Raw genomic sequence first — 112,403 nt, forward strand, 5'->3', positions numbered from 1 at the left:
TCTGGGCTCGCTCACCGATGCCTATACCGAAGTGGCCAAACGTCTCGGCGTCATGCCCAAGAACAATGCGCCGGTCTCCAAGCCGACGTTGATCAACTAACGCGGCTTCGCCGTTCAATTTGCAGATGTTACAAAGGGGTGTCGCGCCATGAAAGCACGGGTGCATGTGATGCTGAAGAACGGGGTTCTCGACCCTCAGGGCGAAGCTGTCCGCCACGCGCTCGGAGCCTTGGGCTTTGACGGGGTGAACGGTGTGCGTCAGGGCAAGGTGATCGAGCTGGACCTTGCCGAGGGCACGTCCGAGTCCGATGTGACCGCCATGTGCGAAAAGCTCCTGGCCAATACGGTGATCGAATCCTATTCGGTGGAGCTGGCCTGATGCACGCAGCGGTAGTTGTCTTTCCCGGGTCCAATTGCGACCGCGACCTAGCCGTGGCTTTCAAAGCCGCGGGCGCCAAGGTTTCCATGGTCTGGCACAAGGACAGCGAACTGCCGCAAGGCGTTGATATCGTGGGCATTCCCGGCGGGTTCTCCTATGGGGATTACCTGCGCTGCGGGGCCATCGCCGCGAATTCGCCGATCTGCCGATCTGTGGCGGCTCATGCGCAGCGCGGCGGCTATGTGCTGGGCATTTGCAACGGCTTTCAGGTGCTGACCGAAACCGGCCTGCTGCCGGGCGCGCTCCTGCGCAATGCGGGGCTGAAATACATCTGCAAGACTGTCGGCCTCAAGGTTGAGACCACGGCGAGCGATTATACCTCTGGCTACGACGCTGGTCAGGTCGTCAACATTCCCATCGCTCACCATGACGGCAACTATTTTGCCGATGATGAGACCATCGCGAAACTGCGCGGCGAAGATCGTGTGGCGTTCAGCTATGCCGAGAACCCGAATGGCGCGCGTGACGATATCGCGGGCATCCTTTCGGAAAACCGCCGCGTGCTGGGCATGATGCCGCACCCCGAGCGGGCAGCCGAAGCGGCCCATGGCAATACGGACGGGGCGGCGCTCTTCCGCGCATTGACCGGTGCTTTGCAAACCGCCTGACTTGAGTGCGGCCTGCGTAGCAGGTAGATTGCCGCGATGAGTGATGCATCCGGTTCCGAAGGCAATAGCATGGCCGTATCCTGGCGGGTGCGGTTCGCGATTGCGTCGCTGATGATCCTCGCAGTGGTTACGATCTCGATCACCAACAAGCTGCTGACCGACCGTTTTACCGAAAGCACCCGCAACCGCGCGGAACTGCGCATCGCGCTTTACAGCGGCAACCTGCTGGCTGAGTTGCGGCAAAACGCCATTGTGCCGCAGCTTTTGGCGCGCGACCCCACGTTGATCGGCGCTCTGCAATCGGCGGATTATTCGCTGTCGACACAGCGGCTTATCTCTTTTGTTGAGGAAATCGGCGCGGCATCCTTGATGCTATATGACATCGATGGGCGCACCGTGGCGGCGACAGACCGCAATCGCCTCGGCTCCGCCCATAAATCCGAGCCCTATTTCGTTGATGCCATCCGCTCTAACGCGACGATCTTTTCGACCATTGAGCGTGAGCAGGGCGGCTATCGCTTCCTCTATTCGCGGCGCATGCAGTCTGGCGGGACCACCCTTGGGGTGATCGCCGTTGAGGTTGATCTGCAAAAGTTTGAACGGGCTTGGGCCGGGATCTCGGACGCGGTCATCGTGATGGACAGCACGGGCGAGATTATCCTCGCCACCGAGTCGCGTTGGCGCGGGCTGACAGAGCCCGAAGCGCTGGCCAACCACACGCCCCAAAGCGCCATTGAACGCGCCATTCAAGCCACCACCGATTGGACCGCGCTGCCGCCCGATGCCTATTTGCAGGGCGAGGCTGTGATGCGGCTGGAAAACCGTATTCCGTTCCGCGGCTGGCGGATGAGCAGCTACACGACCTATGCCTCGGTCCGCGAAAAGGTGAACGGCGTGCTGGCGTTAGAGGTCATGGGCTTTGCGATTCTGCTGGCGCTGGCCTTCTATTTCCTCAGCCGCCGCACGGCGGGACGGCTGGCGATCTTTCAACGGGAATCGGCAAAACTCAGGGCGCTGAACCTTGCCCTCCAACGTGAGATTGCCGAGCGCAAGCGGGTGCAACAGACCCTCGCGGTGGCCGAGCAAACCCTTGAACAATCATCGAAACTTGCCGCATTGGGCGAAATGTCTGCTGCCGTCAGCCATGAGTTGAACCAACCGCTTGCCGCGATGAAGACCTATCTGGCGGGCGCGCGGCTTTTGCTGAACCGCAACCGGCAGGATGAGGCGCTCTCGTCCTTTGGGCGCATCGACGACCTGATCGAACGAATGGGCGCGATCACCCGGCAGCTTAAATCCTATGCCCGTAAGGGGCAGGAGGCTTTCTCTCCGGTTGATATGGGCGCGGCGCTGGCGTCTTCCCTGTCGATGATGGAGCCGCAATTGCGCCAGCGACAGGTTCAGATCAGCCGCATCCTGCCCGATAATCCCGTCATGGTGATGGGAGACCGTATGCGGATCGAACAAGTTATGGTAAACCTGTTAAGAAACGCATTGGACGCAACAAAATCGGAACGAAACCCTCAGGTGGACATTATACTATCAGCGGGGGAGACGGCGACATTAACCGTGCGCGACAATGGCCCGGGGATTGAGGACTTGGACGCGCTGTTCGAACCTTTCTACACGACCAAACAGCCCGGCGATGGTGTTGGGCTGGGTCTTGCCATTTCATCGGGGATCGTCAACGACCTTGGGGGACGGCTTATGGCGCGCAACGGACAAAACGGTGGCGCTGTATTTGAGATGCAACTGCCTATATTGGCAGATGAAACGAAGATTGAAGCGGCGGAGTGAACGCATGGCTCAGGCAATGAAAATCGCGATTGTAGACGACGAACAGGACATGCGGCAGTCGATCAGCCAGTGGCTGGCCCTTTCGGGGTATGACACGGAAACCTTCGGCAGCGCCGAAGACGCGCTGAAGACTTTGGGGCCGGATTATCCGGGCATCGTCATTTCCGACATCAAAATGCCGGGCATGGACGGGATGCAATTCCTGAAAAAGCTGATGGGCAGCGACTCGGCACTGCCGGTCATCATGATCACCGGTCATGGTGACGTGCCGATGGCGGTCGAAGCGATGCGGGTCGGCGCTTTCGACTTTCTTGAAAAACCTTTTAACCCCGACCGGATGAGCGAACTGGCCAAAAAGGCCACCAATGCGCGCCGTCTGGTGATGGACAACCGCGCCCTGCGGCGCGAGCTGTCGGACGGCGGACAGCTGATGAAAAAGCTCATCGGCCAATCGCCCGTCATGGAACGCCTGCGCGAAGATATCCTCGATCTGGGGCAAGCCGATGGCCATGTGTTGATCGACGGAGAAACCGGGACCGGCAAGACCCTCGTGGCCCATGCGCTGCACGCGGTTGGCAGCCGCGCGGGCAAGAAATTTGTTCTCGTCTCCTGTGGTGCTCTGGAGGAAGATGCGCTCGCCAAGCGGTTGTTCGGCCCGATGCAGCCCGAAGACGCGCAACTGCCCGCCATCGAAGAAGCGCGCGGCGGGACACTGGTGTTGGAAGACATCGAAGCCCTGTCCGAAAGCCTGCAGGCGCGGTTGTTAAGCGCCATCAACGAACAAGGCACCCCGGCAGAAACACGAATCGTCGCCATCTCGAACCTGCAAGAAGCCGGGCGCACCTCGGAAGACGCGCTGCGATCGGACCTGTTTTATCGTTTGGCAGCCCTGCGTATCACCGTGCCGCCGCTGCGCCAGCGTGGTGAGGATATCCTGACGCTCTTCACCCGGCTGAGCGATCAGTTCGCGGATGAATACGGCTGCGAGGCGCCTCAGGTCAGTGCACAAGAGGCGGCACAGTTGTTGCAGGCCCCATGGCCCGGCAACGTGCGCCAACTCATCAATGTGGCCGAACGCGCCGTGCTGCAATCGCGCCGCGGCTCGGGCACCATTGCCTCCCTCTTGATGAGCGACCATGACGAGATGCAGCCGGTGATGACCACCGAAGGCAAACCGCTCAAGGAATATGTCGAGGCGTTCGAGCGCATGTTGATCGACAACACCATGCGCCGCCACAAGGGCTCTATCGCCAGCGTGATGGACGAGCTTTGCCTGCCGCGCCGAACGCTGAACGAGAAGATGGCGAAATACGGGTTGCAGCGGTCAGATTACCTGTGACCACCTTCCTCAAGCAGCGCGGCTTAACCGCTGCGCTGCTCTGCAATCTCGACCGCTTTGCCATTTGGATCGGTAATGCAGGACCAACTCGCGCCGCCGGGTACGTCAACGATATGGCGGTAAAGCTCCACCACAGGGCGTGTTGTATTGACGGCGACACCCGCCGCGCCGGTTTGCTGGGCCACCGCGGCCACACAGCTTTTCTGCCCGCGCAACTCGGCCAGCGCCGCCGGATTATCGGCCACGGCGATCTCATCACAGGCCGCGAGGCCCATAAGGGTCAGACAAAGCGCGGGGCGCAGAAATATTTGCATAGAGCGGTCCTTTGAAACTCTGGGCCGCGGGGGCGGCAAAGCAATTCTATGGTGCCGCCCAGCGATCCTTGCGGCGACAGTCTGAATGTTTCCAAGCCCATGCGCCTTGTCAACCGACCCGAGATAAACCGCATTTGACTGTTGCTCATTCGATTGACCATTGTGTTTCACCCCTTAAAGCCCTTAACTAGCCGGATAAGTCCTGTAACGCCCGACTGGCGTATGGTGACTTTTGACAGTTTCGCTGCCGTGCCAGCCCGACACCGGGGGGCCAGCAGACCGATTGGGCCGGAAACGGCCGAAGAACCGCTGATATTCGCGAGGGTTAGCCCAACCGAAGCACAGCTAATTAATGGATGGGAGAGGCGCAAAGGCCCTCGCATCGGAGAAGAACCGCGATGACGCGCGCAGATGCTCAGAGCAGACAGATCGGGGCCATTCGTGGCCCTGCTGTTGCCGCGTCCTCCATCGCCCTGACAAGTCACACCTCCCAGCCCGATGCCCCGCCAGGGGCCTTCCGTGCGCGGGTGCTGTGCATAATGGATCTATGTCTAAGAAAATGCTTATCGATGCCACCCACGCCGAGGAAACTCGCGTTGTGGTCGTGGACGGAAACAAGGTCGAAGAATTCGATTTTGAATCAGAAAACAAACGCCAGCTTGCCGGTAATATCTATTTAGCCAAGGTTACACGGGTCGAACCGTCGCTCCAGGCTGCTTTTGTTGACTATGGCGGCAACCGTCATGGTTTCCTCGCTTTCTCGGAAATCCACCCCGATTATTACCAAATTCCCGTGGCCGACCGTCAGGCGCTGCTGGAAGAAGAGCGCGCCTATGCCGAAGCGCAGGCCGCCAAAGACGACGAAGACGAAAAGCCCAAGCGGACCCGCTCGCGGTCGCGCAGCCGATCGAAAAGCCAAGCGGCTGAGACCAACAGCGATGATGCCGTGGTCACAGCAGAGGTAGCTGACGACAACAGCGATCAAATCGCCGGTATGGAAACTGTTGATCTCGACAGCGAAGAGGGCAGCTCGCCCATGGAGCGGGTCGCGGAAACGCCGGTCGAAGAGCCTGAGAACGGCGAAGCCGAGGCCGAGGTTGCCAAGGCAGATGAAACGGCAGCGGCTACGTCCGATGACGCTGACGCCAGCGACGCCCAGGCCGACGATGCCGACAGTGAAGACGACAAAGGCAGCGATGCCACGGCGAAAGACGATTCCATCGAATCCGTCGCCGACGAAGATGACAGCGAAGACATCCGCCCCGTGCGCAAACCGCGCCCGCGCCGCTACAAGATTCAAGAAGTCATCAAGGTCCGCCAGATCCTGCTGGTGCAGGTCGTCAAAGAAGAGCGCGGCAACAAGGGCGCGGCGCTGACCACCTACCTTAGCCTCGCGGGTCGCTACTGCGTGCTGATGCCGAACACCGCGCGTGGCGGCGGCATCTCGCGCAAGATCACCAATGCGGCTGACCGTAAGAAACTTAAAGAAATCGCGACTGAGATCGAAGTGCCCAAGGGTGCTGGTCTGATTGTCCGGACTGCAGGCGCGAAACGCACCAAAGCCGAGATCAAGCGCGATTACGAATACCTCCAGCGCCTCTGGGAGCAGATCCGCGAGCTGACGCTGAAATCCATCGCGCCCGCCAAGATCTACGAAGAAGGCGACCTGATCAAACGCTCGATCCGCGACCTCTATAACCGCGAGATTGACGAGATCCACGTAGAGGGCGAGCGCGGCTACCGCATCGCCAAGGACTTCATGAAAATGATCATGCCGTCCCACGCGAAAAACGTGAAGCTTTACAACGAAAGCCTGCCGCTTTTCGCCCGCTATCAGGTGGAAAGTTACCTCTCGGGCATGTTCAACCCCACGGTTCAATTGCCCTCGGGCGGCTACATCGTGATCGGCGTGACCGAAGCACTGGTGGCGATTGACGTGAACTCTGGCCGGGCGACCAAAGAAGGCTCGATTGAGCAGACGGCGACCAAGACCAACCTTGAGGCTGCCGCCGAAGTGGCGCGTCAGCTGCGTCTGCGTGACCTCGCGGGCCTGATTGTCATCGACTTTATCGACATGGATGAGCGCAAGAACAACGCCGCCGTCGAAAAGATGATGAAAGACAAGCTCAAGACCGACCGCGCGCGCATCCAAGTGGGCCGCATCTCGGGCTTTGGCCTGATGGAAATGTCGCGCCAGCGTCTGCGTCCGGGCATGATCGAGGCGACGACCCAGCCTTGCCACGCCTGCCACGGCACCGGTCTGGTGCGCTCTGACGACAACCTCGCCCTGTCGATCATCCGCCAGATCGAAGAAGAGGGCACCCGCCGCCGTTCGCGCGAAGTGCTGGTGCGCGCGCCCGTAGGCATCGCCAACTTCCTGATGAACCAAAAGCGTGAGCATATCGCCAATATCGAGATGCGTTACGGCATGTCTGTGCGGATCGAAGGCGACCCAACCTTGGTCAGCCCAGATTTCCACATCGAGAAGTTCAAGACCGCCACCCGCGCCGTGCCGCCCGTCTCGGATCACGTCGTTTCGGTCGATACATCGCTGATGGATCAGATCGACGAGGATGAGAGCGCCGCGGAGGCCGAAGTGGAAGAGGCACCCGCCGCACAGGAGGCCCCGCAATCCGAGAACGGAAACGGGAATGGCAATGGTGACGACGGCGAGGGCAAATCCAAACGCCGCCGCCGTCGTCGTCGCAGCCGGGGTGGCCGTGGCCGCAATGGCAATGGCGAGCAGCAGAATGGCGCAGATGATCAGAACGGTGGTCAGCAGCAGGAAGAGGCGAAGCCGGACGAAGGCGACAAAGCCCAACCGGTAGAAGCGGAGGCAGCGCAGGCCGACACCGACGCCGCGCCCGCCGCCGAGGAAAAGCCTAAGCCAAAAAGCCGCAGCCGGTCGCGCAAGCCCAAGGCCGAACTAGCCCCCGAAGCGGAACCCGCGCCCGAAGCGCTTGCCGCCGCAGAAGGCGAAACGCCGCAGGTCAGTGCCGAAGCCGAAGGAGAAGACACGCCCAAGCCCAAGGCCAAGCGCAGCCGCCGGACCAAGAAACCCGTGGCGGAAGCGGCAGAAGAGACGGTGACAACAGACGCCGTGGCGACCGAGGAAGAGGCCGCACCCGCGCCGAAACCCAAGCGCCGCAGCCGGGCCAAAGGCAAGCCGGTTGAGCCGGTTGCCGAAGCCACACCCGACGCGATGGCCGACGCACTGCCGACCGAAGCGCCCATCGCGGCCCCGTCGCCGGAAACGGCCACACCTGTCGCGGAAGCACCGCAGCCTGAGCCGCAGCCCGAACCCACGGCCCAGCCGGTGGAAGCCGAAGCGCCCGCTGCCGAAACGGCTCCTGAGCCGGTGGCCGAAAAGGTGGAAGAGCAACCCGCCGAAAAGCCCAAGCCAAAACGCCGGGGCTGGTGGTCGCTGGGCAGCTAAGCCACGACATATAAAAGGAAACGGCGGGCTTTCAGGCCCGCCGATTTCGTTTCTGTCGTAGGGTTGAAGCGCGCGTTCCGACCGGGTCCGGCTCAGCCACCTTTGGTGATAATATAAAGCTCTGCCGCGCCCTCGGTCCGGGTTTCGGTCAGCGCATGACCGGCTTCCACGCAGAAATGTGGCACGTCGATCACCGCGGCCGGATCATCGGCTGTCATATGAAGCTGATCGCCCGGCGCGAGGGCCGCCAGTCGTTTGCGTGCTTTCAGCACGGGCAGGGGGCACAGAAGCCCCGTGGCATCCAGTTTTTCGATCTTCATAAGATCAGTTAATCCAAGCCAATCCCAAGGTCCACGATCTTGTGACAATATGACAGGTGACGCCGGGGCGTTGTCGGTCTAGGAGTTGGTCATGTTTGATATAAGCCTCATCGACGCCGGGATCCTGCCGGCCATGATCATCGCTCTGGTTGCCGGGATTTTCAGTTTCCTCTCGCCCTGCGTGCTGCCCATCGTGCCGCCCTATCTGGCCTATATGGGGGGCGTGTCGATCAATGACATGTCCAGCCAATCCAGCGCACGGCGGCGGGCGGTCGTGGCGGCGTTGTTCTTTGTGCTGGGGCTGAGCACTGTGTTCATCCTACTGGGCTTCACCGCCTCGGCCTTTGGAATGTTCTTTTTACAGAATCAAGCGCTACTCGCTAAAATTTCCGGTGTGGTGATTATTGTCTTCGGCCTGCATTTCATTGGGCTCTTTCGCATTCCGTTTCTCGATCAAGAGGCGCGGATGGACGCGGGCGACAAGGGCGGGTCAAGTTTCGGGGCCTATGTCTTGGGGCTGGCCTTTGCCTTTGGCTGGACCCCCTGCATCGGGCCACAGCTGGGCGCGATCTTGTCACTGGCGGCAAGCGAGGCCTCCGTCTCCCGCGGGACGCTTTTGCTGGGCGTCTATGCGGCAGGGCTTGGCATTCCTTTCCTGCTGGCCGCGATGTTCATCACCCGCGCAATGACGCTGATGAACCGGATTAAACCGCATATGAAGCTGATTGAGCGGATCATGGGGGGCCTGTTGGTGATTGTTGGTCTGGCGCTGCTGACCGGCGCATTCACCGCCTTTTCCTTCTGGCTGCTTGAGACTTTTCCGATCCTCGCAACCGTGGGTTAAGCCTTAATCTTGCCCCGAATTACGGCTAGACTATGCCGAAGAAGAGGGCGGGCATGGTGAGCACAGGGCAGGCAAAGACGGTGAAAACGCGGCGGGTGTTCTACATCCCCGGCTACGATCCGATTCACCCGCGCCGCTACCGTGAGCTTTACCGCAAGGAGGGCGCGGCGCAGGCCGCGATTTCGGGCTATGAGATTGCGCTGAAACCGAAAGCGGGCAAGGGCAATTACGGCTGGCGCGTCGACGCTGGGATCGACGGTCATCAGGTGACCTCGCAAGTCGAAGTGCTGGTCTGGTCCGACATCGTGCGCGAAAGCATGAGCAATTCGATCCCCGCGACCTATTGGCAGTTGCTGCGCACCGCTTGGGTCTACATCGGCTCCGGCGCGCTTTGGCGGCTGATGCGCCTGCGCAAGGGGCCAGTGATCGCGGCGCTTTATCCGGTGGGGATGTTGATTGTGCAGGCACTGCTGGCTGTTGCGCTTGGCCTGCTGACCTATCGCGCCCTTGGATTGGTGACGGACCATTGGGCGGCGCGGCTCGCCTTCGCGGCAGTGGGCATCGGGCTGGGCATCGCGCTGCTGCGCTGGTTCAAGAAAAAGGACGGCAAGTTTTTCGCCTATTACCTGATGCATGACTACGCCTATTCCGCCGCCACGCGGGGCGCGAACCCGCCGGAGTTGGAAGCCCGCATGGCGCAGTTTGGCGATGACATCGCCGCTGCTCTGACCGAGGATATAGACGAGGTGCTGGTTGTTGGCCACTCATCCGGGGCGCATCTGGGCGTCTCGGTACTGGCCGATCTGATCCGCGCGGGCAGGGTGCCCGAGCGCGGGCCTGCCTTGGGTTTTCTCTCGCTTGGGCAGGTGGTGCCGATGGTGTCCTTCTTGCCCCGGGCCGAGCGTTTGCGAGGCGACTTGCGCTACCTCTCAACCCGCGAAGAACTGGCTTGGGTCGACGTGACGGCCCCCGGCGATGGCTGCGCCTTTGCGCTTTGCGATCCGGTCTCCGTCTCCGGCGTGGCGCATGAGGGGAAACGCTGGCCGCTGGTCTTTTCGGCTGCCTTCACCCAAACGCTCAGCCCCGCACGCTGGAAGGCGCTGCGCTGGCGGTTCTTTCGGCTGCATTTTCAGTATCTCTGTGCCTTCGATCGCCCGCGCGACTATGACTATTTCCAGATCACCGCCGGGCCACAGACCTTGGCCGCGCGCTATGACGGGCGGCCCGCGTCGAAATCCCGGATCGACCACGCGGTCAGCAAATACACCTCTGTCGCCGCATGACCCAACCGCCCAAGCCCCCCGCGCGGCCCGATCGTGTGTCGCTCTGGCGCTATGCCAAGCTGTTTCGCGCCGATATCCTCTCGGCCCAGCCCGCCCGGCTTTATCGCGCGTGGATGGCGGAATTCAAAACGCCCTTTTTCCGCAGCTATTTGATGAACCAGCCCGCACTGGTGAAGACCGTTCTGAAAGACCGCCCCGAGGATTTTCCGAAATCCAACCGGATCGGCGAGGGGCTGCGCCCGCTCTTGGGCAACTCTGTCTTTCTGACCAACGGCGAGACATGGAAACGCCAGCGCCGCATCATCGACCCCGCCTTTGAGGGCGGCCGCTTGCGCGAGACCTTTCCGGCAATGTGGGACGCAGCAGAGGCCGCCGCCACACGGCTGGGAGGCAAGGCGGGCCAGGTGGTCGAGATCGAAGCCGAGACCAGCCACGCCGCAGCCGATGTGATCTTTCGCACGCTGTTTTCCCTGCCGATCGAACATGAGGTTGCCCGGGCGGTCTTTGATGAGTTTCGCAATTACCAGCGCAGCCAGCCGATCCTAAACCTTGGGGCACTTCTGCCGCTGCCGCGCTGGATGCCGCGCCTGTTTCGGCGCGACACCCGGGCCAGCGCGGCGCGGATCAGGGCGCTGATCACCGATCTGACCCAAGAGCGGATGGGGCAGATCAAAGAGGGCACCGCGCCCGACGATCTTGCCACCAAGATCATGACCCAAGCCGACCCCGAAACAGGCGAGACCTTCGACACCGAGGAGATGGTCGATCAGGTCGCGATCTTCTTCCTCGCGGGGCATGAAACCAGCGCCTCAGCTCTGGCTTGGGCGCTCTATCTCATGGCCACCCATCCCGAATGGCAAGAGCGGCTGGCGGAAGAGGCGCAGGCGCTTGAGACCTGCGATTTCTCGGTGATGTCAAAGCTTAAGCTTAGCCGGGATGTGTTTCGCGAGACGCTGCGGCTTTATCCACCCGTGCCGATGATGGTGCGCGAGAACCGCTGCCCCGAAGCGTTTCGCGACCGAAAGGTGAAACAGGGGGCGCAACTGGTGCTCAGCCCGTGGCACCTGCACCGGCATGAACGGCTTTGGGACAATCCTGATGGTTTTGACCCAACCCGCTGGCAGACCGAAAACGGAAAGCAGTGCCAGCGCGACGCCTTTATCCCATTCTCTGCCGGGCCGCGGGTCTGCACTGGCGCGGGTTTTGCAATGGTCGAAGGGCCGTTGATCCTGTCGCGTATCTTGCGAGACTTTCGCGTCACCGCCCAGCCTGACCGCGTGCCGGTGCCTGTCGCACATTTAACCGTCCGTTCAGATAAGGGCATTTGGTTAGCGCTATCAAGGCGCTAGCTTCTATCATCGGCTTTGCGTTTCAATTAGAAACGCAGCGAACGGAATCAAAATAGGACGTGGGTGACATGGGCTACGACAAGGCGCAACTTGAGCAAATGAACAGCGGCAAAGGCTTCATCGCGGCGCTCGATCAATCGGGCGGCTCCACCCCCAAGGCGCTGAGCCTCTATGGCGTGGAACCGTCGGATTACAACGGCGACGCCGAGATGTTCAAAGCCGTCCACGACATGCGGGCGCGGATCATTCTGGCCGACGATTTCACCTCCGAGAAAGTGATCGGCGCGATCCTTTTTGAGCGCACGATGGATGACAGCATCAACGGCAAACCCGTCGCCCAGCTCCTGTGGGAAGACCGGGGCGTGGTGCCTTTTCTGAAGATCGACAAGGGGTTGGAGGAAACCAACAACGGCGTGCAGATGATGAATCCGATCATGGAGATCGACGATCTGCTGGCCCGCGCGGTGAAACATGGCATCTTCGGCACCAAGGAACGCTCGGTCATTCATGAGGCCAACGAGAACGGCATCGCCGCCGTGGTGGCACAGCAGTTCGAACTGGCCAAACAGGTCTGCGCTGCCGGTCTGGTGCCGATCATTGAGCCTGAAGTGAACATCAACTCCGACACGAAGGCAGAGGCCGAAGAGATCCTGCGCGGAGAGATTGAAAAGAACCTGAACGCGCTGCCCGAGGGCGAGATGGTGATGTTGAAACTGACGATTCCTGAAAAAGCTGGTCTCTATGACGAACTGGCCGGCCACGCCAACGTGCTGCGTGTCGTTGCGCTATCGGGCGGCTACTCCACGGCGGAAGCCTGCGAACGACTGGGCAAGAACCGCACCATGATCGCCAGCTTCTCGCGCGCCCTGACCGAAGGGCTGAACGTCAAGATGACAGATGCGGAGTTCAATGAGGCGCTTGGCCAGAACATCGAGAAGATTTATCAGGCATCAATCTGCTAGATCGGAATTTTTTGAAAATTCCGGGGCCGTTTTCTTTAAAAGAAAACGGCTAGGCAATCCGCCGGATGGGTTCTCTGTTGCAAAATATGATGACCTGTCCGGCGTTCTCAACCGCTTGGAAACCACGACGTTTCAATTCGTTTTCAAACTCTTGGCGTCCGACAAATTTTTCAATATCGCGCGCTTTACGTCGGATAACCTGTCCGCAAATAGCCGCCTTAGAGGCGAAAATATCATCCAGCCAAGCGGCGGGTGAAAGAGGGGATGCAAGGGCCATGGGCCGACGCTAATCTGCTTTTGGTAAACGTTCTTTTAACGCGCGCAACACGAACAACCGGATTGCCCCGGCAAGCCCAATGTCCAGCCCGCGCGCCGCGTCGATCTCAGTCACCAGCGCATTGATCGGAAGCCCCCGCGCGGCAGCAATGGCGCGGAACTCATCCCAGAATTCATCTTCGAGAGAGATTGATGTCCGGTGACCCCGAAGGGTCACCGAATGTTTGCGGGGCCGCGCGCTCATGTCTCGCGCTTATGCGCTTCCAGATTGCGGGCGATCTGCTCGGCGCGGGCTTTCAGCGCTTCTTTCTGCGCTTTGGTCTGGCCAAAACCCACGGCGTTCTCGTTCGCGCGTGCTTTGCGAGACGAACGGTCCCGCTCTTTCTTCACCTTGTTAAGGTTGATGGGCGCACTCATTTTGGTCCGATCATATTTTCGGGCCGCACGACCCGTTCAAAGGTTTCGGCATCCACGAAGCCCAGTGCGATGGCTTCTTCTTTCAATGTGGTACCGTTCTTATGCGCGGTCTTGGCGACCTTGGTGGCATTGTCATAGCCGATCTCGGGGGCCAGCGCGGTCACCAGCATCAGAGACTCCCGCATCAGCTTCTCGATGCGGTCCGCGTCGGCCTTGAGGTCGACCACCAGATTATCGGTAAAGGCCGAGGCCGCGTCACCCAAAAGCTGCATGGATTGCAGAACGTTATAGGCCATCATGGGCTTGTAGACGTTCAACTCAAAATGCCCCTGAGAACCGGCAAAGCCAACCGCCGCGTCGTTGCCCATCACGTGAATGCAGACCTGCGTCAGCGCCTCGCACTGGGTCGGGTTGACCTTGCCCGGCATGATCGACGAGCCGGGTTCGTTCTCGGGCAGGATCAACTCGCCCAGACCACAGCGCGGGCCGGACCCCAGCAGGCGGATGTCATTGGCGATTTTGAACAGGCTGGCGGAGACGGTTTTCAGTGCGCCGGAGATCTCGACCATCGCGTCATGAGCGGCAAGCGCCTCGAACTTGTTCGGCGCGGTGACGAAGGGCAGGCCTGTGATCTCGGCCATGTTATGCGCCACGGTCTCGGCCCAGCCCTTTTTGGTGTTCAGCCCGGTGCCAACGGCGGTGCCCCCTTGAGCCAATTCATAGATACGGCCAAGCGCATCGCGCACGCGGGCAATGCCCATGGCGACCTGATGGGTATAGCCCGAGAATTCCTGAGACAGCGTCAGCGGTGTCGCGTCCTGCGTATGGGTGCGGCCGATTTTGATGATGCCGTCGAATTCCTCGACCTTCTTCTGCAACGCGCCGTGCAGCTTCTCCAGCCCCGGCAGCAGCACGTCGCGGGCGGTCATCGCGGTGGCGATATGCATGGCGGTGGGGAAAGTGTCGTTCGACGACTGGCCCATGTTGCAGTGATCGTTGGGGTGCACTGGGTCTTTGGACCCGATGGTGCCGCCCATGAGCTCAATCGCGCGGTTGGCGATAACCTCATTGGCGTTCATGTTCGACTGGGTGCCCGAGCCGGTCTGCCAGACAACCAGCGGGAAGTTGTCGTCGAACTTGCCCTCAAAGACTTCGCCAGCGGCCTGAACGATCGCTTTGCCGCGTTCCTCGTCGAGCGAACCCTGCGCCACATTGGCCTGCGCACAGGCCTTCTTGATCACGCCAAGCGCGCGCACGATGGCGATGGGCTGCTTTTCCCAGCCGATTGGGAAGTTGATGATCGAGCGCTGCGTCTGCGCGCCCCAATATTTATCGGAAGGAACTTCGAGCGGACCAAAGCTGTCGGTTTCGGTGCGGGTATCGGCCATTTTTTGGCTCCTGCTGTGACTTATCGTTGCCCAGCGGTGTACCTGCGCCTTACGGTCTGCGCAATGCAGGGATGGCGCTAACGGCCAATCCTGCGCTACTTCCGAAAGGAATCGAGCGAGACGATCTCGGCGTCCTTGGCGGGCTCTTCCGCGACTTCCAGCTCTTCCTCATCGGTTTGGTCAAGCGTGGCCTCGTCGCGATCTTCGTCTTCTTCTTCGGTTTCTTGCTGTTCGAACCGCAGGCCGAACTCAACCGAAGGGTCCACAAAGGTGCGGATCGCGTCGTAGGGAATATAAAGCGGCTCTGGCGCATCGCCGAAGTTCAGCGTGATGGCAAAGCCGTCTGCGCCAACATCAAGCCCGTCATACCAGTGCTGCATCACCACGGTCATCTCATCGGGATATCGGTCGGAGAGCCAATCGGCCAATTCCGCATCCGGGTGCGAGGTGTCGAAGGTGATGAAAAAGTGGTGATTCCCCGGCAGCCCTTGGTCCGATACATCCTGCAAGACCCTGCGGATCAAACCCCGCATGGCTTCGTGCATCAGGTTGCCGTAATCAATGCTGCGGCTCATTCTTCTCTCCGGTCCGGGCGATGGGCAGGGGTCAGCATACCCCATTCACAGGCGAGTGAAAGGGGGCGCGGCGCTAAATCGCGCGAAGGAGCAGAGCAAGCACCGCGAGCAGGATCATCGTGACGACAAAACCACGCTTGAGCGCCAGCATCAGCACTGCGGCGAGCAAGGTGAGCGCGGCGGCCAGCAGATTAAAGCTTTCCCAAACCGGCGCGGGCAGGGCGAGGGTGGCCCCGGGAGCGACCCGGTCAAACAGCACATGCAGCGAAAACCAGACCGAGAGATTAGCGATCACCCCCACCACTGCCGCCGTAATGGCCCGCAGCGCCCCCGCGATGCGCGGCTGCTCAGAAAGTGCCTCAAGATACGGGCCTGCAAGGAAAATCCACAAAAAACACGGCGTGAAAGTCACCCAAAGCGCCAGCAGCCCCGCAGCAAGCGCGCCCGACGGGCCGCTTTGGGCAAAGCCTGCCAGCATCCCGACAAATTGCGTAACGAGGATCAGCGGGCCGGGCGTCGTCTCGGCCAAGCCGAGCGCGTCAATCATTTGGTCCGTGTTAATCCAACCGAAATCCTGAACCACTGTCTGGGTCATATAGGCCAGCACGGCATAGGCACCGCCGAAGGTCACCACAGCGAGCTTGGAGAAGAACAGGCCGAGTTGCAGCAGAAAATCCTCGCCCAACAGCGCCATCAACACAAGCGGCGCAGCCCAAAGCCCCCCCCAGATTAGCAGGGTGCGCAGGCTGCGCGCGGGTGGCAGATTTGCCGGCTCAGCCACCGCAGCGGGGCTTTTGGTCAACATCCCGATGGCACCGGCAAGCAGAATGATCAGTGGAAATGGCAAGCCCAGAACAAAAATGCCGATGAACGACCCAAACGCCAGCGCCCAGCCAAGACGCCCATGCAACGCCTTTGAAGAAACCTTTAGAAGCGCTTGGAATACCACGATAATGACGGCGGCTTTGATGCCGAGAAAAGCCGTTTGCACAAGGGGCAACTGCCCATACCACGCATATAGCAAAGCCAGCACAGCGATGAACGCCGCCCCCGGCACCACGAAGAGCAACCCGCCGAGCAGTCCGCCAGCCACGCCGCGCAGACGCCAGCCTGCATAGGTCGCCAGTTGCATCGCCTCCGGTCCGGGCAAAAGCATACAGAGTGACAGCGCCCGCAGGTAGGTCTGCTCGCTTAACCACGGTCGGTCTTCGACCAGCTCACGGTGCATCACGGCGATCTGTGCTGCCGGGCCGCCGAATGACATCAGCCCGATGCGTCCGAACACGCGAAACATTTCGGGCCAGCTGGGCGGGGTCATGCGAAATTCCTGCGCGCGATAGAAACCACTGCGGCTTCGTCTCACAACGGATAGGGGCAGGGAAGCGCAGGGTCAAGAACGCCGCTCAAGTAATTGAAATCTCCGGTATATGGAGGGGAAAAGTGCAGGTTTCTGTTGCCAGGTACCTGCGAACCCCGCCTTAAGCTGCAAAGCCTAAGGACTTAGATTTCAGTCGCTGAAACCGCTTACGCGGCCATCGCAACTGGAGCACGATTGTCATTTGCAATTGTACAGTTTGAACCGATAACGGTGGTATCTCACCGAGACAAAGCAACCCCTTTAGACGTTCGTCGATCCTATTTCGGCCCCATGATCCCCAAATGAAGGATGTTTGGTGGAGCCGCCGGGTACCGCCCCCGGGTCCGAACCGCTTATTACGAGCGCGTTTATGTCCATAGTCCCGAAGGACAGGATTAAAGTAGGGCCGTCATGGGTGAATTGCAAGGGGTGGGGAGGCGTGAAATTTTGGCTTCAAGATACACCCGCATCCCATTGTTTTTATGTGAAGTCGTAACTTCTCAGCCAGCCTTTCCTGCGTTCCGGGCAGCACGCGCGGCGAAAACGCTCTGGGCAAGGTCTTGGGTCTCCGCTTCCAGCGCCGTCAAACCTGCCGTTACCGCTTTGCCGTCCTGCGCTTCTGCGGCATTGGCGATCTCTTGGTGCAGGGCAATGATCCGCGCCCGATCTCTTGCAGTAAAGGTGATCATATTCATCAAAGGCTGCATGGCTTCGACCGCGCCCGCGAGTTGATAGCTCAGCACCGGGTTGCCCGCGCCGTCCACCAGCGCCCGGTGGAAGGCGACATCGGACGCGCAGAACGCCTCATCGGTTAGCCCCGCCTGCGCCTGCCGGTGGATTTCAGCGCGCATCGTGGCAAGGTGATCCGCCGTGCGCCGCTCTGCCGATAGGGGGGCGCAGGCGCGCTCTAGGGCGAAACGGGCTTCGCAGGCGGTCTCAAAACTCACCGCGTTCATCGACAAGAGCAACGTAGAAGTGGTGATCTGCTGCGCGTAAGCGTCTGGAAAGCTGAGGCGATTCACAAAAGCGCCTCCCGTGGCCCCGCGCTGCGTGCGGATCAGCGATTGCGCGGCCAGGCGCTTCAACGCCTCGCGCACCGTAGGGCGAGAGACCTCAAACTGTTCGGCCAACTCCGCCTCAGATGGCAGGCGTTGGTCGACGATCAGACGCCCGCCGATAATGGCGTCGCGAATGGCAGTGGCGATTTGAGCCGATAGATCGGCGGGGCTGCTTGGATCGATTTTCATATGTCTTACAATTAGTGTTTGCGAGGAGTTTAATTGTCTGACATTAAATCTACAAGAGCACGCAGGGGAGGGCGGCGATGACGGGCATGGTACGGTCAACACTTTGGCTGGGGTTTTTCGCCCTGATTCTAGCGGCTTGGTGGATGATGTACAGCATGGCGATGCAGATGGATGTCGATCTGCTGGGGCGTCCGGGCACGATGGGTGAACGGATGCGGCAGATGGATCCGGGCATGGATATGTATATGCCCATGGCGCGCTTCTTTCCGCTTTTCACGATGTGGGGTGCGATGATGGCTGCGATGATGGTCCCGACCTTGGTCCCGACGCTGCGCGCTTACGAAGACCTCATGACCTCGGCCAACGGCACCCGCGCGGGCTGGCTGGCGGTGCTTGCAGGCTACTTCGCGGTCTGGCTTGCCTTTGCGGCGGGGATCGCAGGGCTGCAATTGCTTCTCTTGCACGGCGGGGTCATCGACATGCTGGGCATCGCCAAATCGCGCTGGACTGCGGCGGCGCTGCTATTGGGGGTCGGCCTGTTCCAATTCACCCGCGCCAAGGAGGTCTGCCACGGCGTCTGCCACTCTCCGATGATGTATTTCATGGGCCATTGGCGCCCCGGGGTCGCAGGCGGTTTTCGCATGGGAGTGGGCCTTGGCGGCTTTTGCGCGGGCTGCTGCTGGGGCTTTATGGTGCTGGGTTTTGCCGGTGGGGTGATGAACCTTGCTTGGATGGGACTGGCAACGCTTTTCATGGTCATTGAAAAGTTGCCGCAAATCGGACATTACGTAACAAAACCAATGGGTTTCGCCTTGATCCTCGGCGCAGGCGTCGTGGCGGGTTGGCCCGTGATCACAGGAGGATAATATGCCAAACAGAGAGATGACACCCGCGAATTGGGCCGTAAAAGGCGAGCTTTTCCTCAACTGCTCTTGCGACGTCTTCTGCCCCTGCGTGGTCAGCCTTGGCGCGCATCTGCCGACCGAAGGCCACTGCCATGCGTGGATGGGCATCGCGATCGACGAAGGCCATTTCGAAGGGGAGGATTTGGCAGGGCTGAACGTGGGCCTGCTGGTCGACATCCCGGGCCGTATGGGCGAGGGGAACTGGAAGGTCGCCGCCTATGTGGACGACCGCGCGAGCGAGGTGGCCTATGACGGGCTGTTGAAAATCTTCAGCGGAGCGGCGGGCGGCACGACGGGGCTGTTTACCATGCTGGTAAGCGAGATCATCGGCGCCGAACGTGCCCCGGTTGAGATCATTCGCGACGGCAACCGCCGTGTCATTAACATCGGCCGGAAGATCAACGGCGAGATTGAACTGCTCGCCGGGGCCGAACCGGGCGAGCCGGTGACGATCACCAACTCCAAATACTGGATGGGACCGAATATCGTGGCCGCGCGTGGGGTGAAATCTAAGGTCCGCGACTATGGGCGGGTCTGGGATTTCGGCGGCAAATCGGCTGAGGTCTGCGCGATCGATTGGCAGGGTGCTGCGTGATCACCCCCGATTATGCTCAGGAAATGGCGCGATATAACGCTTGGCAAAACAGTCAGTTGGCAAGCGTTATTGAGGTGATGGACGAGGATGCGTTAACGCAAGATCGCAAGGCGTTTTTCGGCTCGATCCTAGGCACCCTCAACCATCTTCTTTGGTGTGATCAAATCTGGTTATCCCGTTTTGATCCCGCCTTGCCCAAGCCAGAGGGGCCGGACACCGAACTATGCCCCACCGGCATGGCTTGGCGCGCCGCGCGGCGCGAATGCGACGCGGCGATTAAGGATTGGGCCCAAGGCCTTCGACAGGAGGCTCTGGACGCAAATTTATCTTGGCATTCCGGCATCTTGCAGCGCGAAGTTACCACTCCCTTGGCGCAAACCGTCGTGCATTTCTTTAACCACCAGACCCATCATCGGGGGCAGGTGCATGCCATGCTGACCAGCGCCGGGTACGATGCGCCGGTGACCGATCTTATCTTAATGCCGGAGGACGTGTGATGGCTGAACTCTCCCCCTCGCGCCGGATACGGCGCACGCCCTTTTCTGCCGGGGTAGAGGCAGCGGGCGTAAATGCCTACACGGTCTATAACCGGATGCTGCTGCCCACCGTTTTTGAAAGCACCGAAGCCGATTACCATCACTTGAAGAAAGCCGTCCAAGTCTGGGACGTGGCTTGCGAAAGACAGGTTGAACTGCGGGGGCCGGACGCGTCGCGGTTGATGCAAATGCTGACGCCGCGCGATCTGCGCGATGTGGCGCCGGGGCGCTGCGTCTATGTGCCGATCGTCGATGAGACGGGCGGTATGCTTAATGATCCGGTCGCAGTGAAACTGGCAGAGGATCGCTGGTGGATCTCCATTGCCGACAGTGATTTATTGTTGTGGGCCAAGGGGATATGCAACGGTTATCACTTGGATGTGCTGGTGGACGAGCCGGATGTGAACCTGCTCGCAGTGCAGGGGCCAAAGTCCGAAGATCTGATGGAACGCCTTTTCGGTGCGGCGGTGCGGGAGGTAAAGTTTTTCCGCTTCGGTGAATTCCACTTCCAAGGGCGCGCCATGAATATCGCGCGGTCTGGCTACTCCAAACAGGGCGGCTTTGAGATCTACGCAGAGGGCGCGGATATCGCAATGCCGCTGTGGGATGCTCTGTTCGGGGCGGGGCGCGATTTGGACGTGCGCGCGGGCTGTCCAAACCTGATAGAACGGATCGAAGGGGGATTATTGAGCTATGGCAATGACATGACCGACGATAACACCCCACATGAATGCGGCCTTGGCAGGCTTTGCGACACCCATGCCGCGATGGGCTGTATCGGCAGAGATGCGCTGCTACGGGTGGCCAAGGAAGGTCCGGTGCAACAGATACGCCCCCTAGAGATTGCGGGCGATCCGGTGCCGCTTTGTGACCGAGCTTGGCCGCTGATGACAGGTGACAAGCGCGTGGGGCAGGTGACCTCGACCATTTGGTCGCCCGATTTTAGGGTGAATGTCGCCATCGGAATGGTGCGGATGACCCATTGGGATCCGGGCACGCGGTTGCAGGTTCAGACACCCGAGGGCCTGCGGGATGTGACCGTGCGTGAGAATTTCTGGGCCTGAGGCCCGGCAAATTGAAACCTGAAAAGGAGATGAAAGATGAGCTTTAATGCGTTGATCGTGAACAAAGATGACGATGGCAAGACCCATGCTGAGGTGACCCAGATCACCGAGGATCAACTGCCCGAGGCCGAGGTGACGGTCGCGGTAGAATACTCGACTGTGAACTACAAAGACGGGCTCTGCATTGGGCCCGGCGGTGGTCTGGTCCGCAACTATCCCCATGTGCCGGGGATCGACTTTGCCGGGACGGTCGAGACATCGAGTGACGCGCGGTACAAACCCGGCGACAAGGTCGTGCTGACCGGCTGGCGCGTGGGTGAGGCGCATTGGGGCGGCTATGCGCAAAAGGCGCGGGTAAAGGCCGACTGGCTGGTGCCGCTGCCCGAGGGTTTGGATACGCGCAAAGCGATGGCCGTTGGCACGGCGGGCTTCACCGCGATGCTGGCGGTGATGGCGTTAGAAGACCACGGGATCAAGAAAGGGCCGGTGCTGGTCACGGGGGCCGCGGGTGGCGTGGGCTCGGTCGCGACCGCGATCCTTGCCAATCTCGGCTATGAGGTGGCAGCCGTCACCGGGCGGCCCGAGACCGAGGACTACCTCAAAAGCCTCGGGGCCAGCCGGATTGTCGCGCGCGATGAGATCAATGAGACGGTCAAACGCCCGCTCGAGGGCGAGACATGGGGCGGCTGTGTTGACGCCGTGGGCGGCGCGATGCTGGCCCGTGTTTTGGGGCAGATGGAATATGGCGCGAGCGTCGCTGCAGTGGGCCTTGCGGGCGGCGCGTCCCTGCCTGCCACGGTGATCCCCTTCCTGCTGCGCGGCGTTAACCTCTTGGGCATCGACAGCGTCATGCAGCCTTATGACAACCGTCTGCGCGCATGGGAGCGGGTGGCGAAAGACCTGCCGATGGAGAAGCTGGAGGCGATGGTTCAACCCGCGGGTCTCAGCGACTTGCCCCAACTCGGTGCGGACATCCTCAAAGGGCAGGTCAAGGGCCGGGTGGTTGTCGACGTAAACGCTTGATATTGCCTCGGCGCGGGGCGGTGTGGTTAATGGTCCACGCCGCCCCGACCGCCAGAAGGAGAGCATGATGGCCACCTATGACGACGACAATATCTTTGCAAAGATCCTGCGCAAGGAAATCCCCAGCTTCAAGGTCTATGAAGACGACAAGACCTATTGCTTTATGGACATCATGCCCCGCGCCGAGGGGCATTGCTTGGTGATCCCCAAGTCGCCTTGCCGCAATATGCTCGACGCCAGCCAAACGCAGTTGGCCGATTGTCTGGCGACGGTTCAAAAGGTCGGCAATGCCTGCCTGCGGGCCTTTGGTGCTGATGGCATCACGGTGCAGCAATTCAACGAAGCCGCGGGCGGGCAAGAGGTCTTTCACCTGCACTACCATATCTTGCCCCGCCATGAGGGCGACAAGCTGCGCCCGCCCGGCGTCCAAGGGGACATGGACCGGATTCGCGAACAGGCCGATGCGATTGCAGCGGCGCTCGGGACAGGGTAACCCCCCCAAACTTACGTCGCAGCGGACAACGAAAAGGTCGTTTTAGCCAAGTTTCCAAGGGAGCTTGGCCGCAAGAGCTTGCCCAATGGTCGCAAGCCTCTATCCTTTGCGCACGGATGAGAAAAACAGAAGCCGCGTCCTGCGTGGTGATCTGTCATCAAAGAGGGAACAGATTATGAGCGATACAAATTCGCATGGCATCCCCGAGCCTGAGGGCAAGGCGGATGTCATCAATACCGATTATGAAATCGGTCAAGACAATATCGAGCGGCAGATCGGGCCGTTCGGGCTGGATATTCACAACCCGGTCTTTCTGATTTCGGGGATCGCCGTGGTGATCTTCGTCTTTTATACCATTGCATTGCCAGAGCAGGCCGCCGCCATCTTCTCGGCCATGTTCAACTTTACGACCAAGAACTTTGATTGGTTCCTGATCGGCGCTGCCGATTTGGTGGTGATCTTTGCGCTTTTGCTGATTGTCACGCCTTTCGGCAATGTCCGTCTTGGCGGTAATGAGGCGGTCGCGGATTATACCTATCTGGGCTGGTTCGCGATGCTTTTCGCCGCGGGCATGGGGATCGGGCTGATGTTCTACGGCGTGTCCGAGCCGCTGACGCATTTCTCGACCTCCATGGGCGAAATCACGACAGAGAACGGGTTGCGCACCGACTGGGCCCCTCTGGGCGCGGCAACAGGTGATGAGGCCGGTTCGCTCCGCCTTGGCATGGCGGCGACGATCTATCACTGGGGTCTGCACCCTTGGGCGATCTACGCCATCGTTGCGCTGGCGCTGGCGTTGTTTACCTATAACAAAGGTCTGCCGCTGACGATCCGCTCGGCCTTTTACCCGGTTCTGGGCGAACGTGTTTGGGGCTGGCCCGGGCATATCATCGACATCATCGCGGTCTTTGCCACGCTCTTTGGTTTGGCCACCTCGCTGGGTCTGGGTGCGACACAGGCGAACGCGGGCTTGAACGAGTTGTTCGGGATCCCGATTGGCACCACCTCCGAGGTCGTTCTGATCTCGCTCATCACTGCCGTGGCGCTGATTTCGGTGCTGCGCGGCCTTGATGGCGGCGTGAAGGTGCTGAGTGAGATCAACATGGGGCTGGCCGCCTTGCTGGCGCTGTTCACCTTGATCGTCGGGCCAACTGTGTTCCTACTGACCTTCTTCTGGGACTCGCTGGTGGCTTACATTGAGTATCTGCCCGCGCTGGCAAATCCCTTTGGCCGCGAAGACGTGAACTTCTCCCAAGGGTGGACGGCGTTCTACTGGGCGTGGTGGATCAGCTGGTCACCTTTCGTTGGCATGTTCATCGCCCGCGTCAGCCGGGGCCGTACCGTGCGCGAATTCATCGTTTGCGTTCTGTTGATCCCGTCGCTCGTCTGTGTGCTGTGGATGTCGATCTTTGGCGGCACCGCGATCCATCAGGTGCTGAACGATGGCTACACCGCAGCCCAAGATGCGGGCCTGCCGCTGCAGCTGTTCAAGATGCTGGACGCGCTTCCGCTGGCGTCGATCACCTCTTTCATCGGCATCGTGCTGGTGGTGGTGTTCTTCGTCACCTCGTCGGACTCCGGTTCGCTGGTCATCGACACGATCACCGCAGGCGGCAAGGTCGACGCGCCGGTGCCACAGCGGGTGTTCTGGTGCATCTTTGAAGGTGCCGTGGCCATCGCTCTGCTGATCGGCGGCGGGTTGGCGGCGCTGCAATCCATGGTGATCTCTACCGGGTTGCTGTTCACGCTGCTGCTGCTGTTTATGTGCTTCTGCATTTTCCGCGGCCTGCAGGACGAGCGGAAAATTCGCTAAGCTCCACAGGCAGTGCGACACCAACAACGGCGGCTCCTCGGGGCCGCCGTTTTCTTTGGGCGCTTGACCTTCGTCGCGCTGCGGTGGACCTTCGCGCCATGCATATTGATTCCGACTGGGTCCGCGCCCAATTCCCCGCCTTCGCCGAGCCGAGCCTTCAGGGTCAGGCCTTTTTCGAGAACGCCGGTGGGTCTTACACCTGCCGCCAAGTGATCGACCGATTGCATCGCTTTTACACCCAGCGAAAAGTGCAGCCTTACGCCCCCTATGAGGCCAGCCGCCTTGGCGGAGAGGAGATGGACGAGGCCCGCAACCGCATGGCCGCGATCCTCGGCGTGACACCGCCAGAGCTGAGCTTTGGCCCCTCGACCACGCAAAACACCTATGTGCTGGCACAGGCCTTCGGCCAGATGATGCAGCCCGGTGAGGCGATCGTCGTGACCAACCAAGACCATGAGGCCAACACCGGCCCATGGCGGCGGCTGGCCGAGCGGGGGATCGAAATCCGTGAATGGCAGATCGACCCAGAGACGGGGCATCTGGATCCAGCCAAGCTTGAAGATCTGTTGGACGAGAAGGTCAGGCTGGTCTGCTTTCCGCATTGCTCCAACGTGGTGGGGGAAATCAACCCGGTGACCGAGATCACGGCGCTGGCCCATGCCGCTGGCGCCTTCGTCTGCGTTGACGGCGTGTCTTATGCGCCCCACGGCTTTGCCGATGTCGGGGGGCTGGGGCCGGATATCTACCTCTTTTCCGCCTACAAGACCTTCGGGCCGCATCAGGGCGTCATGGTTATCCGCCGGGCGCTGGCGGAACTGCTGCCGAACCAAGCGCATCACTTCAACGGCGATGTACTTTATAAGCGGTTCACCCCGGCGGGCCCGGATCATGCACAGATCGCGGCCAGCGCAGGCATGGCGGATTATATCGACGCTTTCCACGCCCACCACATCGGCGGCAGCGCCGATGCGACGGCGCGCGGTGTCGCCGTGCATGATGCGATGCGGGCCCATGAGACGGCTTTGCTGCAACCGCTGCTGGACGCCATGGCGGCGCGGAATTCCGTGCGGCTGATCGGCCCGAGCGATGCTGAAAAACGTGCGCCGACGGTGGCACTGGCGCTTGACCGGCCCGGTATTGACGTGGCGCAGGCGCTGGCCGAGCGGGGCATCATGGCGGGCGGCGGGACCTTCTACGCGGGCCGTGCGCTTGGCGCGATGGGGGTGGAGGACAGCAACGGCGTGCTAAGACTAAGCTTCACCCATTACACCACCAAGGACGAGATGGATAAACTGCTGAACGCACTGGATGATCTGCTCTGAGCCTTGACCCCGGCGCGGGGGCGCTATGTTTCGGGGTCAGGCCAGGAGCAAGACCCCGAACGTGAACGACAATTCCCCGATTATCATGTGGTTCCGCCGCGATCTGCGGCTGAGCGATCAGCCCGCTTTGGCGGCCGCCTGCAAGACGGGCCGCCCGGTGATCCCGCTTTTCATCCATGACGACCAGTCAGAGGCTCTGGGGGCAGCCCCGAAGTTTCGGCTGGGGCTGGCGCTGGCCTGTCTGGGGGAGACGCTCAAGCAAAAGGGCAGCCGCCTGACCCTGCGGCGCGGGGATGCGCTGGACGTTCTGCGCGATGTGATCAGGCAAACCGGGGCAGGGGCAGTGTACTGGAGCCGCCTTTATGATCCCGCCGCGATCGACCGCGATACCAAGGTCAAAGATGCGCTGAAAGAGGAGGGCATCGAGGCCAGCAGCTTTGCCGGACACCTGATGTTCGAGCCTTGGACGGTCGAGACCAAGACCGGCGGTTTTTACAAGGTCTTCACCCCCTATTGGAAATCCGTCCGTGGCCGCGATGTGGCGGCACCCGTGGCGACCCCAAGCGAGATTGCAGCACCCCAAGACTGGCCCGAGAGAGACGCCTTGGACGATTGGCAGATGGACGCCGAAATGCAGCGCGGGCGTGATATCGTGCGCCCCTTTGCCCGTCTGGGCGAGGCCGCTGCGCAGGCGCGGCTGGGGGCCTTCATCGCGCATATCGTCGAAGGCTATGATGAAAGCCGCGACATGCCGGGCGAAGACGGCACCTCTGCACTGTCGGAAAACCTCTCTTTAGGCGAAATCAGTCCGGCGCAATGCTGGCATGCCGGTCAGCGTGCGATGCAAGAAGGCAAGCGCGGGGCAGAGACCTTTCTGAAAGAACTCGCTTGGCGCGAGTTTGCTTATCATCTGATGTACCACACGCCGCGCATCCTTGACCAAAACTGGCGCGAGGAATGGCAGGCTTTCCCGTGGAATGAGGACGAGCGCCGCGCCGAGGTCTTGGCGTGGAAACAGGGGCGCACCGGCGTGCCCTTTGTCGATGCCGCCATGCGCGAGTTGCAGGTGACCGGACGAATGCACAACCGGGGCCGCATGATCGTGGCGAGCTATCTGACCAAACACCTCATGTGTCACTGGCGCATCGGCCAAAAGTGGTTCGAAGAGCACCTGATCGATTGGGATCCGGCCAATAACGCGATGGGCTGGCAATGGGCCGCAGGCTCTGGCCCCGATGCCACGCCCTTCTTCCGCATCTTCAATCCTGAGACCCAGCTTGATCGGTTCGACAAGGGCCGAGACTATACCCGCCGCTGGATCGCCGAGGGCCGCGCGAAGCCAAGCAAAGATGCGCTGACCTATTTCGACGCAATCCCGCGCCGCTGGGGCCTCAGCCCGGATGACGACTATCCCGACCCGATCGTCGATCTTTCGGAAGGGCGCGAACGGGCACTGGACGCCTACCGCAATCGTGATTTTTAAATTTTTGCGAAACAGCAGCCTGCGGTTACAGTAGGCGCCAAGAACAAGAACGGAACCGAGGTATGAAGCTGACGACAACAGAGGGGCAGAAGGGTCTGCCGCGCTATTTTCCGCAGGTCTTTGCCATGGCGCAGGCGATGCAGCATGGGCGGGTGGATTTCGTCTTGCCCGATGGCCGCGCGTTCCGGGCCGAAGGGGCCAAACCCGGCCCGGTGGCCGAAGTGCATATCCACAACGATGATCTCTTTGCCCGGTTGGTCCGCGAGGGCGATCTGGGGTTTTGCGACGCATACCTTGACGAATGGTGGTCGACCCCCGACCTGCAAGCCTTCATGGATTTGGTGCATGCGGGGAACGAGACGGTTTACGACGGCTTTCCGGGCCAAGGGTTGCTGCGCCAGTTCGAGAAGTTCCGCTTTTGGCTGCAACGCAACAACCGCAAGCAGGCCAAACGCAACATCAGCAAGCACTATGATCTGGGCAATGAGTTCTACGGGCTCTGGCTGGATGAGACGATGACCTATTCCTCGGCTATGTTCGAGGACGGCGCGCAGATGTCGCTAGAGGCCGCGCAGACCGCCAAATATAAATCCATGGTTGACCAGATGGGGGTTCAGCCGGGCGATCACGTGTTGGAGATCGGCTGCGGCTGGGGCGGTTTCGCTGAATATGCCGCCGCCGAACGGGGCCTGCACGTCACCGCGCTGACGATCAGTGCCGAGCAATATAAATACGCCGTGGACCGGATCAAAAAGGCAGGGCTGTCAGACCGTGTGACCTTTAAGTTGCAGGACTACCGTGACGAGCGCGGGCTCTATGACGGCATCGCCAGTATCGAGATGTTCGAGGCGGTGGGCGAGCAATATTGGCCGATCTATTTCGAGACCGTCCGCCAGAGGCTGAAGCCCGGACGCGCAGCCACGCTACAGATCATCACCGTCGATCACGCCCGCTGGGATGTTTACAAGCGCGGCGTGGATTTCATTCAGAAATACATCTTTCCGGGCGGCATGTTGCCCAGCCCCAAGGTGCTGCGCGAGCAGGTGGAACGCGCCGGTCTGGTGGTCGACCGCTCGGTCGAATTCGGCAAAAGCTATGACATCACGCTGCGCCGCTGGCATGAGACCTTTAACGCGAAATGGGATCAGATCACCGCGCTTGGCTTTGACGAACGCTTTCGCCGGATGTGGAATTTTTACCTCACTTCCTGTGCCGCGACATTTGATAGTGGCAATTGCGACGTGACGCAGATTACGGTACGGCGACCTGTGTGACCGCGCCTGCGGTCCATCCCCGCAAGGAGCCGGAAAATGCCGACTGGTGCACGACTTATGGCAGCGATCTCACTCGCGGTGCTGGCCTTTTTCCTGTCGGGCATGGTGGTGCCCCTGATGCCAGAAAGCACGGATTTCGGGTATTTCCTGCCGCTGAACGTCCTTCTTGGCCTTGTGGTGGGCTGGCGAGTGATGGGCAAGCGCGCCGGGCGCGGCGTGGTGGCCGCGATCAACAACGGGTTGGCCGGGGTCTTTGTGCTGATGCTCTGGGCGATTTTCTTGCAGGCAGCGAATGAGATGGTCCGCCTGGCCCTGCGCAACCGCTATGACGACCCATTCGAAGCTATCGTTGCCGTGTTCCAGATCGGCGCGGAGTTCGGGGTGACGATTGCCACACTTCCCATCGGTGTGGCGCTTGTCGTAGGGGCTGTGATCACAGGTCTTTTGACCGAATTTGCTTATAACCGTTGGTCCTGATCCCCATGCGACATCTTTTTATCTACGGCACCCTGCGGCATTTGCCGCTTTTGGAATTCGTGCTTGGCCGTTCTGCCGGAGCGATTGACCTGCGGCCTGCGACCTTGCCGGGCTACCGCGTCTCTGCCGCCGCTGAAGGGCCGTTTCCTACCATTGAGACATGCGAGGCCGCGCAGGCCGACGGCCTACTGGTTCAAGGGTTGAGTGCGGATGATTTTGCCCGGCTCGATTTCTATGAAGGCGCCTTTGACTATGATCTGGTGCCGGTGACGCTGGCAGACGGGCAGGCGGCAGAGGTCTATCTGCCGCAACCGGGGCGCTGGACGGGTCAGGGGCCGTGGTCGCTGGAGGCATGGGAGGCCGATTGGGCTGCGCTGTCGTGCCACGCGGCGCGCGAGGTGATGAGCTATATGGGCAAGCGCCCCCGCGCCGAAGTCGACGCGATGTTCCCGATGATCCGCCGCCGCGCCCATCAACAGGTGCTGGCCGAAACAGGCGCGCATGATCCGCTGGCCCTCGACGGTAAGATTGAGATTACCGGCCGAGATCGCGTTTACGCAAAGTTCTTTGCCCTTGATGAAATTTCCCTCCGCCACGAGACCTTCGACGGTGCCATGTCCGAAGAGATCGACCGCGCGGTCTTTGTCAGCGCGGATGCAGCGTTGGTGCTGCCTTATGACCCCGCACGCGACCGCGTGCTGCTGGTTGAGCAGATCCGCATGGGCCCTTTGGCGCGGGGCGATCACACTTGCTGGCAGTTGGAACCCATCGCGGGCCATATTGATCCCGGTGAGACACCGCAGGCCGCCGCGCGGCGCGAGGCGCTTGAAGAGGCGGGGATCACATTAGGTGCCTTGGAACCTGTAGGAAACGTCTATGCCTCTCCCGGCAATGCGACGGAATTCTTTCACATTTTCGTGGGATTGGCGGATTTGCCGGATCATATCATCGGCACGGGCGGTTTGGCCTCAGAGGGCGAGGATATACGGTCGCATTTGATGTCCTTTGACGATCTGATGGCCTTGGCCGATGCGCAGGCGCTTGCCAATGCGCCATTGGTGGCAAGCGCCTATTGGCTGGCCCGCCACCGCGAACGCTTGAGGTCCGAGAGCGCGACAGCTAAACCGGACGGAACATGAACTGGGGGCAAACATGCAGGTTGCAAAAGATCTGGCCGAGGCCATTGGAAACACACCGCTGATCCGGCTGCGCGGCGCGAGCGAAGAAACCGGCTGCGAAATCTTGGGCAAGGCGGAGTTCATGAACCCCGGCCAATCGGTCAAGGACCGCGCGGCGCTGTTCATCATTCGCGACGCCATTGCACGGGGCGAGTTGAAGCCCGGCGGCACCATTGTCGAAGGCACGGCGGGCAACACCGGCATCGGGCTTGCGCTTGTGGGCGCGTCGATGGGGTTCAAAACCGTTATCGTTATCCCTGAGACCCAGTCGCAGGAAAAGAAAGACATGCTGCGGCTTGCCGGTGCCGAACTGGTGCAGGTGCCTGCGGCTCCTTACAAAAACCCCAACAACTTCGTCCGCTATTCCGAGCGTTTGGCCAAGGAACTGGCCAAGACCACGCCCGAAGGGGTGATCTGGGCCAACCAGTTCGACAATACCGCCAACCGTCAGGCGCATATTGAGACGACAGGCCCCGAGATCTGGGAACAGACAGGCGGCAAAGTGGATGGTTTCTGCTGTGCGGTCGGCTCTGGCGGTACGCTGGTTGGCGTGGCCATGGCGCTGCAGCCCAAGGGCGTAAAGATCGCACTGGCCGACCCCGATGGCGCGGCACTGCACAATTACTACACCGAAGGCGAGTTAAAGTCCGAAGGCAGCTCCATCGCCGAAGGCATCGGGCAGGGGCGGATCACCGCGAACCTCGAAGGCTTCAAGCCGGACTATTCCTATAACGTCTCCGACGAAGAGGCCCTGCCGGTGGTCTTTGACCTGCTGGAAAACGAAGGGCTCTGCCTTGGCGCTTCTTCTGGCGTGAACGTCGCAGGCGCCATGCGCATGGCGAAAGAAATGGGGCCGGGGCATACGATCGTCACCGTGCTTTGTGACTTTGGCACGCGCTATCAGTCCAAGCTCTTTAATCCAGAGTTCCTGCGCGAGAAGGGGCTGCCGACGCCCGGTTGGCTTGATGCCGCGCCGCAATCCATTCCAGGTGTTTTCGAGGATACATGACCCAAATGCTCCGCTTCGCCCTCGGCCTTACCGCGTTGCTGGTCTGGCTGACCGGCGCTGCTGTCGCACAAGAACCGGTCCTGCCGGATTTTGACCAATGGGAATCCGTCGCCTCCTCTGCTGAAGAAGCAATCGACGCGGCAGAGACCACAGAGACCATGCTTGAGGTGCAGCGCGCCCGGCTGGTGGATTATCGCGCGGAATTCGACGCCGCCCGAAACCTGAACGCAGCGCGGATCAGCGCGCTGCGGGAACAATTGGCCGCCCTCGGCACCCCGCCAGAAGGTGAAGGGGCCGAACCGGAATCGCCCGAGGTTGCCGCCAACCGCGAAGAGTTGAACCGACAGCTCAACACCCTGCTGACGCCGGTTCAGCGGGCCGAAGCGGCGTACCTGCGCGCCGATGCGCTGATCGGCCAGATCGACGTGGCCCTGCGCGAACGTCAGACCGAACAGTTGATGGAGGTCGTGCCCACGCCGCTCAACCCGGTGCACTGGCGCACGGCGATCGACGATTTGGCCACCGCCGCCGGAGAGATTGCCGCCGAAGCGCCGGACGATGCTGATACAGCGCGCCGCAGTCTGCGGTCCTCGCTGCCCGCGGTTCTGGGGCTCACCATACTCGGCTTGGTGCTGATTTTCCGCGGTCACCACTGGTCGACGACAATCGTTGGGCGGCTCCAGCAGTTCGGCGCCCGCGGCTTTGGCATCTGGCGCTTCGTCGTTTCGCTTTTGCGGATCATCCTGCCCACAGTCGGTCTGGTCTTGCTGGCCATGGCCGTACTGGCGACCGATTGGCTGGGACCGCGCGGCTCTGCCTTGGTGCAGCTTATCCCGGTGATCGGCGGTGCAATGCTGGGCGTTCGCTGGGTGGCCGAGCGGGTGTTTTCGCGCGATGATGACGAAGCATTGATCCTGCTGCCATCGGCAGAGCGCAAGGCGGTTCGTTTCTACGTCAGCATCATCACCGTCACCGTGATCTTGGGCGCCATCATCACCGCCATTTTCGACGGTCAACAACCGGCAGAGACGACCGAAGCGGTGCTGCGCCTGCCTGTGATGCTGCTCAGCGCCTTTGCCCTGTTCCGCATTGGTCGCATTCTGCACGGCCATAGCGATCCCGTGGCGGAGGATGCCCCGGCATCTGAAGAGCCGCGCGTTTCGACCCTTAGCCGCGTGGTGCGCGGTCTGGGCTTGGGCGCGATGATCGTGGCCGTGGTGGCACCGCTTTTGCTGATCAGTGGCTATTACAACGCCGCCGTGTCGCTGCTGCCGCCTTACGTCACGACGCTGGTCCTCTTGGGGCTGGTGATGACGCTGCAACGCTTCTTGGCGGATGTCTACGGCGCGATGACCGGGCAGGGCGTGCAGGCGCGCGATGCGCTGATGCCCGTGTTCTTTGGCCTGATCCTGCTGCTGCTCTCGCTGCCGGTGATGGCTTTGGCATGGGGCGCGCGGGTCACCGACCTGACCGAGCTTTGGGCGCTGTTCAGCCGGGGCTTCGCCTTTGGCGAGACGCGGATCCGTCCGACGGACTTCCTCTCTTTCGCAGTGATTTTCGTGATCGGCTATGCCGCCACCCGTCTTATTCAAGGTGCGCTGCGCAGCAACGTCCTGCCAAAGACGCGAATGGACATCGGCGGACAGAACGCCATCGTCTCGGGGATTGGCTATGTCGGTATCTTCCTCGCCGCGCTGCTGGCCATCACGGGGGCCGGGATCGACCTTTCCGCGCTTGCCTATGTCGCCGGTGCGCTGTCGGTCGGTATCGGTTTCGGTCTGCAAAACGTGGTGTCGAACTTCGTTTCCGGCATCATCCTGTTGATCGAACGCCCGATCTCCGAAGGCGATTGGATCGAGGTGGGCGGTCAGATGGGCTATGTGCGCGACATCTCTGTGCGCTCGACAAGGATCGAGACCTTTGACCGTACCGATGTCATCGTGCCCAATGCCGATCTGATCAGCGGCACGGTCACCAACTACACCCGTGGCAATACCGTGGGCCGCCTGATCGTGCCCGTGGGCGTGGCCTATGGCACTGATACCAAACGGGTGGAGTGCATCTTGCAAGAGATCGCCCAAGCGCAGCCCATCGTGCTGACCAACCCGCCGCCCGCGGTGCTGTTCCTGAACTTCGGTGCCGACGCGCTGGAATTCGAGGTCCGTTGCTACCTGCGGGATGTCAACTGGATGATGAAGGTCAAAAACGACATCAACCACGCCATCGCCGCGCGTTTCAACGAAGAAGGGATCGAAATTCCCTTTGCTCAGCGTGATCTCTGGCTGCGCAATCCTGAGGCTTTGAAAAGCGATGCCGCGCCCGCGCAGGACGGGGGCAGCGAAAAGGCGGAGCCGCAGGCATGACAGGCGAATTGTTTCGAGAGGAAGCCTATCTGCGCGACGCGCCGGCCCGCGTGGCGGCCCATACGCCAGAGGGCGGGGTAATCTTGGACAATTCCCTGTTCTACCCCACTGGGGGCGGCCAGCCGGGCGACAGCGGCTGGCTGACATGGGACAAACAGGAACTCTCCATCGCCACCACCGTGCGCGACCGTGACAGTGGCCGCATCGCGCTGGTTCCGGCCGAGCCGCGTGCACTGCCGCCCGTCGGGGCCTATGTGACCCAAGAGCTCGACTGGGACCGGCGCCACAAACATATGCGCGTGCATACGGCGCTGCATCTGTTGTCGGTCGTGATACCGCATCCGGTGACGGGGGGGCAGATCTCGGCCAGCCACGGACGGCTTGATTTCAACATGCCCGATGCGCCCCAAGACCGGGCCGAGCTGGAAGAGGCGCTGAACCACTTTGTTTCTCTCGACGCGCGGGTCAGCGAGGATTGGATCACCGAAGCGGAACTTGATGCGGCCCCGGAACTGGTCAAAACCATGTCCGTCGCGCCGCCGCGTGGGCGGGGTGACATTCGTCTGATCCGCATTGGTGACGCGCAAGACCCCATCGACTTGCAGCCTTGTGGCGGCACCCATGTGGCCCGAACCGGCGAAATCGGCGCGCTTCGCCTTGGAAAGATTGAGAAAAAGGGCCGGTTGAACCGCCGGGTCTATGTCCATCTGGGCGGTTAGATAAATTTATCTGTCTTGGGGGGATTTCGCTCTTGCAACTCACTGTCCCCCCAAGCTAAACCGCGCATCAACGGAGCGGTGGCCGAGTGGTCGAAGGCGCACGCCTGGAAAGTGTGTAGGCGGGAGACCGTCTCCAGGGTTCGAATCCCTGTCGCTCCGCCATTTTCCCTTTTTGAGAATATAGTTTTTCAGCCCGTCTGGGCCGTTCGCTGATGCATGCAAGAAAGCCCGGCACCTTTCGGTCCGGGCCTTCTCAGTTCTATTCATGATGCCTCAGCGGGAATCGTTACCCGCGCCAAAACCGCCATAGGCAAAACCTTCGCCCAAGCTGCCCTGCAAGCCGTTGGTTGAGAAGGTGGCGACAGGCGCAGGTTCGTCCGAGGATGTTTCTAGCCGAAGGTCTGCGGCGCGTTCGTTGGGACGGGTGGCACCGGCCTGCTCAGCGTAGACGACGCCAGAGGTCACGGAGGTATCGAGCCGCAGGTCTTCATAGCGGGTCGACTGACCGGCAACGCTGGCAGTGGCGATCAGAGTGGCGGCGGCAGTTGCGATAAAGAGTTTCATTTTCAGGTCCTTTCAGGTTTGGGAAAGGGCGGCGGCTTACTCGCTCTGGGGAGAGGCGGGGAGGTCGGGAGGCCCGTTCGATACAATGATATTAAAGGGTGACAGTGCGCTGTTACAAAGCAACTCGGCTCACCGCGCCGTGTCAAAGCGAGACGCCCCGCGATTGAACCGTAACAATTGGCGGTAACTGGCCAACGGACTGTTTAGTATATGTTTTTCCGACTTTCAGGCGTTTGATGCGCTCTGCAAGCAGGGGCCAAATGCCCCCTTCAAGCCCTGTTGCAGACCCGTCGCAGGAACGTGTCCCACGCCGCTGCACGGCCTGCTCCTCAGCCCGTGTAGAATGTTTCAATCTTTGCGTTTGGTTTGGCGGCAAAGAAAAGCCCGAAGCGGATATTCTCCGCTCCGGGCACTCTGTTTGTAATGCGGGATCACTTAGCCCAGCGGCTCGTAAAGCACCACGCGGGTGTTCATCGGTACCCGGTCGTAAAGCTCGGCCATCTGGTCGTTCACCAGACGGGCGCAGCCGTTGGAGACGCGCTTGCCCAGCGTGCTGGGATCGTTGGTGCCATGGATCCGCAGAAAGGTGTCGCCGCGCTCTTCGGTAAAGAGGTAGAGGCCCCGAGACCCTAGCGGGTTGTCCAGACCGCCATCCATACCATCGGCGTATTTCTCGTATTTCTCCGGCTCACGGTCGATCATATCCGGCGTCGGGGTCCAGCTTGGCCATTCTTTCTTTGCACCCACGTAGAACTCACCGGATTCGTAGAGACCGGGGCGACCGACGCCCACGGTATAGCGCCACGCCATATTGTCGGGCAGCGTCCAGTAGAGCGCGAAGTTATCGGGATCGACGTGGATCTCATAGGGCGGCGCCCCCGCCGCGATCGGCACTTTGCGCGGCATCATCTCTGGCGGCACATCATAGTTCGGCATTTTCTTGGGCGGATGCGCCAATGCGGGCGTGGCGAGGCCGCCGCTGAATGCTGCGCCGCTGGCTGCTATACCGGTGATGAAATGTCGTCTTCTCATTGCGTCGTTCCCCTATTCTTCAATCTCGTGTTGAAGGGGAAACCGTTTCAGGGCCGGGCTGTTCCATCATTATAACGGGATCACAAACTGTTGTAGCTTTTCAACAGCGCTTTAGGCCGACAGTCTTTCAATCACGCCCTGCGCCCAACGGTCGGCGGATTGGCCAAAGCAATCATGCAGCGAATCCACCGCCGTCACGCTGCCAAGCGCCAAACGGCCCAAGAGACAAAGGCCGAGAACGGGCTGTTCGCCTTGGTCACATAGGGTGCCGTCGGGCGCAATCGCCGCGGCCAGATCGGTTGAGACCGGCGCGAGGAGGTCCTGCGTGATGAGGTCGGGCAGGGGCGGGCCCTTGATGTTGGAGAGGTCCGGCGCGGGAAGCACCGCGTCGATAATGACTGAGACTTTCGCCGCCCGCCCTTGTGAGCGGAGGGTCCAACCTTGCTCTGTCTCCGCGATTTCGGGGTTCATGGTGAGCGCCAGATCAACCAATCCCGCGTCAATCAGGGCCAGCAGTTCTCGCGCCGACGACAGGGGCGGCCCGTAAGAATACCGCTTTAGCCCCTCGTCGAAGTCTATCAACCGCTTTGCCGTCTCCGGGGTTGCGTGGCCCGGATTGAAGGCCGCGCGCCATTGATCCTGCCATTTGCGCCAAACCTGCCCAAGCGCGTAGCCGGGGCTTGGTGCGACCTCTCCGGCGGCTAGGTCTATCCCATAGCGCAGGGCGTCCATCGGGGGCAGACGGTCCTGCGCGCCGGGGTCTGACCATTCCGTTTGCAGCCAGTCCAAGATCTGCGCCTTGCTCACATTCTGCGGCCCAAGGATGCGGGCCACCACGGGCACCAAGGCCCCAGAGATAAGCGAGGATGCCACCTCAGGCCCCGCGCTGACCGCTGCCGTGGCGGCTTGGGTAAAACGGGTGGTCTCCTCCGGTGATGGCTCGAAAAGCGCGTCGAGGGCGGCATTTCCCGGTTTGGGGAAAGGCGGCTGACCGTTGAGCGAGAAGGGCAGAATGCGCCTCGGCTCCCGGCCCGAGGCGTGATAGCCCGCCGCATCGAAACCGCCGCCCTGCGCCGTGGTCAGGCTGCGCAACACGTCATAGGTCGACAGACCCAAGCCCCGGATGGCGACTTGCTTGCCCTGCCAGCCCGCCGCCTGTTCACCGAGCGCTGCCGCAGGATAGGCCTGCGCGACCTCCGCCTTGGTCTGCGCCGCGTGATCTTGCCAACCGGCCCATTGCGCGTCCGCCTCTACGGGCGGCTGGCCGAGGGTGAGAAGGACCTCGTTATAGACTGCCTCCGCGCCGGACTCCGATTCGACACGCCAGCCTAAGTCTTTCCGCGAGATCCGCGAGACTTGGGCCGGGATCAGCCTGAGCGTCGCGCCGGTTTTCTTAAAACCCTGTGTAAAAAGATCATCCCAACGCGCGTTGAGGTAGCGACCCATATCGGCGCGGGATGGGAAACTGTCGGGATCGATGGGCTTGTCTTGCCAGTCCGCAAAGCGCCCCACGGTCGTTCCTTGCGGCGGCCGGATGGCGATATCGCGGTATGGGATGTTGAGCAGACAATAGGCCGGCTCTGATGGGGCGAAGTTTGGTCCGGCGCCGGGGTAGGGGCCGGGCTCGTAAATATCGATCTGCACGCGGCGGTCGGTGGTCTTGAGGCGCTGCGACAGGGCCTCCAACGCGCCAAGGCCCCGTGGCCCGAATCCGATCACCGCAATTCGCGCTGTACCCTTTGCCTGCATGTCACCCCCCGGCCTTATTCCAGCGCGACCGTAGAGGCGCGCCACGGCAGGGGAAAGCCCGCGCGCACCAAAAGCACCTAACAAAAAAGGCACCCGAAGGCGCCCTTAACAAATCACTCATTTCACCGGAGAGGCTGCGATCAGCCGCCCCAGCTGCGCACCGAGCCGCAGTCCATATGGGTGAAGTTGGAGCCGGAGTAGCGCCCAACACCGCCGCCGCCGCAGGCCATCGCCGCACGGGCCACCTGATGCACCGAGCGCGATGCGAGGCGCAGGTCAGCGGCCTGACCTTTGAGGTGCAGCGAGTTCTTGGCCACACCGCTAGAGCGGGAGCGCAACATCGCGTTGGTCTTCGGGCTGCGGTAGCCGGACAGGAGCATATAGGGCTCATTCACATCCAGCAGGTTATGCGACGCGGCCATGATGTCGACGGTACGCAGGTCCATGTTGGTGACCTCATCCGTCCGCCAATCGCGCATGAAGTGGTTGATCTCGGCAAAGGCGTCTTTGATATAGTGACCTTCGATCCAATAGATCATGTCCAGCCGTTCGCCTGTGCGGCCGGAGAACATGCGGATGCGGCGAATATCGCCAGCGCCACGCAGAAAACCTGCCGCGTTAGAGAAGGTGGGAGCTGCTGCAACGGTGGTTGCTGCGAATGCACCCAGAAGGGCGCGTCGGGTCATACCCGAGGAGCTTGTGCCTGTCATGTGTCTCTGTCCCGTCGTCTGCCTAAGTTACCCAAGATGTTACATGGGCCATTCATCTCATCCCCAGATGCAACATTGTTATTGCATAGCGGGAAAATCTGACCAAGGGCTGAATCGGAAAGGTTCCCGAGAGGTGCAAATTTAGGCAATTTTTTGCGCAATGCGGTTAAAAAACCCAGTGTTTACAGGGAAAACCGATGCCCGATGCGCACAGACCAAAACCAGATTTCTCTGCGAACGGAAATTTGAATGGACTTGCGCGTCCTATTATTGGCAAACCGGGCAGGCAATAGGGTCGCTCGGCGGCAATGGTATATTTACGGGGAACGACATGGGATTCAGCGCGACATTTTCACGGCATCTGCCCAAACTTATCGCGGGGCTGGCCCTAATGATTACGGCGTTGGTCTTTGCCGTTCCCGCCACGGCGCAGGTCACTGCTTTCAAACAGGCGGTCGCCGAGGCCGCCGCGCAAGACGATGATATCGCCGCTTTCTACCGCGAAAATGACTACGCCGCGATCTGGACCGGTGCCGCCGAGGAACACCGTGTGCGCCGTTCGGAACTGCTGCGGGCGATCACCACGGCGGATGACCACGGCCTGCCGGTGACGCGCTATAACCCCGATGCCGTTCTGGACATGCTGCGCAACGCGCAGAGCCCGCGCGACCGGGGATTCGCCGAAGTTGAACTGAGCCGCGTCTTTCTGCGCTACGCCCGCGACATACAGACCGGCGTGCTGATCCCCAAGCGGATCATCAGCCAGATCGTGCGTGAAATCCCTTACCGTGACCGCAAGACCTATCTGCAAGACCTGCCCAAATCCACTCCCGCTGCTTATTTCCGCGCCCTGCCGCCGCGCAGCCTTGAGTATAATGCGCTGCTCAAAGAGAAAATCGCGATGGAAAAGCTGCTGTCGCAGGGCGGTTGGGGCCCGTCGGTTCCCGCAGGCAAGCTTGAGCCGGGCGATACTGGCAATGACGTGATCGCACTGCGCAACCGTCTTATCGCCATGGGCTATCTGGAGCGGTCCAACGCCGTTGGCTATGACGCCAGCCTCACCGATGCCGTGCGCCAGTTCCAAGAAGCCCATGGGCTGAACACCGATGGTGTCGCAGGTCCGGCCACGATGAAGCAGATCAACATCGGCGTAGAGCAGCGGCTGCAATCGGTCATGGTGGCGCTGGAGCGCGAGCGGTGGTTTAACACCGACCGCGGCAAACGTCATATCCTTGTGAACATCCCCGATTTCTCGGCCAAGATCATCGACGATGGCAAGACCACCTTCCAGACCCGCTCGGTCGTTGGTGCCGCCCGCGAAGACCGCCCCACGCCCGAATTTTCGGATGTGATGGAGCATATGGTGGTGAACCCAAGCTGGTATGTGCCGCGCTCGATCATCGTGGGGGAATACCTGCCGCAGCTCAAGCGCAACTCCTATGCCGTGAACCATATTGAGATCACAGACAGCCGGGGCCGCAAGGTGAACCGGGGTGCGGTGAACTTCAACAAATACACCGCGCGGACCTTTCCCTTTGCCATGCGCCAGCCGCCCAGCAACACCAATGCTCTGGGTCTGGTGAAGTTCATGTTCCCCAACAAGTACAACATCTACCTGCATGACACTCCAGCCAAGAGCCTGTTTGACCGCGATGTGCGGGCCTTCAGCCATGGCTGCGTGCGTCTGGCCGAACCGTTTGAGTTTGCCTATGCGCTGATGGCCCCGCAGTCTGCGGATCCCGAAGGCGAGTTTCAGGCCGTGCTGCGCAGCGGACGCGAGACCCGGATCGTCTTGGAAGAGCAGGTGCCCGTGCATTTGATCTACCGCACCGCCGTCACCAATGCCCGTGGCCATACCGAGTACCGCGATGACGTCTATGGCCGGGATGCGCTGATCTGGAACGCGCTGGCCAAGGCGGGGGTGGCCTTGCGCGGCGTTCAGGGGTAACTCTCGGGCGCGCAACAAGTAAGGGCCGCCCGAAATGACCTATAGTGTTCAGCAAATTGCCAAAGCCGTCGGCGCCACCGCCGAGGGCGACATCGAACTCATGGTCAGCGGCGTTGCCGAACCGGCCAGCGCCAAACAGGGTGAGATGGCGCTGGCGATGGACCCGCGCTATGCCAGCAGCCTTTCTGAGGGTGCCGCCGAGGTGGCGATGCTTTGGGAAGGGGCGGATTGGCGGGCTCTGGGGCTGAAGGCCGCGATCCTGCCCAACCGCCCGCGCTATGCGCTTTCCGGCGTGACGCGCATGCTCGACAAAGGGCAGGGGTTCAAACCGGGCATCCATCCTACAGCCGTGATCGACCCCGAGGCCGTGCTTGGCTATGATGTCTCGGTCGGGCCGCTGGCGGTGATCTCTGCCGGGGCGCGGATTGGCGCGGGCAGCGTGATCGGGCCCCTGTGTTTTGTCGGCGTGGATGCATCACTGGGCGAAGGCTCTTTCCTGCGCGAACATGTCAGCATCGGTGCGCGGGTCAGCATCGGGGCGCGTTTCATCGCCCAATCGGGCGTGCGTTTGGGCGGCGATGGTTTCTCTTTCGTGACGGCGGAACTTTCGACCGTGGAAAGCGCGCGGCAGACCTTGGGCGATCAGGGCGACGCCGCACCGCAGCCTTGGACCCGCATTCATTCGCTTGGCGCTGTGACCATCGGCGCGGATGTTGAGATGGGCATGGGCTCCACCATCGATAACGGCACCATCCGCGACACCCGCGTGGGCGATGGCACGAAAATCGACAACCTCGTCCACATCGGCCATAACGCGGTGATCGGCAAAAACTGTCTGCTTTGCGGGCAGGCCGGGGTCGGTGGTTCGACCCGTGTGGGCGACAATGTCGTGCTGGGCGGGCAGGTCGGTCTGGCCGATAACATCACCATCGGTGACCGGGTGATCGCGGGCGGCGGGACGGTTGTGCTGTCCAACGTGCCCGAGGGCCGGACCATGCTCGGGTACCCCGCCACGCAGATGAGCAAACAAACCGAAATCTACAAAGCATTGCGGCGCTTGCCCAAACTGCTGCGTGATGTCGCGGCCCTGCAAAAGGTGGTTTCCAAAGCCGACAAGGCTGACTAAACCTGCCGCGGACATATGTTGAGGGACGCAGCCATGAGCACTCAGGATCAGGTCATTACCATCCTCGCCGAACAGGCCATGATCGAGCCGGAGGATGTCACGCTCGACAGCACGCTCGAGGATCTGGGCATCGACAGCATGGGGGTCGTCGAATGCATCTTCGCCATAGAAGAGACATTCGACATCAACGTGCCTTTCAATGCTAACAGCCCCAGCGAGAGCAATTTCGACATTTCGACTGTGCGTAGCATCGTGGCCGGGGTGGACCGGCTAAAGGCCGAACAGAGCTGAGCCCATGAAAAGAGTTGTCATCACAGGCGCCGGCACGATCAACGCTCTGGGCCTGTCGGTGCCAGAGACACTCGCCGCGATGCGCGAAGGCAAATGCGGCATCGGCCCGCTTGAGTTCCGCGATGTGGAGCGGCTGGCCATCCGCATCGGTGGACAAGTGCGCGGGTTTGAGGCCGAAGGCCGCTATAACCGCCAGCAAATCGCGCTTTACGATCGGTTCACGCAATTCACCCTCACGGCCGCCCGCGAAGCGATTGAGCAGTCGGGGCTGACCTTCACCGATGAGTTGGCGGCCCGTGCCGGTGTGGTGCTGGGCACGGCGGGCGGTGGCGTGTCCACGTGGGACGACAATTACCGCGCGGTCTATGAAGAGGGCAAAAATCGGGTGCATCCCTTTGTGGTGCCCAAGCTGATGAACAATGCCGCCGCGAGCCATGTCAGCATGGAATGGAACCTGCGCGGCCCGTCCTTCACCGTGTCGACCGCCTGTGCTTCGTCCAACCACGCGATGGCGCAGGCTTTCGCGATGGTCCGCTCCGGCATGAGCCCGGTGATGGTGACGGGCGGCTCGGAATCGATGCTCTGTTTTGGCGGGGTGAAGGCTTGGGAAGGGCTGCGCGTCATGAGCCGCGATGCTTGCAGGCCCTTTTCGGCCAACCGCAATGGTATGGTGCAGGGCGAGGGCGCGGGGGTCTTTGTCTTCGAAGACTATGACCACGCGCGGGCACGGGGGGCCGAAATCCTTTGCGAGGTTGCAGGTTTCGCCATGACCTCGGATGCCAGCGACATCGTCATGCCCTCCAAGGCCGGGGCCGCGCGGGCCATGCAGGGGGCGCTGCAGGATGCCGGGATCAACCGCGGAGAGGTCGGCTATATCAATGCTCATGGCACCGGGACGGCGGCCAACGACAAGACCGAATGCGCCGCCGTGGCGGATGTTTTCGGCACCCATGCGGATCGCTTGATGATTTCCTCCACCAAGTCGATGCACGGCCATGTCATCGGCGGCACCGGCGCGGTTGAGCTTTTGGCCTGTATCATGGCGTTGCGCGATGGGGTGATCGCCCCCACCATCGGCTATGAAGAACCCGACCCGGAATGCGCCCTAGACGTGGTGCCCAATGAGGCGCGGGAGGCGCAGGTCGATGTGGCGCTCAGCAATGCCTTCGCCTTTGGCGGGATGAACGCCGTCTTGGCGCTGCGCCGCACCTGATCCCAGAACCAGCAACGAAAAATGCCGCCCCCGAGGTCGGGAGCGGCATTTAAACTCACGTCACCGGCAGTGTCTTACTGCTCGATCACCGACACTTCGTCATAGCCCGCGGTGAACCCGTCGAGCGAGAGTGTCAGCTTCACTTCTTGATCCGGGGCAAGGGCGGGCACGATGGTCAGCACCGCTTGCTTGCCGCGCTTGAAGGCGCCGATATCGGCATCTGTCAGACCCATCCGCACATAGCAGCCCACCGGGTTGCAGAAAGCATAGGGATAGCGGCGGGCTTTGCCACCGTCGACCGACAGGGTCAGCTGTGCGGGCAGGGCGGTCTCAAGCGGGACAACAACCGTGGCACCGGCTTTGGCCTGACCACCATCAGGCAAACGGAAAAGCGAGACTTCGGCAACCGGCGCGCCTTCGCCATCCGCAAGGAGCTGGTACATCTGGCAGGGGTCGACCTCTTCTTCGGTCTTGATGCAGCGCATCTCCCAGGAGCCAATCTCTTTCTTGGTGTAGGGCTTGCCCAGTTCGGGGTCTTTGTCCGCGTCTTCGCCAAGGCTCAACTGCTCTTCGATCTGAGCGGCATTGCCGCTGGTGCCGGGCTGGAGCTGCTGCTCTTCGGTCTGGGCAGGCTGTTCTTCCGTGGCGGTCTGGGCGAAAGCCGTCATCGGGGCCGTCAGTGCAAGCGCTGCACAAAGCGGCAGGGCGGTCATAAACTTGCTCATGTCATATCCACATTTGTTGCGTTACCGCCCCTTACCACGCCGCCCCGGGATTGTCAGTGGCCATGGGGTCATTTCACTCGTGGTTCGGGCGATTTCATGCCGACCTGCGAGGGGGCAGTTTCCCCACGTTCTCAGGGGTTTAGACCCCAAAAATGCAAAAGGGGACGCAGCGCGCCCCCTTTCCGTGTACTTTCTCCCCGTCGGACTGGGCCGACTTATTAATGCCACGTTAGGCAAGCAGGTGATGCCGGTCAACAGGAAAAATGCGACAATCTGTCAGGGGCCCGCGACAGTCCTTGGCAGAAAAAGGGCCGCACCCGAGGGCGCGGCCAAGTCTAACAGGGAGGAAGTACACCCACCCGAAAGAAGGACATGCGGGCGGGGTGCCTTCACTATGGCGCGCAAAGGTTAAGTTTGTATGCTCTAGTGGAACGGACGAATGGCTAAAATTGACAGAAAGGCCCCAGCGTGAGCAGTGACATCTTTATCGGCGGCGGCGGTCCCGACCATGCGACCAAGCAATTTCTCGACCTCGGCTATGCCAACCGCCACGGGCTGATCGCGGGGGCGACGGGCACGGGCAAGACGGTGACGCTGCAAATCCTTGCCGAGGGTTTTGCCAATGCCGGGGTACCGGTGTTTCTGTCGGATGTGAAAGGCGATCTGTCCGGCCTTGCAGTCGCGGGAAGCGAGACCGCCAAACTGCATGTCCCCTTCACCGAACGCGCGGCAAAGATCGGTTTTGACGACTATGCCTATCAATCCTTTCCGGTGACCTTTTGGGATCTTTTTGGGCAGCAGGGCCACCCCGTCCGCACCACCGTTTCCGAGATGGGCCCGCTGCTGATCGCCCAATTGCTCAGCCTTTCTGAGGCGCAGGAGGGCATCCTGAACATCGCCTTTCGCGTGGCCGACGAAGAGGGGATGCCGCTTTTGGACCTGAAAGACCTGCAATCCCTGCTGGTCTGGGTGGGCGAGAATGCGAAGGACTTGGCGCTGCGTTATGGCAATGTCTCGACCGCGTCGGTGGGCACGATCCAGCGGCGGCTGTTGGTGCTGGAGAACCAAGGCGGCGCGCAGTTGTTTGGCGAACCGGCGCTGGCGCTGTCGGACCTCATGCGCTGCGATGCCGAAGGCCGCGGACGGATCAACATCCTCGCCGCCGACAAACTCATGGCCTCGCCCAAGCTCTATGCCACCTTCCTGCTGTGGCTCATGTCCGAGCTTTTCGAGGAACTGCCCGAGGTCGGCGACCCCGACAAACCGAAGCTCGTGTTCTTCTTCGACGAAGCGCATCTGCTGTTTGACGACGCGCCTAAGGCGCTGGTCGACAAGGTAGAGCAGGTGGCACGCCTGATCCGCTCTAAGGGGGTCGGCGTCTATTTTGTCACCCAAAACCCGGCCGATGTGCCCGACGATATCTTGGGCCAGCTTGGCAACCGGATCCAACACGCGCTGCGCGCTTTTACGGCGCGCGACCGCAAGGAACTGCGCCAAGCCGCAGAGACCTACCGCGAAAACCCGCGTTTCGACACCGAAGAGGCGATCCGCGAGGTCGGCGTGGGCGAGGCGGTGACCTCTATGCTGCAACGCAAGGGCGTGCCGGGCGTGGTGGAGCGCACCTTGATCCGCCCGCCGTCTTCTCGGCTGGGGCCAATCACGGTGGCAGAGCGTGCGGCGGTGCTGGCGGAGTCCGATCTGGCGGGGAAATATGAGACCGTTCAAGACCGCAACTCGGCCTATGAGATGCTGAAGGCCCGCGCCGAAGCGGCGGCCAAAGAGGCCGAGAAAATCGAAGCCGCCGCCGAGGCAGAGGATGAAGCCGCCCGCGAGTTTCAAAAGGCCCGCCGCTATGGCGGGGCGCGCAGCAGCGGCGGCAGCCGGTCGGGCCGCAAGGCATCAAACGGGTTTGGCGATGCCATCGCAAGCGCGGTGATCAAGGAACTGAAAGGCACCACCGGGCGCCGTATCGTACGCGGCATCTTAGGCGGCTTGTTCAAAGGGCGCTGAGAGGCTGGACAGACAAAAAAGGGGCGCGGTAGCAATACCGCGCCCCTTTTCGTGAGGGGATCTCACCCACAGCTTACCGCTCGGGGATCAACCCGCGTGGGCTGAAGCGCAGCACCAGCAGCAGCACGATGCCCATGGTCAACAGCCGCATATGCGCAGCGCTCTCGATCAGATGCGCCTTCAATGCCGAGCCTTCGGACATGCCAGCGGTGATCAGGCTCATCAGCCACAGACCCATTGGTTCGACCTGCACCCAGAGGAACCAGATCAGGAAACCACCCAAGATCGCGCCGAAGTTGTTGCCCGACCCGCCAACGATCACCATCACCCAGATAAGGAAGGTAAAGCGCAGCGGCTGATAGGTACCCGGCGTCAACTGGCTGTCCATCGTGGTCATCATCGCACCCGCAATGCCGCAGATGGCAGAGCCGAGGATGAAAACCTGCAAATGCCGCGCGGTGACATCCTTGCCCATGGCTTCAGCCGCGACTTCGTTGTCACGGATTGCCCGCAGCATCCGACCCCAAGGGGAATGCAGCGCACGCTGGCTCATCCACAGCAAAAGGATCAGCACCGCCGCGAAAAGCGCGATATAAAGCAGCTTGACCCAAAGCGTCGAGGCCTCCACCGGGTCAAACCCGAAGCCGGCGGCGCGTTCCACAAAGGAGGCGCTGTTCTGCAGATCGATCTCATAGGGCACCGGACGGGGCAGGCCGATCACGTTTTTCACGCCGCGGCTCATCCAGTCTTCGTTTTTCAGCACCGCGATGATGATCTCGGCAATCCCCAGCGTGGCAATCGCCAGATAGTCCGACCGCAGGCCAAGCGCCGTCTTACCGATCAGCCAAGCCGCCCCCGCAGCAAAGAGACCACCCACAGGCCAAGAGATCAGCACCGGCAGGCCAAGACCACCAAGATAGCCGGTCTGCGCGGGGTTGATCGCCTCGACAGCCTCAACCGCAGGGTCGAGAAGGGCGCGGAAGATGAAGAAACCGATGACCAGCACCGCAATCACCGCAAGGGTGCGCGCCGTGCCGGGGGCCATGCGCTTCATCAGCATGACCGCCGCCACGACGGTGCCCGCCCCAAGGGCCAGCGCCCCCAGAATGGCGAAACCACCGGTGGACCAAGCGCCCTCGGTCGGGGGCATGGAGACCAGCACAGCCGCCAGACCACCCAAGGCGACAAAGCCCATGACGCCGACGTTGAACAGCCCCGCAAAACCCCATTGCAGGTTCACCCCAAGCGCCATGATCGAAGAGATCAGGCCCATGGCGATGATAAGCAGGGCAGAGTTCCAGCTTTGGGCGAAGCCGGTGTAGATGATCATCAGGGCGATGATCCCGAAAAGGATCGTGTTTTTCACAGTCTGGGTCATACCGATTTCCCCTTGAACAGGCCGGTGGGCTTGATCAGCAGAACGATCAGAAGAATGACGAAGCTGACCGCAAATTTGTAATCCGTGCTCATAAGCTGCACCAAGCCGTCAGGCTGCAGCCCTTCGGGCATCACATAGCCCAGCACCTTTTTCCACGCATAGGTGATCGTGACTTCGCTGAATGCGATCACGAAGCCGCCCGCGATCGCCCCCACCGGAGAGCCAAGCCCGCCGACGATGGCCGCCGCGAAGATCGGCAGCAGAAGTTGGAAATAAGTGAAGGGTTTGAACGACTTATCAAGACCGTAAAGTGTGCCCGCGATGGTCGCGAGTGCGGCCACGATCATCCATGTGATCATCACCACCCGCTCAGGGTTGATGCCCGACAAAAGCGCCAGATCCTCGTTATCTGAATAGGCCCGCATGGATTTGCCCGCCCGGGTCTTGTTGAGGAACCAGAACAGCACGGCCACAACGATGATCGCGGTGATGATGGTGATGCCTTGGGTCGTCTTGAAGGCCAGACCTTCGCGCAGGCCGGTCATCTCTTTGAAATCCCGCGCCGACATGATGAAACGCTGCCCGTCGAGGAAGTTCTGATCGTCCGCGCCAATGATGAAGCGGGTGATGCCGTTGTAGATAAAGGTCACACCAAGGCTGACGATCACCAAAATCACCGGCTTGGCCTTTTGCTCACGGTAGAACTTATAGACCACCCTGTCGGTGCCCAGCACCAGCAGCATGGCAAAGCCGATGCCGAAGGGCAGGGCCAGAAGCGCCGTGGGCAGCACGCCGAGGCTGAGACCCATGGATTGGAACAGCCATGTTATCAGGATCGTCGCCATGGTGCCCATGGCCATCGTGTCGCCATGGGCGAAGTTGGAAAACCGCAGGATGCCGTAGACCAGCGTCACGCCAAGCGCGCCAAGCGCCAGCTGCGAGCCGTAGGCGATGCCCGGAATGAGCACATAGTTCGAAAGTGCAATAATTGCGTTGAGCAGATCCATGTTCAGCCCCCCAGAAACGATTTGCGGACTTCAGGATCGGCCAAAAGCTCCTTGCCGGTGCCGGTAAAGGCGTTCGCCCCCTGCACAAGCACATAGCCTTTGTCTGCGATCTCAAGCGCTTGACGGGCGTTTTGTTCGACCATCAGGATCGGGATGCCGGTGCGGGCCACCTCGATGATCCGGTCGAAAAGTTCGTCCATCACGATGGGCGAGACACCCGCTGTCGGCTCATCCAGCATCAAGACCTTAGGTTGGGTCATCAACGCCCGGCCCACGGCGACCTGCTGGCGTTGACCGCCCGACAATTCGCCCGCCGCCTGATTGCGCTTTTCCTTGAGGATCGGGAAGAGGTCATAAACCTGCGCCATCGTATCGCGGAAATCATCACGGCGGATGAAGGCCCCCATCTCTAGGTTCTCTTCGACCGTCATCGAGGTAAAGATGTTTGAGGTCTGGGGCACAAAGCCCATGCCCTTGGCCACCCGGTCTTGCGGGCTGAGGTTGGTGATATCCTCCCCATCCAGCCGCACATGGCCCTTGCGCATGTCGAGCATGCCAAAGACCGCCTTCATACCAGTGGATTTGCCCGCACCATTGGGGCCGACGATCACGGCGATTTCGCCGCGATCCACCGCGATGGTGCAGTCATGCAGAATGTCGGGGCCTGCGCCGTATCCGGCGGTCATGCTGTCGCCGATCAGAAAGGGGCCGCCGGGGGCGGGGTGAGTTTTGCCGCTGGCCTTGGGCATGATGCTGCCTTGGCCCTTTGCGTTGCCGACCGACCAATCTTTGTTGCCGCGGTCGCCGTAGGGATCATTGCTCATGCGCCTACCTTGTCCTTGTTCTTCAGGCCGGTGCCGAGATAGGCCTCGATCACCTGCTCGTTCGCCTTGATCTCATCCAGCGTGCCTTCGGCCAGCACGTGACCCTCTGCCATGCAGATCACTGGATCGCAAAGGCGGCCGATGAAATCCATGTCATGTTCGATGACGACGAATGTGTAATTGCGTTCTTGGTTCAGGCGGATGATGGCGTCGCCGATGGTGTTGAGCAGCGTCCGGTTCACACCCGCGCCGACCTCATCCAGAAAGACGATCTTGGCATCCACCATCATGGTGCGGCCCAGTTCCAGCAGCTTTTTCTGGCCGCCCGAGATCTGACCGGCCTTTTGTTCGGACAGATGTTCGATGGTCAGGAATTCCAGCACCTCATCGGCTTTGGCTTTCAGCGCGCGTTCCTCATCGGCGATGCGCTTGGTGCCGAACCATGTGTTCCACAGTGTTTCGCCCGACTGTTTGCCCGGCACCATCATCAGGTTCTCACGGCATGACATCGACGAAAATTCATGCGCAATCTGGAAGGTGCGCAGCAGCCCTTTATGGAACAGCTCATGCGGGGGCAGGCCAGTGATGTCTTCACCGTCCATGGTCACCCGGCCCGAAGTGGGCTGCAGCACGCCTGCGATTACGTTGAACAGCGTGGTTTTCCCCGCGCCATTGGGGCCGATCAATCCGGTGATCGATCCCTTTTCAATCGACAGGCTTGCCCCGTCGACGGCGTGAAACCCGCCGAAGTGTTTGTGTACGTCGTCTACGACGATCATATGTCCATCCCCGTGTCCGCCACCTTGTGGCTGGTTTTTATTGGTCGTCTTGCGGTGGGCCGCGCATATCCGCGCTGCCTTACCTGTTTACAGTCTGCTGAGATTCTTGGAAGGGACCGCTGCGGCCCTTTTATGAAGAAAGCTTGCCGCTGCCTCGTTAAAGGCAGATCGCGCAGCATTGCCGAAATCACGCTCAGCAAGATACATGCTCAGAGCCCTGACCGGCACGGCCATCGGTTGCTTTTTCATCCTGTCCTCCCAGACGGGACGTGTTTTCCACGTCCTCAATAGAAGTTTTGTACTTGCTGCCTGCGCGGAAGAAAAGCCGATTTCCCAAGCAAAAGGCCCGATCGCGATGCGACCGGGCCTCTGCAAGCGCTTCAGACGAAGCTTAGATCAGCGGTAGCCGACCGTCACCATCTTACCGTCTTTCATCTCGATCTCACGGTAGCTGCCCGCGCTTTCGCCCGGTCCGATCAGCTCAACCGCCGACGCACCGACATAGTCGACATCGCCGCCGTCTTTGATGATCTGCAGCGCTTTGCCCAGCTCACCCGGCAGGATTTTTTCACCCGGTGCGTTGGCGACTTCCATCACTTTTTCTTTGTACATGGCCGGATCGTTAGAGCCTGCCGCCTGCATCGCCAGCAGCATCAGAGCCGCCGCGTCATAGGCTTCGGGCGAGAAGGCGTTGGTCGGCTCGAAACCGGCTTCTTCGCCCATCTTCTTGTAGTTGTCCGGACCTTCGCCAGCCGCACTTGGGTTCTGACCGAAAGAGCCATCCGCGATCTCGGCGAATTTTTCTTCCAGCGTGTCCGAGACCATGCCATCGGGGAACATGAAGGTGTCGAACGCGCCTGCGTCCAGCGCGCCGTTCACGATGCCGGCACCGCCCTGGTCGACGTAGCCTGCAACGATCAGCACTTCACCACCAGCAGAGGCCAGCGCGCCGACTTCGGCGGAATAGTCCGCTTTGCCGTCTTCATGCGATGTGTTGATGGTGACGGTGCCGCCGGATTCCTTGAACGCGGTTTCAAAGCTGTCGGCCAGACCTTTACCATAGTCGTTGTTGGTATAGGTGACGGCGACTTCTTTGATGCCACGGTCGTTCAGGATGTCGGCCATGACCTGACCCTGACGCGCGTCCGACGGCGATGTGCGGAAGAACAGGCCGTTGTCTTCGACGGTCGACAGAGCAGGCGAAGTCGCCGATGGCGAGATCATCACGATGCCGTTCGGAATGGCGACGTTCTGCAGCGAGGCAGTCGTCTCGCCCGAGCACATGCCGCCCACAATACCGCTGACGCGATCAGAGGTGATCAGACGCTCAGCAGAAGCCACGGCTAGACCCGCGTCGATGCAGCCGGTGTCGCCACGCTCGGACGAAACGGTGGCACCGTCGAGGAACATGCCGGATTCATTAACTTCGGAAATCGCCAGTTCAGCCCCGGCAGCCATGTCATTGGCCAACGATTCCAGCGGGCCGGTGAAGCCCAGCAGAATGCCGATTTTTGTGTCTTCTGCATGCGCGCCGGTGGCGAGCAAAGCTACGGCCGTTGTGGCCATCAATATTTTTTTCATTTGGTTCTCTCCCTTAGTTGAACTCTCGTTCTGATCGAACGTTAGGTCGTGGTTTCGAAAAAGAAAAGGCGATTTATCAAGTGTTCTGCGCGGGCGGCTTTTCGCGTGTGCCGAGTGGGATGCTGGAAATGGGTGGCACGCTGGCTATGTCTTGTTCCAAGCCCCCATGCTCAAAGGAGCCTGCCCATGACATCCGCCAAACACTTCGCGACCGCCACTTTCATCGGCCTTAGCAGCCTCTGCGCCGCAGGCGCGGTGAGCGCCCAGAGCAGCCTGACGATCACCCCCATGGCCGAGGATCTAGAGGCCCCTTGGGGCATCGCCCCCATGCCCGGTGGCGGTCTGCTGGTGACCGAGAAGGCCGGACGTTTGATCTACCAAAAAGACGGCGCACGGCATGAGGTATCGGGCCTGCCGCAGGTGGCCGTGGTCGGGCAGGGCGGCCTGTTGGACATCACCCTGGCCGAGGATTTCGCGCAGAGCCGCCTGTTGTTCCTGACCTATGCCAAACCCCAAGAAGGCGGCGGCGCGGGCACCGCTTTGGCCAGCGCGCGCCTGTCGGAAGATGGCCGCAGTCTGGAGACCCTGACCGAGCTTTTCGCCATGAAACCGGGCAGCAACGGCGGGCAGCACTTCGGCTCTCGCGTGGTCGAGGCGCCGGATGGCACGCTGCTGGTGACCATCGGCGAACGGGGCGATCGCCCCGCAGCCCAAGAGCGCAGCACCCATAACGGCAGCATCATCCGCGTGAACCGCGACGGTTCGGTGCCCGACGACAATCCCTTTGTCGATATGCCCGATGTGCTGCCCGAGATCTGGTCCTACGGCCACCGCAACCCGCAAGGCGCGGGGCTGGATCTGGAAGGGCGGCTTTGGGTGTCGGAGCACGGGGCCAAGGGCGGCGACGAGGTGAACCGCATCACCAAAGGCACGAATTACGGCTGGCCGGTAATTTCCTACGGGGAGCATTATTCGGGCGCGAAGATCGGCGAGGGCACCTCGAAAGAGGGGATGGCGCAGCCCGAATTCTACTGGGATCCCTCCATCGCGCCTGCGGGGCTGGTGGTCTACTCCGGCGCGCAATTCCCCGAGTGGAAAGGCGATATCTTCGTAGGCTCGCTCAAGTTCGACTACATCGCTCGGCTGAGTGGTGACCCGCTGGAAGAGGTCCAGCAGATCAAAACCGCCGAGACTGCCCGCGTGCGCGATGTCGTCGAAGGCCCCGAAGGTGCGATCTGGTTCATCTCAGAGGGCAATGGCACCGTCTACCGGATCACGCCTTGACCCTCAGGCGGGCTGCCGGGTGGATTGGCTGCCGCGCTCGCGATAGGGCGTGGTTTGATAATGCGCGCGGTAGCATTTAGAGAAATGCGAGGGCGACGCGAAACCGCAGGCCAGCGCCACGTTAATCACGCTCATATCCGTCTGCATCAACAGGTTACGCGCCTTTTGCAGCCGCAGCTCCATATAGTACCGTTTGGGGCTGCGGTTCAGGTAACGCCGGAACAGCCGCTCCAGCTGGCGGGTCGACATGCCAACATCCCGCGCAAGGATCGAAGGGCTGATCGGCTCTTCAATATTACGCTCCATCTGCTGAATGACTTGGCTGAGTTTGGGATGCCGCACACCGATTCGGGTGGGCACCGACAGGCGCTGCGTGTCTTGGTCCGTGCGGATCGACGAATAGATCAGCTGATCCGCTACGGCATTGGCGGTTTCTTCGCCGTGGTCATCGGCGATGAGTTTCAGCATCAAATCCAGAGACGAGGTGCCGCCCGCCGTGGTCAACCGGTTGCCGTCCACCACGAAAACCGATTTCGTCAGGATAACCTCTTCGAATTCCTCGCCAAAGCTGTCTTGATTCTCCCAATGGATCGTCGCGCGTTTGCCATCCAGCAGCCCGGCCTTGGCCAGCGTGTGCGCTGCGGTGCACAGGCCGCCCACCACCAACCCTTTGCGGGCCTCGCGGCGCAACCAGGCCAACAGCTTCTTGGTGGTCGCCGCCTGCACGTCGAGGCCGCCGCAGATCACAATCGTGTCGTCGCGGCCCAATTCCTCTAACCCGCCATCAAGCGCAAAGACCGCGCCGGCCGAGCTTGTGCAGGTCTCACCGCTTTCGCCCACGGCCTGCCATTGATAGACCTCGCGTTCGAGCATGCGGTTGGTGATACGCAGGCATTCCACCGCCGAGGCAAAGCTCAGCAGGGTGAAATTCTCCAACAGCACAAAGACGAAGCGCCGCGGCTTGTCGGTCTGGGGGGGCATGCGGGTGGCCGGGCGCGGTTGGGACATCACGGCGTCTTTCTATTCAGGTCGTCTCTGCCGACATGTGCCATGGCCGCCAGAACTTGCCAAAAACATTGCCCACGGGCCTCACGCCACGTCAATAGGGCGCATTTCGGTTCTGGTCACTTTACCCGCGCCTTTGTATAGAGAAAGATCACGAAGCGCCGACACTCGGCGCTGTGGAGCGGAGTAGAAAGATGACAGACTGGAGCACCTCGAGCTGGCGCAGCAAACCGCGCGTCCAGATGCCCGATTACCCTGACCAAGCCGCATTGCAAGCGGTTGAGGCACAGCTGGCACGCTATCCGGTCCTCGTTTTTGCGGGCGAAGCACGCCGACTGAAGAAACATCTGGCCGCCGCTGGCCGTGGCGAAGCCTTCCTTTTGCAGGGCGGCGATTGCGCCGAGAGCTTTGAGCAGTTCAGCTCGGACGCCATTCGCGACACGTTCAAAGTGATGTTGCAGATGGCCATCGTGTTGACCCATGGTGCCAAAGTACCGGTGATCAAACTGGGCCGCATGGCCGGTCAATTCGCCAAACCGCGCAGCGCGCCGACCGAAGTGGTCGATGGTGTGGAACTGCCCAGCTACCGCGGTGATATCATCAACGATCTGGCCTTTAGCGAAGCGGCCCGCATTCCGGACCCGCAAAAGATGCTGCGCGCCTACACGCAGGCCGCCGCCACGCTGAACCTTTTGCGGGCCTTCTCGACCGGGGGCTATGCGGATGTGCATCAAGTCCACGGCTGGACCCTGGGCTTCACCGATGACGAAAAGGCCGAGAAATACCGCGAGATCGCGAACCGCATCTCTGACACCCTGGATTTCATGGCCGCCGCTGGCGTGACCGCGGAAACCGCGCACACGCTGCAATCGGTGGAATTCTACACCAGCCACGAATCCCTGCTGTTGGAGTATGAAGAGGCGCTTTGCCGCCGCGACAGCCAAACTGGCAAATGGTTGGCAGGCTCGGGCCATATGATCTGGATCGGCGACCGCACACGGCAGCCAGACGGCGCGCATGTGGAATTTGCCCGTGGTGTTCAAAACCCCATCGGCCTGAAATGCGGCCCCTCGATGACCAGCGATGACCTCAAGCAGTTGATGGCCAAGCTGAACCCCGAGAACGAAGAGGGCCGTCTCACCCTGATCTCGCGCTTTGGTGCGGGGCAGGTGGGCGATCACTTGCCGCGTCTGATCAAGACCGTGCAGGAAGAGGGCGCGAATGTCGTCTGGACCTGTGACGCGATGCACGGCAACACGATCAAATCCTCGACCGGTTACAAGACCCGGCCGTTTGATTCCGTGCTGCGCGAAGTGCATGAGTTCTTTGCCGTGCATAACGCCGAAGGCTCTGTCCCCGGTGGTGTGCATTTCGAGATGACCGGCCAAGACGTGACCGAATGCACCGGCGGTGTGCGGGCGGTCAGCGACGAAGACCTGTCGGACCGCTACCACACCGCCTGCGACCCGCGCCTTAACGCCAGCCAATCGCTGGAATTGGCGTTCTTGGTTGCCGAAGAACTGTCGAACCGCCGCACGGCACAGACAGCGCGGGCAGCTGGGTAACAGACGCGGCCTTGGCCGACCCACGATGAGATCAACGCCGCCCCGCATAATGCAGGGCGGCGTTTTTTACGTTCGAAGGGCAGGTTTGCGCGCTATTCCTGTTCTGACTGCACCAGACGCAGGTAGGGCGGCAGATCTCCCATCTTGGCACTGGTGAAGCTGGCTTTTCCCTCTGCAAATCCGGTTTCCCTTGGCAAAGTTGATTGTTGCAACGGAGCGGCATAGCGCAACGCTCTGGTCGCTCCGCCAATGCCGCTGCGCCGTGTCGCTTGCGCCAGATCGAAACGCCGCGGGGTTTGGCCGACCTCGCCCTGCACGACCAGACAGCCCAGCACCCGGCTGACATCGCCCAGATCGCTTTTAAGCGGCAAAAGCAGCATGCGCCCTGTCAAAGCCGGTCGCCCATAGGAGGCAGCCGCGCTGAGATGCAGGGTGGTTTGACCGGGCAGTTGAAAAACCTCTTCCAGCGCCTCGCTGACGCGGGGACGCGATTGCGTGCCGAAAAAGGCGGTGATTGGCATGCCCCGCACCTCCATCCCCATAAGGTCGCGCAGATGGCCGCCCGCGATACGCAACCGCCCAACACCCACCGCGACACGTTCAAGGATAAAGGCGTATTCCAGCGCGGCCTCTATTCCGCGCGGGTCGATATCGGACCGCCGCGGCATCAATCTGTTGCCACGCAAGGCTTCCCAATAGGCTTCGACCTGCGCCAGCGGGCCATAGCCAACATGCGTCCGATGATCTGACATGGCGACAACATTCTGCGCGGTGTGGCCGGTATTGCCCATTGAAACTCACCCATAAGGACTTGGCCAATACAGCAGCCGTTTTTGAAACGACAGCGGCACAATGCGGCCGAAATGATTACCAAATCATTAATACCGCAGGCGGTTAAGGAATTCGTCATGCTTTCGCTGAAGTGGTTAACGCGTGAGCCAAGGGATCCGCCGGGCCGAGGGGGCGGGGGCTTGCCCCTCGCGGGGGTTTCGCCGTAAGGCAGGACATGACCGCCCTTGCAAGGAACGCGCCGATGATCAGGTCCATGACAGGTTTCGCCTCTGCCTCCGGCGCTTTGGAGGGTTGGAGCTGGTCTTGGGAGCTGCGCGCGGTCAATGGCAAAGGGCTCGACCTGCGGCTGCGCGTGCCCGATTGGGTCGAGGGGCTTGAGGCCGCCCTGCGCAAGCAGATTTCGGCGGAGGTGGCGCGGGGCAATATCACCTGCAACCTGCGCATCTCCTCGGCTGAGAGCGACGGCAGCTTGCAGGTCAACGCGGCGCATGTCGACACGCTGCTGACCGCCCTGCATGAGATTGAGGCCCGCGCGATGGATGCCGGTGTGTCGCTCGCGCCTTCGCGGGCAAGCGACATTCTCACCATGCGCGGCGTGCTGGAACAGGCCGAGCAGGCACAGGACATCGACGCGCTGCGCGACGCTTTGCTGTCGGAAATGCCCGCCTTGCTGCGCGACTTCAACGCCATGCGTGAGCAGGAAGGCGCGGCGCTGGCCGCGGTGATGCAGGACCAGTTGACCGAGGTCGAAAACCTTGCCGCCGAAGCCGCCGCTTTGGCCGAGGCGCGCCGCGAAGACAGCGCCACCAATCTGCGCCGCAACCTCGCGCGGGTGCTCGACAACAGCGAAGGCGCGGATGCCGACCGGGTGGCGCAGGAACTGGCCTTGATCGCGGTCAAAGCCGATGTCACCGAAGAGATCGACCGCCTCGCTGCCCATCTCGCTGCCGCCCGCGCGCTGATCGGGCAGGGCGGGCCGGTGGGGCGCAAGCTGGATTTCCTGATGCAGGAGTTCAACCGCGAAGCCAACACGCTCTGCTCCAAGGCGCAGAGCACGGAATTAACGACTGTCGGTCTGGCCCTGAAGGCGGTGATCGACCAAATGCGCGAACAAGTGCAAAATGTGGAGTAAGACGTGACCGACCCAAGCCGACGCGGCCTTCTGATCATTCTCAGTTCCCCCTCTGGGGCGGGCAAATCGACCATGGCCCGCGCCCTGCGCGCATGGGATCCGACGATTAACTTCTCGGTCTCCGCCACCACCCGCGCCCCCCGTCCGGGCGAGGAGGACGGCACCGATTACCGCTTTGTCGGCGAGGAGCACTTCCGTCAGGCCGTGGCCGAGGGCGAGATGCTGGAACATGCCCATGTCTTCGGCAATTTCTATGGCTCGCCCAAGGCGCCCGTGCAGGCGGCGATCGATCAGGGACAAGATATCCTCTTTGACATCGACTGGCAGGGCGCACAGCAGATCCGCAACTCGGATCTAAACACCCACACGCTGTCGATCTTCCTGCTGCCGCCCTCGATCACCGAGCTTAAACGCCGTTTGGAAAGCCGTGGGCAAGACGATGCCGAAACGATTGCCAAGCGCATGGGCAAAAGCTGGGACGAGATCAGCCACTGGGATGGCTATGACTTCGTGCTGGTGAATGACGACCTTGATCAGACCGAGGCGCGGCTGAAATCCATCATCACCGCCGCGCGGCTCCGGCTGAGCCAACAGCCCGCGATCAAGGACCATGTCCGCCGTCTGCAATCTGAATTTGAGGAGTTGAAATGACCCTTTACGCCCTTGCCGATGCCCGCCCCGATGTCTCTCCCGATGCTTGGGTCGCGCCGGATGCCAATGTGATCGGCAAAGTCACACTCGGGCCTGAAGCTTCTGTCTGGTTCGGCAGCACCCTGCGCGGCGACAATGAGATGATCACCGTGGGACGCGGCAGCAACGTGCAAGAGAATTGCGTCTTTCACACCGATATGGGATATCCGCTGACCGTGGGCGAGGATTGCACCATCGGTCATAAGGTCATGCTGCACGGCTGCACCATTGGCGACAACAGCTTGATCGGCATGGGGGCCACGGTGCTGAATGGGGCCAAGATTGGCAAGAACTGCCTGATCGGGGCAGGGGCGCTGATCACCGAAAACAAGGTGATCCCCGATGGGTCACTCGTTATGGGCGTGCCGGGCAAAGTGGTGCGCGAACTTGATGCACAGGCGATTCAACAGTTGACCGCCAGCGCCAAACACTATGCCGAAAACGCCGCGCGCTTCCGTCGCGATCTTGAACCGCTCTGACATGGGCAACACCGCCGTGACCCTTGCCGATGTGGTGGCGGCGCTGCCGCTGCCAAGCGTGGCCATCAACGCCGAAGAGCGGATCACCGTTCTGAACGCCCCCGCCGAAGATTTGCTGGGCAAGGGGCTACTGGGCCGCCACTTTGTCACCGCGCTGCGCCAGCCGGGGCTGGTCGAAGCGGTGGAGCGGTGTCTTTCGGGGGCAGGGCCCTGCCAAGCGCGTTTCACCAGCATTGGCGGCGAACACGGCACCACCTATGACGTCAGCCTGCGCCCGGTGGGCAACCACGGGATTGTCCTGCTCAGCTTCAACGATATAACCGAGATGGCCCAGGCAGGCCAAATGCGCCGCGATTTCGTGGCCAATGTCAGCCACGAGTTGCGCACCCCGCTGACCGCGCTCATCGGATTTATCGAAACGCTGCAAGGCCCGGCGCGTGATGACACGGCGGCGCGCGAGCGTTTTCTGGGGATCATGGCGCAGGAAGCCGAGCGGATGAACCGACTGGTGGGCGAGCTTTTGTCGCTCAGCCGGGTCGAGGCCGAAGAGCGCGTGCGCCCGGAAGTGCCGATTGACCTGCGCGATGTGCTGCGCGGCACCCTGCGCAACCTCGCCCCGCTGGCGGTGGATAGCAACGTGACATTGGCGCCGACATTGGGCGATGCCCCGGCGCTTGTGCTGGGGGATGCGGACCAATTGGTGCAGGTCTTTACCAATCTTATCGAGAACGCGATTAAATACGGCGGGCGCGACAACAGGGTCGAGATCTCGGTCAAAAGCACGGCCCATGACCCGGCGATGCGCGGCCCGGCGGTCTATGTCAGCGTGCGCGACCATGGCCCCGGCATTGATGCGATTCACCTACCACGCCTGACCGAACGGTTTTACCGCGTCGACAGTCACCGCAGCCGCGCGCTTGGGGGGACGGGGTTGGGTCTGGCCATCGTCAAACACATCATGAATCGCCACCGCGGACGCCTAAAGGTGACCAGCACCCCCGGCGAAGGGGCCGAATTCCGCGTGATTTTGCCGATGAAAACGGAATCTGACTAAATTTTGCAGAAATTTGGTGATTCAGGCCGACTGTCATGAAACTGTAACGTTGCTGTCACAAAAGCACAGCACCGCCTTCATAGACGGGGCGCAGATCACCATGGGGTGGTCACCAATTCGCATCTGACAGGAGATATCATGTCACTCGCAAAACTCACCACTTCCGCCCTGGCGATTGCCGCCGTATCCGCAACTGCCGCTGCCGCGCGTGACCAAGTACAGGTTGCCGGTTCCTCGACCGTGCTGCCCTATGCCTCCATCGTCGCCGAAGCCTTTGGCGAAAACTTTGACTTCCCGACACCGGTCGTGGAATCGGGCGGCTCTTCGGCTGGCCTCAAGCGTTTCTGCGAAGGCGTGGGCGAGAACACCATCGACGTGGCCAACGCCTCGCGCCAGATCAAAGAAGCCGAAGTGGCGGCCTGTGCCGAAAACGGCGTGACCGACATTATCGAAGTGCGCGTCGGCTATGACGGCATCGTCTTTGCCTCCGACATCAACGGCGAAACTTTTGAGTTCACGCCGGTCGATTGGTACAAAGCCCTGAGCGCCAAGGTTGTCGTAGACGGCGAAGTGACTGAAAATCCCTACACAACTTGGGATCAGGTCAACCCCGACTTCCCCGCCCAACCGATCCAAGCCTTCGTTCCCGGCACCAAGCACGGCACGCGCGAAGTGTTCGAAGACAAGGTGATCCTCGCGGGCTGCGAAGAAACCGGCGACTTTGAGGCCTTCCTCGAAGCGGCGGACGGCGACAAGAAAGCCGCCGAGAAAGAGTGCATCAGCCTGCGCACCGATGGTAAATCCGTCGACATCGACGGCGACTACACCGAAACGCTGGCACGCATCGAAAGCAACCAAGACGGCATCGGCGTCTTTGGTCTGGCCTTCTATGAGAACAACACCGACAAGCTGCAGGTTGCCACCATGGGCGGCGTTGAGCCAACCACCGAGAGCATCGCCTCGGGTGACTACCCAGTCTCGCGCCCACTGTTCTTCTACGTCAAGAAAGCCCACATCGGCGTGATCCCCGGTCTGAAAGAATACGCTGAGTTCTTCGTTGCAGACGAAGTTGCTGGCCCCGACGGCCCGCTGGCCGAATACGGTCTGGTGTCCGACCCCGAGCTGGCCGACACCCAGTCCGTGGTTGCCGACGAGACCGTCATGGGCAGCGGTTCCTAAACCTAACCTAAACGACGCCGGGGGCGGGCAACTGCCCCCGGTTTTTCGCTTTTTGATCCACCGGGGGACATGTGGGACAAATACTGACAACAGGCGCGGTGCTGCCACTGGTCATCCTGATCGCGGCTTTGGCACTGGGCGGCTACTTCCTTGCGCGGGGTCGGGCTTTGGCCTCTGCCCAAGGCGACAGCCGCAATCTGCATTCGCTGCCAAGCTATTACGGCTATAACGCGGTGATGAGCGTGGCAGTGCCCGCGCTTTTGGTTCTGGGCCTCTGGCTGCTGGTGCAGCCGATGCTGGTGCAATCTTCGGTGGTCGACATGATCCCTGCCGAGGCTGTGCCCGAAGGATCTTCCGTTAACCTGATCATGAGCGATGTACGCCGGTTGGCCGATGGGCTGGATGCGGCGGTCTCTGCCGGTGCTCTCAGCGCAGGCGACGCGACGGACCTATCTGCCGCGGACGATCTGCGCGCATGGCTGGCCGAACGCGGCGTCGCCATCGGGGCCGAGATCAGCCCCGAAGTCCTCGCTGCCGCGCAGGCCTACCGCGAGATGACGGCCACGGGCAATTTCTGGCGTAACATTGTCGTCGCACTCATCGCCTTGATCGCGCTTTTTCTGGTGCTGCGCGAAACCGATGCCGAATTCCGCGCGCGCAACCGGGTCGAGGGTGGCATCAAAGCGCTGCTGATCCTTGCGGCCTCCCTCGCGATCCTGACCACCGTGGGCATTGTGCTGTCGATGCTGTTCGAGACGATCAACTTCTTCAACCTGCATCCGTGGACCGATTTTTTCTTCGGCTCGTCTTGGGCGCCGAACTTTCGCGGGGACAGTGACCTGTCGATCCTGCCGCTGCTTTGGGGGACGCTCTATATCTCTTTCATCGCGCTGCTGGTGGCTGTGCCCATCGGGCTCTTCGCCGCGATTTACCTAAGTGAATATGCCGGTCCCAAAGTGCGCGCCACAGCCAAGCCGCTGCTGGAGATCCTCGCTGGTATCCCCACCATCGTTTATGGTCTCTTCGCGCTGCTGACGGTTGGGCCGTTCCTTGTGCAAGTCTTTGGCCGGGGGGATGCGGGGCTGCTGGGCGTTGACTGGATGTCTGGCGCGACCTCGGTCCTGACCGCTGGTTTGGTCATGGGCATCATGCTGATCCCTTTCGTCTCCTCCCTGTCGGACGACATCATCAACGCGGTGCCCCAGTCGCTGCGCGACGGCTCCTTCGGCTTGGGTGCCACCCAGTCTGAGACGATCCGTCAGGTCGTGATCCCCGCCGCTTTGCCGGGCATCGTCGGGGCCGTTTTGCTGGCCGCCAGCCGCGCCATCGGTGAGACGATGATCGTCGTGCTGGGGGCAGGGGCCATCGCCCGCATCTCGGCCAATCCGCTGGAAGCCATGACCACCATCACAACCCGCATCGTTAGCCAGTTGACCGGGGACAGCGATTTCGCCAGCCCAGAAACGCTGGTGGCCTTTGCCCTTGGCCTGACCCTCTTCGTCCTGACCTTGGGCCTAAACGTGCTGGCCCTCTACATCGTGCGTAAATACCGGGAGCAGTACGAATGAGCGATATCCCCAACCCCGCAGCCCCTTTTGCAGACCCGCGCGGTGCGTCCCTGCTGGTGCAAGACGGGCGGACCAAACGCCGCAACGCCGCCGAGGGCCGTTTCAAGCTCTATGGTATCATTGCAATCTTCATCGGCCTGCTGATGCTGCTGACGCTGCTTTTCACCATCATCTCGCGCGGTACCGGCGCGTTCCAGCAGACCTATGTGACGCTTTCCGTGCCACTTCTCGAGGACAAGCTCGACAAGAACGGCAACCGTGATCTGGAAGACATTAAAAAGGTCTCGACCTTCGGCTATTCACCTTTGCTGAAAGCGGCCTTTGAAAACAAGGTCGAAGCGGCGGGGATCGAGACTGATCTCAAGTCGAAAGACATGGCTGACATCCTGTCGAAAGACGCCGCAGCACAGCTTCGCGATCATGTTCTGGCGAACCCAGAGTTGATCGGGACCGCCGCCGAGTTCGAGTTCCTGACCAATAGCCGCGTCGATGGCTATCTCAAGGGCCGCGTGACCCGCGAAAGCATCGCCAATGACAAGAACATCAGCGCCGAACAGCTTGATTTTGTAGATGTTTTGATTGCTGACGGCAGCCTCGAAAAGCGCTTTAACCTCGACTTTATCACCGGGGCTGACGCCTCTGACGCGCGGCCCGAAGCGGCGGGCATGGGGGTGTCGATGATCGGTTCCTTTGCCATGATGCTGGTGGTGCTGGTGCTGGCGCTGCCCATCGGTGTCGCGGCCTCGATTTACCTCGAAGAATTCGCCCCCAAGAACTGGATCACCGACATCATTGAGGTGAATATCAGCAACCTCGCGGCGGTCCCGTCGATCGTCTTTGGTATCCTCGGCCTTGCGGTCTTCATCAACTACATGCACCTGCCGAACTCTGCGCCCTTGGTCGGTGGTCTGGTGCTGACACTGATGACGCTGCCGACGATCATCATCTCGACCCGCGCCTCGCTGAAATCCGTGCCACCTTCGATCCGGGATGCGGCGCTTGGGGTAGGGGCCTCGAAAATGCAATCGGTGTTCCACCATGTGCTGCCCCTCGCCGCACCGGGCATCCTGACGGGGACGATCATCGGGCTTGCCCAAGCCCTTGGCGAAACGGCACCTTTGCTGCTGATCGGCATGGTGGGCTTCATCGCCTCCAACCCGCCGGAAAGCATCGCCGAAGGGCTGATGGCCCCGAACTCCGCCATGCCGGCCCAGATCTACGAATGGGCCAAACGCGCCGACCCGGCCTTCTACGAACGTGCTTGGGGCGGTATCATCATCTTGCTGGTGTTCCTGATCACGATGAATGCCATCGCCGTGCTGCTGCGCCGCCGCTTTGAGCGACGCTGGTAAACAAAGGACGGGACCCATGAAAGACAACAGATATTCGGAGAGTGACGTGACAACCCAACCCGTCAAGATCGCGGCCCGCAATGTGCAGGTCTACTACGGTGACAGCCACGCCATTCGCGACGTGGACATCGACATCAACGACAAAACCGTGACCGCCTTTATCGGGCCCTCGGGCTGCGGCAAGTCGACTTTTCTGCGGTGTATCAACAGGATGAACGACACAATTGATGCGGCCCGCGTGACCGGTGACATCCGTATCGACGGCGAAGATATCTATGACAAGCGTGTCGATCCGGTGCAGCTGCGCGCCAAGGTGGGCATGGTGTTCCAAAAGCCGAACCCGTTCCCCAAGTCGATCTATGACAATGTCGCCTATGGCCCGCGCATCCACGGGCTGGCGCGCAACAAGGCCGATCTGGACGATATCGTCGAGCAAGCCCTGCGCCGTGGGGCAATCTGGAACGAGGTGAAGGACCGTCTGCACGCGCCGGGCACTGGCTTGTCGGGTGGACAACAGCAGCGTCTGTGCATTGCCCGCGCCGTGGCCACAGAGCCAGAAGTCCTGTTGATGGACGAACCATGCTCCGCGCTTGACCCGATCGCCACCGCGCAAGTCGAGGAATTGATTGACGAATTGCGTCAGAACTATTCCGTCGTGATCGTCACACACTCCATGCAGCAGGCCGCACGGGTGAGCCAGAAAACCGCCTTCTTCCACCTTGGCAACCTTGTGGAATTTGGCGACACCGACGATATCTTCACGCGCCCCCAAGACCCGCGCACCGAAAGCTACATCACCGGCCGTATTGGATAATATCATGTCAGATCAACACATTGCATCAGCATTCGACCGCGATCTGGAAGCGGTTCAGGCCCAGATCCTCAAAATGGGCGGCTTGGTCGAAGACGCCATCCGCCGCGGTGCCCAATCACTTGAAACCCGCGACGAAGAGCTCGCCAATGAGGTGCGGGCAGGGGACAAGGCCATCGACGGGCTGGAAGAGCAGATCAACGAAAGCGCCGCCCGCGTCATCGCTTTGCGTGCGCCCACGGCCATTGACCTGCGGCTGACATTGAGTGTCATCAAGATTAGCGCCAATCTCGAACGTATTGGCGACTATGCGAAAAACATGGCCAAGCGCAGCAGCGTGCTGAACCAGATGGAGCCGGTCAGCGACAGCACCGGTGCGATCCGCCGCATGGCCGGCGCGGTGGAAGCGATGCTGAAAGACGCGCTTGATGCCTATATCCAGCGCGACGCCGATCTGGCGCGTGACGTGATCACCCGGGACGAAGATGTCGACCAGATGTATAATGCGCTGTTCCGCGAATTCCTGACCTTCATGATGGAAGACCCGCGCAGCATCACCGCCTGCATGCACCTGCATTTTATCGCCAAAAACGTCGAGCGTATGGGCGACCATGTCACGGCCATCGCAGAACAGGTCGTCTATCTGGTGACCGGTGAGACGCCTGAGGACGACCGGCCCAAGGCCGACCGCACCTCGATCACCACGAAGGACTGAACCGATGGACGTGACCCGACCACAGGTTTTGCTGGTAGAAGACGAACCCGCGCAACGTGAGGTATTGGCCTACAACCTCGAAGCCGAGGGCTTTGAGGTTCGGCGCGCCGAGGATGGTGAAGAAGCCATGCTGCTGGTGTCAGAGGCCGCACCTGATCTGGTAATCCTCGATTGGATGATGCCCTTGATGAGCGGCATCGAAGTCTGCCGCCAGTTGAAGTCGCGAGAGAGCACTCGGCATATCCCGGTCATCATGCTCTCAGCGCGATCCGAGGAAGTGGACACCGTGCGGGGTCTTGAGACCGGCGCGGATGACTATGTGATCAAGCCGTACAACCTGCGCGAACTCATGGCGCGGGTCCGTACGCAGTTGCGGCGCACGCGACCAGCAGCCGCAGGCGCGCTGCTCAGCTTTGATGACATCCAGCTTGATCCAGAACGCCACCGCGTAAGCCGTGCGGGCAGTGAACTGAAACTTGGGCCGACAGAATACCGGCTGCTGACAACGCTGCTTGAGAAACCCGGCCGCGTGTTCAGCCGCGACCAGTTGCTCGACCACGTTTGGGGCCGCGATATCTATGTCGACACGCGCACTGTGGACGTTCACATTGCACGACTGCGCAAGGCGTTAACCCGTGAAGGCGGTGGTGATCCAATCCGTACCGTACGGGGCGCGGGCTACGCCTTGGGCTAAGGCATTCGGTTCACCCTTAGGATGCCATTTATTTACATAATACTGATTATGCGTTTCACATATTACGGTATCGGCCCCGTTGTTGCGATCTTCTCGCCACAGTAGCACCTCAATGCCACCTGACGCTGGACAGCGCCAGTTTCGCTCCGCTAACACTATCTAGATGTTTTAAAGCGAGTGATTATGGCCTCTGTACTTATTTTGAACGGCCCGAACCTGAACCTGTTGGGCACGCGGCAGCCTGAGGTCTATGGCAAGACGACCTTGGCGGATGTCGAAGCTCTCTGCGCGGCGGAAACCGCGCGGCTGGGGTTGGAGATGCAGTTTGCGCAGTCCAACCACGAAGGCGCATTGATCGACATGATACATGAGGCACGTGGCCAACATGCGGGCATCATTCTGAATGCTGGCGCCTATACGCATACGTCGATCGCGCTGATGGATGCCATTGCCTCTGTCGAGCTGCCTGTGGTCGAAGTGCATTTGAGCAATATCCACGCCCGTGAGAGCTTTCGCCATAGGTCCTACATCGCCCCTGTGGCCATCGGACAAATCTGCGGTTTCGGTGTACACGGCTATGTTTTGGCCATCCAAGCCCTTCAACGTTGTATTGTAAGCTAATGAATTTGCGCGATTATCTTCATCAAATCGCGCATAGCCCGACAATCGAAGAACTCTGGGATGCCCATACACGACAGATGGCTGACTATGGGTTTGACCGGCTGATCTACGGGTTTACGCGCTACCGAACGCCGACTTCGCTGGGGGATCCGGCGGATTTTGTTATTCTGAGCAATCAAAGCCCGGAGTATCTTAACGGCTATCTTCATAGCGGGCTGTACTTCAACGCGCCTATGCTACGGTGGGCGCTGAACAACGAAGGCGCTTGTAGCTGGGGCGCCCTGCCCGAGATCACGCATGGCGATGACCTGTCGGAATCCGAGAAACGTGTGGTTGATTTCAATGCGCGGATGGAGGTGACCGCGGGCTACACGATCAGTTTCCGCTCAATCTCGGCGCGGTCCAAAGGCGCGATCGCCTTGACGGCACGGCGTGGCCTGATCCAGGACGAGGTCGATGCGATTTGGGACGAGCATGGCGCCGACATTCAGTTGATGAATGAAATCGCACACCTAAAGATCCTCTCCCTGCCCTATAGCAGCCCCAACCGCAGCCTCACGCGGCGCCAGTTGGAGGTGCTGCAATGGGTCGGAGATGGCAAGACAACGCAGGATATCGCCCTGTTGATGGGTCTGACAGCCCCCACTGTCGAAAAGCATCTGCGCCTTGCCCGAGAGGCGCTGTCGGTTGAGACGACAGCTCAGGCGGTGCTGAAGGCCGCTTTTGCGAACCAGATGTTTGTGATGGATCCGTAATATATTAGGGTATGGAATACCTTACTGGCACCTCAGGTAGTAGATGGCCATGGTCCGCCAGTATCGCGGGTGTTCGCATCAACGGTACGACGGGCTCTAAATCCTTGTAATACCAGGGCGCTTTTTGGTCCGCCGGTTTCAGTCAGGTTTATTTTTCACCTGGCTGACCGGATCCCTACCCTTCCCAGATACTCTCTGTTCACGGCCCCTGAGCGTGCTCATTGGCAGCAACGCCGCGCGTATTCTCGCAACGAAAAAAGGGCGGCGCATCGGAATGCACCGCCCCTTATTCAATATGACGAAAAGGCTTAGCCTTTCGCGGCTTTTGCCACTTCTGCTGCGAAGTCTTCTTTGATGACTTCGATGCCTTCGCCAACTTCCAGACGCACGAAACCGGTGATGGTCGCGCCCGCTTCTTCGGCAGCTTTGCCGACGGTCAGATCAGGGTTCACAACGAAGGACTGGTTCACCAGCGTCACTTCGGACATGTACTTCTGCATCCGGCCAGTGATCATTTTCTCGATCACGGCTTCGGGCTTGCCGCTTTCACGAGCGATGTCCATCTGAACTTGCTTTTCTTTCTCGACCACGGCTGGGTCCAGATCAGCTTCGGACAGCGACGCAGGGTTCACAGCAGCGATGTGCATCGCGATCTGCTTGCCCAGTTCCTCGTTGCCACCGTTCATGGCGACCAGAACACCGATCTTGCCCATGCCAGGCGCGGCTGCGTTGTGCACGTAAGAGACAACGGTCTCGCCTTCGATGCTCTGCATGCGTCGCAGGGACATGTTTTCGCCGATTTTGGCGATGGCGTCGGTCAGCGTGGTTTCAACGGATTTGCCATTGATCTCAGCCGCTTTCAGCGCTTCGACATCGTCCACTTTCAGCGCTGCATCGGCGATGTTGCTGACCATGGATTGGAATTCGGCGTTCTTGCCAACGAAGTCGGTTTCGGAGTTCACCTCAACCGCGACACCGCGGCTGCCTTCGACCTTAACAGCCACAAGACCTTCGGCTGCGGTACGGCCGGATTTCTTCGCCGCTTTGGCCAGACCTTTGGTGCGCAGCCAGTCAACAGCGGCTTCCATGTCGCCGTTGCTTTCTGTCAGTGCCTTTTTGGCGTCCATCATGCCTGCGCCGGTGCTGTCGCGCAGTTCCTTGACCATGGATGCTGTGATTGCCATCTCTTGGTTCTCCTTTGGAAATCGGGTACAGGCCCAAGGCCCGCTACTGGTGGAAATCGGGGCAGGTTACCCTGCCCCGTGTTTCAAGTCCGTGACGCTTAGCCTTCGGCTTTTGCGACGGTCTCTTTCTTGGATTCGATGTCCAGCGGCGCGTCTTTGCCCATGGCATCGTCATGCAGGGTCTCTTCGGAAGCGTTGCCGATTTCGACGCCGGTGCTTTCTTCGCTTACGGCTTCTTCTTCGGGGGCTTCTTCCATGGCGCCCAGATCAACGCCTGCCGCACCTAGCTGAGCGGACATGCCGTCCAGAGCGGCGCGCGATGCCAGATCGCAGTAAAGCGAGATGGCGCGTGCCGCGTCGTCGTTGCCGGGGATGATGTAGTCAACGCCGTCGGGCGAGCAGTTGGTGTCAACCACGGCCACAACTGGGATGCCCAGTTTGTTGGCTTCGGCGATGGCCAGTGCTTCTTTTTTCACGTCGATGACGAAAAGCAGGTCAGGACGACCGCCCATTTCGCGGATGCCGCCCAGCGATGCTTCCAGTTTGTACTGGTCACGCTCCATACCAAGACGCTCTTTCTTGGTCAGGCCTTCAAAGCCGCGCTCGGACTGCTCATCGATGTTTTTCAGACGGTTGATCGACTGCGAAACGGTCTGCCAGTTGGTCAGCGTGCCGCCGAGCCAACGGTGGTTCATGTAATACTGTGCGCATTTCTCTGCGGCTTCGGCGATCGGCTGAGCAGCCTGACGCTTGGTGCCAACGAAGAGAACGCTGCCGCCTTTGGCGACGGTGTCACGGATGACTTTCAGCGCATCGTCCAGCATAGGGACGGTTTGCGTGAGGTCCATGATGTGGATGCCGTTGCGCGCGCCGTAGATGTACGGGCCCATGCGGGGGTTCCAGCGCTGTGTCTGGTGACCAAAGTGTACGCCTGCTTCAAGCAGTTGGCGCATGGAGAACTCAGGAAGAGCCATGTCTTTATACCTTTCCGGTTTAGCCTCATCGGGGGTATGACAGCGTCATGCTGCCAACCGGCGGACGTTTTGGGATTTCTCCCCAAAAGGCCCAACCCCGACTGCGGGTTCAAGTGAGGCGCATATATGCCAGCGCGCGCCGCAGCGCAAGGGGCTTATTGCAGGCCCGACCGGGGATCAGCATGCCTTGCCCGCACGATCGCCTCGCAATGTTGCGCCAGCGCCTTGCGCCCGGCGAAATCGGCTACCGGCAGCGGCGGGTGATAGACCACCTCGATCGCCCCCTGTTTTCGCGCGGCCAGTGTCGTCAGCAGATGCGCCCCAAAGGACATATCCCCCCACCATCCGTAAAACCGCGGGTCTTCGCCCTGAGGCGCATGGTAGATCACACTCACCGGCTGAACCGCGATCTCGTCACGCAAGGCCGGATCGAAAAAAGCCTCGAAAAGCGTTGTTTTGAAGGGCAGCACTTGCAGCCCGTCGGTGCTGGTGCCCTCGGGGAAGAACAGCAGCTTATGCCCCGCCAACAGGCGTGTCCGAAAAACCTCTGTCTGGCTGCGCGCTTCGGCCCGGTCGCGGCGGATAAAGACCGTCCCCGTGGCCCGTGCCAACCAACCGATGCCGGGCCAGCCCGCGACTTCGGATTTAGAGACGAAATAGATCCGTTTGGCCGCGTTCAGCGCGAAAATATCCAGCCACGACGTATGGTTGGCCACCACCGCGCCGCGCCGCTCCATCGGGGTGCCCCGTCTGACAAAGCGCATGCCAAGCACCCAGAATGCGGCTCGGCATACCATTTGCGTGATATGGGGCGTGATGGGCCGGTGCAGGCCGAAAATTGGCCGCTCGATCAGCCGCAACAGCAACAAGACCACCAGCCCGCCAAAGACCAAAAGCGCCAAGAGCACACCGCGCAGCGCCATGCGCAACATCCCCCCGAGGGTCAGGTGCCGCTTGGGCGGTGGCTGGTCGCTGTCCCAGGTCGTGGTCATCCAGCGCCCCCGCCATAGAACCGCGCCTGACGCGCGCTCATCTGCTTCGTATCTAAGATCAGGCAGACATCCGTGGTGTTAAAGGCACGGTCGATATAGGCCCCCTCGCCCACGGTGCCGCCGAGCCGGAGATAGGCTTTGATCAGGCTCGGCACGGCCAGCATGGCTTTGCGCCGGTCAAGCTCGGCCTCAGGGATCAGGTCCATCGGTGTGATTTCACGGGCGCGCACGCGCAGGTCTGCGGGCGCCAAATGCCGGTGATGCAACAGCGAAAGCGGTTCGGCCAAGGCGGCCGTATCCGTGCCGTGAAAGCTTGCCACGCCGAACAGAACCTCGATTTCATGCTCGGCCACATAGCGCCCGAGCGCGGCCCAAAGGTGGTGCATCGCCATGCCGCCCCGATAGACAGGATCAAGACAAGACCGTCCCAATTCCAGTAACTTACGCCCCGAATTCTTCAGCTGCGTCAGATCGTATTCCGTCTCTGAATAGAACCCGCCTGCCCGCGCGGCCATATCCCCGCGCATCACCCGGTAAACGCCCGCAAGCTTGCCATTGCGCAGATCAGTCAAAAGCAGATGATCAAAGTAAGGGTCGAACCGGTCTTGCTCCAGCCCGGCGGTGTGATCCACCATCGGCCCGCCGCCGCCCAGCTCGCGCACGAAGACATCATAGCGGAGCCGCTGCGCGGCCTGCACATCAGCGTCCGTCTGCGCCAGTCTGACCTGAAAATCTGCTGCAACGCCCCGCGGCATCGGCCAATCCTATGCCCGAAATGAAAGTCTTCGCCTGATAGGCAATCGACTGGCAAGGCGCAACAGTTGCAAGGAAAGCGAAAACCGGTTACTCTCCTTATGGTTGCTTAAGGAAAATTTTCTTCCACCGTTAAGGATTTGGAAAGGGTCATCCCTCATCAAAGACCGGCATTAATTCCAAACGAAAGCTGTCTATGACCACCTTACCCTGGTCACGAAAGTTGACCGTCACCTTGCCGCAGATGTTGCTTTGCACTTGGCCCGTGCCCCATTCGGGATGCTGCGGGTGCATGACCAGCATGCCCGGCGTCAGCAGCGCGTTCAGATCATCCATGCCGTTTCCAATCATCCTAAGGGGCCACCATGGACCAGTTTAACATCGACCTGCCCGCGCTGATCGGCAGCCGCATCTGCCACGACTTGATATCGCCAATCGGCGCCATCAACAACGGGCTTGAACTGCTTGAAATGGCTGGCACCGGGGCCGCGCCGGGGCCAGAGCTTGCCCTGATCGGCCAAAGTGTCGAAAGCGCCTCGGCCCGTATCCGGTTTTTCCGCATCGCTTTCGGGGCCGCTGGCGATCAGACCATGGGCCAGAATGAGGTGACATCGATCCTGCGCGATCTCTATACCGCCTCACGGGTTGAGATTGACTGGCAGATCACAAGCCCCCAATCGCGCAACTGCGTGCGAATGGCGTTCCTGTCGCTGCTTTGTATGGAGACGGCTTTGCACCATGGCGGGCGGATCACCATTACCGTTGAGGCTGGCCAATGGCGTCTGCATGTCGAAGCCGACAAGATCGCGATAGACCCCGCACTTTGGGCGCTATTGTCTCAGCCGAATCCGGACCAGTCGCTACAACCTGCGCAGGTTCAATTCGCGCTCTTGCCTATTTTGGCCCAAGCGCAGGGGAAAGAAATCACAGTCAACAGCGCTGTGACGGTCCTCACCCTGTCTTTCTAAGGGTCAGCCGCGCACCGTTCCCGCGCCCCGCACAAGGTACTTAAAGCTCGTCAACTGCGCTGCACCGACGGGGCCGCGGGCGTGCAGTTTGCCCGTGGCGATGCCGATCTCCGCACCCATGCCAAACTCCCCCCCATCCGCGAATTGAGTGGAGGCGTTGTGCATCAGGATCGCCGAGTCCAACCCGTTGAAGAAGTCCGCCGCGGTCTCAGTATTTTCGGTCAGGATACAATCCGTATGACCCGAGCCGTACTGGCGAATATGGGCCATGGCGGTCTGAACATCCGGCACGACGCGCGCCGCCACGATCATGTCGAGGTACTCCTGACCCCAATCCGTCTCGCTGGCCGGAACCGTGCCGGGGATATCCTGCAGCGCCGCATCGGCGCGCACCTCGACACCGGCATCAATCAAGGCCCGGATCACGCCTTGGCCAATGGTCTTGGCGATACCCTCATGGATCAACAAACACTCCGCCGCGCCGCATATGCCCGTGCGCCGTGTCTTGGCGTTCAGCACCACTTTAAGCGCTTTTTCCGGGTCGGCCTCGGCGTCGATATAGATGTGGACGATCCCTTCGAGATGGGCAAAGACCGGGACGCGCGCCTCACGCTGCACCAGCCCAACAAGCCCCTTGCCGCCCCGCGGCACGATCACGTCGATGGTATCGGTCATGGTCAGCATTTCCCGCACCGCCGCCCGGTCGCGTGTCGGCACCAGTTGCACCGCATCCTCGGGCATGCCCGCATCCCGCAACCCCTGCTGCAGGCAGGCGTGGATGGCGCGCGAAGAATGAAAGCTTTCAGACCCGCCGCGCAGGATCACCGCGTTACCGGCCTTGAGGCAAAGCGCACCCGCATCCGCCGTTACATTCGGACGCGATTCATAGATCACGCCGATCACGCCAAGCGGGGTCCGAACACGCTGAATGTTTAGCCCCGAAGGCTGGTCCCATTCGGCGATGATCTCTCCCACCGGGTCTGCCTGCTCCGCGACCGAACGCAGCCCGTCGACCATGCCGCGAATGCGGCCCTCGTCCAGCATCAGCCGGTCCATCATCGCATCCGACAGACCTTTATCGCGAGCAAAGTCGAGGTCCTGCGCATTGGCGGCGATGATCTCGGCCCGGTTCTTCCAAACGGCATCAGCGGCGCTGATCAATGCGGCATGTTTACGCTCTGCCGTGGCACTTGCCAGACGCGCTGCTGCGGCGCGGGCGCGGGCCCCGATATCGGCCATCAATTCAGAGATATTTTCGATGTCGCTCATAGTCTTATGCCCCTGCCTTAATCTTCCGAGCGCCTAGAGCGCCATGTCGTCTCGATGGATCAAGGCCGCCCGCCCGGGATAGCCCAGCAGGGCCTCGATCTCTGCGCTTTTGTGGCCCTTGATCTGCCCGATCTCTTCGGCGGAATAGCGGCTGAGACCATGGCCCACGGCATGCCCCGCCGGGTCGTACATGGCGATGCTGTCACCGCGCTCAAAACGGCCTTCGACGGCTGTCACCCCCGCGGGCAACAGCGATGTGCCCCGCGCCAAGGCCGCGACCGCGCCGGCGTCCACAGTGACCGCCCCGCGCGGTTTCATCGCGGCGATCCAACGTTTGCGCGCGGCCTGCGGATCGCTCTGCGCGCTGAACCACGTGGCATTCGCCCCACCTTCAAGCGCAGTGAGCGGGCGCGAGACGAAACCATCGGTGATCGCCATCGCGCAGCCTGCCGTGGTCGCCGTGCGCGCGGCCATCAGTTTGGTCTTCATGCCACCTTTGGACAAACCCGACCCGGCATCGCCCGCCATCGCCTCAATCTCGGGCGTGATACTGTCGATCACATCATAGCGTTGCGCAGTGGGATCCTGCGAAGGATTGGCGCTGTAGAACCCATCCACATCGGAAAGCAAGATCAACTGGTCCGCCCCCACTGTCACCGCGATCTGCGCCGCGAGACGATCGTTATCGCCAAAGCGGATTTCATCGGTCGCGACCGTGTCATTCTCATTCACGATCGGCACGACGCCAAGCGAAAGCAACTGCTCAAGCGTGGCGCGGCTGTTGAGGTATCGGCGACGGTTGGCACTGTCTTCCAGCGTGACCAAGACCTGCGCGGTCGTGATGCCATGGGGGGCGAGGACCTCTTCGTAAGCCCGCGCTAGGCGGATTTGCCCGACAGCCGCCGCCGCCTGTGCCTGCTCCAGCGCCAAGACAGTCGGCGGGAGGCCTAAAACACCCCGCCCAAGTGCGATGGAGCCCGAGGAAACCAGTACAACGTCGCAGCCCAACCCTTTGAGCCACAACACATCCTGCGCCAATCCGGTCAGCCAGTCCCGGCGCAAATTACCGCTGTCGCGGTCCACCAAAAGGGCGGAGCCGATCTTGATAACGACACGGCGGGCGGTGCTTAGGGTTGCCAAGGCGTGTCTTCCTCGGTGGTACGGAAGCGCAGGCGGTCGTCATCGATGTTTTGGCGCAGGGTCCGCAACACTTCGGTCACGCCTTCACCGGCGACACTGGACATCATCATCACCTCGCCGCCGCAAGCTTTTTCCAAGTCACTCAAACGACTTGCCCGCTCTTCTTCATCCAGCGCATCAACTTTATTCAACACCGTGACGCGCGGCTTTTCCGCCAGATCGCCGCCATAGGCTTCCAGCTCGCCAATGATGGTATGGTAATCTTCCGCCACAGTCTCGGACGTGCCGTCGATCAGGTGCAGCAATACCGCGCAACGCTCGACATGGCCGAGGAACAGATCGCCCAGCCCGCGCCCTTCGGAAGCGCCTTCGATAAGACCGGGAATATCGGCTACGACGAATTCTGTGTTATCGACACCAACCACTCCAAGGTTCGGATGCAGCGTGGTGAAAGGGTAATCCGCGATCTTTGGCCGCGCGTTCGATGTCGTGGCCAGGAAGGTCGACTTACCCGCGTTCGGCAGCCCCAGCAGGCCCACGTCGGCGATCAGCTTGAGCCGCAGCCAGAGCGTACGGTCCACGCCCTCTTGGCCCGGGTTCGAACGGCGCGGCGCTTGGTTGGTGGCGGATTTAAAGTGTAGGTTGCCCCAGCCGCCATTGCCACCACGCGCAAGCTGCACGCGCTGGCCCAACTCGGTCAGGTCGGCGATAACCGTTTCCTGATCCTCGTCGAGGATCTCCGTGCCGACGGGCACACGCAGGATGATGTCGTCGCCATCCTTGCCGGTGCGCTGTTTGCCCATGCCGGGCTGGCCGTTCTTGGCAAAGAAGTGCTGCTGATAGCGAAAATCGATCAGCGTGTTCAGCCCATCCACCGCCTCGGCCCAGACTGAGCCGCCGGTGCCGCCATCGCCGCCATCCGGACCGCCATATTCGATGTACTTCTCGCGCCGGAACGACACACAGCCGCCGCCCCCGGCACCGGATCGGATATAGACTTTGCACAGGTCGAGAAACTTCATGGTCTTGCCTTTCAGGCGCGGGAAACGGAGCTAGAGCTTGCAGCTATAGGTCCATGTGGGTACGGCAGCATCGCGGGCCAAGCAATAGGTTTCCGCGTCGCCGAGATAGACAAAACCTGCGTTGGTCAGCACCTTGGCCGAGGCCGGGTTGTCATGGAAGACAGAGGCAAAAAGCGCGTCATTGCCCAAGGGGTTGGCATCCACCAAAGCCTGCACCGCGTCGGAGGCCAGATGGGTGTTCCAGAACGCCGGGGCGACCCAATAGCCGATTTCGGATTGGTTGCGGTCAAGCCGGGCGAGAGAGATCACCCCCATGACCTCGGAACTCTCCGCGCGGGTGCCATCCATGACCCAGACATCTTCTTCCCGGTCATCCGACATAGCGCGGGTCACATAGGCTTCGACACTGCCCGGCGGCAGCGGATGCGGGATAGAGGATGTCGCATTGGCGACCCGAGGGTCGCTGGCATACATCTCAATCATGCCCATATCCGACCGGCGCACCGGGCGTAGGTCAAAACGCTCTGTCTCAATAACTGGTTGGTTCACAATCGCTTCCAACTGCATCGTCATGTTCCTCCTCCGAACAGACTGGATTGGGGGCTTTGGTCCAAGCTGGCCGCCCCTGCCCCGATGAGGCGCAAACATCGCTTCGGGGCGTTGATACATTCGACATATTCCTCCCTGCCGAATGTAACGACTTTATCAAAATTCGGCCCTGTCCCGCCATGAACGGTAAAACGATCTGACAGGCCGTCGAGCCTTGAACTGAAAAACAAACGCATGGGACATGTCCCGGAAAAAGAAAAGGGACCGGCGGTATCGCCGATCCCTGATTTTTTCAAACCCTTTGGGGTACGGCTTATTCAGCGGCCTCCGCGCGTGGCAGAACCGAAATAAACGTGCGGTTTTTCAGACCCTTGTGGAAGGTCACAGCGCCGTCGACGGTTGCGAAGATCGTGTGATCTTTGCCCATGCCAACGCCGTTCGCTGGCCAAAACTTGGTGCCGCGCTGACGCACGATGATGTTGCCGGGGATAACGGCTTCGCCGCCATATTTTTTCACGCCAAGGCGACGACCTGCTGAGTCGCGCCCGTTACGGGATGAACCGCCTGCTTTTTTATGTGCCATCTCGGTCTCTCCTTAGCCTTTGGTCTTTTCTTTGGCCTGTTCGACCCAGCCTTCACGCTGGATACGGCCTTTGAAAGACAGTTTCTCGTCAACTTCAGCGATATCCGCTTCGGTCCATGCTGCGATTTGAGCGAAGGAGGTGATACCCGCTTCGTGCAGCTTTTTCTCAAGTGCGGGGCCGACGCCGCTCAGCGCCTTCAGGTCGTCCGCGCCGGCTTCCGACATCTTGTCGGCTTTTTCGGCTTTCGGAGCGGCCTTGGTGGCTTTCGCCTTCTTGGCCTTCTTGATCTGGGTCGCGTCGTCGGTCTTGCCAGTGATCGCGGCCACAGCAGAGGCGCTCACGGAACCGGTGCCAACAGCAGCCGATACACCCGACTTATCCGCGCCCGAAGACAGGATGTCGGTGATCTTGATCAAGGTCAGTTTCTGACGGTGACCTTTGGTACGCTTGGAAGAGTGCTTCCGGCGACGCTTGACGAAGTTGATAACCTTTTCGCCTTTGATCTGGTCAACGACTTCGGCCTGAACGCCTGCATCTTTAACCATAGGCGCGCCGAGCACGGGGCTGTCGCCGCCGAGCATCAGAACTTCGTTGAACTGGACTGTTTCACCAGCATTGGCCGCAATACGTTCAACCCGCAGCATATCGCCGGATTGCACTTTGTATTGCTTGCCGCCTGTCTTGATGACCGCAAACATGCGTCTTCCTTTTCTGTCATCCGCGTTCTGTGGCCCCCGCTTGGGAGTTTGTGGATGGCTTTCCGGCCGATCCGCCTCGAACAGCGCGCCCATGGGGCGTCATTAAAAAACAATCCCTAAGACGGATTACCCGCCGGGATGCGGGCTTATCTTCGGAATGGTGGGACAAGTCAAGTAGGTTTTCGCGCTCAATTCTCTGCGCCTGTCAGAGGCTTTCGGCCACCATATTCAGGGCCAGAGCCCGCCCAAGCCCGTAAGAGATATCCTCATAGGCCCGGCCAAACCCGTCGAAAAGCGCCCGGTTGAGGGCACGCCCGGCGCCTGTCTCTGCAAATTGAGCATATTGTGCAATCTCGGCGTCGCGCAGGGGGTGATAGGCCAGCAGCAGATAGGCGTGCATCCAGACAGAGGTGTCTTCGGTAACCGCCTCCAGCTCGGCGCCGACCTCGGCCAAAAGGTCTTCGTCACTGTCTTCCAAGGCGCCACCGTCGCGCATTCCGCGCAGGAACTGGAAATTGCTGTTGAGCGCCGTGCTGACATTGCGGTCAACCATATCGGCGGCGTCGATCAAGCGGCGGATCAGAGCGACCCGTGGATCATGATCCCCGGCCAATACGCCATAGTGCGCCCGCGCGATCTGCTCCACTTCCGGCTCGGCAATGGCGGCACGGCCCGCGTTCTCCAGCCCGACGATCCGACCGCCCAATTCCGTTGAATAGAAGTCAATCGCCTGCTCGACTTCGCCAGAGGTCATCGTCTCTTCCAGTGCCCGGCGCACCATTTCGACCATGCGCCCGGCGTCATGGATGCTTTCGACCTGCATCTGCCAGCCCGGACCGCCTTGCCCGCCCAGCATGTCTTGGTTCAGCATCTCGGCATGGGCCTGCCCCTCGTCACTGAGGATCACCGCCGCTTGCCGAAGCTCCAACAGATCGACAAGCACGGTCATGCGCGCATCGGCCCAAGCGGGCAAAGCCAAAAGCCACAGGAGTGGCGCGAATACCCAAGCCCGCATCAGAGGTCCTGACTGGGCTGCATCGCCGCCAGCCGGGTGGCCACGGCCTCGAAGCGATTGGCCATAATCTCATATTGGACCGCGTTCATCAGCGTATAAACCTGCTGCATCTCGGGATGCTCCAGCGCCTCGGCATAGGCGAGCAGATCGTCATCCGAGAAGGATTGATAGGTGTAGGCCGCGTTGGCCAAAGCATTCGCGGCAATCTGAGCGCCCAGTTCATCGGCCTGCGCGCGCATCGCTTCGCGCAAGTCAGGCTCTTCCATCTGCAATTCGATCACCCCGGCGCCCGCGGCGGCCAAAAGGAAGCGGATTTGCACCTCTTGAATGGCCCGGACCGAGATCTCTTCGACATCGCTGGCGACATTCAAACGTCGCAGTGTTTGCAATCGCGGCGAGCCAATGCGCTCAAGCCCCGCCACAATCGCGGCACCGCTTTCCGCCTTCAGCCCGTCATCCTCGGCCATATGCGCCTTGTTCTCTACGGCCACCAAACGCTGGCCCAGATCGCTCGCATAGAAATCGGCGGCATGATCCAGCAGATCGTCGCTCAGCGTTTCCGAAAGGATATCCATCGCCATGCCGTGCATCAACTCGGTGTCAAAGACATCCCGCACCAGCCGCGACCATTCCGAGCCGAAATCCTCGCTTTGCAACCCCAACATCTCGGGCGCGGAATCGGCTGAGAGGCGAATGCTCTCCAACGCCACGTCAAAGCCGGTCACTTCCAAGAACCGCTCCAACGCGCCGCGCTCCGCCGCCCGCAGCGGCAAGGCAAGCGCGACAAGCAGCATCATCGCCATGACGAAGGGAGCTGCGATCAATCTATTTTGGCGAAACATGGGCTGTCCTTTCGCGGAATTCTGCCTTTAAACTTAGGCTGTACCAGCCCCGGCGCAATGAAAATCCCCAAACTTTCCCTTGATGCGCAAAACCCCTCTTGCCACTGCCTGAAAAGGCGACTAAACGGACCCCCCAGACCCCCGCGGAGAGGTGCCGGAGTGGTCGAACGGGGCGGTCTCGAAAACCGTTGAGCCTTCACGGGTTCCCAGGGTTCGAATCCCTGTCTCTCCGCCACTACCGCCTTGAGAGTAGTGACTTTTTCCCAGAACGGTAATGGATGACGATATGCTGAATATCGCTCAACCCCAGTAGGCGCTGGCGCCTGTTCTAGCCCCTCGCATGCCCCCTCTCAGCACCACCGCCGCCAAGTGACCCCCACACCTCCAATTGATCCAGATCAATGCAGCTTCCCCGTCGCCGCCCCATACTGGCCTTGGTCACATGAGGAGCGCCGCTATGCAAAACACCACACTGACAGTCGTTCTCGGGGTCAACGCCCGGCCCAACCAGCTAGAGAGCCTCGCGCGCGAGGCGCAGATCCATGGCGCCCATCTGATCGTTCTTTTGCTCAGCGAAACCGCTCCGGTGCCGGTCTATTCCATGGGCGTGGGAGAGCTCAGCACCTATTCCCTTCCCGCTGGCTGGCAATCGGATGTGGATGAGGCCCGCGCCGCGGTCGAACAGCAGCGCAAGGAATTCTCGCAGTATCTCAGCGACCAAGGTGCCAGCGCAGATGTCCGCGCGGTCTGTGGTGAAGCCACGGCCCTACGAAACACCGTCGCGCGGGCGGGGTTGACCTGCGATGCGGTAATCATCGGGACGGACCTGCGCGAAGACGCGCGCTTGTTCGAAGACATCGTCCATGCCGCGCTGTTCGATTCCGCCGCCCCCGTCCTGTTGAACATATCGAACCCACAGACGGCTCTGGCCCCGCAATCGGTCTTTGTGGCGTGGAAAGCGGGCCTCCCCGCCACGCGGGCGATCCGGGCGGCCATGCCAAGCCTGCAGGCCGCGCGGGAGGTGACCGTGGCGCTTTTCGATCCGGTCTCGATCTCTGCCTATGACGGGGAAAACCCCGGCACAGATGTCGCGGCATGGTTGACCCACCAAGGGTGCCACGTCGCGGTGCAGCAATACGCAAGCGGCGGAGAGGACATCGCCACCGCGATCGTGAAGCGCGCCAAGGAAACCGGCGCCGAGCTGATCGTCATGGGGGCCTATGACCACTCCCGCCTGCGCGAAAAGGTTTTTGGCGGCACGACCCGCAGCCTGATTGAACAGAGCGCCTTTCCCGTGCTTCTGTCGCACTAATGCCCGCTGATACAAAGGACCTGCTGCATATGCGCCCTTGTCTAACCGCCTTTGTCGGGCTGTCCTGCGCCCTTCTCGCTGCCTGTTCAGACGGGTCTTCCGAAGATGCCGACCGGGTCCGCGAAGGGCAGCGGGTCTATGCAAAGGAATGCGCCGCCTGCCACGGTGCAAGCGGCGAAGGGGCTGGCCCGATGTCGCTGCAGCTTGATGTCGTGCCGCCTGACTTGGCCGGGTTGAAACAGCGCAATGACGGGTATTTCCCGCGCGAATTTGTCAGCCGCTTTGTCATGGGCCAGCTTGCAAAAGACGATCCTGCCTCCCCGATGCCCGACTTTTCCGCCGTTGGGCTGCGCCATGTTTACCCCAATGGCGGCGCGGATGGGGAGGTGCTGGAAACCGATTTCGCCAATCTGCTCGATTATTTGGAAGCGATCCAGTGGTAGTGTAATGGAGATCTGGGGGCAGGCACCCGCCGCGGCCCTGAGCGTCACCCCCTCCATTGCGCCCAAGCCCTTAGCCGCGCTATCGCATGCCCTGCCCCGCATCCCCACAAACGGACCCCGCGCATGAAGATCAACGATGAAAGCCCCGTTCTGCTGGCCCTTCTGGACGCCGCCGTTGACGCCATGGTGGTGGCGGATCGCGCGGGCAATATCCTGCGGGTGAACAAGGCCGCGGCGGCCCTTTTTGGCCATTCGGTCGAGGCGTTGGTAGGGAGAAACGTGCGCATGTTGATGCCGGGGGACATGGCCGTTCAACACGACGGCTTCCTGCGCCACCACCTTGATACCGGCGAGAAACGCATCATCGGCGTGGGCCGCGATGTCGAAGGGCTGCGCGCGGATGGCAGCGTTTTCCCGCTGCACCTGTCCGTGGGCCGCGCGGATATCTCCGGCGAGGTCGCCTTTGTCGGCATCATGCACGATCTGTCGCGCAGAAAGGCCGCCGAAGAGGCCACCGCCCGCTCGCAACGGATGGATGCCATTGGCCAGATGACCGGCGGCATCGCGCATGATTTCAACAACCTGCTGACGGTGGTGATTGGCAATCTGGAACTGCTGGAAATGTCGGAAACCTCTGCCAAAAGCGGCGCGCTGATTTCCGACGCGCTTGAAGCCGCAGAGATCGGGGCGGACCTGACCTCTCGTCTGATGGTCTTTGCCCGCAAAAGCACGCTGAACGCCGCGGTGATCGACCTTAACGCCGAAGTATCCAAGGCCATGGCGATGCTCAAGCGTACCATCCATGGCCATATCGCGGTCGAGACGGCCTTTGCCGAGGATCTCTGGCAAGCCAAGGTGGACGCCACCCAACTCCAGACCGCCGTCTTGAACATCGCGCTCAATGCCCAGGATGCCATGCCCTCGGGCGGGAAAATTACTTTGGAAACCCGCAACATGCAGCTGGATGACACCTATGTCGCACAAGAGATCGGCATCGACATGGGCAACTACATCCGCCTGTCGATCGCCGATACGGGCGCAGGCATGTCCCCCGAAACCCGCACCCGCGCGATGGAGCCGTTCTTTTCGACCAAGCCGGTTGGTCAGGGCACGGGGCTGGGCCTGTCGATGGTTTACGGATTCATCAAGCAATCCGGCGGGCATATTGCGATTTACAGCGAATTGGGCAAGGGCACGACGATCAGCCTCTATTTTCCGGCGCTTAAAGACAGCGCACGGGCGCGCCCCGTATTGGGTGAGGACCCCGCGCGGCACGCCGCCATCGGCACCGGCCTGCGCGTACTGTTGGTGGAGGATGACCCGATGGTGCTGCGTCTGTCCGAAACCCGGCTGAGAACGCTGGGATTCGACTGCGTTACGGCAACGACCGGCGATGCCGCTTGGGATATCCTGCAACGGCGCGACGACATTGATGTGGTCTTTACCGATCTGGTGATGCCCGGCGAACTTTCGGGCCATGCCTTGGCCAAACGGGTCGCGCAAGACATGCCCCACCTGCGGATATTGATCACCTCAGGCTTTTCCGAAAACGTCCTGCGCGGAGAGGAGGAGACCCATGCCTTCGCCATCCTGCGCAAACCCTACAGACAGGCGGATTTGGCCGAGGCATTCCGCAGCTTGCTGCAAGATTAATCCGCGCTTTCGGCGGGGCTTTCGGTCAGCACATAGCCGACACCGCGTACCGTCTTGATCAACTGCGGGCGGGCCGGATCACGCTCGACCTTTTTGCGCAGCCGCGCCACTTGGTTGTCGATTGTCCGGTCCAAAGGCGCCCAGTTCTGCCCGTCGATCAGATCCATCAGCCGGTCGCGCGACAGCGGTTTCTTCGCGTGGGTCAGAAAGGCGGCCAAGAGTTTGAAATCAGCCGTGGTCAGATCCCCCTCCTGCCCGTCACGGCCCAGCAGCAGCATCCGGTCGAGGTTGATCTTTAGCCCATCGAGCGTGAGCCACGGGTCGGCGCTTTGCGGCGCGGGGGCCTCCGCCTCGCGTTTGCCACTGCGCCGCAAAACCGATTTCACACGGGCCAAAACCTCTCGCACATGGAACGGCTTGGTCAGATAGTCATCCGCGCCCAGTTCCAGCCCGACAACCCGGTCGATCACATCGTCTTTGCCCGTCACCATGAAGATCGGCACATCATGGTCGCGCTGAAGCTCACGCGCGATGTCCAGCCCGTCTTCGGCGCCGAGGTTGAGATCCAAGGTCACCAGATCAAAGGCTTCCGCCGCAAAGGCCGCCCGCACGCTTTGCGCGTTATGCGCCTCGGTCACAAGGTAGCCATCGCTTTCAAGGCAGCGCCTCAGAAGCGTTCGGATCTTGGCATCGTCATCAACAACAAGGATTTTTTTCGCGGTCACGGCCATCACCCACAAAAGCTGCGCTTGTATAGTCCGCAACCCAAGCGAGCACCACCCGCAGCAGCCCCCCCCTGCGACAAAGCGTTACAAACGGATACAACACCGCAGGTCTTGCTGCGACATGCACCTGAGAATGTGACCGCGCCCCAGAAAGGACGATCGCATGTACGTGACGCTATCCAATGAGTTCACTCCCGCAGTCAAAGTGCCAGAGATACAGCTTTGCCCCCGCGCCCCCGCCGCGCAGACGCCCCGCAAGCGGCAGGCGGTCGGGACGCATCTGTTTCGCGAAGGCGACATCGCCCATCATATCTATGAGATCACCTCGGGCGTCTTTCGCCTGACCCGCGTGCTGGGCAACGGGCGGCGGCAGGTCATCGCCTTTGGCTTGCCGGGCGACATCATCGGCTTTCCCAATGGCGCGCTGCATCACAGCGATTGCGAGGCGATCGAGGCGACGGAGGTGATCGCACACCCCCGCCATTCGCTCGACGATTTCGGCGGAGACAACGACACGCATAAGCGGCTGTTGAACGCCGCCCTGCGTGAGATCTCGGCGATGCAGGATCACTTCATGATGCTGGCCCGCAAATCCGCGATGGAAAAACTCGCGTCCTTTCTGATCACGTTGGCGGAGCGCAACGGGCGGCCGGTCGGCAATCACACCACCTGCGCCCTGCCCATGACACGCGGCGACATCGCCGATTTTCTGGGCCTGACGATCGAAACCGTCAGCCGCACCCTGACCCGCCTGCGCAAGCAGGATATCATCGCGCTTGAAACCTCTCAGACGGTCCTGATCAAGGATATGGACGCGCTGATCTCGGCCTCGCAGGCCGCTGACTGAAAGCAATCTTCCACAGAACCAAAAGCGCGGGTTTCGGCCCGCGCTTCGCGCCTCAGGCCGTTTTGTCCGGCCTAGCGTTCGGCCGGTCCTCCCCGCTCGGCGCCTCTCCATTCTCCAGCAAAATCCGCGCGGCGTCGCCTTCCAGATCATCGTATTGCCCATTGCGCAGCGTCCAAAGACAGGCCGCAAGACCCGCCGCGCCAAGGCAGATGGAGACGGGGATCAGAACGATCAGGATATTCATCGGCGCACCGCATTTAAAACCACGAGGATAGAGGAGGACGACATCACCGCCGCCGCCATCAGCGGGGTGGCGAAGCCCATGACCGCCACCGGGATCGCGACCGCATTGTAGGCCGCGGCCAAGGCCAAGTTCTGCCGGATGCGGCTGCGCGCTCGCCGCGCCAGTCGCAACGTATCCTCCACCGCAGATAGATCACCGCCCAGCATCACCCCGTCCGAGGCGACCCGCGCCGCATCCAGTGCCGTGGCCGGGGCAAGGGACGCATGCGCCCCGGCAAGAGCCGCCGTGTCATTCAGCCCGTCGCCCACCATCAGCACCCGCCTGCCCTGCGCAGCCATATCGCGGACCAGATCGGCCTTATCCTCAGGCCGGACGGCGGCATAGACTGTGGCAATGCCCAATGTACGGGCCAAGATAGCCGCCCGCTGCGCGGTATCGCCGGTGACCATGGCAACCTCCAGCCCCCGCTCTTGCAGCGCGCTGACCACTTCTGCGGCACCGGCACGGGGTGTTTCAATCAGCGGCAGGGGGATGCAACGCTCTGGCAGTTGCAGTTCTGGCCCATCCTGCCCCCGGCGCAGGGACACCGGCGCGCCGTTCCACAGAGCGTTGACCCCCTGCCCCGGCACCTCTCGCACTTCGCGCAACTCGGCGGGCATATGACCCTGCAGCGCCGCTGCCAAGGCGCGTGAAGCCGGATGGTCCGACGCCTGCGCGAGGGCAAGTGCCACCGAAGCCGCGCGCGGATCAAGCGCGGGCAGACGCGCCACGCCTTCTGTCAGGGTGCCAGTCTTGTCGAACAGAACCGTGTCGATCTCGGCCAAACGCTCCAGCGCCGTGGGGGATTTCAGCAGTACGCCCGCGCGAAACAAACGCCCCGTCATCGCTGCCGTCACCGCCGGAATGGCCAGTGCCAAGGCGCAGGGGCAGGTGATGATCAGCGTCGCCGTGGCCACCGCGATCGCCTGATAGAGGTCCCCCGTCAGCGCCCACCAAACGGCGAAGGCCAGCGCCGCCAGCCCATGCACCACCGGCGCGTAAAGCCGTGCCGCCCGGTCCGCGATCCCGCTGTAGCGGTGCTTGCCCGTCTCGGCCACTTCGACGAGGGCCGCAAGGCGGCGCAGGGTGCTGTCCTCGGCGCGGCGGGTGACGCGCAGGTTCAGCGGCGCACCGAGGATCACCTCGCCCGCACAGATCGCCCCGCCCGCCGCCACGGCAACCGGGTCGGCCTCCCCGGTCAGGGCGGAGCGGTCCACCATCGCGGCCCCTAGGGCGATCCCATCCACCGGGGCGCGGGCCCCGGCGGCAAGGGCGATGCGGTCGTCGGGCATCAAGGCGCTCACCTCCACCGTCTCACGGCCCTTAGCGGTCAGCCGGGTGGCGCGCGGCAGTTCCAGCGCCGTCAATTCCGCCGCGGCAGAGCGCGCCGTCGCCCTTGCGCGGTGCTCAAGATAGCGGCCCACGAGCAGGAAAAAGGTCAGCGACAGCGCCGCGTCGAACCATGTATGCGCCCCCGTGGCGGCAAAAGTTTCATAAAGTGAGGTGGCCGCCGCCAGCAGGATCGCCAGCGCAATCGGCACGTCCATGTTCATCCGCCCGGCCCTTAGGGCGACCCCTGCCGAGGCAAAGAACGGCACCGCGGAAAAGGCCAAGGCAGGCAGCGCGATGGACGCGGAAACCCAGTGAAACATCTCTCGCGTGATATCGCCCGCCCCGGACCAGACCGCGACGGAAACCGCCATCACGTTCATCATGGCAAAGCCCGCGACGGCGGCACGGGCCAGCAGACGGCGGCCCGTGTCATCCCCCGCCGGGCGCAGGGCGGTCGCATCCAACTCATGTGCCTCGAAGCCCGCATCGTTCAACGCCTGAAGCGCCGCGCTGGCGTCATGGCCGGGCATCAGGACGATCCGCACCCGTTTGGCCCCAAGGTTCACCCGCGCAGTTTTGATCGACGGCAGTTTGGCCAAAACCCCCTCGACCCCCGCAATGCAGGCCGCGCAGCGGATCTGTGGCAAGGCAAGGTGAAGCGCCTCGTCGTTCTCCACAAGCCGCTGCGCCGCCCCCTCTGCCGAGGGGGCGGCTGCGACACAGCCCGGACAGGCGGCAACGGTCATGGGGTCACCCGCAACGAAATGCGGCGGCGAAAGAGCGTGCCATCGGCGGCGCGCATCTCGATCCGTAGGTTCCAGTTGCCAGTGCCTGCGGTGACCGGGGCCACCCATGCATGGCCATCCCACGCGAAGGCAGGCGTCATGTCGTCCGCCACAGTGGTCGCACGGCCCAGTGTCGCCGCGATGATCTCGGGCCGTACCACCGCCTCTCCAGCGTCCTGCACCGCCAAGCGCAGCGCGGTGGCGGTCAGCTTTGTTTCAACCATCCATCCCAACGCCTCTTGCGCCGCGCGGTCCGTGTCGAAATTCTGCGAGGCGATGTAGCTCGACTCGGTTTCCTTGCCCGGAAAGGTGCGCACCGCGTTGAACGCAAGCGCGAGGTTCACCGCGATGATGATCGAAAAGCCGCCCACGAAGATCGCCAGCACATGCCAGCCTGTGAGGGGGCGTTGCCTTTGCAACTCTGCTGCGGTCATTGGCTGTCCTTTCCATTGAAAATCGTATCGCCGAAGGCCCGCTCGCCCGAGCGCACATCTTCGACCCAAAACCGCAGACCGCTGCGCGGCGCGGCGGCGGCGTCACTTTGGGCCGGGGCGATCACATAGACCCGTTGCAGGCGGGTGGAGTCGGCGGGGACAGTAACCACCGGATCAGGCGCCCCCTCGATGCTGAGGCCCAAGCCATGGTCCCCCGCGAGAGACAGCCGGAACGCCCGCGCCTCCCCATGTTTGTTGCGCAGACGGATGTCATAGGCGTTGCGGATCGATCCATCCGACAGGGTGACGAAGATCGGGTTGCGCACGGGCGCGATGGTCATGTCGATCTCTGGCCGGATGAACAGGGCCACGACAAGCGCCACGCCTATGGCGGCCCAAGCAGCGGTGTAGATGAGCGTCCGAGGCCGGAAGACGTGCTGCCAAAGCGGCTTGGGTTGCCACGGAGACGCGTTGGCCCCGGCGACATCCCCCGCCGGTGTTTCGGCAAGGCCCGCCACGGCGGCGCTCGCCTTAGGCGCAGTGGGCGGCTCATCATCAAGCGCGAGGTAGTCGATCAGCCCGCGCGGGCGGCCGGTTTTGGCCATCACATCGTCGCAGGCGTCGATGCAGAGCGCGCAGGTGATACATTCCATCTGCTGGCCTTCGCGGATGTCGATCCCCATCGGGCAGACCGCCACACAGGCGTTGCAATCAATGCAATCGCCCAAAACCTCGCCGTCCCGCGACTGGCGGTCGCCCGCGGTGTTCTTGTCGAGCGCCGCACCATAGCGCGCCACCGCATCGCCGCTGCCGATCGCCTCTGCCGCCGCTTTCTGGCGCTTCACCCCGCCCTTGCCGCGCGGCTCCCCCCGCCATTTGCGGTAACCGACGGTCAGCGTTCCGGGGTCCATCATCGCACCTTGGATGCGGGGCCAAGGGCACATGTAGATGCAGACCTGTTCGCGCATGAAGCCGCCAAAGATGAAGGTCGTGGCCGTCAGCACGGCAATGGTGGCATAGGCCACGGGGGCGGCTTGCAGGGTCACGAGGTCGCGCGCCAGACTGGGCGCATCGGCAAAGTAAAAGACCCAAGCCCCGCCCGTGGCCACCGCGATCAGCAGCCAGACCAGCCATTTGCCCCCCCGCAGCCGCGCCTTGCGCAGGCTCCACGGCGCGTTGTGCAAACGAATGCGGGCGTTGCGGTCGCCCTCGATCCAGCGTTCGACGGTCATGAAGAGATCGGACCAGACGGTTTGCGGGCAGGCATAACCGCACCAGACCCGACCCAGAGCGGAGGTGAACAAGAACAAGCCCAGCCCCGCCATGATCAGCAACCCGGCCACAAAGTAAAACTCATGCGGCCAAATCTCGATCCAGAAGAAATGGAAGCGCCGGTTAGCGAGATCGACCAGAACCGCTTGGTCCGGCAAGTTCGGCCCCCTGTCCCAGCGTATCCACGGGGTGACGTAATAGACCCCCAGCGTGAGGATTAGGATCACCCATTTCAACCGGCGGAAAAAACCGCTCACCCGGCGGGGAAAAATCGGCTCTCGTGCGGCAAAAAGCGGGGGGGCGGCGTTGGACATCGGCGGTATGCTCCGGGGGGTTACGTCTTGCGGCCTACACCCGCGGGGCGCAGGCCGCTTTGATCTGCGTCAATCCGCAGATCATTTTGTCATACCTGCTTAATCGGCGGCTGCACCCTCGGCATCGACCGCAGCCTCGCCCCCGCCCAGACCGTGGACATAGGCGGTCACAGCGCGCACCTCGGCCTCGCCCAGACGGGCCTGCCACGGGGGCATCACCCCCATGCGCGGCGCTTCGAGTTGCCGCAGGATCGCGTCATGGCTGCCGCCGCGCAGCCAGATCGCATCGGCAAGGTTCGGCGCGCCCATCTCACGGTCGCCAAGGCCGCGTTCCCCATGGCAGGCACTACAATTGTCGGCAAAGACTTCCGCCCCCGCCTGCGCCGCGCCCGCGTCATGCTGAAGCCCCGACAGGCTGCGAACGAAATGCACGGTGGCGTCAAGATCGGCCTCTTCCATCCAGTCAAAGGGCGGCATTTCAGAGAAGCGCGCGTCGGGGTCATCTTCGTTACGGATACCCTGGCGCACTGTATAGGCGATATCCTCCATCGTGCCGCCCCAGAGCCAATCGTCGTCCAAAAGGTTCGGATAGCCCGAGGCCACGACACCCCCTGCCCCCGCGCCATGGCATTGCGAGCAATTGGCCGCAAAGACCGAGCGCCCGGCCTGTGTCGCGAAACGGTGCAGCTCTTCGTTGTCCTTCAGCACCGCCAGATTGACGTTGACGAGGCTCTCCGTCAGATCGGCGTTCGACAGGTCCACGCGGGCGATCTCTGCGGCGACCTCACCCCGGGTAGAATAGCCCAAAAGCCCCGCCGTAGCACCCGAGACCATCGGCCACGCGGGATAAAGGATGGTATAGATCACGCCCCAGACGACGGTCGCGTAGAATGTCCAAAGCCACCAGCGCGGCAGCGGCGTGTTCAGCTCTTCGATCCCGTCCCAACTGTGGCCTGTGGTCTCGGTCCCGGTGGCGGGGTCGATCTTGCGATTGTCGGTCATGTCTGGGCTCCGTCATTGCGGGCTTGATCGGGCTCATCGCCGCGAAAGGGCACGGCGGCGGCATCGTCGTGCAGGGCGCGCGCGCCGGGGCGAAAGGCCCAAGCAATGACGCCGAGAAAGATCAGCGTCAGGATCAAGAGCGCCCAACTGTCGGCCAGTTCACGCAGGAAAGAATAGGTGTCCATGGCAGGCTCCTCAGCGGGTGGCGTCGGGCACGAAGGTCGAGAAATCGACCAGCGTCCCGAGCATTTGCAGATAGGCGATCAGGGCATCCATTTCGCTGATGCCGGGCTGCCCGTCGAAGCTGCGCACCTGCGCGCCGGGGTAGCGTTCGAGTAGCGCGTCGTAGTCCCCCATGGGATCGACCTGCACCCGGAAATCGCCGCTGACATTCGCGATCATCTCATCGCTATAGGGCACACCGACCGTCCGGTGGGTCGCCACCAGATCTGTCACATCCTTGGGCTCAAGCTTGGCATCCATCAGAAAGGCGTATTTCGGCATAACGCTTTCCGGCACGACCGACTGCGGGTCCATCAGGTGATCGACATGCCACTCATCCGAATAGCGCCCACCGACCCGTGCCAGATCTGGCCCGGTGCGTTTAGAGCCCCATTGGAACGGGTGGTCGTACATCGATTCCGCGGCAAGGCTGTAGTGGCCATAGCGCTCGGTCTCGTCGCGCATCGGGCGGATCATCTGGCTGTGGCAGGTATAGCAGCCCTCGCGCACATAGATTTCGCGCCCCGCCAGCTCCAGCGGCGAATAGGGGCGCATGCCTTCGACCTCTTCGATGGTGTTCTCCAGCCAAAAGAGCGGCGCGATTTCGACGATCCCGCCGATGCTGACCACCCCGAGCGAGGCAATCAGCAGCAGGGTCGCATTGCGCTCGAACCGCTGGTGAAAGGTGATCGTCTGCGTCTCAGGCGGCAGTTCGTTGGGGATTTTGCCCGTCTTCACGCCTTCGCTGGCGGTCACCACCTTGGGATCGTCAGCGGGATCATAGTTCGGGCTGTGGGGGTTCTTGGCCATTGATCTTACTCCGCTGGCAGGGCGACGGTGACGGGGCGAGCTTGCGGGGCGCGGATGGTCATCCACATGTTCCAGACCATCACCGCACCCCCCGCGAGGTACAAAACCCCGCCCAGACCCCGGACCACATACATCAGGAATTTGGCTTCGACGGTGTCGGCAAAGCTGTTGACGAGAAAGCCATTGGCATCGACCTCACGCCACATCAGCCCCTCCATAATGCCCGAGACCCACATTGACGCCGCGTAGAGAACGATCCCAAGGGTCGCGAGCCAGAAGTGCAGGTTGATCGCCGCCATGGAGTGCATCTGCGCCCTGCCCCAGAGCCGTGGCGTCAGAAAATAGAGCGCGCCAAAGGTAATGAGCCCGTTCCAGCCAAGCGCGCCGGAATGCACATGGCCGATGGTCCAGTCGGTGTAGTGGCTCAGGCTGTTCACCGCCCGGATCGACATCATTGGCCCCTCGAAGGTCGACATGCCGTAGAAGGCGAGCGAGGCGACGAACATGCGGATGATCGGATCGGTGCGGATCTTGTCCCACGCGCCTTCGAGCGTCATCAGACCGTTGATCATGCCGCCCCAGCTGGGCATCCACAGGATGATCGAAAACACCATGCCCAACGTCGCGGCCCAATCGGGCAGCGCGGTGTAATGCAGGTGGTGCGGCCCGGCCCAGATATAGAGAAAGATCAGCGCCCAGAAGTGAATGATCGACAGCTTGTAGCTATAGACCGGGCGGCCGGCCTGTTTCGGCACGAAGTAATACATCATGCCAAGGAAGCCTGCCGTTAGGAAGAAACCCACCGCGTTATGGCCATACCACCACTGCGTCATGGCATCCTGCACGCCCGCAAAGACCTGCACCGATTTCGAACCCCAGATCGACACCGGGATGGCGAGGTTGTTGACCACATGCAGCATCGCCACGGTGATGATGAAGGCCAGAAAGAACCAATTGGCGACATAGATATGACGCTCGCGCCGCTTCAGGATCGTGCCGAAAAACACGGCGAGGTAGGTTAGCCAAACGATGGTCAGCCAGATGTCGACGTACCATTCCGGCTCGGCATATTCCTTGGATTGCGTGGCCCCCAGCAGATAGCCCGTGGCGGCCAGCACGATGAAAAGCTGATAGCCCCAAAAGACGAACCACGCCGCGTTCCCACCCCAGAGCCGCGCCGAAGAGGTACGCTGCACGATGTAGAACGACGTGGCGATCAAGGCATTGCCACCAAAGGCAAAAATCACCGCGCTGGTGTGCAGCGGGCGCAGGCGGCCAAAGTTCGCATAGGGCTGCGCCCATTCGATATTGAGCGCGGGAAAGGCCAGTTGGAAGGCGATGAAGGTGCCCACCAGAAAACCGACCACGCCCCAAAAGGCCGTGGCGATCACGCCATAGCGGATCGGGCCGTCCATATAGCCCTGCGGCGCCATGGACACGGCGGGCCGTGCATCCTCGACAGGCATGCGGCGCAACTGCCAAAAGAACAACCCCGCCGCCACCAGCATAATCAGCAGGGCATGGACCATATAAGCCGGATCGCGCGCCCAATCCGCCCCGAGTGCTGCAAAAAACACTATAAGCGCAAGCACGATCAACTTGAGCGTATCGAACATATTCCGAATCCCTTCATCTTTGGGAGACGGATCGCATGCCGCCCATGCCCCCGCTTTGATCTATGTCAAAGAGGGCGGCATAAGCCTGCGAAGGGCGCGGTTTTTCGGCGGGCGCCGGGCCTAGCTTTTCGAGCGCGCCCCGCTGGGATCATACATCGGTTTCAGGCTCGCCTCGGCCTTGATCCGGCGGCCCGCGACGTCGATCTCATAGGTCGAGCCCAGCAGATCGGCGACGCTTTCTCCTTCGCAGGGCACATAGCCCAGCCCGACCGCGCCGCCCAAGTGATGCCCGTAATTGCCCGAACTGAGATAGCCCGCGAGTTGCCCGTCCCGCAGGATCGGCTCGGCGTGATACAGCAGCGGCTCCGGGTCCGTCAGACGGAATTGCACCATCCGCAGGCTCAGCCCCTCCTCCTTTTTGCGCAGCACCGCGTCACGGCCAATAAAATCGGGTTTGTCGGTCTTCACCGCGAAGCCCAAGCCCGCCTCTAGCACATGATCCTCGCAGGTGATGTCATGGCCGAAGTGGCGAAAGCCCTTTTCGATCCGGCAACTGTCCATCGCATGCAGGCCGCAGAGTTTCAGCCCAAAGGCCGCGCCTGCGTCGATCAGCGCCTCAAAGACATGGGCCGCCATTTCAGTGCCGACGTAAAGCTCCCAACCCAGTTCGCCCACGTATGACACGCGGTGCGCCCGGGCGAGGCCCATGCCGATCTCGATCTCCCGCGCCATGCCGAAGGGGTGCGTTTCGTTAAAGAAGTCATTGGGCGAGATCGCCTGCAACACCTCCCGCGCCTTTGGCCCCATAATGGCGAGGACCGCTTCGCCCGCCGTCACATCCGTGATCACAACAAGGCGCTCGCCCGTATGACGGCGCAGCCATGTTTCATCCGCCAGCCGCGTCGCGGCGGGGGTGACGACGAGATAGGCCGTTTCGCTGAGCCGCGTCACGGTGACATCCGCCTCGATCCCGCCGCGGGGGTTGAGGAACTGGGTATAGACAATCTTGCCCACCGGCACCGCCATCTGCGCACCGCAGACATGATTCATGAAAGCCTCGGCCTCGGGCCCCTCGACCCGGATTTTGCCGAAGGACGACATATCATAGAGCCCGACGCCCGTGCGGATGGCGGCGTGTTCGGCGGCTTGATTGTCGAACCAGTTCTGTCGCCCCCAAGCGTAGCGGTATTCGCGCTCTTGGCCTGCATCCGCAAACCAGTTGGCCCGTTCCCAGCCCGCGAATTCGCCCATGACCGCGCCATGCTCCAGCAGATGTGCGTGCACCGGGCTGCGCCGGATGCCCCGCGCGGTCGCCTTTTGGCGATAGGGAAAGTGATCGGCATAGAGCAAGCCCAGCGTTTCGGTCGACCGCGTCGCCAGATAGGTCTTATTGCCCTGAAACGGCTGCATCCGCGCAATGTCCACGTCACCCAGATCAAAGGGTTTTTGCCCGTCTTCCATCCATTGCGCCAGCGCCATGCCCGCGCCGCCAGCCGATTGAATCCCGATAGAGTTGAACCCGGCGGCGACCCAGACATTGTCCATCTCGGGGGCCTGACCGAGGTGATAGGCATCATCGGGGGTGAAACTTTCGGGACCATTGAAAAAGGTGTGAATCCCCGCGTCCGCCAGCAGCGGCAACCGTTTGACGGCCATCTCAAGGATCGGCTCGAAATGGTCGAAATCTTCGGGCAGTTGGTCAAACTCGAAACTCTCGGGGATGCCCTGCAGCGCCCATGGTTTGGCGACAGGTTCAAAGGCACCAAGCAGGATTTTGCCCGCATCCTCTTTGTAATAGGCATATTCATCGGGGACCCGCAGCACTGGCAATTCGCGCAAGGAGGGAATGGCTTCGGTGACGATATAGAAATGCTCGCAAGCCTGCAGCGGCACGTTGCTGCCCAGCATCCGGCCCACGTCTCGCCCCCACATGCCTGCGCAATTGATGACATGCTCGGCCTCGATCTGCCCCGCGCTGCCATCCTCCCCGGCCCAATCCACTGCCGTGATCCTACGCCCCGCGCGCACCACGCCGGTGGCCTTGACCCGCTCCGCCACAATCGCGCCACGCGCCCGCGCGCCCTTGGCCAAAGCCAGCGCGATATTGGCCGGATCGCCCTGCCCGTCTTTCGGCAGATAGACCGCGCCGGTCATGCCTTCGGTCTCTACGTGGGGATACTTGGCGTGCACTTCCGCGGGGGTGATTTCCTCGACCTCCACGCCAAAGGCGCGGGCCATGGCGGCCTGACGCAGAATTTCCTCGCGCCGCGCGGGCGTCAGCGCGGCAGTAATCGACCCCACGCGCTTGAACCCCGTGGCGACCCCGGTTTCCGCCTCAAGCGCGCCGTAGAGTTCTTGGGAATATTTCGCCAGCCGCGTCATGTTCTGCGTCGCACGAAGCTGCGCGATCAACCCTGCCGCGTGCCATGTGGTGCCAGAGGTCAGCTGTTTGCGTTCCAACAACACGACATCGGTCCAGCCGAGCTTTGTCAGATGGTACGCGACCGAACAGCCGATCACGCCACCGCCGATGATTACGGCGCGGGCTTTGAAAGGCAGTTGTACCATATCAGACCTCCTGCGCGCGGATGCGGGTGTTTTCACTGTCCCAAAGCGGCGCGTCGGGCTGCACCGTGGCGCGATAACTCTGGCCAAAGATTTCCACCGTGAGGTCCGTGCCCGGCACGGCAGCCTCGGCCTGAACCACCCCGAGGGCGATGGAGGCATCGACGCGGTAGCCATAGCCGCCGCTGGTCACTTCACCCACGGCATCTCCGTTCAGGCGCAGTGTGGCCATCGCTGGCGCGTCTTGTGGATTGCCCTCAACGACCAACGTGACGAAGCGCCGCTGCGGCCCCGCCGCCCGCTCGGCAACCAGCGCCGCTTTGCCCGGAAACGCCTGCGGATTCTCCAACCGGATGAACCGGTCCAACCCGGCTTCCAGCAAAGTGTATTCCTGCGACAGATCGCCTTTCCACGTTCGATACCCCTTTTCAAGCCGCATAGAATTGAGCGCGAACATCCCGAAGGGCACTGCCCCGCCCGCAATGACCGCATCATAGATCGCGGGCATATCCGAGGGCGCCGCGTGAATTTCCCAGCCCAACTCGCCTGCGAAACAGACCCGCGCGAGCAGCGCAGGCTTGCCCTGCACCGATGCCTTTTGATGGCTGAGCCACGGCAATGCCAGATCGGCATCGGGGGCCAGTGGTGCCAAAAGCGCACGGGATTTCGGGCCACAGAGGATCAGGGTCGAGACTTGATCTGTTTGATCCGTCAGGCTGATCGCCCCCCCTTTGGGCAACGCATCGCGCAGCAGTTCAAAGTCATGCCATTGCGCGGGGGCGGCGGTGATCAGGGTGAATTCATCCTCCGCATGCCGCAGGATCGACATTTCGGTCAGCACCCGCCCCCTGCTGTCGGGGAAATAGCCCAGTGTCATCCGCCCCACTTTAGGCAGCGCGCCTGCGATCCGCCCCAGCAGCCACTCCGCAGCGCCCGGTCCCGCCAGCGCAAAGCGTGAGAAACCGGGCAGGTCCAGCACGCCCACATGGTCACGCACCGCCTCGACCTCCGCCCGGACCCGGACGGCCCATGGGCCAGCCCTGTCCCATGTCTGGGTCGCCACTTCCGAGGTATCATCGCCGGGTTTTGCGAACCAATTCGCTCGTTCCCATCCGTTGTAAGCGCCCATCTGACCGCCCGCCGCGCGCAGGCGGTCCTGCAGCGGCGATAGTTTCTTATCGCGCCCCGCAGGCCATGCGTGATGCGGGAAATGCATCGCATATTCATGACCATAGGTCTCTAGCGCCTTGGCGAGGGTGAAGTCGTGGTCGGCATGGGCAGTGAAGCGGCGCGGGTCGACATCCCACATGTCCCACTCCGTCTCACCCGCCATGATCCATTCGGCCATGACCTTGCCCGCGCCGCCGCCCTGCGCGATGCCGAAGGTAAAGCTATGCGCCTCAAAGGCATTCGGCACGCCGGGCATCGTGCCGAGCATCGGCAAGCCATCGGGCGCATAGGGGATCGGCCCGTTGATCACCCGCCCCACACCGCTTTGGCCCAAAAGCGGCATCCGCGCCATGGCGTCTTCGATATACCATTCTAGCCGGTCTAGATCGTCGGGGTAGAGCTGAAAACTGAAATCCTCGGGCATCGGATCGTCGGGGGTGATCCAATGAGCTTTGCAGTTGCGTTCATATGGGCCTAGGTTCAGACCGTTCTTGTCTTGCCGCAGGTAATAGGAACTGTCCACATCGCGGACCATCGGCATCTTGTGGCCCTTTTCGGCGGTCCATGCGGCCAGCTCAGGGATTTCTTCGGTCAGGAAATACTGATGGCTCATCACCACGGCAGGCACCCGGCGGCCGCCATGGGGGCGGAACCATTCGCCGACCCGCTGCGCGTAATAGCCGGCAGCGTTGACCACCTTCTCGCAGCGGATATCGCCCTTTTCGGTATGGACGATCCATTCGTCCCCATTGCGATCTATGCCGGTGGCGGGGGTAAAGCGGTGAATTTGCCCCCCTGCCTCCCGCGCGCCTTTGGCAAGGGCTTGGGTCAGTTGTGCCGGGTCAATGTCCCCATCCAAGGGGTCCCACAAACCGCCCGCGAGGTCATGTAGCTCTATAAACGGGTTATGCTCTTTCAACTCGGCGGGGGTGCACATCTCCATCCCCAGCCCCTGCGCGCGGGCCATGGAGGCGACATGCTCAAACTCCTGCATCCGCTCACGGCTATGGGCCAAACGCAGCGCCCCGGTCACGTGGTAGTTGATCGGATAGCCCACCGCCTCACCCAAGCTGCGGTACATCTCGAGCCCGTAGCGCTGCATGTTCATCACCGCCCATGAATTCGAGAAATTGGGGCAGTTGCCTGCCGCGTGCCAAGTAGAGCCCGCGGTGAGTTCGTTCTTTTCAAGCAGGACGCAATCGGTCCAACCCGCGCAGGCAAGGTGGTAGAGGGTCGAGACCCCAACCACGCCGCCCCCGATGATCACGACCCGCGCCGTTGTCGGAAAATCAGCCACGTTCAGCTCCCTTTGCCAAGCACTGCCAAAGGCTGACCAATGGCGCCCCCGGTCAGTTTGAAACCATTTGAATTGGTGAAAACCCGGTTCAGTAAACCGGCGGAGAGATCACCCAGACCACCACAGCGGGCGTGTCGTAGGGGTTGTCCCAAGTGTAATATTCGCCCCGAATGCGAAAGCTGTCGCCGGGGCAGACGGTAAAGCTGCGCTCTGCAATCTTCAGGTTCAACCGGCCCGATATGACAAAGCCCACCTCCTGCGTGTCGCGCATGACGGGCGCCTCCAGCCCCGAATAGGCTGCAAAGGTCGAATGGATGACCTCGAAACTGTCGGTCAGATCGGGGGAAAGCAACTCTTCCGTCAACCCGTTGGCCGCACTTCCCATGGCCCGCCGTGCCCCGGCGCGCACGACATAGCCGCGTTCTTCGGGGGTCACTGTCGCCTCGCCAAAGAGCAGAGAGACTGGCACGTCCAAGATCTCGGCCATGCGTCGCAGGTCTGAGATGGAGGGGGTCGAGATATCGCGTTCGACTTGACTGACCCAGCCAACGGAACGGTCCAACGCCTCGGCCAAATCGGTCAGGGTCAGCCTGCGTCCCTTGCGGATCGCGCGTAAATCGGCCCCTAGTGAGCGTGGCGCCGTGGCCTCTGCCCCCTGCCTTTTCGCTCGGGTCATGTGAAAATATCCTCCATTTTTTCACTGTGGCGCGGAATTCGGCGTCTGGCAAGTGTTTCTCCTCGAAAGCGATGAACTGAGGCGGGCGGGGTTAAGACCGCCCTTTCCAAGGCACCAGCAGCCGCTCGGCCTTGCGCATCAACATGTCGATGCCAAAACCGATGACGCCAATCAGGATGATCCCCATCAAAACGATGTCGGTCAGCTGGAATTTGGAGGCGACCATGATCATCATCCCCGCCCCCTTTTCTGCGGCCACCAGTTCGGCGGCAACCACCGTGCCCCAGCAGACGCCCATCGCGACCCGCGCCCCGGTAAAGATCTCGGGCAGAGAGTTCGGCACGATCACATGGCGCATGATTTGCGCCTTGGACGCGCCAAGCGAATAGGCCGCGTGCACCTTGGTGATATTCACCCCCGACACGCCCGACCGCGCGGCAATGGCCATGATCCATAGGGCCGCAAGGAACAGCAGGATGATCTTGCCCACCTCGCCGATGCCCGCCCAGATGATCACCAACGGAATCAGCGCAAGCGGCGGCACGGGGCGCATGAATTCGACAATCGGATCGAACCAGCCGCGGAACCAGCCCGACAGGCCCATGGCATAGCCCAGCGGAATGCCCACCAGCGCCCCAAGGGCAAAGCCCACGACAACGCGGAAAAGCGAATAGCCCAAATGCTCCCACAGGGTGCTGTCCCGGTAACCTTGGCTGGAAATCTCACCCAACCGGGCGACCACGGCCTCAGGTGGCGGCAGCCAAATCGGCTCCATCTGCCAGCCCTTCGCAGGCTCAAAATTAAGCGTGCCCTTGGGCGACATGCCGACGCGGCCAAAGTCAGTCAGCACCTCCCCACCCGGCACGATCTGCTGGCCGTTCACCGCGACGACGCGGTGCCCGACATCGCGGCCCTTGTCGTCATTCTTATCGACGCGCAAAAGCCCCGACCGCCATGCGCCGATGGTGAAAGCGTCATTCTTGGCCCAGCCTTCGCCGGGATCGACCTGCGGCGTATCGGCATCTTCGCCCACGGGATGCACCAAGACGGTGATCGTCGCATCATCGCGGCTGCCGTCTTCGGCCTCTGCGGTATAGGTCAGCTCGGCCAGCCCCTCAAAGGGGCCGGGCGCATGCAAAAACCGGGGCAGCAGCGACGATCCGGTAAAAGCGCCCCACAGCAAAAAGATCGTTAGGATCGAGATTACGCTGGCGGTGCGGTTCGAGGTGACAGCGCTTTCATCGCCAAAGGTGACGGTCTTGCGCGCAACAAATCCATTCGCAGTCTGGTCGACGGCAAGACGCACCAAAAAGAATGAGACGGCAAAGATAACGATATAAATCAGTAGGATAACCATTATGCGTCCTCCGTCCGGCCCATAATCTCTTCTTCCATGTCCCAGATCATACCAAGGATCTCTTCGCGTCTTTCGGCAAATTCTGGATGCTTCTTAACCTCGCGCAGATCGTGGCCCACACCCAGATCGGCAAAGGGCAGACGGTATTCGCGGTGAATGCGCCCCGGACGCGGTGCCATGACCAAGAGCCGCTCGCCCAGCAACAGCGCTTCTTCGACCGAATGGGTGATGAGGATGATGGTCTTGCCCGTCTCTTTCCAAAGCTTCAGCACAAGGCTTTGCATCTTTTCACGGGTCAGGGCATCAAGCGCGCCCAAAGGCTCATCCATCAGGATCACGTCGGGATCATTTGCCAGACAACGCGCCAACGCCACCCGCTGCTGCATCCCGCCGGAAAGTTCGTAGATCGCCTTTTCCTTGAAGTCCCTCAGCCCGACGATGTCGAGCAGGTGGTCGACCTCGGCCCCGTATTGCTTTTCGCTCTGCCCCTTCATCCGAGGGCCAAAACTCACGTTCTCGCGCACCGACATCCATTCAAACAGCGCACCCTGCTGAAAAACCATGCCCCGCTCTGCATCCGGCCCGGTCACGTTGTGGCCATTCAAAACGATCTCGCCCGAGGTTGGCGCAAGAAAGCCCGCAACGATGTTCAGAAGCGTCGTCTTGCCACAGCCCGAAGGGCCCAGCACTGACATCAACTGGCCTTCGGCAAGGTCAAGCGATACGTTTTCAAGCGCCTGTACGTGACCGCCATTGGGCAGGTCGAACCGCATCGACAGATTTTCGATTTTTAGTCCCGACATCCCGCCCCGGTGCCCCCTGTTATTTTTGTAAGGCCGCCCCCCGCCTGCCCGGCTCTTCGGCTACAAAGAACCGGGCAAAGACGGGGGGCGGCCCCGTATTGAGCCGTCTTGGCTTACATCTCGCCTGCGGCCTGCAACGGACCAGTGTTGACCGCGTCGTCGTAGCTGTCGAGTGCCGCGTCGATCGCGCCCGCTTCGACAAAGACATCCGCGACGCCTTTCATGAACTCCTGCGCGCCACCGCCGAGCCATTTCTCTCCCATTTGATCCTCAACCGAGGGGAAGGTGAAGGTCGCGATCGTTTCCATCGTGGCGTCTTCGTCCATGCCGGCGTCCTTGGCGATCACGGGCAGCATTTTGGCGTGGTTGGCCTCATCGGCCCACATCGCATTCGCTTCTGCCGTGACTTTCAGGAAAGCAGACACCGTATCGGAATTTTCAGCCACCCAAGACGCCGGGCCAGAGGTCACGTCGAAAACGAGAATGCCCAGTTCTTCTTTCTCGGCGCCGGTCATAAGGATATTGCCATGCTCCAGCATCCGCCGCAGAGAGCCACCCCAGCCGCAGGCCATATCGACCGAGCCCTGCGCGATGGCTGCAGCGCCATCAGGCGGCGCCATATCGACCACGTCAAGCGACCCGACATCGACGCCGAAGTGGCTCATTTGTTTGAGAAAACCGTAGTGCGCAGCGGTGCCGAGGGGTACCGCGACCTTCTTGCCTGCCAGTTCCGCAACGGAAGATTTGTCAATCTCCAACTCCTCCCGGATCACGCAGTTATCATTCTCGGAATAGCTGACCGCGACATCAAGAATCTGAATATCTTGCCCCGCCGACGTCGCAACCACGAAGGGCGGCACGCCTTGGCTTACCGACATATGCACATCGCCCGACGCCATCGCCGCCGACATGGCTGTGCCGGAGTCGAAGCTGACCCAATTCACACTGGTGCCAAGGGCTTCGTCATACATTCCCTCGGCCTTGGCATATTGGAACGGCATTGGCCATTCGAGGAAATACCCCACGGTCAAATCCTGCGCGGCAGATTGGGTGACACCCATCACAAGCAGGCTGGCGGCGGTGCCCATCAGTTTCACGGTCTTCATGATATTCTCCCTAGGTCTGTTATGGTCGCTTCTTCTAATTGAACGTCCCGTTCACATGTTTCGCGACCATCGGCCCCTTTCAGACATCAGGAAGGACAAGCCCCGGGTCATGTGAAAAAACCCCTCGTGATTTCACGATACGGGTGGAATTGAACTTTTCAACAAAATTCTCACGCCGCAACGCAACATAATTTTCATGTTAAGAAGTCTGCGTAGAATTTAGCCGGGGGCACTTTTGCCCCTCGCAACGATAGGCGAGATCTACGCGGTATTCCTAAACAGAAATTTAATTGTTTTGGCCGACCGTCAGACTCAACCTAATTGAAGAGGGAGTCTTAACCTGTCGAAATGCAGCCCCTTCAGGGCGATGGTGATCTTGACCCGCGCGGGGCGGGTCAAGTCTGTCGTGACGCTCTGATAGCGCGCGTTTACCAGGAGGTGATAACGGTGCCCTGATAGCTTTCATCGATGAAGGCTTTGATTTCATCGGAATGATAGGCCTTGAGCAGTGTCTCAACCCATGCGGCTTCCTCGTCGCCTTTACGCACGGCGATGACATTCACATATGGGTTCTCGGCGCTTTCCATCGCGATGGAATCTTCCTTGGGGCTAAGGCCCGAAGCAATCGCGTAGTTGGTATTGATCAAGGCCGCATCCAGATCGGCCAGCGACCGCGGCAGTTGGGCGGCATCAAGCTCTTTGAAGGACAGGTCCTTGGGGTTCTCGGTGATGTCGAGCACGGTCGGCACCAGACCTGCGGCCTCATCCACCTTGATCAGGCCCAGTTCTTGCAGGACCAGCAGCGCCCGGCCGCCGTTTGTGGGATCGTTCGGGATGCCGAATGTGGCCCCTTCTTCCAGATCGGCAAGCGCGGTGATCTTGTCGGAATAGACACCCATGGGGGTCGTGATGGTGTTGCCAACGACGCTCAACTCAAAGCCGCGGTCTTTCATCTGCGCTTCAAGATAGGGCACGTGCTGGAACGAGTTTGCCTGAATGTCGCCATCGGCCAGCGCCTGGTTCGGGACGACGTAGTCAGAGAATTCGACCACGTCGATGTCCAAGCCCATCGGCTCGGCGATGCGGGCGACTTCTTCCATGATCTCGGCGTGTTCGCCGGGGGAAACGCCGACTTTGATTTCCTCGGCGGCAAGACCGGTGGCCATCAGCGCCAGAACGGAAGTGAGTGTCGTAAGACGAAGCATAGTAGTCTCCTTTGATTGAGAGAGCGGGTGTAAGGCGCGGCCTATTGGCCGCTGCTTTTGGTGGCCCGTTTGTCCACGGCGCTGGCGACGCGCTCGCCAATGGACTGCACAAGCTGTACCAAGACGATAAGGATGATCACGACGATTGCCATGACGTCAGGCATAAACCGTTGATATCCATAGCGAATACCAAGGTCTCCCAGCCCTTCGCCCCCTACGGCCCCGACCATGGCGGAATAGCCGATCAGGCTGACAATCGCCAAGGTCAGGCCCAGCGTGATGCCGGGTAGCGCTTCGGGCAGCAGCACTTTGCGGATGATCTGCAGCGGGGTCGCGCCCATCGCGCGGGCGGCTTCGATCAGGCCGGAATCGACCTCACGGATCGCGTTTTCCACCAGACGCGCGATGAAGGGGACCGTCGCGATAGTCAGCGGCACAATGGCCGCCGTGGTGCCAATAGAGGTGCCGGCGACCATGCGGGTAAAGGGAATGATCGCCACAACGAGAATGATAAACGGAACGGAGCGCGTGGCGTTCACCACCAGCCCGAGCACCTTGTTCACCCAAGGCGCGGACAGCAGTTCCCCGCGTTGCGAGGTGGCCAGAAACAGCCCCAGCGGCAGGCCAAAGAGCGTGCCAAGGATCGCGGATACCGCCACCATATAGAGCGTTTGCCCCGTCGCTTCGATCAAAAGGTTAATCAAATTAGCCGACATAGCCCAGCACCTCCGTCAGAAGCCCGTGTTGTTCCAAAAAGGCGCGCGCTTGGGCGGCCTGCGCCACCGGCAGAGACACCAGCAGGTTGCCGAATGGCCGTGTTCCGATCTCTTCGACAGCGCCCGCAAGGATATTGACCGGAATGCCCATATCCTGCGTCAGCCGTGCCAACATCGGATCGGTGGCATGGGCGCCTGCAAAGGTGACGCGGACCACCTCTTCGCCGCCCGTTGCAGGGGCGGTTTGGGTCAGCCGTTCTTTGACGAAAGCAGGCAGGGTGACGCCGGTCACGCCCGAAAGGAAGGACCGCGTCGTCGCGTGTTGCGGCGCGGTGAAGATTTCATAGGTGGCCCCATGTTCGACGATCTGGCCCGCGTCGATCACCGCCACATGGCTCGCGATGTCGCGTACCACGGCCATCTCATGGGTGATCAGCAAGATCGTCAGCCCCAGATCGCGGTTAATGTCCTTCAAAAGCGACAGAACCGTTTGGGTGGTCTCAGGGTCCAGAGCCGAGGTCGCCTCATCCGAGAGCAGCACCTTTGGCCCGGTGGCCAAGGCGCGCGCAATGCCGATCCGCTGCTTCTGTCCACCCGAAAGCTCTGCCGGGTAGCGCTCCGCCTGCGCGCTTAGCCCGACCCGGTCGATAAGGTCCGCCACACGCGGTTTGATCTGCGCGCTCGGCATCCCGGCCACTTCGAGCGGCAGCGCGATATTGCCCGCCACGGTACGTGACGACAGCAGGTTAAAGTGTTGAAAAATCATGCCAACGTCACGTCGGATCGCGCGCAACTTGCCGCCTTTGGCGGTGCTGACATCCTCACCGCCGACCAGCACGTTGCCGGTGGTCGGACGCTCCAACCCATTGACCATGCGCAGCAAGGTCGATTTGCCCGCCCCCGAACGCCCGATGATCCCGGTGATTGAGCCCGGGGCCACGTCGAGGGATATCCCCTCAAGTGCATTCACGGTCGCCCCGCCTGCTTTGGTAAAGGCCTTGCCGACCTTGTCAAAGGCGATTGAGGCACCTTCTGTTGTGATATCAGTCATTTTCCGTCCGGGTCGGGGTGGGTTTCGAGTGGTGTCCCCTAGATAGAACCCCTGCCCCCGATGCAAGCCACGATCATGCATAGCTGCCTTGTTTTGCACACTTATCTCTTGCCGGGGCATTCGCCCCTTGTGCCGTCATCCGATGAGGATAATTATATTCACGAATCGGAATGAATGCGGGGAGGGCATAAGATGAAGGTCAACAGACGGAGGGTGCTGGCAGGGATGGGCGCGGCGGCCCTTGCCCATGGGCCGCTACGTGCCTTTGCCCTAACCTCTACCCAGATCGGTAGGTATGAGTTTGTCAGTGTGAGCGACGGCAATCTGGTGCTTCCGCGGAGTTTCTTCTTTGATGGTTTGCCGCAGGAGGAACTGGCGCAGGTTTTGGCGCCCTTTGATCTCCCTCAGGACCAGTTGGCGCCGCCCTGCAACCTGGCGCTTTTGCGCAATGACGAACGGGTGATCCTCTTCGACGCGGGCGCTGGCCCCGCCTTTATGCCATCGGCTGGATCGCTTTCAGAAAGTTTGGACGCCGCGGGCGTCGCCCCGGAGGCGGTGACCGACGTTGTTTTTACCCATGGCCACCCGGATCACCTTTGGGGCGTGCTGGACGATTTCGACGATCTGGTCTTTCCAAATGCGCGCTACCACATGGGTCAGGTCGAATGGGACTATTGGCGCGATCCGGCGACCGTGGAGACAATCGGCGCAGCCCGCGCCGCCTTTGCCGTCGGAGCCGCGCGGCGGTTGGCGGTGATCGAGGACCGGGTGACCCTTTTCTCCGACGGCGATGAAGTGCTCCCCGGCATCATGGCACAGGCGAGTTTCGGGCATACGCCCGGGCATATGTCGTTCCTACTGGGCGGCCGCAGTGACGCGCTGATGATCGGCGGCGATGCCATCGGCAACCACCATCTCGCCTTCGCCCGGCCCGGCTGGGCCAGCGGGTCAGACCAAGACCCCGAGCGCGGCGCCAAGACTCGGCAGCGGTTGCTGGAGCGGCTGGCGGACGAACGGATCTGGCTGATGGGCTTTCACCTGCCACAGGGCGGTCTGGGCCGGGTTGAACGCCGTGGCGAGAGCTATCGTTTCGTCGGGGCCGCGTGATGAAGCGGTTCGTTTGCATCATTGCCCAGCTGCTCACCTAAAACGCCACGACCGGTAGATATCGCGGACAGTCACCCCGACTAGCTGCTCTACGACAAACCCTATGCGGTCGTCCCCGGCGCGCGCTCTGCCACCGGCGCGACCGCCCCGTAGACCTATGGAAACGCGAGCCATAACAACGACCTAAGCTTCATCGCGACCGGCGACGGGGTTGTTTCGCTGTATTTAATAATCCCATACTTCACTGTCATGTTTCGATAATCCTAGCCACGGCACTCTCAAGCAGCAGTTCGACCCCCCGAACCCTAAGGATCCGAAGCCGGATCACGCCCAGGCATAGGGTGGCATCAGAAAAAGGCAGCCGCTTCCAACTCCACCGTGATTACCCCGATAATCGCGCCGTTCGATGGTTCTGTAATGGGCATCGAAACGCGGCTTTGATGCGCTTTGGAGCTTTCATCAATGGCCACTTGATCGATTACGAACATCCCCGATGGGGGCGTGAAACGATTGCTGTTCTTGGGCTTGCCGCCTTTGAAATAGACCGATGCGGTGCCGCTGGTGACCACGGTCAACCCATAGGCATCGAGCAGCGCCACTTCGGCAATCTGACCTTTGGCGCGGGCAATCTGCGCCGCTAAGAAGGCGGCGGCGACAGGGGCCTTTGCTTGGCTTTTCGGGGTGGCCTGCGCGGTCACTGCCGCAGATGCGGCGGCCAAGACATTCATCTCACGGTGTCGCTGGTTCTGCTGGGCAATCGCGTCCACGATGCGGGCGTCATTGACCCATGACAGCAAATCCCGGTCGATATAATCGTTCAGCGCCCAAGGCACTTCGGACGCGGTAACCTTGAGCCCGGAACACAGGATGAAGATGAGCGATACAAGTGGCAAATGTCGAAGCATCGGGGAGCCCTCATGAAGTTGGCGGCGCAAAGACCGCGGGAGAGCTACACCCTAGCGTTCGATTGGTTTACGCCTCATGAACGGCGATGACCGCTTAAACCTCTTCGCCCTTAAACCCCGTTGCCACAACGAATTTCTCTGATGAATCCGGTCGGCTTGCGGGCGGTTTGATATTGGCGACCTTGGTGAAACGGCGCTTGAGCAGCTTTTGCAACTCGCCCTCCGCGCCCCCCGCCAGCACCTTGGCCACGAATGTGCCGCCTTCTTCCAAGACGTCGAAAGCGAAATAGGCCGCCGCCTCGCAGAGCGAAATGATGCGCAGGTGGTCGGTCTGCTTGTGCCCCGAAGAGGCCGCCGCCATGTCGGACATGACCACATCCGCCTTGCCGCCCAGCCATTCCTTTACCTTGAGGTCAGCGTCGTCTTCCATGAAGTCGAGCTGGTGCAGCTCACAGCCCGCGATCGGCTCCATCTCTTGCAGGTCGACGCCCAGAATGGTGCCCTGCGCCTTGCCCTTCTTCTCGCCCAGCACATTGCAGCGTTTGACCGCGACCTGACACCAACCGCCCGGCGCGGCGCCAAGGTCCACCACCCGTGCACCGGGGACAAGGAAACGATATTTATCGTCTAGTTCCATAATCTTATAAGCCGCCCGCCCGCGATAGCCTTCGGCCTGCGCGCGTTTGACATATGGATCGTTCAACTGCCGCTGCAACCAGCGGGTGGAACTGAGCTTGCGCCCGCGTGCGGATTTCACCTTGACCTTGAGGTCACGCTGACCGCGCCCCGAGGTGTTCTTTCCGTCCGGTGTCTTGGCCATCAAAAGACCCCTTCTTCTAATACGCCATCGGCGCTCATCTGTGCATATAGCAGGCCTTCGCGCAGACCGCGATCCGCAACTGACAGCCTGTCGGTCGGCCAGCAGCGCATCAAGGCCTGTAGGATCGCGGCGCCCGACATGATCAGGGCGGCGCGGTCTTGGCCGATCCGCGGATCCGCGCGCCGTCCACCCGGCCCCATGGCGATATAAGAGTGGATCACCTTGTCGATCTGCGCGCTGGTCATGCTGAGGCCATCGACCTTGGTCCGGTCATAGCGTTTCAGGTTCAAGTGGCTCGCCGCCACGGTGGTCACGGTGCCCGAGGTCCCGACGATCTGAAACCGCTTTTGCGACTGGATCGTCTGATAGGGCGTGAAATCGGTGAGGTTCTCTTCGAAAAACCAGCTCATCAGGGCGAAACGCGCGGCGTCGTCTTCGACGTCAGAGAATTGGTCGCGCAGCGTCGCCACGCCCAGAGGCACGCTGATCCAATCCACCACCCGTGCGGCAGGCACATCAGATTTCGCCTGATAGAAGCCGCCCTGAAGCCGCATGATCGACCGGGCGCGATCCGCCCGAGGGACTTTGGAGATGTCGATCCAGACCAGCTCGGTCGAGCCGCCGCCGATGTCCACAACCAGCAGGTTCTCCGTCTTGCGGCTGACCAGCGGTGCGCAAGAGATCACGGCAAGTTGGGCTTCTTCCTCGGGGCGGATGATATCGAGCTTGAGACCCGTCTCGCGCTGGATACGGCGCATGAATTCTGCGCCGTTTTGCGCGCGGCGACAGGCTTCGGTCGCCACAAGCCGCATGTTTTGCACCTTGTTGCGCCGCAACTTCTGCTGACAGATACGCAATGCTTGGATGGTGCGCGCCATCGATCCGCGCGACAAGCGCCCGGTTTTTTCCAAACCGGCACCCAATTGTACCGATTTTGAGAAACTGTCCACCACATGGAAACCGCTGCCACGAGGCTGGGCGATCAACATGCGGCAGCTATTTGTACCCAGATCTAGGGCCGCATATAGCTCATTAGATCTGGGCGGAACTGGCGCGGGGCTCAGAGCCGGGATGTCTTTGTCGAGCGCACCCGCACCTTTGGGACGCTGTGGCGCCATGGTTACGCGCCTTTCATATCGAGTTGCCCCCAAGGTATTCCCTGCGCCGGGCCGGTGCAAGTGGTCGCGGTGCCTTGGGCCAATTTCCGCGGCGTCCTGCGCCATGCCCCTACCTTTCGGCATCTCAGGACCACCTCACAATCATCTTGAGAATAATGGGGGCGCAGGGCCCTCGTGATGGCCCGCCCGATGCGCTATCACGAGCCCCAAGTCGCGGATGGGTCGTGTTTCGTCGAAAAACGGCCCTGTCCTGACCGCGACGCTCGTTAGACAGGCTTAAACCGGACCGGAGGAATCGTCCCATGCCCGCAGTCACAATCGTTTATTGGCGCGATATTCCGGCACAGGTCATCGTCGGCAAGGGCCGCCGCGGCTCCAAACGCCCCCTGCCCGAACGCTTTGAACAGGCGATTGACCGCGCGGCGATGAAGATCGGCGCCGGAGATTCCGATGCCTATTTAGCGGAATGGCGCAAGGCGGACCCCTTTGAGGTTGAAGGCGATCCCGATGCCATCGCCGACGCCGAAGCCGCCCGGATCGACGCGGAATACGACCGCGACCGGATTAAGCAACTGATTGACAACGACGGCTGGGCATAGCCTGCCAGCCCTATGATCAAGGACACGCTCATGGCACTTTTGAACTTCCGCAAGAAGGAAACACCGGCCCCGCAGGCGCCGGTGGCCGAAGTCGAGGCGCTGTTGAAAGATTATTCGATCGAGGTAATGCCCCGCACCGCCGAGAAGGTCGAAGATTTCCGCGCCCTGCTGCCAGAGGGCACCCGTGTTTATATCGCCCATATCGACGGCACCCCGATCGAGGATATGGTCGCCACCGCCGCGCGGCTGAACGCCGATGGCTTCAAGGTCATGCCGCATTTCCCGGCCCGCATCATCAAGGATCGCGCCACGCTGGCTGATTGGATCGCCCGCTATCAGGGCGAAGCCGATGTGCGACAAGCGCTGCTGCTGGCAGGCGGTGTCACCGCGCCCGTGGGCGACTTTACCGACAGCATGCAGCTGATGGAGACGGGGCTTTTCGACGAGGCCGGATTCACCAGGCTGCATGTCGCTGGCCACCCCGAGGGCAACCGTGATATCGATGCCGACGGTGGCCGTCTGAACGTCGATGCCGCACTGAAATGGAAGAACGATTTTCAGACCCGCACCGATGCCGAAATGGCCATCGCCACGCAATTTTCCTTTGACGCAGAGCCGATCATCGAATGGGCCGACAGTCTCAAGGCTGCGGGCATCACCCTGCCCATTCATATCGGCATCGCAGGGCCCGCCAAACTTCAAACGCTGATCAAATTCGCCATTGCCTGCGGTGTCGGCCCCTCGCTCAAGGTGCTGCAAAAGCGAGCGATGGATGTCACCAAGCTGCTGTTGCCCTATGAGCCCGCAGATGTGATCAGCGAGTTGGCCACCTACAAAGCGGCCCACCCGGATTTTAACATCACCCATGTGCATCTGTTCCCGTTGGGCGGGATCAAGACCAGCGCCACATGGGTCCAAGAAAATGGCGGCGCCTCTGGGGTGCCCGCCGACGCATCCTAAAGGAAGTTACATGACCAGAACCGTCATCGAATCCAAGACCAAGACCGCCGTCATCGGCTTTGACGAGCCGTTTTGCGTGATCGGAGAGCGGATCAACCCCACGGGCCGCAAGATCCTCAGCCAAGAGCTTGAGCAGGGCGATTTTTCGCGGGTCGAGGCCGATGCCATCGCACAGGTCGCCGCCGGTGCCACGGTGCTGGATGTGAACTCAGGGGCCGTTTTTTCCAACAAGATGGCCGAAGACCCGCGCTATGCCGACAACAACTTTGTCGAGCCGATGCTGATGCCGGAACTGATCAAAGTGGTGCAAAATGCCGTCGACGCGCCGATCTGCATCGACAGTTCCGTGCCCGGCGCGCTGGAGGCGGGGCTTGAGACCTGCGAAGGCCGTCCGCTGCTGAACTCCGTCACCGGAGAGGAAGAGCGTCTTGAGCTCGTGCTGCCGCTGGTCAAGAAATACAACGTGCCCGTGGTGGCGATCTCTAACGACGACACCGGCATTTCCGAAGACCCGGATGTGCGTTTCGCCGTGGCCAAAAAGATCGTCGAACGTGCCGCGGATTTCGGCATCCCCGCCCATGACATCGTGGTCGACCCGTTGGTCATGCCAATTGGCGCCATGGCAACGGCGGGCCATCAGGTCTTTACCCTTGTGCGCCGCCTGCGTGAGGAATTGGGCGTGAACACCACCTGCGGCGCCTCCAACATCTCTTTCGGTCTGCCCAATCGTCACGGCATCAACAACGCCTTCCTGCCAATGGCAATGGGCGCTGGCATGACAAGCGCGATTATGAACCCGGTGGCCGTGCCGCTCAACGCCGCCAAGATCGCCGAGAAGCGCGCCGAGATGGCCGCCGCGGGGATCATCCTGCCCGAAGAGATGGATGACGAGACCTTCGTGACGCTCTTCAATCTGGGATCGACCAAGCCCCGTCCGGGCAAGGAGATGGAGGCCATCCGCGCCGCCAACTTCCTCTTTGACCGTGACCCGCATGGCAGCGCATGGATCGAATTCAACAAGGTCGCCCCCAAGGCCGGTCAAGAAGGCCGAGGCCGCGCGGGCCGCACCGGCGGCCGCCGCCGCCGCTGAGCCCGCTCGGAACGATGAAAGGCCCCGCCAGCATCGCTGCGCGGGGCCTTTTGTTGTCGACTTTCATGGTGAGCCGTTTCTCAGATAGGCAAACGGCGGAAATCGGGCGCCATCCCGACGGCCCCTGCAAAATCTAACCTGCCCGGTTCTGGCTCACGAGTTCTTGGATCGCGGCCATAACCGCCGCGACATGGTCGGCGTCCGCTGCGGCGCTATGCGGTTCATTAAAGCCGCCCATATCATTGTCGAAATACTTCCCCGAGGCCTCTGAAAAGTCGTCTGAAAGCGCGGCACGGCACAGGATGTCGGCGCCGATGCTCAGGTCATTTCCAGCAACGCCAAAACCTTCCTTCACCATTTTGGACGCCAACAGCGACCCGGGATTGACCGCGATGAAGAGCGGGCCATCCTGATGCACGCGGGCCATTTCCTGCGTCCAGATTGTGATCGCCAATTTGCTCTGCGCATAGGCCGCCATATCGTCCAAAGTGCCGTTGCCCCGAAGGGCGGCCAGATCCACCGGTGCCTGCGCGGCAGAGGAAAGGTTCACCACCCGCCCCGCTTTGGGCAGCACCGGCAGCAAGAGCTGCACCAGCAGATAGGGCGCTAATGTGTTAACCACAAAGCGCGCGTCCAACCCCGCTTCGGTGCGCGCATCGGGCAGTTTCAGGACACCTGCGTTGTTGATCACTACGTCGATCTGGCTGTGATCGATGCGCAGCGCCCCTGCCAATGCCGCGACCTCATCCAACTGCGACAGGTCTGCACGGTAGGTCTGGGGGGTGCCGCCCACCTCTGCCGCCGCTGCGCTTAATTTTTCGGCGCTGCGCCCGTGCAGCAGGACAGTATGCCCCTGCCCGCTGAGTTTCTTTGCCGTCAGCAGACCGATGCCGTCGGTCGCGCCGGTGATGAGGATGGTTTTGGTCATGGCTTTCTCCTTATCGGGGTCTCTGCGCGTCTCTGCGATGGCGCGGGATGCGTCGGTCGGGCGATCACCAACCGCCCAAAACCTGCTTGCCGATCACCCGCCCGCTTTCTTGCCGCAGATGAGCGGCGCGAAGGTTCTCTACATTTATCACGCCGGCATGTTCGGTCACGGTAGATTGCAACCTGCCCGCGTCGATCATCTGCGCGACCCGGTTCAACAGGTCGCGCTGCGCGGTCATGTCTTCGGTCTGGAACATCGACCTTGTGAACATAAACTCCCAATGCACGCTCAGAGCTTTGGGTTTCGCCGCTTTCATGTCCAGCGTCTCGGGGTCGTCGATCAATGCGATCTGGCCGCGCGGGGCAATGGCTTCGATGATGGCTGGCCAATGCATGTCCGTGGCCGTCAGCGCGGCAACGTAGCTGGGCGCGAGGTTGAGATCGGCAAGCTGCGCCACCAGATCACTCCGGTGATCCACCACATGATCCGCCCCCATCTTGCGCACCCAGTCTTGGGTTTCCGGACGCGAGGCGGTGGCGATCACGGTCAATCCGGTCAGCGCCTTGGCCAATTGGATAAGGATCGACCCCACGCCCCCGGCCCCGCCAATCACCAAAAGCGCCTGCCCCTTACCGGCCCCTTCCGTCAGCCGGAAAGCATCGAACAGCATTTCCCATGCGGTGATCGCGGTCAGCGGCAGACTGGCGGCCTCAACGAAATCGAGCGTTTCCGGCTTTCGCCCCACGATCCGGGCATCAACCGCATGAAAAGTGGCGTTGGTGCCTGCACGGGTCACATCCCCGGCATAGAACACCGCATCCCCGACTGCGAAATCCGTAACCTCTGAGCCCAAGTCGACGACCACACCCGCCGCGTCGAACCCCAAGACCTTTGGGCCGCCATCGGGGGCGGAAAGCGCGCGCAGCTTCACATCCACCGGATTGACAGAGATGCCCTTTACCTCAACCAAAAGATCGCCCGGCCCCGGCGTGGGACGGTCGATTTCCAACGCCTCCAAAACCTCTGCCGCGCCGGTGGTGTTATAGCCGATG

The 112,403-nt window shown here is 61.3% G+C and carries 111 protein-coding genes, 2 tRNA genes, 1 other RNA gene and 1 pseudogene (2 of these 115 running past the window's edge); 56 read left to right on the forward strand and 59 right to left on the reverse strand.

Annotation, left to right across the window (positions count from 1 at the left end; genetic code table 11):
* The 5 genes from purC to K3758_RS09285 all read left to right on the forward strand — a co-directional run.
* Window positions 1-100, forward strand: partial view of a phosphoribosylaminoimidazolesuccinocarboxamide synthase gene (purC, locus tag K3758_RS09265; protein ID WP_067629081.1) — the 3' end only. It extends 662 nt beyond the left edge of the window; the window shows 100 of its 762 coding nt (coding positions 663-762); its start codon lies beyond the left edge, outside the window; its stop codon occupies window positions 98-100.
* 48 nt (window positions 101-148) lie between these two features.
* Window positions 149-379 carry a phosphoribosylformylglycinamidine synthase subunit PurS gene (gene purS, locus K3758_RS09270; protein ID WP_259944208.1) on the forward strand — a complete coding sequence of 77 codons (231 nt, stop codon included), beginning with the start codon at window positions 149-151 and terminating at the stop codon, window positions 377-379.
* Complete coding sequence (gene purQ, locus K3758_RS09275) at window positions 379-1,047, forward strand: phosphoribosylformylglycinamidine synthase subunit PurQ (RefSeq protein ID WP_259944210.1); 669 nt, start codon at window positions 379-381, stop codon at window positions 1,045-1,047. Before purS ends, purQ begins: the two co-directional genes overlap by 1 nt.
* Before the next feature lie 69 nt (window positions 1,048-1,116).
* Entirely contained in the window at window positions 1,117-2,844 is a 1,728-nt protein-coding gene (locus tag K3758_RS09280) for an ATP-binding protein (RefSeq protein ID WP_201721952.1), read from the forward strand.
* Window positions 2,845-2,848: 4 nt separating this feature from the next.
* Entirely contained in the window at window positions 2,849-4,183 is a 1,335-nt protein-coding gene (locus tag K3758_RS09285) for a sigma-54 dependent transcriptional regulator (RefSeq protein ID WP_067624654.1), read from the forward strand.
* Window positions 4,184-4,206: 23 nt separating this feature from the next.
* Here K3758_RS09285 and K3758_RS09290 read toward each other — a convergent pair whose 3' ends face one another.
* On the reverse strand, window positions 4,207-4,497 hold the full coding sequence (locus tag K3758_RS09290) for a hypothetical protein (protein ID WP_259944213.1): 291 nt from the start codon (window positions 4,495-4,497) through the stop codon (window positions 4,207-4,209).
* 547 nt (window positions 4,498-5,044) lie between these two features.
* Between K3758_RS09290 and K3758_RS09295 the strand changes: the two genes are divergently transcribed.
* The gene (locus tag K3758_RS09295) at window positions 5,045-7,933 is read left to right on the forward strand and encodes a ribonuclease E/G (RefSeq protein ID WP_259944214.1); all 2,889 of its coding nucleotides are present in this window, start codon (window positions 5,045-5,047) and stop codon (window positions 7,931-7,933) included.
* A gap of 92 nt (window positions 7,934-8,025) precedes the next feature.
* Here the strand turns inward: K3758_RS09295 and K3758_RS09300 are convergent, their stop codons facing one another.
* Window positions 8,026-8,253 (reverse strand): sulfurtransferase TusA family protein, encoded by a 228-nt coding sequence (locus tag K3758_RS09300; protein ID WP_067624663.1) that lies wholly within the window; start codon window positions 8,251-8,253, stop codon window positions 8,026-8,028.
* 91 nt (window positions 8,254-8,344) lie between these two features.
* On the opposite strand from K3758_RS09300, the gene K3758_RS09305 reads away from it, so the two are divergent.
* The 4 genes from K3758_RS09305 (at window position 8,345) to K3758_RS09320 (ending at window position 12,691) form a co-directional block, all read left to right on the forward strand.
* Window positions 8,345-9,097 (forward strand): cytochrome c biogenesis CcdA family protein, encoded by a 753-nt coding sequence (locus tag K3758_RS09305; protein WP_067624666.1) that lies wholly within the window; start codon window positions 8,345-8,347, stop codon window positions 9,095-9,097.
* A gap of 53 nt (window positions 9,098-9,150) precedes the next feature.
* Window positions 9,151-10,380: a hypothetical protein gene (locus K3758_RS09310; protein WP_259944217.1), complete on the forward strand. Its 1,230-nt coding sequence runs from the start codon at window positions 9,151-9,153 to the stop codon at window positions 10,378-10,380.
* Complete coding sequence (locus K3758_RS09315; RefSeq protein WP_259944218.1) at window positions 10,377-11,729, forward strand: cytochrome P450; 1,353 nt, start codon at window positions 10,377-10,379, stop codon at window positions 11,727-11,729. Before K3758_RS09310 ends, K3758_RS09315 begins: the two co-directional genes overlap by 4 nt.
* Before the next feature lie 68 nt (window positions 11,730-11,797).
* Window positions 11,798-12,691 carry a fructose bisphosphate aldolase gene (locus K3758_RS09320; protein ID WP_259944220.1) on the forward strand — a complete coding sequence of 298 codons (894 nt, stop codon included), beginning with the start codon at window positions 11,798-11,800 and terminating at the stop codon, window positions 12,689-12,691.
* A gap of 49 nt (window positions 12,692-12,740) precedes the next feature.
* On the opposite strand, the gene K3758_RS09325 is transcribed toward K3758_RS09320, so the two are convergent.
* The 8 genes from K3758_RS09325 to K3758_RS09360 form a co-directional block, all read right to left on the reverse strand.
* On the reverse strand, window positions 12,741-12,968 hold the full coding sequence (locus K3758_RS09325) for an N-(5'-phosphoribosyl)anthranilate isomerase (RefSeq protein WP_259944221.1): 228 nt from the start codon (window positions 12,966-12,968) through the stop codon (window positions 12,741-12,743).
* Between the two features lie 9 nt (window positions 12,969-12,977).
* Entirely contained in the window at window positions 12,978-13,211 is a 234-nt protein-coding gene (locus tag K3758_RS09330; protein WP_093926155.1) for a ribbon-helix-helix domain-containing protein, read from the reverse strand.
* Window positions 13,208-13,384 carry a DUF4169 family protein gene (locus K3758_RS09335; protein WP_007119696.1) on the reverse strand — a complete coding sequence of 59 codons (177 nt, stop codon included), beginning with the start codon at window positions 13,382-13,384 and terminating at the stop codon, window positions 13,208-13,210. Before K3758_RS09335 ends, K3758_RS09330 begins: the two co-directional genes overlap by 4 nt.
* On the reverse strand, window positions 13,381-14,772 hold the full coding sequence (fumC, locus tag K3758_RS09340; RefSeq protein WP_259944228.1) for a class II fumarate hydratase: 1,392 nt from the start codon (window positions 14,770-14,772) through the stop codon (window positions 13,381-13,383). Before fumC ends, K3758_RS09335 begins: the two co-directional genes overlap by 4 nt.
* Window positions 14,773-14,867: 95 nt before the next feature.
* On the reverse strand, window positions 14,868-15,347 hold the full coding sequence (locus K3758_RS09345; protein WP_067624690.1) for an SspB family protein: 480 nt from the start codon (window positions 15,345-15,347) through the stop codon (window positions 14,868-14,870).
* A gap of 73 nt (window positions 15,348-15,420) precedes the next feature.
* On the reverse strand, window positions 15,421-16,665 hold the full coding sequence (gene chrA, locus K3758_RS09350) for a chromate efflux transporter (RefSeq protein ID WP_259944229.1): 1,245 nt from the start codon (window positions 16,663-16,665) through the stop codon (window positions 15,421-15,423).
* Window positions 16,666-16,786: 121 nt separating this feature from the next.
* Window positions 16,787-17,134: a transfer-messenger RNA gene (gene ssrA, locus K3758_RS09355) on the reverse strand.
* Between the two features lie 70 nt (window positions 17,135-17,204).
* Window positions 17,205-17,951, reverse strand: coding sequence for a FadR/GntR family transcriptional regulator (locus K3758_RS09360; RefSeq protein WP_259944230.1), 747 nt, complete (start codon window positions 17,949-17,951; stop codon window positions 17,205-17,207).
* A gap of 77 nt (window positions 17,952-18,028) precedes the next feature.
* Between K3758_RS09360 and K3758_RS09365 the strand changes: the two genes are divergently transcribed.
* The 16 genes from K3758_RS09365 to K3758_RS09440 all read left to right on the forward strand — a co-directional run bounded on the left by K3758_RS09365 (window position 18,029) and on the right by K3758_RS09440 (window position 34,367).
* On the forward strand, window positions 18,029-18,817 hold the full coding sequence (locus K3758_RS09365; protein WP_259944231.1) for a DUF2182 domain-containing protein: 789 nt from the start codon (window positions 18,029-18,031) through the stop codon (window positions 18,815-18,817).
* 1 nt (window position 18,818) lies between these two features.
* Window positions 18,819-19,451, forward strand: a complete 633-nt coding sequence (locus tag K3758_RS09370; RefSeq protein ID WP_259944234.1) for a DUF1326 domain-containing protein — start codon at window positions 18,819-18,821, stop codon at window positions 19,449-19,451.
* The gene (locus K3758_RS09375) at window positions 19,448-19,948 is read left to right on the forward strand and encodes a DinB family protein (RefSeq protein ID WP_259944238.1); all 501 of its coding nucleotides are present in this window, start codon (window positions 19,448-19,450) and stop codon (window positions 19,946-19,948) included. Before K3758_RS09370 ends, K3758_RS09375 begins: the two co-directional genes overlap by 4 nt.
* Window positions 19,948-21,051 (forward strand): dimethylsulfoniopropionate demethylase, encoded by a 1,104-nt coding sequence (locus K3758_RS09380; protein WP_259944240.1) that lies wholly within the window; start codon window positions 19,948-19,950, stop codon window positions 21,049-21,051. The genes K3758_RS09375 and K3758_RS09380 overlap by 1 nt, the downstream gene beginning before the upstream one ends.
* A 36-nt stretch (window positions 21,052-21,087) precedes the next feature.
* Window positions 21,088-22,074, forward strand: a complete 987-nt coding sequence (acuI, locus tag K3758_RS09385) for an acryloyl-CoA reductase (RefSeq protein WP_259944242.1) — start codon at window positions 21,088-21,090, stop codon at window positions 22,072-22,074.
* A gap of 67 nt (window positions 22,075-22,141) precedes the next feature.
* Window positions 22,142-22,567, forward strand: coding sequence for an HIT family protein (locus K3758_RS09390; RefSeq protein ID WP_120351056.1), 426 nt, complete (start codon window positions 22,142-22,144; stop codon window positions 22,565-22,567).
* A 175-nt stretch (window positions 22,568-22,742) separates the two neighbouring features.
* Window positions 22,743-24,380 carry a BCCT family transporter gene (locus tag K3758_RS09395; protein ID WP_259944243.1) on the forward strand — a complete coding sequence of 546 codons (1,638 nt, stop codon included), beginning with the start codon at window positions 22,743-22,745 and terminating at the stop codon, window positions 24,378-24,380.
* Between the two features lie 98 nt (window positions 24,381-24,478).
* Window positions 24,479-25,702 (forward strand): aminotransferase class V-fold PLP-dependent enzyme, encoded by a 1,224-nt coding sequence (locus K3758_RS09400; RefSeq protein WP_259944245.1) that lies wholly within the window; start codon window positions 24,479-24,481, stop codon window positions 25,700-25,702.
* 61 nt (window positions 25,703-25,763) lie between these two features.
* Window positions 25,764-27,185 carry a deoxyribodipyrimidine photo-lyase gene (locus K3758_RS09405; protein WP_259944247.1) on the forward strand — a complete coding sequence of 474 codons (1,422 nt, stop codon included), beginning with the start codon at window positions 25,764-25,766 and terminating at the stop codon, window positions 27,183-27,185.
* A gap of 62 nt (window positions 27,186-27,247) precedes the next feature.
* Complete coding sequence (locus K3758_RS09410) at window positions 27,248-28,459, forward strand: cyclopropane-fatty-acyl-phospholipid synthase family protein (RefSeq protein ID WP_259944249.1); 1,212 nt, start codon at window positions 27,248-27,250, stop codon at window positions 28,457-28,459.
* Between the two features lie 36 nt (window positions 28,460-28,495).
* Window positions 28,496-28,936, forward strand: coding sequence for a TrgA family protein (locus tag K3758_RS09415; RefSeq protein WP_259944251.1), 441 nt, complete (start codon window positions 28,496-28,498; stop codon window positions 28,934-28,936).
* Window positions 28,937-28,941: 5 nt separating this feature from the next.
* On the forward strand, window positions 28,942-30,075 hold the full coding sequence (locus K3758_RS09420; protein ID WP_259944252.1) for an NUDIX domain-containing protein: 1,134 nt from the start codon (window positions 28,942-28,944) through the stop codon (window positions 30,073-30,075).
* Window positions 30,076-30,088: 13 nt separating this feature from the next.
* Window positions 30,089-31,123, forward strand: coding sequence for a cysteine synthase A (locus K3758_RS09425; RefSeq protein ID WP_259944254.1), 1,035 nt, complete (start codon window positions 30,089-30,091; stop codon window positions 31,121-31,123).
* Window positions 31,120-33,486, forward strand: a complete 2,367-nt coding sequence (locus K3758_RS09430) for a DUF3772 domain-containing protein (RefSeq protein ID WP_259944255.1) — start codon at window positions 31,120-31,122, stop codon at window positions 33,484-33,486. Before K3758_RS09425 ends, K3758_RS09430 begins: the two co-directional genes overlap by 4 nt.
* Window positions 33,483-34,205, forward strand: coding sequence for an alanyl-tRNA editing protein (locus K3758_RS09435; RefSeq protein WP_259944256.1), 723 nt, complete (start codon window positions 33,483-33,485; stop codon window positions 34,203-34,205). The genes K3758_RS09430 and K3758_RS09435 overlap by 4 nt, the downstream gene beginning before the upstream one ends.
* Before the next feature lie 72 nt (window positions 34,206-34,277).
* Window positions 34,278-34,367, forward strand: a tRNA-Ser gene (locus K3758_RS09440).
* 111 nt (window positions 34,368-34,478) lie between these two features.
* Here K3758_RS09440 and K3758_RS09445 read toward each other — a convergent pair.
* The 4 genes from K3758_RS09445 to K3758_RS09460 all read right to left on the reverse strand — a co-directional run bounded on the left by K3758_RS09445 (window position 34,479) and on the right by K3758_RS09460 (window position 38,260).
* The gene (locus K3758_RS09445) at window positions 34,479-34,769 is read right to left on the reverse strand and encodes a hypothetical protein (RefSeq protein ID WP_259944258.1); all 291 of its coding nucleotides are present in this window, start codon (window positions 34,767-34,769) and stop codon (window positions 34,479-34,481) included.
* 435 nt (window positions 34,770-35,204) lie between these two features.
* On the reverse strand, window positions 35,205-35,801 hold the full coding sequence (locus tag K3758_RS09450; RefSeq protein WP_409202598.1) for a L,D-transpeptidase: 597 nt from the start codon (window positions 35,799-35,801) through the stop codon (window positions 35,205-35,207).
* Between the two features lie 111 nt (window positions 35,802-35,912).
* A complete protein-coding gene (locus K3758_RS09455) occupies window positions 35,913-37,550 on the reverse strand; it encodes an FAD/NAD(P)-binding protein (protein WP_259944259.1) in 1,638 nt (545 codons plus the stop codon).
* 140 nt (window positions 37,551-37,690) lie between these two features.
* Window positions 37,691-38,260 (reverse strand): DUF882 domain-containing protein, encoded by a 570-nt coding sequence (locus tag K3758_RS09460; protein ID WP_120351067.1) that lies wholly within the window; start codon window positions 38,258-38,260, stop codon window positions 37,691-37,693.
* Window positions 38,261-38,591: 331 nt separating this feature from the next.
* On the opposite strand from K3758_RS09460, the gene K3758_RS09465 reads away from it, so the two are divergent.
* From K3758_RS09465 to K3758_RS09480, 4 genes are read left to right on the forward strand one after another with little or no spacing between them, the layout of a single operon-like run.
* Window positions 38,592-40,208, forward strand: coding sequence for a murein L,D-transpeptidase (locus K3758_RS09465; protein ID WP_409202599.1), 1,617 nt, complete (start codon window positions 38,592-38,594; stop codon window positions 40,206-40,208).
* A 34-nt stretch (window positions 40,209-40,242) separates the two neighbouring features.
* A complete protein-coding gene (gene lpxD, locus K3758_RS09470; RefSeq protein ID WP_259944262.1) occupies window positions 40,243-41,334 on the forward strand; it encodes a UDP-3-O-(3-hydroxymyristoyl)glucosamine N-acyltransferase in 1,092 nt (363 codons plus the stop codon).
* A gap of 33 nt (window positions 41,335-41,367) precedes the next feature.
* Window positions 41,368-41,625, forward strand: coding sequence for an acyl carrier protein (locus K3758_RS09475; protein WP_259944264.1), 258 nt, complete (start codon window positions 41,368-41,370; stop codon window positions 41,623-41,625).
* 4 nt (window positions 41,626-41,629) lie between these two features.
* On the forward strand, window positions 41,630-42,838 hold the full coding sequence (locus K3758_RS09480) for a beta-ketoacyl synthase (protein WP_259944265.1): 1,209 nt from the start codon (window positions 41,630-41,632) through the stop codon (window positions 42,836-42,838).
* 74 nt (window positions 42,839-42,912) lie between these two features.
* On the opposite strand, the gene K3758_RS09485 is transcribed toward K3758_RS09480, so the two are convergent.
* On the reverse strand, window positions 42,913-43,563 hold the full coding sequence (locus K3758_RS09485; protein WP_259944266.1) for an invasion associated locus B family protein: 651 nt from the start codon (window positions 43,561-43,563) through the stop codon (window positions 42,913-42,915).
* Between the two features lie 468 nt (window positions 43,564-44,031).
* Between K3758_RS09485 and K3758_RS09490 the strand changes: the two genes are divergently transcribed.
* Entirely contained in the window at window positions 44,032-45,573 is a 1,542-nt protein-coding gene (locus K3758_RS09490; protein WP_259944268.1) for a DUF853 domain-containing protein, read from the forward strand.
* 73 nt (window positions 45,574-45,646) lie between these two features.
* On the opposite strand, the gene K3758_RS09495 is transcribed toward K3758_RS09490, so the two are convergent.
* From K3758_RS09495 to K3758_RS09520, 6 genes are all read right to left on the reverse strand, one after another.
* Window positions 45,647-46,951 (reverse strand): branched-chain amino acid ABC transporter permease, encoded by a 1,305-nt coding sequence (locus K3758_RS09495; RefSeq protein ID WP_259944269.1) that lies wholly within the window; start codon window positions 46,949-46,951, stop codon window positions 45,647-45,649.
* Window positions 46,948-47,958 carry a branched-chain amino acid ABC transporter permease gene (locus tag K3758_RS09500; RefSeq protein ID WP_259944270.1) on the reverse strand — a complete coding sequence of 337 codons (1,011 nt, stop codon included), beginning with the start codon at window positions 47,956-47,958 and terminating at the stop codon, window positions 46,948-46,950. Before K3758_RS09500 ends, K3758_RS09495 begins: the two co-directional genes overlap by 4 nt.
* A gap of 2 nt (window positions 47,959-47,960) precedes the next feature.
* Window positions 47,961-48,782, reverse strand: a complete 822-nt coding sequence (locus tag K3758_RS09505; protein ID WP_093926183.1) for an ABC transporter ATP-binding protein — start codon at window positions 48,780-48,782, stop codon at window positions 47,961-47,963.
* Window positions 48,779-49,561, reverse strand: a complete 783-nt coding sequence (locus K3758_RS09510) for an ABC transporter ATP-binding protein (RefSeq protein WP_259944272.1) — start codon at window positions 49,559-49,561, stop codon at window positions 48,779-48,781. Before K3758_RS09510 ends, K3758_RS09505 begins: the two co-directional genes overlap by 4 nt.
* 87 nt (window positions 49,562-49,648) lie before the next feature.
* Window positions 49,649-49,810: a hypothetical protein gene (locus tag K3758_RS09515; protein ID WP_259944274.1), complete on the reverse strand. Its 162-nt coding sequence runs from the start codon at window positions 49,808-49,810 to the stop codon at window positions 49,649-49,651.
* 147 nt (window positions 49,811-49,957) lie between these two features.
* Window positions 49,958-51,142, reverse strand: a complete 1,185-nt coding sequence (locus tag K3758_RS09520; protein ID WP_259944275.1) for an ABC transporter substrate-binding protein — start codon at window positions 51,140-51,142, stop codon at window positions 49,958-49,960.
* Between the two features lie 186 nt (window positions 51,143-51,328).
* On the opposite strand from K3758_RS09520, the gene K3758_RS09525 reads away from it, so the two are divergent.
* Window positions 51,329-52,426: a PQQ-dependent sugar dehydrogenase gene (locus tag K3758_RS09525; RefSeq protein WP_259944277.1), complete on the forward strand. Its 1,098-nt coding sequence runs from the start codon at window positions 51,329-51,331 to the stop codon at window positions 52,424-52,426.
* A 3-nt stretch (window positions 52,427-52,429) separates the two neighbouring features.
* On the opposite strand, the gene K3758_RS09530 is transcribed toward K3758_RS09525, so the two are convergent.
* Window positions 52,430-53,434: a GlxA family transcriptional regulator gene (locus K3758_RS09530; protein WP_120351075.1), complete on the reverse strand. Its 1,005-nt coding sequence runs from the start codon at window positions 53,432-53,434 to the stop codon at window positions 52,430-52,432.
* A gap of 191 nt (window positions 53,435-53,625) precedes the next feature.
* Here K3758_RS09530 and K3758_RS09535 point away from each other — a divergent pair, with 191 nt between their 5' ends.
* Window positions 53,626-54,996, forward strand: a complete 1,371-nt coding sequence (locus tag K3758_RS09535; RefSeq protein ID WP_259944279.1) for a class II 3-deoxy-7-phosphoheptulonate synthase — start codon at window positions 53,626-53,628, stop codon at window positions 54,994-54,996.
* A gap of 92 nt (window positions 54,997-55,088) precedes the next feature.
* On the opposite strand, the gene K3758_RS09540 is transcribed toward K3758_RS09535, so the two are convergent.
* Window positions 55,089-55,748, reverse strand: a complete 660-nt coding sequence (locus tag K3758_RS09540; RefSeq protein WP_259944282.1) for a PAS domain-containing protein — start codon at window positions 55,746-55,748, stop codon at window positions 55,089-55,091.
* 281 nt (window positions 55,749-56,029) lie between these two features.
* Between K3758_RS09540 and K3758_RS09545 the strand changes: the two genes are divergently transcribed.
* The 12 genes from K3758_RS09545 to K3758_RS09600 all read left to right on the forward strand — a co-directional run bounded on the left by K3758_RS09545 (window position 56,030) and on the right by K3758_RS09600 (window position 66,838).
* Entirely contained in the window at window positions 56,030-56,920 is an 891-nt protein-coding gene (locus tag K3758_RS09545; RefSeq protein WP_259944284.1) for a YicC/YloC family endoribonuclease, read from the forward strand.
* Window positions 56,921-56,923: 3 nt separating this feature from the next.
* Window positions 56,924-57,571: a guanylate kinase gene (gmk, locus tag K3758_RS09550; RefSeq protein WP_259944286.1), complete on the forward strand. Its 648-nt coding sequence runs from the start codon at window positions 56,924-56,926 to the stop codon at window positions 57,569-57,571.
* On the forward strand, window positions 57,568-58,089 hold the full coding sequence (locus K3758_RS09555; RefSeq protein ID WP_259944290.1) for a gamma carbonic anhydrase family protein: 522 nt from the start codon (window positions 57,568-57,570) through the stop codon (window positions 58,087-58,089). The genes gmk and K3758_RS09555 overlap by 4 nt, the downstream gene beginning before the upstream one ends.
* Window position 58,090: 1 nt before the next feature.
* Window positions 58,091-59,143 (forward strand): ATP-binding protein, encoded by a 1,053-nt coding sequence (locus K3758_RS09560; protein ID WP_259950048.1) that lies wholly within the window; start codon window positions 58,091-58,093, stop codon window positions 59,141-59,143.
* 138 nt (window positions 59,144-59,281) lie between these two features.
* Window positions 59,282-60,322 (forward strand): substrate-binding domain-containing protein, encoded by a 1,041-nt coding sequence (locus K3758_RS09565; protein ID WP_120351081.1) that lies wholly within the window; start codon window positions 59,282-59,284, stop codon window positions 60,320-60,322.
* Window positions 60,323-60,393: 71 nt separating this feature from the next.
* Window positions 60,394-61,890, forward strand: coding sequence for a phosphate ABC transporter permease subunit PstC (pstC, locus tag K3758_RS09570; protein ID WP_409202600.1), 1,497 nt, complete (start codon window positions 60,394-60,396; stop codon window positions 61,888-61,890).
* Window positions 61,887-63,242, forward strand: a complete 1,356-nt coding sequence (gene pstA / locus K3758_RS09575; protein WP_259944292.1) for a phosphate ABC transporter permease PstA — start codon at window positions 61,887-61,889, stop codon at window positions 63,240-63,242. The genes pstC and pstA overlap by 4 nt, the downstream gene beginning before the upstream one ends.
* 16 nt (window positions 63,243-63,258) lie before the next feature.
* Window positions 63,259-64,056 (forward strand): phosphate ABC transporter ATP-binding protein PstB, encoded by a 798-nt coding sequence (pstB, locus tag K3758_RS09580; protein ID WP_120351083.1) that lies wholly within the window; start codon window positions 63,259-63,261, stop codon window positions 64,054-64,056.
* Window positions 64,057-64,060: 4 nt separating this feature from the next.
* Window positions 64,061-64,768 carry a phosphate signaling complex protein PhoU gene (gene phoU, locus K3758_RS09585; RefSeq protein ID WP_067628605.1) on the forward strand — a complete coding sequence of 236 codons (708 nt, stop codon included), beginning with the start codon at window positions 64,061-64,063 and terminating at the stop codon, window positions 64,766-64,768.
* Between the two features lie 4 nt (window positions 64,769-64,772).
* Complete coding sequence (phoB, locus tag K3758_RS09590; protein WP_093926199.1) at window positions 64,773-65,462, forward strand: phosphate regulon transcriptional regulator PhoB; 690 nt, start codon at window positions 64,773-64,775, stop codon at window positions 65,460-65,462.
* Between the two features lie 183 nt (window positions 65,463-65,645).
* Window positions 65,646-66,083 (forward strand): type II 3-dehydroquinate dehydratase, encoded by a 438-nt coding sequence (aroQ, locus tag K3758_RS09595; RefSeq protein WP_259944297.1) that lies wholly within the window; start codon window positions 65,646-65,648, stop codon window positions 66,081-66,083.
* The gene (locus K3758_RS09600) at window positions 66,083-66,838 is read left to right on the forward strand and encodes a LuxR family transcriptional regulator (protein ID WP_259944298.1); all 756 of its coding nucleotides are present in this window, start codon (window positions 66,083-66,085) and stop codon (window positions 66,836-66,838) included. Before aroQ ends, K3758_RS09600 begins: the two co-directional genes overlap by 1 nt.
* A 308-nt stretch (window positions 66,839-67,146) precedes the next feature.
* On the opposite strand, the gene tsf is transcribed toward K3758_RS09600, so the two are convergent.
* The 5 genes from tsf to K3758_RS09625 all read right to left on the reverse strand — a co-directional run bounded on the left by tsf (window position 67,147) and on the right by K3758_RS09625 (window position 71,077).
* Window positions 67,147-68,022 (reverse strand): translation elongation factor Ts, encoded by an 876-nt coding sequence (tsf, locus tag K3758_RS09605; RefSeq protein WP_120351087.1) that lies wholly within the window; start codon window positions 68,020-68,022, stop codon window positions 67,147-67,149.
* 98 nt (window positions 68,023-68,120) lie between these two features.
* Window positions 68,121-68,996: a 30S ribosomal protein S2 gene (gene rpsB, locus K3758_RS09610; RefSeq protein ID WP_259944300.1), complete on the reverse strand. Its 876-nt coding sequence runs from the start codon at window positions 68,994-68,996 to the stop codon at window positions 68,121-68,123.
* Window positions 68,997-69,151: 155 nt separating this feature from the next.
* Window positions 69,152-69,988 (reverse strand): 1-acyl-sn-glycerol-3-phosphate acyltransferase, encoded by an 837-nt coding sequence (locus tag K3758_RS09615; protein WP_259944302.1) that lies wholly within the window; start codon window positions 69,986-69,988, stop codon window positions 69,152-69,154.
* Window positions 69,985-70,743 carry a GNAT family N-acetyltransferase gene (locus tag K3758_RS09620; RefSeq protein ID WP_259944303.1) on the reverse strand — a complete coding sequence of 253 codons (759 nt, stop codon included), beginning with the start codon at window positions 70,741-70,743 and terminating at the stop codon, window positions 69,985-69,987. Before K3758_RS09620 ends, K3758_RS09615 begins: the two co-directional genes overlap by 4 nt.
* A 148-nt stretch (window positions 70,744-70,891) precedes the next feature.
* Window positions 70,892-71,077, reverse strand: a complete 186-nt coding sequence (locus K3758_RS09625) for a DUF3553 domain-containing protein (RefSeq protein WP_259944304.1) — start codon at window positions 71,075-71,077, stop codon at window positions 70,892-70,894.
* 29 nt (window positions 71,078-71,106) lie between these two features.
* Here K3758_RS09625 and K3758_RS09630 point away from each other — a divergent pair, with 29 nt between their 5' ends.
* The gene (locus tag K3758_RS09630) at window positions 71,107-71,709 is read left to right on the forward strand and encodes a histidine phosphotransferase family protein (RefSeq protein ID WP_259944305.1); all 603 of its coding nucleotides are present in this window, start codon (window positions 71,107-71,109) and stop codon (window positions 71,707-71,709) included.
* A gap of 3 nt (window positions 71,710-71,712) precedes the next feature.
* Here K3758_RS09630 and K3758_RS09635 read toward each other — a convergent pair whose 3' ends face one another.
* From K3758_RS09635 to K3758_RS09670, 8 genes are all read right to left on the reverse strand, one after another.
* The gene (locus K3758_RS09635) at window positions 71,713-72,978 is read right to left on the reverse strand and encodes a glutamate-5-semialdehyde dehydrogenase (RefSeq protein ID WP_259944306.1); all 1,266 of its coding nucleotides are present in this window, start codon (window positions 72,976-72,978) and stop codon (window positions 71,713-71,715) included.
* 33 nt (window positions 72,979-73,011) lie between these two features.
* Window positions 73,012-74,118, reverse strand: a complete 1,107-nt coding sequence (gene proB, locus K3758_RS09640; RefSeq protein WP_259944308.1) for a glutamate 5-kinase — start codon at window positions 74,116-74,118, stop codon at window positions 73,012-73,014.
* A complete protein-coding gene (obgE, locus tag K3758_RS09645) occupies window positions 74,106-75,140 on the reverse strand; it encodes a GTPase ObgE (RefSeq protein ID WP_067936061.1) in 1,035 nt (344 codons plus the stop codon). Before obgE ends, proB begins: the two co-directional genes overlap by 13 nt.
* Window positions 75,141-75,170: 30 nt before the next feature.
* The gene (locus K3758_RS09650; RefSeq protein ID WP_259950051.1) at window positions 75,171-75,707 is read right to left on the reverse strand and encodes a GNAT family N-acetyltransferase; all 537 of its coding nucleotides are present in this window, start codon (window positions 75,705-75,707) and stop codon (window positions 75,171-75,173) included.
* A 295-nt stretch (window positions 75,708-76,002) separates the two neighbouring features.
* Window positions 76,003-76,272, reverse strand: a complete 270-nt coding sequence (gene rpmA / locus K3758_RS09655; protein ID WP_007119633.1) for a 50S ribosomal protein L27 — start codon at window positions 76,270-76,272, stop codon at window positions 76,003-76,005.
* 12 nt (window positions 76,273-76,284) lie between these two features.
* Complete coding sequence (locus K3758_RS09660) at window positions 76,285-76,971, reverse strand: 50S ribosomal protein L21 (protein WP_259944314.1); 687 nt, start codon at window positions 76,969-76,971, stop codon at window positions 76,285-76,287.
* A gap of 205 nt (window positions 76,972-77,176) precedes the next feature.
* Complete coding sequence (locus K3758_RS09665) at window positions 77,177-77,986, reverse strand: DUF2059 domain-containing protein (protein WP_120351096.1); 810 nt, start codon at window positions 77,984-77,986, stop codon at window positions 77,177-77,179.
* Window positions 77,986-78,828 (reverse strand): DUF2059 domain-containing protein, encoded by an 843-nt coding sequence (locus K3758_RS09670; RefSeq protein ID WP_409202601.1) that lies wholly within the window; start codon window positions 78,826-78,828, stop codon window positions 77,986-77,988. The genes K3758_RS09665 and K3758_RS09670 overlap by 1 nt, the downstream gene beginning before the upstream one ends.
* A gap of 145 nt (window positions 78,829-78,973) precedes the next feature.
* Here K3758_RS09670 and K3758_RS09675 point away from each other — a divergent pair.
* The 4 genes from K3758_RS09675 (at window position 78,974) to K3758_RS09690 (ending at window position 82,236) form a co-directional block, all read left to right on the forward strand.
* Window positions 78,974-79,063: transfer RNA gene (locus tag K3758_RS09675), tRNA-Ser, on the forward strand.
* A gap of 222 nt (window positions 79,064-79,285) precedes the next feature.
* Window positions 79,286-80,140 (forward strand): universal stress protein, encoded by an 855-nt coding sequence (locus K3758_RS09680; protein WP_259944317.1) that lies wholly within the window; start codon window positions 79,286-79,288, stop codon window positions 80,138-80,140.
* A gap of 29 nt (window positions 80,141-80,169) precedes the next feature.
* The gene (locus K3758_RS09685) at window positions 80,170-80,583 is read left to right on the forward strand and encodes a cytochrome c (RefSeq protein ID WP_259944320.1); all 414 of its coding nucleotides are present in this window, start codon (window positions 80,170-80,172) and stop codon (window positions 80,581-80,583) included.
* 123 nt (window positions 80,584-80,706) lie between these two features.
* Complete coding sequence (locus K3758_RS09690) at window positions 80,707-82,236, forward strand: PAS domain S-box protein (protein WP_259944322.1); 1,530 nt, start codon at window positions 80,707-80,709, stop codon at window positions 82,234-82,236.
* Here the strand turns inward: K3758_RS09690 and K3758_RS09695 are convergent.
* On the reverse strand, window positions 82,233-82,967 hold the full coding sequence (locus K3758_RS09695) for a response regulator (protein WP_259950054.1): 735 nt from the start codon (window positions 82,965-82,967) through the stop codon (window positions 82,233-82,235). The two genes, K3758_RS09690 and K3758_RS09695, sit on opposite strands and share 4 nt — an antisense overlap.
* A gap of 157 nt (window positions 82,968-83,124) precedes the next feature.
* Here K3758_RS09695 and K3758_RS09700 point away from each other — a divergent pair, with 157 nt between their 5' ends.
* Window positions 83,125-83,808, forward strand: a complete 684-nt coding sequence (locus tag K3758_RS09700) for a helix-turn-helix domain-containing protein (protein ID WP_259944323.1) — start codon at window positions 83,125-83,127, stop codon at window positions 83,806-83,808.
* 52 nt (window positions 83,809-83,860) lie between these two features.
* On the opposite strand, the gene ccoS is transcribed toward K3758_RS09700, so the two are convergent.
* The 17 genes from ccoS to K3758_RS09785 form a co-directional block, all read right to left on the reverse strand.
* Window positions 83,861-84,052, reverse strand: coding sequence for a cbb3-type cytochrome oxidase assembly protein CcoS (gene ccoS, locus K3758_RS09705; RefSeq protein ID WP_259944326.1), 192 nt, complete (start codon window positions 84,050-84,052; stop codon window positions 83,861-83,863).
* A complete protein-coding gene (locus tag K3758_RS09710; protein WP_259944328.1) occupies window positions 84,049-86,169 on the reverse strand; it encodes a heavy metal translocating P-type ATPase in 2,121 nt (706 codons plus the stop codon). The genes ccoS and K3758_RS09710 overlap by 4 nt, the downstream gene beginning before the upstream one ends.
* Window positions 86,166-86,642, reverse strand: coding sequence for a FixH family protein (locus tag K3758_RS09715; RefSeq protein ID WP_259944330.1), 477 nt, complete (start codon window positions 86,640-86,642; stop codon window positions 86,166-86,168). The genes K3758_RS09710 and K3758_RS09715 overlap by 4 nt, the downstream gene beginning before the upstream one ends.
* Entirely contained in the window at window positions 86,639-88,228 is a 1,590-nt protein-coding gene (gene ccoG / locus K3758_RS09720; RefSeq protein ID WP_259944332.1) for a cytochrome c oxidase accessory protein CcoG, read from the reverse strand. Before ccoG ends, K3758_RS09715 begins: the two co-directional genes overlap by 4 nt.
* A gap of 99 nt (window positions 88,229-88,327) precedes the next feature.
* Window positions 88,328-89,230, reverse strand: coding sequence for a cytochrome-c oxidase, cbb3-type subunit III (ccoP, locus tag K3758_RS09725; protein WP_259944334.1), 903 nt, complete (start codon window positions 89,228-89,230; stop codon window positions 88,328-88,330).
* The gene (locus K3758_RS09730; RefSeq protein ID WP_259944336.1) at window positions 89,227-89,415 is read right to left on the reverse strand and encodes a cbb3-type cytochrome c oxidase subunit 3; all 189 of its coding nucleotides are present in this window, start codon (window positions 89,413-89,415) and stop codon (window positions 89,227-89,229) included. Before K3758_RS09730 ends, ccoP begins: the two co-directional genes overlap by 4 nt.
* Window positions 89,416-89,425: 10 nt before the next feature.
* Entirely contained in the window at window positions 89,426-90,262 is an 837-nt protein-coding gene (gene ccoO / locus K3758_RS09735) for a cytochrome-c oxidase, cbb3-type subunit II (protein WP_259944338.1), read from the reverse strand.
* A gap of 5 nt (window positions 90,263-90,267) precedes the next feature.
* A complete protein-coding gene (gene ccoN / locus K3758_RS09740) occupies window positions 90,268-91,878 on the reverse strand; it encodes a cytochrome-c oxidase, cbb3-type subunit I (protein WP_259944339.1) in 1,611 nt (536 codons plus the stop codon).
* Window positions 91,879-91,998: 120 nt separating this feature from the next.
* Window positions 91,999-94,446, reverse strand: a complete 2,448-nt coding sequence (locus K3758_RS09745) for an FAD-dependent oxidoreductase (RefSeq protein ID WP_259944340.1) — start codon at window positions 94,444-94,446, stop codon at window positions 91,999-92,001.
* A 1-nt stretch (window position 94,447) separates the two neighbouring features.
* Complete coding sequence (locus tag K3758_RS09750) at window positions 94,448-96,910, reverse strand: FAD-dependent oxidoreductase (protein ID WP_259944341.1); 2,463 nt, start codon at window positions 96,908-96,910, stop codon at window positions 94,448-94,450.
* An 88-nt stretch (window positions 96,911-96,998) separates the two neighbouring features.
* Complete coding sequence (locus tag K3758_RS09755) at window positions 96,999-97,586, reverse strand: helix-turn-helix domain-containing protein (protein WP_259944342.1); 588 nt, start codon at window positions 97,584-97,586, stop codon at window positions 96,999-97,001.
* Between the two features lie 91 nt (window positions 97,587-97,677).
* Window positions 97,678-98,943: an ABC transporter permease gene (locus K3758_RS09760; RefSeq protein WP_259944343.1), complete on the reverse strand. Its 1,266-nt coding sequence runs from the start codon at window positions 98,941-98,943 to the stop codon at window positions 97,678-97,680.
* Entirely contained in the window at window positions 98,943-99,746 is an 804-nt protein-coding gene (locus tag K3758_RS09765; protein ID WP_067629395.1) for a taurine ABC transporter ATP-binding protein, read from the reverse strand. The genes K3758_RS09760 and K3758_RS09765 overlap by 1 nt, the downstream gene beginning before the upstream one ends.
* 113 nt (window positions 99,747-99,859) lie before the next feature.
* On the reverse strand, window positions 99,860-100,852 hold the full coding sequence (locus tag K3758_RS09770; protein WP_259944346.1) for an ABC transporter substrate-binding protein: 993 nt from the start codon (window positions 100,850-100,852) through the stop codon (window positions 99,860-99,862).
* A 428-nt stretch (window positions 100,853-101,280) separates the two neighbouring features.
* Window positions 101,281-102,057: a MetQ/NlpA family ABC transporter substrate-binding protein gene (locus tag K3758_RS09775; RefSeq protein WP_067629390.1), complete on the reverse strand. Its 777-nt coding sequence runs from the start codon at window positions 102,055-102,057 to the stop codon at window positions 101,281-101,283.
* A 41-nt stretch (window positions 102,058-102,098) separates the two neighbouring features.
* Entirely contained in the window at window positions 102,099-102,773 is a 675-nt protein-coding gene (locus tag K3758_RS09780) for a methionine ABC transporter permease (RefSeq protein WP_259944348.1), read from the reverse strand.
* On the reverse strand, window positions 102,763-103,824 hold the full coding sequence (locus K3758_RS09785; protein ID WP_259944350.1) for a methionine ABC transporter ATP-binding protein: 1,062 nt from the start codon (window positions 103,822-103,824) through the stop codon (window positions 102,763-102,765). The genes K3758_RS09780 and K3758_RS09785 overlap by 11 nt, the downstream gene beginning before the upstream one ends.
* A gap of 192 nt (window positions 103,825-104,016) precedes the next feature.
* Here K3758_RS09785 and K3758_RS09790 point away from each other — a divergent pair, with 192 nt between their 5' ends.
* The gene (locus tag K3758_RS09790) at window positions 104,017-104,931 is read left to right on the forward strand and encodes an MBL fold metallo-hydrolase (RefSeq protein WP_259944351.1); all 915 of its coding nucleotides are present in this window, start codon (window positions 104,017-104,019) and stop codon (window positions 104,929-104,931) included.
* A 60-nt stretch (window positions 104,932-104,991) separates the two neighbouring features.
* A pseudogene (locus K3758_RS09795) lies at window positions 104,992-105,147 on the forward strand (MBL fold metallo-hydrolase); the annotation flags it as partial.
* A gap of 131 nt (window positions 105,148-105,278) precedes the next feature.
* Here K3758_RS09795 and K3758_RS09800 read toward each other — a convergent pair.
* The 3 genes from K3758_RS09800 to K3758_RS09810 form a co-directional block, all read right to left on the reverse strand.
* Window positions 105,279-105,836 carry a hypothetical protein gene (locus K3758_RS09800; RefSeq protein WP_259944352.1) on the reverse strand — a complete coding sequence of 186 codons (558 nt, stop codon included), beginning with the start codon at window positions 105,834-105,836 and terminating at the stop codon, window positions 105,279-105,281.
* A gap of 94 nt (window positions 105,837-105,930) precedes the next feature.
* Entirely contained in the window at window positions 105,931-106,656 is a 726-nt protein-coding gene (locus K3758_RS09805) for an RlmE family RNA methyltransferase (RefSeq protein ID WP_259944355.1), read from the reverse strand.
* Window positions 106,656-107,774, reverse strand: a complete 1,119-nt coding sequence (locus K3758_RS09810; RefSeq protein WP_067266266.1) for a Ppx/GppA phosphatase family protein — start codon at window positions 107,772-107,774, stop codon at window positions 106,656-106,658. The genes K3758_RS09805 and K3758_RS09810 overlap by 1 nt, the downstream gene beginning before the upstream one ends.
* Before the next feature lie 302 nt (window positions 107,775-108,076).
* Between K3758_RS09810 and K3758_RS09815 the strand changes: the two genes are divergently transcribed.
* Genes K3758_RS09815 through K3758_RS09825 form a run of 3 tightly spaced genes read left to right on the forward strand, consistent with a single transcriptional unit; the run spans window position 108,077 to window position 110,423 of the window.
* A complete protein-coding gene (locus K3758_RS09815; protein WP_067625152.1) occupies window positions 108,077-108,373 on the forward strand; it encodes a virulence factor in 297 nt (98 codons plus the stop codon).
* A 30-nt stretch (window positions 108,374-108,403) separates the two neighbouring features.
* Window positions 108,404-109,333 (forward strand): methylenetetrahydrofolate reductase, encoded by a 930-nt coding sequence (locus K3758_RS09820; RefSeq protein ID WP_259944359.1) that lies wholly within the window; start codon window positions 108,404-108,406, stop codon window positions 109,331-109,333.
* A 10-nt stretch (window positions 109,334-109,343) separates the two neighbouring features.
* Window positions 109,344-110,423, forward strand: a complete 1,080-nt coding sequence (locus K3758_RS09825; RefSeq protein WP_259944361.1) for a methyltetrahydrofolate cobalamin methyltransferase — start codon at window positions 109,344-109,346, stop codon at window positions 110,421-110,423.
* Window positions 110,424-110,556: 133 nt separating this feature from the next.
* Here K3758_RS09825 and K3758_RS09830 read toward each other — a convergent pair whose 3' ends face one another.
* Complete coding sequence (locus K3758_RS09830) at window positions 110,557-111,351, reverse strand: SDR family NAD(P)-dependent oxidoreductase (RefSeq protein WP_259944363.1); 795 nt, start codon at window positions 111,349-111,351, stop codon at window positions 110,557-110,559.
* 64 nt (window positions 111,352-111,415) lie between these two features.
* A protein-coding gene (locus K3758_RS09835; RefSeq protein WP_259944365.1) for a zinc-binding alcohol dehydrogenase family protein crosses the window boundary here: on the reverse strand, window positions 111,416-112,403 show its 3' portion. It continues 8 nt past the right edge of the window; only the last 988 of its 996 coding nucleotides appear in the window; the start codon falls outside the window, past its right edge; it ends in the stop codon at window positions 111,416-111,418.

Origin of the sequence: Sulfitobacter sp. W002 (assembly GCF_025142135.1) — a bacterium.
In the GTDB taxonomy this organism is placed as follows: domain Bacteria; phylum Pseudomonadota; class Alphaproteobacteria; order Rhodobacterales; family Rhodobacteraceae; genus Sulfitobacter; species Sulfitobacter profundi.

Excerpts from the sequence above, each read along its gene's own strand:
- K3758_RS09450 (WP_409202598.1), bottom strand. The coding sequence starts at position 35,801 with ATGAGAAGACGACATTTCATCACCGGTATAGCAGCCAGCGGCGCAGCA.
- ccoO (WP_259944338.1), bottom strand. The coding sequence starts at position 90,262 with ATGGCCAAGAACCCCCACAGCCCGAACTATGATCCCGCTGACGATCCC.
- K3758_RS09615 (WP_259944302.1), bottom strand. The coding sequence starts at position 69,988 with ATGACCACGACCTGGGACAGCGACCAGCCACCGCCCAAGCGGCACCTG.
- K3758_RS09290 (WP_259944213.1), bottom strand. The coding sequence starts at position 4,497 with ATGCAAATATTTCTGCGCCCCGCGCTTTGTCTGACCCTTATGGGCCTC.
- K3758_RS09700 (WP_259944323.1), top strand. The coding sequence starts at position 83,125 with ATGTACGTGACGCTATCCAATGAGTTCACTCCCGCAGTCAAAGTGCCA.
- K3758_RS09420 (WP_259944252.1), top strand. The coding sequence starts at position 28,942 with ATGCGACATCTTTTTATCTACGGCACCCTGCGGCATTTGCCGCTTTTG.
- lpxD (WP_259944262.1), top strand. The coding sequence starts at position 40,243 with ATGACCTATAGTGTTCAGCAAATTGCCAAAGCCGTCGGCGCCACCGCC.
- phoU (WP_067628605.1), top strand. The coding sequence starts at position 64,061 with ATGTCAGATCAACACATTGCATCAGCATTCGACCGCGATCTGGAAGCG.
- K3758_RS09510 (WP_259944272.1), bottom strand. The coding sequence starts at position 49,561 with ATGATCGTCGTAGACGACGTACACAAACACTTCGGCGGGTTTCACGCC.
- K3758_RS09685 (WP_259944320.1), top strand. The coding sequence starts at position 80,170 with ATGCGCCCTTGTCTAACCGCCTTTGTCGGGCTGTCCTGCGCCCTTCTC.
- K3758_RS09320 (WP_259944220.1), top strand. The coding sequence starts at position 11,798 with ATGGGCTACGACAAGGCGCAACTTGAGCAAATGAACAGCGGCAAAGGC.
- K3758_RS09295 (WP_259944214.1), top strand. The coding sequence starts at position 5,045 with ATGTCTAAGAAAATGCTTATCGATGCCACCCACGCCGAGGAAACTCGC.
- rpsB (WP_259944300.1), bottom strand. The coding sequence starts at position 68,996 with ATGGCTCTTCCTGAGTTCTCCATGCGCCAACTGCTTGAAGCAGGCGTA.
- K3758_RS09485 (WP_259944266.1), bottom strand. The coding sequence starts at position 43,563 with ATGAGCAAGTTTATGACCGCCCTGCCGCTTTGTGCAGCGCTTGCACTG.
- K3758_RS09400 (WP_259944245.1), top strand. The coding sequence starts at position 24,479 with ATGCATATTGATTCCGACTGGGTCCGCGCCCAATTCCCCGCCTTCGCC.
- K3758_RS09730 (WP_259944336.1), bottom strand. The coding sequence starts at position 89,415 with ATGGACACCTATTCTTTCCTGCGTGAACTGGCCGACAGTTGGGCGCTC.
- K3758_RS09380 (WP_259944240.1), top strand. The coding sequence starts at position 19,948 with ATGGCTGAACTCTCCCCCTCGCGCCGGATACGGCGCACGCCCTTTTCT.
- K3758_RS09480 (WP_259944265.1), top strand. The coding sequence starts at position 41,630 with ATGAAAAGAGTTGTCATCACAGGCGCCGGCACGATCAACGCTCTGGGC.
- K3758_RS09745 (WP_259944340.1), bottom strand. The coding sequence starts at position 94,446 with ATGGTACAACTGCCTTTCAAAGCCCGCGCCGTAATCATCGGCGGTGGC.
- pstA (WP_259944292.1), top strand. The coding sequence starts at position 61,887 with ATGAGCGATATCCCCAACCCCGCAGCCCCTTTTGCAGACCCGCGCGGT.
- K3758_RS09540 (WP_259944282.1), bottom strand. The coding sequence starts at position 55,748 with ATGTCAGATCATCGGACGCATGTTGGCTATGGCCCGCTGGCGCAGGTC.
- K3758_RS09800 (WP_259944352.1), bottom strand. The coding sequence starts at position 105,836 with ATGCTTCGACATTTGCCACTTGTATCGCTCATCTTCATCCTGTGTTCC.
- K3758_RS09315 (WP_259944218.1), top strand. The coding sequence starts at position 10,377 with ATGACCCAACCGCCCAAGCCCCCCGCGCGGCCCGATCGTGTGTCGCTC.
- purQ (WP_259944210.1), top strand. The coding sequence starts at position 379 with ATGCACGCAGCGGTAGTTGTCTTTCCCGGGTCCAATTGCGACCGCGAC.
- K3758_RS09620 (WP_259944303.1), bottom strand. The coding sequence starts at position 70,743 with ATGCCGCGGGGCGTTGCAGCAGATTTTCAGGTCAGACTGGCGCAGACG.
- obgE (WP_067936061.1), bottom strand. The coding sequence starts at position 75,140 with ATGAAGTTTCTCGACCTGTGCAAAGTCTATATCCGATCCGGTGCCGGG.
- K3758_RS09370 (WP_259944234.1), top strand. The coding sequence starts at position 18,819 with ATGCCAAACAGAGAGATGACACCCGCGAATTGGGCCGTAAAAGGCGAG.
- K3758_RS09555 (WP_259944290.1), top strand. The coding sequence starts at position 57,568 with ATGACCCTTTACGCCCTTGCCGATGCCCGCCCCGATGTCTCTCCCGAT.
- K3758_RS09710 (WP_259944328.1), bottom strand. The coding sequence starts at position 86,169 with ATGACCGTTGCCGCCTGTCCGGGCTGTGTCGCAGCCGCCCCCTCGGCA.
- K3758_RS09280 (WP_201721952.1), top strand. The coding sequence starts at position 1,117 with ATGGCCGTATCCTGGCGGGTGCGGTTCGCGATTGCGTCGCTGATGATC.
- K3758_RS09325 (WP_259944221.1), bottom strand. The coding sequence starts at position 12,968 with ATGGCCCTTGCATCCCCTCTTTCACCCGCCGCTTGGCTGGATGATATT.
- K3758_RS09425 (WP_259944254.1), top strand. The coding sequence starts at position 30,089 with ATGCAGGTTGCAAAAGATCTGGCCGAGGCCATTGGAAACACACCGCTG.
- K3758_RS09505 (WP_093926183.1), bottom strand. The coding sequence starts at position 48,782 with ATGAGCAATGATCCCTACGGCGACCGCGGCAACAAAGATTGGTCGGTC.
- K3758_RS09335 (WP_007119696.1), bottom strand. The coding sequence starts at position 13,384 with ATGAGTGCGCCCATCAACCTTAACAAGGTGAAGAAAGAGCGGGACCGT.
- K3758_RS09390 (WP_120351056.1), top strand. The coding sequence starts at position 22,142 with ATGGCCACCTATGACGACGACAATATCTTTGCAAAGATCCTGCGCAAG.
- phoB (WP_093926199.1), top strand. The coding sequence starts at position 64,773 with ATGGACGTGACCCGACCACAGGTTTTGCTGGTAGAAGACGAACCCGCG.
- K3758_RS09765 (WP_067629395.1), bottom strand. The coding sequence starts at position 99,746 with ATGTCGGGACTAAAAATCGAAAATCTGTCGATGCGGTTCGACCTGCCC.
- K3758_RS09395 (WP_259944243.1), top strand. The coding sequence starts at position 22,743 with ATGAGCGATACAAATTCGCATGGCATCCCCGAGCCTGAGGGCAAGGCG.
- K3758_RS09820 (WP_259944359.1), top strand. The coding sequence starts at position 108,404 with ATGGCACTTTTGAACTTCCGCAAGAAGGAAACACCGGCCCCGCAGGCG.
- purS (WP_259944208.1), top strand. The coding sequence starts at position 149 with ATGAAAGCACGGGTGCATGTGATGCTGAAGAACGGGGTTCTCGACCCT.
- rpmA (WP_007119633.1), bottom strand. The coding sequence starts at position 76,272 with ATGGCACATAAAAAAGCAGGCGGTTCATCCCGTAACGGGCGCGACTCA.
- K3758_RS09330 (WP_093926155.1), bottom strand. The coding sequence starts at position 13,211 with ATGAGCGCGCGGCCCCGCAAACATTCGGTGACCCTTCGGGGTCACCGG.
- K3758_RS09435 (WP_259944256.1), top strand. The coding sequence starts at position 33,483 with ATGACAGGCGAATTGTTTCGAGAGGAAGCCTATCTGCGCGACGCGCCG.
- K3758_RS09810 (WP_067266266.1), bottom strand. The coding sequence starts at position 107,774 with ATGGCGCCACAGCGTCCCAAAGGTGCGGGTGCGCTCGACAAAGACATC.
- tsf (WP_120351087.1), bottom strand. The coding sequence starts at position 68,022 with ATGGCAATCACAGCATCCATGGTCAAGGAACTGCGCGACAGCACCGGC.
- K3758_RS09520 (WP_259944275.1), bottom strand. The coding sequence starts at position 51,142 with ATGAAAAAAATATTGATGGCCACAACGGCCGTAGCTTTGCTCGCCACC.
- K3758_RS09525 (WP_259944277.1), top strand. The coding sequence starts at position 51,329 with ATGACATCCGCCAAACACTTCGCGACCGCCACTTTCATCGGCCTTAGC.
- K3758_RS09785 (WP_259944350.1), bottom strand. The coding sequence starts at position 103,824 with ATGACTGATATCACAACAGAAGGTGCCTCAATCGCCTTTGACAAGGTC.
- K3758_RS09415 (WP_259944251.1), top strand. The coding sequence starts at position 28,496 with ATGCCGACTGGTGCACGACTTATGGCAGCGATCTCACTCGCGGTGCTG.
- K3758_RS09560 (WP_259950048.1), top strand. The coding sequence starts at position 58,091 with ATGGGCAACACCGCCGTGACCCTTGCCGATGTGGTGGCGGCGCTGCCG.
- K3758_RS09760 (WP_259944343.1), bottom strand. The coding sequence starts at position 98,943 with ATGGTTATCCTACTGATTTATATCGTTATCTTTGCCGTCTCATTCTTT.
- K3758_RS09770 (WP_259944346.1), bottom strand. The coding sequence starts at position 100,852 with ATGAAGACCGTGAAACTGATGGGCACCGCCGCCAGCCTGCTTGTGATG.
- K3758_RS09670 (WP_409202601.1), bottom strand. The coding sequence starts at position 78,828 with ATGTTTCGCCAAAATAGATTGATCGCAGCTCCCTTCGTCATGGCGATG.
- K3758_RS09500 (WP_259944270.1), bottom strand. The coding sequence starts at position 47,958 with ATGGATCTGCTCAACGCAATTATTGCACTTTCGAACTATGTGCTCATT.
- K3758_RS09430 (WP_259944255.1), top strand. The coding sequence starts at position 31,120 with ATGACCCAAATGCTCCGCTTCGCCCTCGGCCTTACCGCGTTGCTGGTC.
- fumC (WP_259944228.1), bottom strand. The coding sequence starts at position 14,772 with ATGGCCGATACCCGCACCGAAACCGACAGCTTTGGTCCGCTCGAAGTT.
- K3758_RS09305 (WP_067624666.1), top strand. The coding sequence starts at position 8,345 with ATGTTTGATATAAGCCTCATCGACGCCGGGATCCTGCCGGCCATGATC.
- K3758_RS09465 (WP_409202599.1), top strand. The coding sequence starts at position 38,592 with ATGGGATTCAGCGCGACATTTTCACGGCATCTGCCCAAACTTATCGCG.
- ccoG (WP_259944332.1), bottom strand. The coding sequence starts at position 88,228 with ATGTCCAACGCCGCCCCCCCGCTTTTTGCCGCACGAGAGCCGATTTTT.
- K3758_RS09600 (WP_259944298.1), top strand. The coding sequence starts at position 66,083 with ATGAATTTGCGCGATTATCTTCATCAAATCGCGCATAGCCCGACAATC.
- K3758_RS09460 (WP_120351067.1), bottom strand. The coding sequence starts at position 38,260 with ATGACAGGCACAAGCTCCTCGGGTATGACCCGACGCGCCCTTCTGGGT.
- K3758_RS09690 (WP_259944322.1), top strand. The coding sequence starts at position 80,707 with ATGAAGATCAACGATGAAAGCCCCGTTCTGCTGGCCCTTCTGGACGCC.
- K3758_RS09635 (WP_259944306.1), bottom strand. The coding sequence starts at position 72,978 with ATGAGCGACATCGAAAATATCTCTGAATTGATGGCCGATATCGGGGCC.
- K3758_RS09545 (WP_259944284.1), top strand. The coding sequence starts at position 56,030 with ATGATCAGGTCCATGACAGGTTTCGCCTCTGCCTCCGGCGCTTTGGAG.
- ccoS (WP_259944326.1), bottom strand. The coding sequence starts at position 84,052 with ATGAATATCCTGATCGTTCTGATCCCCGTCTCCATCTGCCTTGGCGCG.
- K3758_RS09360 (WP_259944230.1), bottom strand. The coding sequence starts at position 17,951 with ATGAAAATCGATCCAAGCAGCCCCGCCGATCTATCGGCTCAAATCGCC.
- K3758_RS09300 (WP_067624663.1), bottom strand. The coding sequence starts at position 8,253 with ATGAAGATCGAAAAACTGGATGCCACGGGGCTTCTGTGCCCCCTGCCC.
- K3758_RS09660 (WP_259944314.1), bottom strand. The coding sequence starts at position 76,971 with ATGTTTGCGGTCATCAAGACAGGCGGCAAGCAATACAAAGTGCAATCC.
- K3758_RS09825 (WP_259944361.1), top strand. The coding sequence starts at position 109,344 with ATGACCAGAACCGTCATCGAATCCAAGACCAAGACCGCCGTCATCGGC.
- K3758_RS09680 (WP_259944317.1), top strand. The coding sequence starts at position 79,286 with ATGCAAAACACCACACTGACAGTCGTTCTCGGGGTCAACGCCCGGCCC.
- K3758_RS09665 (WP_120351096.1), bottom strand. The coding sequence starts at position 77,986 with ATGCGGGCTTGGGTATTCGCGCCACTCCTGTGGCTTTTGGCTTTGCCC.
- K3758_RS09630 (WP_259944305.1), top strand. The coding sequence starts at position 71,107 with ATGGACCAGTTTAACATCGACCTGCCCGCGCTGATCGGCAGCCGCATC.
- ccoN (WP_259944339.1), bottom strand. The coding sequence starts at position 91,878 with ATGTTCGATACGCTCAAGTTGATCGTGCTTGCGCTTATAGTGTTTTTT.
- K3758_RS09650 (WP_259950051.1), bottom strand. The coding sequence starts at position 75,707 with ATGCAGTTGGAAGCGATTGTGAACCAACCAGTTATTGAGACAGAGCGT.
- K3758_RS09790 (WP_259944351.1), top strand. The coding sequence starts at position 104,017 with ATGAAGGTCAACAGACGGAGGGTGCTGGCAGGGATGGGCGCGGCGGCC.
- K3758_RS09715 (WP_259944330.1), bottom strand. The coding sequence starts at position 86,642 with ATGACCGCAGCAGAGTTGCAAAGGCAACGCCCCCTCACAGGCTGGCAT.
- K3758_RS09345 (WP_067624690.1), bottom strand. The coding sequence starts at position 15,347 with ATGAGCCGCAGCATTGATTACGGCAACCTGATGCACGAAGCCATGCGG.
- K3758_RS09780 (WP_259944348.1), bottom strand. The coding sequence starts at position 102,773 with ATGTCGGCTAATTTGATTAACCTTTTGATCGAAGCGACGGGGCAAACG.
- K3758_RS09365 (WP_259944231.1), top strand. The coding sequence starts at position 18,029 with ATGACGGGCATGGTACGGTCAACACTTTGGCTGGGGTTTTTCGCCCTG.
- K3758_RS09625 (WP_259944304.1), bottom strand. The coding sequence starts at position 71,077 with ATGGATGATCTGAACGCGCTGCTGACGCCGGGCATGCTGGTCATGCAC.
- K3758_RS09535 (WP_259944279.1), top strand. The coding sequence starts at position 53,626 with ATGACAGACTGGAGCACCTCGAGCTGGCGCAGCAAACCGCGCGTCCAG.
- ccoP (WP_259944334.1), bottom strand. The coding sequence starts at position 89,230 with ATGACCGACAATCGCAAGATCGACCCCGCCACCGGGACCGAGACCACA.
- K3758_RS09530 (WP_120351075.1), bottom strand. The coding sequence starts at position 53,434 with ATGTCCCAACCGCGCCCGGCCACCCGCATGCCCCCCCAGACCGACAAG.
- K3758_RS09310 (WP_259944217.1), top strand. The coding sequence starts at position 9,151 with ATGGTGAGCACAGGGCAGGCAAAGACGGTGAAAACGCGGCGGGTGTTC.
- K3758_RS09565 (WP_120351081.1), top strand. The coding sequence starts at position 59,282 with ATGTCACTCGCAAAACTCACCACTTCCGCCCTGGCGATTGCCGCCGTA.
- K3758_RS09410 (WP_259944249.1), top strand. The coding sequence starts at position 27,248 with ATGAAGCTGACGACAACAGAGGGGCAGAAGGGTCTGCCGCGCTATTTT.
- acuI (WP_259944242.1), top strand. The coding sequence starts at position 21,088 with ATGAGCTTTAATGCGTTGATCGTGAACAAAGATGACGATGGCAAGACC.
- K3758_RS09695 (WP_259950054.1), bottom strand. The coding sequence starts at position 82,967 with ATGGCCGTGACCGCGAAAAAAATCCTTGTTGTTGATGACGATGCCAAG.
- K3758_RS09815 (WP_067625152.1), top strand. The coding sequence starts at position 108,077 with ATGCCCGCAGTCACAATCGTTTATTGGCGCGATATTCCGGCACAGGTC.
- K3758_RS09285 (WP_067624654.1), top strand. The coding sequence starts at position 2,849 with ATGGCTCAGGCAATGAAAATCGCGATTGTAGACGACGAACAGGACATG.
- K3758_RS09495 (WP_259944269.1), bottom strand. The coding sequence starts at position 46,951 with ATGACCCAGACTGTGAAAAACACGATCCTTTTCGGGATCATCGCCCTG.
- K3758_RS09805 (WP_259944355.1), bottom strand. The coding sequence starts at position 106,656 with ATGGCCAAGACACCGGACGGAAAGAACACCTCGGGGCGCGGTCAGCGT.
- K3758_RS09775 (WP_067629390.1), bottom strand. The coding sequence starts at position 102,057 with ATGCTTCGTCTTACGACACTCACTTCCGTTCTGGCGCTGATGGCCACC.
- K3758_RS09445 (WP_259944258.1), bottom strand. The coding sequence starts at position 34,769 with ATGAAACTCTTTATCGCAACTGCCGCCGCCACTCTGATCGCCACTGCC.
- K3758_RS09830 (WP_259944363.1), bottom strand. The coding sequence starts at position 111,351 with ATGACCAAAACCATCCTCATCACCGGCGCGACCGACGGCATCGGTCTG.
- K3758_RS09455 (WP_259944259.1), bottom strand. The coding sequence starts at position 37,550 with ATGCAGGCAAAGGGTACAGCGCGAATTGCGGTGATCGGATTCGGGCCA.
- K3758_RS09755 (WP_259944342.1), bottom strand. The coding sequence starts at position 97,586 with ATGACCCGAGCGAAAAGGCAGGGGGCAGAGGCCACGGCGCCACGCTCA.
- K3758_RS09515 (WP_259944274.1), bottom strand. The coding sequence starts at position 49,810 with ATGAAAAAGCAACCGATGGCCGTGCCGGTCAGGGCTCTGAGCATGTAT.
- aroQ (WP_259944297.1), top strand. The coding sequence starts at position 65,646 with ATGGCCTCTGTACTTATTTTGAACGGCCCGAACCTGAACCTGTTGGGC.
- pstB (WP_120351083.1), top strand. The coding sequence starts at position 63,259 with ATGAAAGACAACAGATATTCGGAGAGTGACGTGACAACCCAACCCGTC.
- K3758_RS09475 (WP_259944264.1), top strand. The coding sequence starts at position 41,368 with ATGAGCACTCAGGATCAGGTCATTACCATCCTCGCCGAACAGGCCATG.
- chrA (WP_259944229.1), bottom strand. The coding sequence starts at position 16,665 with ATGACCCCGCCCAGCTGGCCCGAAATGTTTCGCGTGTTCGGACGCATC.